At 74.4% G+C, this 110,729-nt stretch carries 90 protein-coding genes and 3 riboswitches (1 of these 93 running past the window's edge); of the genes, 50 read left to right on the top strand and 40 right to left on the bottom strand.

Annotated features, from left to right (window positions below):
* The 5 genes in view from alr to NF338_RS18050 are tightly spaced (at most 56 nt apart) and all read left to right on the top strand, a layout consistent with a single transcriptional unit that may run on beyond the window.
* On the top strand, positions 1 to 290 hold the 3' end of the coding sequence (alr, locus tag NF338_RS18030; protein ID WP_264032016.1) for an alanine racemase. It extends 1,033 nt beyond the left edge of the window; the window shows 290 of its 1,323 coding nt (coding positions 1,034-1,323); the start codon falls outside the window, past its left edge; its stop codon occupies positions 288 to 290.
* The gene (gene tsaE / locus NF338_RS18035; RefSeq protein WP_264032017.1) at positions 287 to 868 is read left to right on the top strand and encodes a tRNA (adenosine(37)-N6)-threonylcarbamoyltransferase complex ATPase subunit type 1 TsaE; all 582 of its coding nucleotides are present in this window, start codon (positions 287 to 289) and stop codon (positions 866 to 868) included. Before alr ends, tsaE begins: the two co-directional genes overlap by 4 nt.
* A 46-nt stretch (positions 869 to 914) precedes the next feature.
* A complete protein-coding gene (gene tsaB / locus NF338_RS18040; RefSeq protein ID WP_264032018.1) occupies positions 915 to 1,640 on the top strand; it encodes a tRNA (adenosine(37)-N6)-threonylcarbamoyltransferase complex dimerization subunit type 1 TsaB in 726 nt (241 codons plus the stop codon).
* Positions 1,637 to 2,188 (top strand): ribosomal protein S18-alanine N-acetyltransferase, encoded by a 552-nt coding sequence (gene rimI, locus NF338_RS18045; RefSeq protein WP_264032019.1) that lies wholly within the window; start codon positions 1,637 to 1,639, stop codon positions 2,186 to 2,188. Before tsaB ends, rimI begins: the two co-directional genes overlap by 4 nt.
* 56 nt (positions 2,189 to 2,244) lie before the next feature.
* A complete protein-coding gene (locus NF338_RS18050; protein WP_412847228.1) occupies positions 2,245 to 3,108 on the top strand; it encodes a sulfurtransferase in 864 nt (287 codons plus the stop codon).
* 94 nt (positions 3,109 to 3,202) lie between these two features.
* Here NF338_RS18050 and NF338_RS18055 read toward each other — a convergent pair whose 3' ends face one another.
* A complete protein-coding gene (locus NF338_RS18055; protein WP_239576647.1) occupies positions 3,203 to 3,823 on the bottom strand; it encodes a malonic semialdehyde reductase in 621 nt (206 codons plus the stop codon).
* A gap of 129 nt (positions 3,824 to 3,952) precedes the next feature.
* On the opposite strand from NF338_RS18055, the gene tsaD reads away from it, so the two are divergent.
* Both tsaD and NF338_RS18065 read left to right on the top strand, forming a co-directional pair.
* Positions 3,953 to 5,002: a tRNA (adenosine(37)-N6)-threonylcarbamoyltransferase complex transferase subunit TsaD gene (gene tsaD, locus NF338_RS18060; protein ID WP_244286068.1), complete on the top strand. Its 1,050-nt coding sequence runs from the start codon at positions 3,953 to 3,955 to the stop codon at positions 5,000 to 5,002.
* Positions 4,999 to 6,042, top strand: a complete 1,044-nt coding sequence (locus tag NF338_RS18065; protein ID WP_264032020.1) for a hypothetical protein — start codon at positions 4,999 to 5,001, stop codon at positions 6,040 to 6,042. The genes tsaD and NF338_RS18065 overlap by 4 nt, the downstream gene beginning before the upstream one ends.
* Positions 6,043 to 6,059: 17 nt before the next feature.
* Here NF338_RS18065 and NF338_RS18070 read toward each other — a convergent pair whose 3' ends face one another.
* Both NF338_RS18070 and NF338_RS18075 read right to left on the bottom strand, forming a co-directional pair.
* Positions 6,060 to 7,217, bottom strand: coding sequence for a glutamate--cysteine ligase (locus tag NF338_RS18070; RefSeq protein ID WP_318783146.1), 1,158 nt, complete (start codon positions 7,215 to 7,217; stop codon positions 6,060 to 6,062).
* Positions 7,214 to 8,503: a THUMP-like domain-containing protein gene (locus NF338_RS18075; RefSeq protein ID WP_264032021.1), complete on the bottom strand. Its 1,290-nt coding sequence runs from the start codon at positions 8,501 to 8,503 to the stop codon at positions 7,214 to 7,216. Before NF338_RS18075 ends, NF338_RS18070 begins: the two co-directional genes overlap by 4 nt.
* 240 nt (positions 8,504 to 8,743) lie before the next feature.
* On the opposite strand from NF338_RS18075, the gene groES reads away from it, so the two are divergent.
* On the top strand, positions 8,744 to 9,040 hold the full coding sequence (gene groES / locus NF338_RS18080) for a co-chaperone GroES (RefSeq protein ID WP_047233053.1): 297 nt from the start codon (positions 8,744 to 8,746) through the stop codon (positions 9,038 to 9,040).
* Between the two features lie 172 nt (positions 9,041 to 9,212).
* On the opposite strand, the gene NF338_RS18085 is transcribed toward groES, so the two are convergent.
* Positions 9,213 to 9,503: a WhiB family transcriptional regulator gene (locus NF338_RS18085; RefSeq protein ID WP_031316449.1), complete on the bottom strand. Its 291-nt coding sequence runs from the start codon at positions 9,501 to 9,503 to the stop codon at positions 9,213 to 9,215.
* 267 nt (positions 9,504 to 9,770) lie between these two features.
* On the opposite strand from NF338_RS18085, the gene NF338_RS18090 reads away from it, so the two are divergent.
* Positions 9,771 to 10,904, top strand: a complete 1,134-nt coding sequence (locus tag NF338_RS18090; protein WP_264032022.1) for a MerR family transcriptional regulator — start codon at positions 9,771 to 9,773, stop codon at positions 10,902 to 10,904.
* Positions 10,905 to 10,986: 82 nt separating this feature from the next.
* Positions 10,987 to 12,516, top strand: coding sequence for an IMP dehydrogenase (guaB, locus tag NF338_RS18095; protein ID WP_264032023.1), 1,530 nt, complete (start codon positions 10,987 to 10,989; stop codon positions 12,514 to 12,516).
* 144 nt (positions 12,517 to 12,660) lie between these two features.
* On the opposite strand, the gene NF338_RS18100 is transcribed toward guaB, so the two are convergent.
* Positions 12,661 to 13,677 carry a flavin monoamine oxidase family protein gene (locus NF338_RS18100; protein ID WP_264032024.1) on the bottom strand — a complete coding sequence of 339 codons (1,017 nt, stop codon included), beginning with the start codon at positions 13,675 to 13,677 and terminating at the stop codon, positions 12,661 to 12,663.
* On the opposite strand from NF338_RS18100, the gene NF338_RS18105 reads away from it, so the two are divergent.
* Positions 13,643 to 14,182 (top strand): Rid family hydrolase, encoded by a 540-nt coding sequence (locus NF338_RS18105; RefSeq protein WP_264032025.1) that lies wholly within the window; start codon positions 13,643 to 13,645, stop codon positions 14,180 to 14,182. The two genes, NF338_RS18100 and NF338_RS18105, sit on opposite strands and share 35 nt — an antisense overlap.
* A 54-nt stretch (positions 14,183 to 14,236) precedes the next feature.
* On the opposite strand, the gene NF338_RS18110 is transcribed toward NF338_RS18105, so the two are convergent.
* Positions 14,237 to 15,772 (bottom strand): helix-turn-helix domain-containing protein, encoded by a 1,536-nt coding sequence (locus tag NF338_RS18110; RefSeq protein WP_264032026.1) that lies wholly within the window; start codon positions 15,770 to 15,772, stop codon positions 14,237 to 14,239.
* A gap of 148 nt (positions 15,773 to 15,920) precedes the next feature.
* A complete protein-coding gene (locus NF338_RS18115; RefSeq protein ID WP_264032027.1) occupies positions 15,921 to 16,622 on the bottom strand; it encodes an exonuclease domain-containing protein in 702 nt (233 codons plus the stop codon).
* Between the two features lie 146 nt (positions 16,623 to 16,768).
* On the opposite strand from NF338_RS18115, the gene NF338_RS18120 reads away from it, so the two are divergent.
* Genes NF338_RS18120 through NF338_RS18135 form a run of 4 tightly spaced genes read left to right on the top strand, consistent with a single transcriptional unit; the run spans position 16,769 to position 21,191 of the window.
* Entirely contained in the window at positions 16,769 to 17,893 is a 1,125-nt protein-coding gene (locus tag NF338_RS18120) for a GuaB3 family IMP dehydrogenase-related protein (protein WP_264032028.1), read from the top strand.
* 59 nt (positions 17,894 to 17,952) lie between these two features.
* Positions 17,953 to 18,474 carry a GNAT family acetyltransferase gene (locus NF338_RS18125; protein ID WP_264032029.1) on the top strand — a complete coding sequence of 174 codons (522 nt, stop codon included), beginning with the start codon at positions 17,953 to 17,955 and terminating at the stop codon, positions 18,472 to 18,474.
* Complete coding sequence (locus tag NF338_RS18130) at positions 18,471 to 19,538, top strand: GNAT family N-acetyltransferase (RefSeq protein WP_264032030.1); 1,068 nt, start codon at positions 18,471 to 18,473, stop codon at positions 19,536 to 19,538. Before NF338_RS18125 ends, NF338_RS18130 begins: the two co-directional genes overlap by 4 nt.
* Before the next feature lie 9 nt (positions 19,539 to 19,547).
* On the top strand, positions 19,548 to 21,191 hold the full coding sequence (locus NF338_RS18135; RefSeq protein ID WP_264032031.1) for a succinic semialdehyde dehydrogenase: 1,644 nt from the start codon (positions 19,548 to 19,550) through the stop codon (positions 21,189 to 21,191).
* Between the two features lie 43 nt (positions 21,192 to 21,234).
* Here NF338_RS18135 and NF338_RS18140 read toward each other — a convergent pair whose 3' ends face one another.
* From NF338_RS18140 to NF338_RS18165, 6 genes are all read right to left on the bottom strand, one after another.
* On the bottom strand, positions 21,235 to 21,777 hold the full coding sequence (locus tag NF338_RS18140; protein WP_264032032.1) for a vancomycin high temperature exclusion protein: 543 nt from the start codon (positions 21,775 to 21,777) through the stop codon (positions 21,235 to 21,237).
* 206 nt (positions 21,778 to 21,983) lie between these two features.
* Positions 21,984 to 22,961 carry a DUF4031 domain-containing protein gene (locus NF338_RS18145; RefSeq protein ID WP_264032033.1) on the bottom strand — a complete coding sequence of 326 codons (978 nt, stop codon included), beginning with the start codon at positions 22,959 to 22,961 and terminating at the stop codon, positions 21,984 to 21,986.
* A 16-nt stretch (positions 22,962 to 22,977) separates the two neighbouring features.
* Positions 22,978 to 24,237 carry an acetate/propionate family kinase gene (locus NF338_RS18150; RefSeq protein ID WP_264032034.1) on the bottom strand — a complete coding sequence of 420 codons (1,260 nt, stop codon included), beginning with the start codon at positions 24,235 to 24,237 and terminating at the stop codon, positions 22,978 to 22,980.
* Positions 24,234 to 26,429 carry a phosphate acetyltransferase gene (gene pta, locus NF338_RS18155; protein WP_264032035.1) on the bottom strand — a complete coding sequence of 732 codons (2,196 nt, stop codon included), beginning with the start codon at positions 26,427 to 26,429 and terminating at the stop codon, positions 24,234 to 24,236. The genes NF338_RS18150 and pta overlap by 4 nt, the downstream gene beginning before the upstream one ends.
* Positions 26,426 to 28,924, bottom strand: coding sequence for a phosphoketolase (locus NF338_RS18160; RefSeq protein ID WP_264032036.1), 2,499 nt, complete (start codon positions 28,922 to 28,924; stop codon positions 26,426 to 26,428). Before NF338_RS18160 ends, pta begins: the two co-directional genes overlap by 4 nt.
* A 142-nt stretch (positions 28,925 to 29,066) precedes the next feature.
* Complete coding sequence (locus NF338_RS18165) at positions 29,067 to 31,256, bottom strand: hypothetical protein (RefSeq protein ID WP_264032037.1); 2,190 nt, start codon at positions 31,254 to 31,256, stop codon at positions 29,067 to 29,069.
* Between the two features lie 149 nt (positions 31,257 to 31,405).
* On the opposite strand from NF338_RS18165, the gene NF338_RS18170 reads away from it, so the two are divergent.
* Complete coding sequence (locus NF338_RS18170) at positions 31,406 to 32,263, top strand: SURF1 family protein (protein ID WP_264032038.1); 858 nt, start codon at positions 31,406 to 31,408, stop codon at positions 32,261 to 32,263.
* A 45-nt stretch (positions 32,264 to 32,308) separates the two neighbouring features.
* On the opposite strand, the gene NF338_RS18175 is transcribed toward NF338_RS18170, so the two are convergent.
* From NF338_RS18175 to NF338_RS18185, 3 genes are read right to left on the bottom strand one after another with little or no spacing between them, the layout of a single operon-like run.
* A complete protein-coding gene (locus tag NF338_RS18175) occupies positions 32,309 to 33,346 on the bottom strand; it encodes a GNAT family N-acetyltransferase (protein ID WP_264032039.1) in 1,038 nt (345 codons plus the stop codon).
* Positions 33,347 to 33,374: 28 nt separating this feature from the next.
* Complete coding sequence (locus NF338_RS18180; protein WP_264032040.1) at positions 33,375 to 35,108, bottom strand: ABC transporter ATP-binding protein; 1,734 nt, start codon at positions 35,106 to 35,108, stop codon at positions 33,375 to 33,377.
* Entirely contained in the window at positions 35,105 to 36,901 is a 1,797-nt protein-coding gene (locus tag NF338_RS18185) for an ABC transporter transmembrane domain-containing protein (protein ID WP_264032041.1), read from the bottom strand. Before NF338_RS18185 ends, NF338_RS18180 begins: the two co-directional genes overlap by 4 nt.
* Before the next feature lie 124 nt (positions 36,902 to 37,025).
* Between NF338_RS18185 and NF338_RS18190 the strand changes: the two genes are divergently transcribed.
* Positions 37,026 to 37,457, top strand: a complete 432-nt coding sequence (locus NF338_RS18190) for a DUF3817 domain-containing protein (RefSeq protein ID WP_264032042.1) — start codon at positions 37,026 to 37,028, stop codon at positions 37,455 to 37,457.
* Positions 37,454 to 38,731, top strand: a complete 1,278-nt coding sequence (locus tag NF338_RS18195; RefSeq protein WP_264032043.1) for a ThiF family adenylyltransferase — start codon at positions 37,454 to 37,456, stop codon at positions 38,729 to 38,731. Before NF338_RS18190 ends, NF338_RS18195 begins: the two co-directional genes overlap by 4 nt.
* A 40-nt stretch (positions 38,732 to 38,771) precedes the next feature.
* Here NF338_RS18195 and NF338_RS18200 read toward each other — a convergent pair whose 3' ends face one another.
* The 3 genes from NF338_RS18200 to thiO all read right to left on the bottom strand — a co-directional run bounded on the left by NF338_RS18200 (position 38,772) and on the right by thiO (position 41,239).
* Entirely contained in the window at positions 38,772 to 39,515 is a 744-nt protein-coding gene (locus NF338_RS18200) for a thiazole synthase (RefSeq protein ID WP_264032095.1), read from the bottom strand.
* 111 nt (positions 39,516 to 39,626) lie between these two features.
* Positions 39,627 to 39,860 (bottom strand): sulfur carrier protein ThiS, encoded by a 234-nt coding sequence (gene thiS / locus NF338_RS18205; protein WP_264032044.1) that lies wholly within the window; start codon positions 39,858 to 39,860, stop codon positions 39,627 to 39,629.
* A 5-nt stretch (positions 39,861 to 39,865) separates the two neighbouring features.
* Positions 39,866 to 41,239 carry a glycine oxidase ThiO gene (gene thiO, locus NF338_RS18210; RefSeq protein WP_264032045.1) on the bottom strand — a complete coding sequence of 458 codons (1,374 nt, stop codon included), beginning with the start codon at positions 41,237 to 41,239 and terminating at the stop codon, positions 39,866 to 39,868.
* 4 nt (positions 41,240 to 41,243) lie between these two features.
* A riboswitch (TPP riboswitch) is annotated at positions 41,244 to 41,323 on the bottom strand.
* A gap of 52 nt (positions 41,324 to 41,375) precedes the next feature.
* On the opposite strand from thiO, the gene thiE reads away from it, so the two are divergent.
* Positions 41,376 to 42,101: a thiamine phosphate synthase gene (gene thiE, locus NF338_RS18215; RefSeq protein WP_264032046.1), complete on the top strand. Its 726-nt coding sequence runs from the start codon at positions 41,376 to 41,378 to the stop codon at positions 42,099 to 42,101.
* A 43-nt stretch (positions 42,102 to 42,144) separates the two neighbouring features.
* Positions 42,145 to 43,758: a glutamine-hydrolyzing GMP synthase gene (gene guaA / locus NF338_RS18220; RefSeq protein WP_318783148.1), complete on the top strand. Its 1,614-nt coding sequence runs from the start codon at positions 42,145 to 42,147 to the stop codon at positions 43,756 to 43,758.
* Between the two features lie 4 nt (positions 43,759 to 43,762).
* On the opposite strand, the gene NF338_RS18225 is transcribed toward guaA, so the two are convergent.
* Positions 43,763 to 44,923 (bottom strand): glycosyltransferase family 4 protein, encoded by a 1,161-nt coding sequence (locus NF338_RS18225; RefSeq protein ID WP_264032047.1) that lies wholly within the window; start codon positions 44,921 to 44,923, stop codon positions 43,763 to 43,765.
* Positions 44,924 to 45,105: 182 nt separating this feature from the next.
* Here NF338_RS18225 and NF338_RS21010 point away from each other — a divergent pair, with 182 nt between their 5' ends.
* On the top strand, positions 45,106 to 45,879 hold the full coding sequence (locus NF338_RS21010; RefSeq protein WP_318783149.1) for a hypothetical protein: 774 nt from the start codon (positions 45,106 to 45,108) through the stop codon (positions 45,877 to 45,879).
* A 182-nt stretch (positions 45,880 to 46,061) separates the two neighbouring features.
* On the opposite strand, the gene NF338_RS18235 is transcribed toward NF338_RS21010, so the two are convergent.
* Both NF338_RS18235 and NF338_RS18240 read right to left on the bottom strand, forming a co-directional pair.
* Positions 46,062 to 46,601, bottom strand: coding sequence for a hypothetical protein (locus tag NF338_RS18235; protein ID WP_264032048.1), 540 nt, complete (start codon positions 46,599 to 46,601; stop codon positions 46,062 to 46,064).
* On the bottom strand, positions 46,601 to 48,352 hold the full coding sequence (locus tag NF338_RS18240) for a PspC domain-containing protein (protein WP_264032049.1): 1,752 nt from the start codon (positions 48,350 to 48,352) through the stop codon (positions 46,601 to 46,603). Before NF338_RS18240 ends, NF338_RS18235 begins: the two co-directional genes overlap by 1 nt.
* A 136-nt stretch (positions 48,353 to 48,488) precedes the next feature.
* Between NF338_RS18240 and NF338_RS18245 the strand changes: the two genes are divergently transcribed.
* Genes NF338_RS18245 through NF338_RS18255 form a run of 3 tightly spaced genes read left to right on the top strand, consistent with a single transcriptional unit; the run spans position 48,489 to position 52,227 of the window.
* Positions 48,489 to 49,946, top strand: a complete 1,458-nt coding sequence (locus tag NF338_RS18245) for a PspC domain-containing protein (protein ID WP_412847207.1) — start codon at positions 48,489 to 48,491, stop codon at positions 49,944 to 49,946.
* Complete coding sequence (locus NF338_RS18250) at positions 49,943 to 50,641, top strand: LuxR C-terminal-related transcriptional regulator (RefSeq protein WP_318783150.1); 699 nt, start codon at positions 49,943 to 49,945, stop codon at positions 50,639 to 50,641. Before NF338_RS18245 ends, NF338_RS18250 begins: the two co-directional genes overlap by 4 nt.
* Before the next feature lie 53 nt (positions 50,642 to 50,694).
* Positions 50,695 to 52,227 carry a hypothetical protein gene (locus tag NF338_RS18255; RefSeq protein WP_412847209.1) on the top strand — a complete coding sequence of 511 codons (1,533 nt, stop codon included), beginning with the start codon at positions 50,695 to 50,697 and terminating at the stop codon, positions 52,225 to 52,227.
* A gap of 77 nt (positions 52,228 to 52,304) precedes the next feature.
* Here the strand turns inward: NF338_RS18255 and cobA are convergent, their stop codons facing one another.
* The 5 genes from cobA to NF338_RS18280 all read right to left on the bottom strand — a co-directional run bounded on the left by cobA (position 52,305) and on the right by NF338_RS18280 (position 58,752).
* Positions 52,305 to 53,708, bottom strand: a complete 1,404-nt coding sequence (cobA, locus tag NF338_RS18260) for a uroporphyrinogen-III C-methyltransferase (RefSeq protein WP_264032050.1) — start codon at positions 53,706 to 53,708, stop codon at positions 52,305 to 52,307.
* 10 nt (positions 53,709 to 53,718) lie between these two features.
* Positions 53,719 to 55,101 carry a sulfate adenylyltransferase subunit 1 gene (locus tag NF338_RS18265; RefSeq protein ID WP_264032051.1) on the bottom strand — a complete coding sequence of 461 codons (1,383 nt, stop codon included), beginning with the start codon at positions 55,099 to 55,101 and terminating at the stop codon, positions 53,719 to 53,721.
* Positions 55,101 to 56,105, bottom strand: coding sequence for a sulfate adenylyltransferase subunit CysD (cysD, locus tag NF338_RS18270; RefSeq protein WP_264032052.1), 1,005 nt, complete (start codon positions 56,103 to 56,105; stop codon positions 55,101 to 55,103). The genes NF338_RS18265 and cysD overlap by 1 nt, the downstream gene beginning before the upstream one ends.
* Positions 56,106 to 56,113: 8 nt before the next feature.
* The gene (locus NF338_RS18275; protein ID WP_412847231.1) at positions 56,114 to 56,827 is read right to left on the bottom strand and encodes a phosphoadenylyl-sulfate reductase; all 714 of its coding nucleotides are present in this window, start codon (positions 56,825 to 56,827) and stop codon (positions 56,114 to 56,116) included.
* Between the two features lie 176 nt (positions 56,828 to 57,003).
* A complete protein-coding gene (locus NF338_RS18280; RefSeq protein ID WP_264032053.1) occupies positions 57,004 to 58,752 on the bottom strand; it encodes a nitrite/sulfite reductase in 1,749 nt (582 codons plus the stop codon).
* A gap of 436 nt (positions 58,753 to 59,188) precedes the next feature.
* On the opposite strand from NF338_RS18280, the gene NF338_RS18285 reads away from it, so the two are divergent.
* The 4 genes from NF338_RS18285 to NF338_RS18300 all read left to right on the top strand — a co-directional run bounded on the left by NF338_RS18285 (position 59,189) and on the right by NF338_RS18300 (position 61,539).
* Positions 59,189 to 59,563 (top strand): hypothetical protein, encoded by a 375-nt coding sequence (locus NF338_RS18285; RefSeq protein ID WP_264032054.1) that lies wholly within the window; start codon positions 59,189 to 59,191, stop codon positions 59,561 to 59,563.
* A gap of 102 nt (positions 59,564 to 59,665) precedes the next feature.
* On the top strand, positions 59,666 to 60,226 hold the full coding sequence (locus NF338_RS18290; RefSeq protein ID WP_264032055.1) for a PadR family transcriptional regulator: 561 nt from the start codon (positions 59,666 to 59,668) through the stop codon (positions 60,224 to 60,226).
* Positions 60,223 to 61,029: an alpha/beta fold hydrolase gene (locus NF338_RS18295; protein WP_264032056.1), complete on the top strand. Its 807-nt coding sequence runs from the start codon at positions 60,223 to 60,225 to the stop codon at positions 61,027 to 61,029. The genes NF338_RS18290 and NF338_RS18295 overlap by 4 nt, the downstream gene beginning before the upstream one ends.
* Positions 61,030 to 61,056: 27 nt before the next feature.
* Entirely contained in the window at positions 61,057 to 61,539 is a 483-nt protein-coding gene (locus NF338_RS18300) for a DUF456 domain-containing protein (RefSeq protein WP_264032057.1), read from the top strand.
* A 17-nt stretch (positions 61,540 to 61,556) separates the two neighbouring features.
* Here the strand turns inward: NF338_RS18300 and NF338_RS18305 are convergent, their stop codons facing one another.
* Positions 61,557 to 61,937, bottom strand: coding sequence for a VOC family protein (locus NF338_RS18305; protein WP_264032058.1), 381 nt, complete (start codon positions 61,935 to 61,937; stop codon positions 61,557 to 61,559).
* Between the two features lie 118 nt (positions 61,938 to 62,055).
* Between NF338_RS18305 and pcrA the strand changes: the two genes are divergently transcribed.
* Positions 62,056 to 64,818 (top strand): DNA helicase PcrA, encoded by a 2,763-nt coding sequence (pcrA, locus tag NF338_RS18310; protein ID WP_264032059.1) that lies wholly within the window; start codon positions 62,056 to 62,058, stop codon positions 64,816 to 64,818.
* A gap of 115 nt (positions 64,819 to 64,933) precedes the next feature.
* Here the strand turns inward: pcrA and NF338_RS18315 are convergent, their stop codons facing one another.
* A complete protein-coding gene (locus NF338_RS18315; RefSeq protein WP_264032060.1) occupies positions 64,934 to 65,623 on the bottom strand; it encodes a DUF6518 family protein in 690 nt (229 codons plus the stop codon).
* A gap of 107 nt (positions 65,624 to 65,730) precedes the next feature.
* Here NF338_RS18315 and NF338_RS18320 point away from each other — a divergent pair, with 107 nt between their 5' ends.
* Positions 65,731 to 66,657, top strand: coding sequence for a DUF5996 family protein (locus NF338_RS18320; protein ID WP_264032061.1), 927 nt, complete (start codon positions 65,731 to 65,733; stop codon positions 66,655 to 66,657).
* 28 nt (positions 66,658 to 66,685) lie between these two features.
* On the opposite strand, the gene NF338_RS18325 is transcribed toward NF338_RS18320, so the two are convergent.
* On the bottom strand, positions 66,686 to 67,255 hold the full coding sequence (locus tag NF338_RS18325; RefSeq protein ID WP_264032062.1) for a Clp protease N-terminal domain-containing protein: 570 nt from the start codon (positions 67,253 to 67,255) through the stop codon (positions 66,686 to 66,688).
* A gap of 1 nt (position 67,256) precedes the next feature.
* Complete coding sequence (locus NF338_RS18330; RefSeq protein ID WP_087471385.1) at positions 67,257 to 67,478, bottom strand: helix-turn-helix domain-containing protein; 222 nt, start codon at positions 67,476 to 67,478, stop codon at positions 67,257 to 67,259.
* Positions 67,479 to 67,638: 160 nt separating this feature from the next.
* Between NF338_RS18330 and NF338_RS18335 the strand changes: the two genes are divergently transcribed.
* The 3 genes from NF338_RS18335 to sucD all read left to right on the top strand — a co-directional run bounded on the left by NF338_RS18335 (position 67,639) and on the right by sucD (position 71,526).
* Positions 67,639 to 69,240, top strand: coding sequence for an OmpA family protein (locus tag NF338_RS18335; RefSeq protein ID WP_264032063.1), 1,602 nt, complete (start codon positions 67,639 to 67,641; stop codon positions 69,238 to 69,240).
* 188 nt (positions 69,241 to 69,428) lie between these two features.
* On the top strand, positions 69,429 to 70,598 hold the full coding sequence (gene sucC / locus NF338_RS18340) for an ADP-forming succinate--CoA ligase subunit beta (protein ID WP_087471387.1): 1,170 nt from the start codon (positions 69,429 to 69,431) through the stop codon (positions 70,596 to 70,598).
* 37 nt (positions 70,599 to 70,635) lie between these two features.
* Positions 70,636 to 71,526: a succinate--CoA ligase subunit alpha gene (gene sucD, locus NF338_RS18345; protein WP_087471388.1), complete on the top strand. Its 891-nt coding sequence runs from the start codon at positions 70,636 to 70,638 to the stop codon at positions 71,524 to 71,526.
* A 103-nt stretch (positions 71,527 to 71,629) separates the two neighbouring features.
* Here sucD and NF338_RS18350 read toward each other — a convergent pair whose 3' ends face one another.
* Both NF338_RS18350 and NF338_RS18355 read right to left on the bottom strand, forming a co-directional pair.
* The gene (locus NF338_RS18350; protein WP_264032064.1) at positions 71,630 to 72,688 is read right to left on the bottom strand and encodes a 1-acyl-sn-glycerol-3-phosphate acyltransferase; all 1,059 of its coding nucleotides are present in this window, start codon (positions 72,686 to 72,688) and stop codon (positions 71,630 to 71,632) included.
* Positions 72,685 to 73,530, bottom strand: a complete 846-nt coding sequence (locus NF338_RS18355; RefSeq protein ID WP_264032065.1) for a patatin-like phospholipase family protein — start codon at positions 73,528 to 73,530, stop codon at positions 72,685 to 72,687. The genes NF338_RS18350 and NF338_RS18355 overlap by 4 nt, the downstream gene beginning before the upstream one ends.
* An 81-nt stretch (positions 73,531 to 73,611) precedes the next feature.
* On the opposite strand from NF338_RS18355, the gene NF338_RS18360 reads away from it, so the two are divergent.
* Positions 73,612 to 74,871 (top strand): DUF6350 family protein, encoded by a 1,260-nt coding sequence (locus tag NF338_RS18360; protein WP_264032066.1) that lies wholly within the window; start codon positions 73,612 to 73,614, stop codon positions 74,869 to 74,871.
* A gap of 677 nt (positions 74,872 to 75,548) precedes the next feature.
* Here NF338_RS18360 and NF338_RS18365 read toward each other — a convergent pair.
* The 3 genes from NF338_RS18365 to NF338_RS18375 form a co-directional block, all read right to left on the bottom strand.
* Complete coding sequence (locus NF338_RS18365; RefSeq protein WP_264032068.1) at positions 75,549 to 77,039, bottom strand: MFS transporter; 1,491 nt, start codon at positions 77,037 to 77,039, stop codon at positions 75,549 to 75,551.
* A 59-nt stretch (positions 77,040 to 77,098) separates the two neighbouring features.
* Complete coding sequence (locus NF338_RS18370) at positions 77,099 to 78,439, bottom strand: M20/M25/M40 family metallo-hydrolase (RefSeq protein WP_264032069.1); 1,341 nt, start codon at positions 78,437 to 78,439, stop codon at positions 77,099 to 77,101.
* A gap of 82 nt (positions 78,440 to 78,521) precedes the next feature.
* Positions 78,522 to 79,145 carry a hypothetical protein gene (locus NF338_RS18375; RefSeq protein ID WP_264032070.1) on the bottom strand — a complete coding sequence of 208 codons (624 nt, stop codon included), beginning with the start codon at positions 79,143 to 79,145 and terminating at the stop codon, positions 78,522 to 78,524.
* A gap of 138 nt (positions 79,146 to 79,283) precedes the next feature.
* On the opposite strand from NF338_RS18375, the gene purN reads away from it, so the two are divergent.
* Complete coding sequence (gene purN, locus NF338_RS18380) at positions 79,284 to 79,925, top strand: phosphoribosylglycinamide formyltransferase (protein WP_264032071.1); 642 nt, start codon at positions 79,284 to 79,286, stop codon at positions 79,923 to 79,925.
* Here the strand turns inward: purN and NF338_RS18385 are convergent.
* Positions 79,922 to 80,512 (bottom strand): ArsR/SmtB family transcription factor, encoded by a 591-nt coding sequence (locus NF338_RS18385; protein ID WP_264032072.1) that lies wholly within the window; start codon positions 80,510 to 80,512, stop codon positions 79,922 to 79,924. The genes purN and NF338_RS18385 overlap by 4 nt on opposite strands.
* A gap of 102 nt (positions 80,513 to 80,614) precedes the next feature.
* Between NF338_RS18385 and NF338_RS18390 the strand changes: the two genes are divergently transcribed.
* Together NF338_RS18390 and purH are read left to right on the top strand one after the other, a co-directional pair.
* Positions 80,615 to 82,039 carry an MFS transporter gene (locus tag NF338_RS18390; RefSeq protein WP_264032073.1) on the top strand — a complete coding sequence of 475 codons (1,425 nt, stop codon included), beginning with the start codon at positions 80,615 to 80,617 and terminating at the stop codon, positions 82,037 to 82,039.
* A gap of 3 nt (positions 82,040 to 82,042) precedes the next feature.
* Positions 82,043 to 82,131: riboswitch (ZMP/ZTP riboswitch) on the top strand.
* A gap of 62 nt (positions 82,132 to 82,193) precedes the next feature.
* The gene (gene purH, locus NF338_RS18395) at positions 82,194 to 83,843 is read left to right on the top strand and encodes a bifunctional phosphoribosylaminoimidazolecarboxamide formyltransferase/IMP cyclohydrolase (RefSeq protein WP_264032074.1); all 1,650 of its coding nucleotides are present in this window, start codon (positions 82,194 to 82,196) and stop codon (positions 83,841 to 83,843) included.
* A 61-nt stretch (positions 83,844 to 83,904) separates the two neighbouring features.
* Here the strand turns inward: purH and NF338_RS18400 are convergent, their stop codons facing one another.
* Complete coding sequence (locus NF338_RS18400) at positions 83,905 to 85,281, bottom strand: NAD(P)/FAD-dependent oxidoreductase (protein WP_264032075.1); 1,377 nt, start codon at positions 85,279 to 85,281, stop codon at positions 83,905 to 83,907.
* A gap of 54 nt (positions 85,282 to 85,335) precedes the next feature.
* Here NF338_RS18400 and NF338_RS18405 point away from each other — a divergent pair, with 54 nt between their 5' ends.
* Positions 85,336 to 85,764, top strand: coding sequence for a DUF3017 domain-containing protein (locus NF338_RS18405; RefSeq protein WP_264032076.1), 429 nt, complete (start codon positions 85,336 to 85,338; stop codon positions 85,762 to 85,764).
* Between the two features lie 70 nt (positions 85,765 to 85,834).
* Here the strand turns inward: NF338_RS18405 and NF338_RS18410 are convergent, their stop codons facing one another.
* Entirely contained in the window at positions 85,835 to 86,908 is a 1,074-nt protein-coding gene (locus tag NF338_RS18410; RefSeq protein ID WP_264032077.1) for an MIP/aquaporin family protein, read from the bottom strand.
* Between the two features lie 374 nt (positions 86,909 to 87,282).
* On the opposite strand from NF338_RS18410, the gene NF338_RS18415 reads away from it, so the two are divergent.
* The 8 genes from NF338_RS18415 to NF338_RS18450 all read left to right on the top strand — a co-directional run bounded on the left by NF338_RS18415 (position 87,283) and on the right by NF338_RS18450 (position 104,919).
* Positions 87,283 to 88,500: an NADP-dependent isocitrate dehydrogenase gene (locus tag NF338_RS18415; protein WP_264032078.1), complete on the top strand. Its 1,218-nt coding sequence runs from the start codon at positions 87,283 to 87,285 to the stop codon at positions 88,498 to 88,500.
* Between the two features lie 135 nt (positions 88,501 to 88,635).
* Entirely contained in the window at positions 88,636 to 89,622 is a 987-nt protein-coding gene (locus tag NF338_RS18420; protein ID WP_264032079.1) for a malate dehydrogenase, read from the top strand.
* Positions 89,623 to 89,768: 146 nt separating this feature from the next.
* A complete protein-coding gene (locus NF338_RS18425) occupies positions 89,769 to 93,413 on the top strand; it encodes an ATP-binding cassette domain-containing protein (protein ID WP_264032080.1) in 3,645 nt (1,214 codons plus the stop codon).
* 280 nt (positions 93,414 to 93,693) lie between these two features.
* A complete protein-coding gene (gene pulA / locus NF338_RS18430; protein ID WP_264032081.1) occupies positions 93,694 to 99,885 on the top strand; it encodes a pullulanase-type alpha-1,6-glucosidase in 6,192 nt (2,063 codons plus the stop codon).
* 117 nt (positions 99,886 to 100,002) lie between these two features.
* A complete protein-coding gene (locus tag NF338_RS18435) occupies positions 100,003 to 100,500 on the top strand; it encodes a GNAT family N-acetyltransferase (protein ID WP_264032082.1) in 498 nt (165 codons plus the stop codon).
* 330 nt (positions 100,501 to 100,830) lie between these two features.
* Positions 100,831 to 102,387, top strand: a complete 1,557-nt coding sequence (gene mmsA / locus NF338_RS18440; RefSeq protein WP_264032083.1) for a multiple monosaccharide ABC transporter ATP-binding protein — start codon at positions 100,831 to 100,833, stop codon at positions 102,385 to 102,387.
* A 49-nt stretch (positions 102,388 to 102,436) separates the two neighbouring features.
* Positions 102,437 to 103,726 (top strand): multiple monosaccharide ABC transporter permease, encoded by a 1,290-nt coding sequence (gene mmsB, locus NF338_RS18445; RefSeq protein ID WP_264032084.1) that lies wholly within the window; start codon positions 102,437 to 102,439, stop codon positions 103,724 to 103,726.
* Between the two features lie 80 nt (positions 103,727 to 103,806).
* Positions 103,807 to 104,919 carry a sugar-binding protein gene (locus NF338_RS18450; protein WP_264032085.1) on the top strand — a complete coding sequence of 371 codons (1,113 nt, stop codon included), beginning with the start codon at positions 103,807 to 103,809 and terminating at the stop codon, positions 104,917 to 104,919.
* A gap of 164 nt (positions 104,920 to 105,083) precedes the next feature.
* Here the strand turns inward: NF338_RS18450 and purU are convergent, their stop codons facing one another.
* On the bottom strand, positions 105,084 to 106,004 hold the full coding sequence (purU, locus tag NF338_RS18455) for a formyltetrahydrofolate deformylase (RefSeq protein ID WP_264032086.1): 921 nt from the start codon (positions 106,002 to 106,004) through the stop codon (positions 105,084 to 105,086).
* A gap of 107 nt (positions 106,005 to 106,111) precedes the next feature.
* On the opposite strand from purU, the gene NF338_RS18460 reads away from it, so the two are divergent.
* From NF338_RS18460 to NF338_RS18475, 4 genes are all read left to right on the top strand, one after another.
* Positions 106,112 to 106,630: a GNAT family N-acetyltransferase gene (locus NF338_RS18460; protein ID WP_087471415.1), complete on the top strand. Its 519-nt coding sequence runs from the start codon at positions 106,112 to 106,114 to the stop codon at positions 106,628 to 106,630.
* Positions 106,631 to 106,683: 53 nt separating this feature from the next.
* Positions 106,684 to 106,794, top strand: a riboswitch (ZMP/ZTP riboswitch).
* An 82-nt stretch (positions 106,795 to 106,876) separates the two neighbouring features.
* A complete protein-coding gene (glyA, locus tag NF338_RS18465; protein ID WP_264032087.1) occupies positions 106,877 to 108,166 on the top strand; it encodes a serine hydroxymethyltransferase in 1,290 nt (429 codons plus the stop codon).
* Positions 108,163 to 109,044 (top strand): bifunctional methylenetetrahydrofolate dehydrogenase/methenyltetrahydrofolate cyclohydrolase, encoded by an 882-nt coding sequence (locus NF338_RS18470; RefSeq protein ID WP_264032088.1) that lies wholly within the window; start codon positions 108,163 to 108,165, stop codon positions 109,042 to 109,044. Before glyA ends, NF338_RS18470 begins: the two co-directional genes overlap by 4 nt.
* An 84-nt stretch (positions 109,045 to 109,128) precedes the next feature.
* Positions 109,129 to 110,544: an MFS transporter gene (locus NF338_RS18475; protein ID WP_264032089.1), complete on the top strand. Its 1,416-nt coding sequence runs from the start codon at positions 109,129 to 109,131 to the stop codon at positions 110,542 to 110,544.
* Positions 110,545 to 110,729 lie beyond the last annotated feature (185 nt).

Below are 110,729 nucleotides of genomic sequence, written 5' to 3' on the forward strand. Positions count from 1 at the left end.
CGGGCCGCGTGTGCATGGACCAGCTCGTGCTCGACCTCGGCCCGGACGCGACCGAGCGCGCGGGCGACGTCGTCACGCTGTTCGGCGCGGGCGACGGCGTCGAGCACGACGGCGTCCCCACCGTCGAGGACTGGGCGCGGGCCGCCGGGACCATCAGCTACGAGATCACGACGCGCCTCGGCGTGCGCGTGCCGCGCGAGCACGTGGGGACCCACGTGCTCGACGACGGCGCGCGGGCGCTGCTCGCGCACGAACAGCATCCCCGCACGGAAAGGACGGTCCGCGCATGAGCGACGACCCGACCCCCACGGAGCCTGCCGGGCCCCCCGCCGACGTGGCCGACGCGCACGGCGTCGTCGTCCTGCCCGACGCCGACGCCACGCGCGCGTTCGGCCGCGCCCTCGCGGGCGTGCTGCGCGCGGGCGACCTCGTGATCCTCACGGGCGACCTCGGCGCGGGGAAGACGACGCTCACGCAGGGCATCGGCGCCGGGCTCGGCGTGCGCGGGCAGGTCGCGTCGCCGACGTTCATCGTCGCGCGCGAGCACCCGTCGCTCGTGGGCGGCCCGGCGCTCGTGCACGTGGACGCGTACCGCCTCGGCTCGCTCGACGAGGTCGACGCTCTCGACCTCGACTCGAGCCTGGAGGAGTCGGTGACCGTCGTCGAGTGGGGCAGCGGGCTCGTCGAGGCGCTCGCGGGCGACCGGCTCGAGATCGTGCTCGAGCGCCCGCGCGGCGACGCGACCGAGGTCGTGCCCGGCGGTGCGGCCGACGACGAGGACGCGCCCGAGGCGGGCGCGCGCCGGGTGACGGTGCGCGGCGTCGGCGCGCGCTGGGCGGACCTCGACGTCGCGGCGCTGACCCGCTAGCGCGCTCGCGAGGAGGACGTCCCGGACTCGGCCGTAGGCTGGGGCCGTGGCTGTTCTCGCGCTCGACACCTCCGCCTCCGTCACCGTCGCCGTCGTCTCCGACGACGGCGCTCGTCTCGCCCGCCGCGACGCGCCCGAGCGTCGCCGGCACGCCGAGGCGCTCGCCCCGCTCGTGGAGGAGGCGCTCGCCGAGGCGGGGGTCGACCGCAGCGACCTCACGGCCGTCGCCGTCGGCACGGGCCCCGCGCCGTTCACGGGCCTGCGGGTCGGGCTCGTCACGGCCCGGGCGCTGGGCTTCGCGCTCGGCGTCCCCGTGCTCGGCGTCCCGAGCCTCGACGCGATCGCCGCCCAGGCGGTGAGCGACCTCGGCCTCGAGCCCGACGACGAGCTGCTCGTCGCGACCGACGCGCGCCGCCGCGAGGTGTACTGGGCGCGCTACCGCGTCGTCGCGCACGAGGGCCCGCACGCCGTGCCGGTCCTGGAGACCGTCGCCGGGCCCGACGTCGGGCCGGCAGCCGCGGTCGCCGAGCACGCCGCGGGCGCCGTCGTGGTGGGGGAGGGCGGCGAGCTCTACCCGGACGCGCTCGACGCCGCCGAGGACGCGCCGCAGGTCCCCGACGCCGCCGTGCTCGCCCGGCTCGCGATCGCGCGCCGGGCCGCGGGGACCGACCAGCCGACCGAGCCGTTGTACCTTCGCCGCCCGGACGTCCACGAGGCCGCGGCGCGCAAGCGCGTGAGCGACAGCGCTCCCGCGCCGGAGGTGGCCCGATGAGCGCGCGCCGCTACGAGATCCGCCTGCGCCCGCTCAAGGCGGCCGACCTGGACCGCGTGGTCGAGCTCGAGCGCGAGCTGTTCGGGCGCGGCGCGTGGACCTACGGGATGCTCGCCGACGAGCTCGCGGGGCTGGGCCGCTGGTACGTCGTCGCGGAGCCCGTGCGGCTCTACGCCGCCGGCCCGCAGCCCGTGGTCGGCTACGCGGGCCTGTGGTTCGACGGCGACGTCACGCAGGTCATGACCCTCGGCGTCGACCCCGCGTTCCAGCACCAGGGCGTCGGCTCGACGCTCCTGGAGGCGCTGATCGACCGCTCGCGCGACCTGGGCGCGAGCGCGGTCCTGCTCGAGGTGCGGGTCGACAACGACCCGGCGCTCGCGCTCTACGCGAAGTACGGGTTCGAGCAGCTCGGCATCCGCAAGCGCTACTACCAGCCCGAGGACGTCGACGCCTTCACGATGCGGCTCGAGCTCGGTGCGACCACGACGCCCGACGGGCCGGACACGCCGGACTACGGGACGGCGTCCGAGACCGGCGTCGTCGCGTGACCGCGTCCGCGCCGCGCGGCCCGGGCCTCGGCACGGACGAGCGCGGGTCCGACGCCGTGCACCGTGACCGTGTCCTCGTCACCGCGCCCGCCCTGGCGGCGGCGCTCGCGGGCGGACGCCCGCCCGTCGTGCTCGACGTGCGGTGGGCGCTCGGGGTCACCGACGGACGCGAGCAGCACCGGGCGGGGCACGTCCCGGGCGCGGTCTACGTCGACCTCGAGAGCGAGCTGGCCGCGCCGCCCTCGGCCGCGGCGGGGCGGCACCCGTTGCCCGAGCCCGCCGACCTCGAGGCCGCGGCACGGCGCTGGGGCGTGCGCGCGGACCGGCCCGTGGTCGTCTACGACGCCGTGGGCGGCACGTCCGCCGCGCGCGCCTGGTGGCTGCTGCGCTGGGCCGGGCACGACGACGTGCGCATCCTCGACGGGGGGCTCGCCGCCTGGGTGGCAACCGGGCACGCGCTCGACGAGGGCGACGTGCGGCCCGAGCCGGGCGACGTCGTCGTCACGCCGGGCGGGATGCCCGTGCTCGACGCCGACGGTGCGGCGGAGCTCGCGACGTCGGGCGTCCTGCTCGACGCGCGCGCGGGCGAGCGCTACCGCGGCGAGGTCGAGCCGGTCGACCCCAGGGCGGGCCACGTCCCCGGTGCGGTGAGCGCGCCGACGACGGGCAACCTCGCCGCCGACGGGACGTTCCTGACCGACGACGCGCTCCGGGAGCGGTTCGCCGTGCTCGGGGTCGGGGGGACGACGGCGGAGGCAGAGGCGACGGACGACCGTCCCACTGTGGGCGTGTACTGCGGTTCCGGCGTGACCGCCGCCCACGAGATCGCCGCGCTCGCGACCCTGGGCGTCGACGCGGCGCTGTACGCGGGCTCGTGGTCGCAGTGGTCGAATGACCCGATGCGACCCGCCGCGACCTGACGGCCGGGACGACTGTACGGACGCCGCGAGGCGGCGCCCCCGGGTGGGGGCGCCGCCTCGGCGGACGTCCGGTCGCGACGCGGGGTCGCGGTGCTCAGACGGTCGTGATGGCCTGCTCGGGCGCGAGGCGCGGCGAGCGCGGGTAGGGCGTGCCGACGCCGTCGGCCACGCCGACGTTGATGACGAGCATGGACCTCCAGCCGCTGTCCGCGAAGAACTCGGCGTCGATCGCGGCGCGGTCCATGCCGTTCATCGGGCCTGCGGCGAGGCCGGCGGCACGCAGGCCGACGACGAGGTAGCCCGCCTGGATGTGCGCGTTGTCGCGCGCCATGCCGTCGCGGACCTCGGGGACACCGTCGAGGTTCTCGCGGACGCCGGGTGCGTGCGGGAACAGCGTGTCGAGGTGCTGGTGGAACGCAGGGTCGTACGCGACGACGAGCGACAGCGGCGCGTTCGCGACGCGCTCCTTGTTGCCGTCGTTCATGTGCGCGACGAGGCGCTCGCGGGCCTCGGGCGTGCGCACGGCCAGGATGCGCAGCGGGACGGTGTTCATGGCCGTCGGGCCCCACTTGACGAGGTCGTAGACCGCGGCGAGCTGCTCGTCGGTCACCTCGGCGTCGGTGAACTGCGCGGTGGTGCGCGCCTCGCGGAAGAGGCGGTCGGCCGTGGTCTCGTCGATCTGCAGGCTCGCGGGAGCCAGGGTGTCGGTGCTCATGACCGGACCAACGGTTGAGCGTTGAATCATCTTCCCGACAGACGGTGTGACGTGGACGACACGGCACGGCCCGGCCCCGCACGCGACTACCCTGGACGCCATGCCTTTCCCTCTGTCAGTGAGCTGTCAGTGAGCGCCGGCGAGCCCCTGGTGCTCGGCATCGAGACGTCCTGCGACGAGACCGGCGTCGCGCTGGTCCGCGGTCGCGAGCTGCTCGTCGACACGGTCGCGAGCTCGATGGACGAGCACGCGCGGTACGGCGGCATCATCCCCGAGGTCGCGTCGCGCGCCCACCTCGAGGCCATGATCCCGACGATCGAGCGGACGCTCGGCACGGCCGACGTCGACCTGTCCGAGGTGGACGCGATCGCCGTCACCGCCGGTCCGGGTCTCGTCGGCCCGCTGACGATCGGCGCCTCGGCCGCCAAGGCGCTCGCGCTCGCGCTCGGCAAGCCGCTCTACGGCGTCAACCACGTCATCGGCCACGCGGCCGTCGACGAGCTCGTGCACGGACCGTTCCCCGAGCGCGTCATGGCGCTCGTCGTGTCCGGTGGCCACAGCTCGCTCCTCCTGGTCGACGACGTCGCGACGTCCGTCACCGAGCTCGGCTCGACGCTCGACGACGCGGCGGGGGAGGCGTTCGACAAGGTCGGGCGGCTGCTCGGCCTCCCGTACCCCGGCGGCCCGCACATCGACCGCCTCGCGCGCGAGGGCGACCCGACGGCCATCCGCTTCCCGCGCGGCCTCACCGCCCGCAAGGACCAGGAGAAGCACGCCTACGACTTCTCCTTCTCCGGCCTCAAGACGGCCGTCGCGCGCTGGGTCGAGGCGCGGCAGGACGCGGGGGAGGAGATCCCCGTGCACGACGTCGCGGCCTCCTTCGCGGAGTCCGTCGCCGACGTGCTCACCGCCAAGACCATCGCGGCGTGCGAGCGGCACGGGGTGTCGACGCTCGTCGTCGGCGGCGGGTTCAGCGCCAACTCGCAGCTGCGCGACATGGCCGCGAAGCGCTGCGCCGAGGCCGGGATCGAGCTGCGCATCCCGCCGATCCGCTACTGCACGGACAACGGCGCGATGATCGCCGCGCTCGGGTCCGCCGTCGTGCGGGCCGGTGTGGCGCCGTCGAGCCTCGACATCGGCGTGGACTCGTCGATGCCGCTGACCGTGACCCACGTGTGATCCCGGAGCCCGGCCTCACGCCCGACGAGGCGCTGCGGCGCGCCCACGCCTGGGCGCACGCGGCCGCGTCGGCGGCGCCCGGGCCCGAGCGTGCCCGGGCCGAGCAGGCCGCGGCGTACTGGACGGCGCAGCACCGGGCGCTCCTGGTGACGGTGCCTGCGTACGGGTCCGCCCCGGTGCCCGTCGGGGTGCCGCCCGCTCCCACCTACGGGACGGCGGAGGCGGCGACCGCTCCCGCGTACGGGGCGTCCAGCATCTCGTGGGAGGTGCCGCGCCGCCGTCGGGGACGTGCCGGGCGGGTCGTGATGTTCGTCCTCGTCCTGGTGGTGTCCGTCGTCGCCTATCTCGTCAGCTCCCTGGGCGCGGCGCGGGACGACGGCGCGGTCCTGCCCACCGAGCAGGAGGGTGCGGTACCGCCCCCCACGGTGTGGGAGGACCAGAGCCCCGACGCGACCGTGTCGACGACCGGCGTGGAGGCCGCGTGGAAGGCGGGCGAGTACGCCGAACCGTTGCCCGACCCGGTGCCGGGCGCGACGCAGACGACGCCCTTCCTGCCCGACCACCCCGACCCCACGGCCTGGCTGCTCGCCCTCAACCCGGCCAACGCGGGCGTGCAGGTCGTGTTCACCGACGACCCGACGCTCAACTGCGGCATGGAGCACGTCGCGGAGCACGACGCGTACGCGACGGGCTCGGCGGGCTGCTTCCAGCCCGCCCACCCGACCGTGCTGTTCGTGTGGTGGGGCGAGGACTCCGACCCGGCGACCAAGCAGGTGCTCCTCGCGCACGAGCTGTCGCACATGCTCCAGTGGTGGCACGAGTTCGACCTGCTCCAGTCGGCCGTCGACTCGGGGTTCGCGGAGGACGAGGAGTGGACGCACGCGCTCGAGACCGACGCGACGTGCCGCGTGCTCTCGTGGGGCGGGTACTCGGAGGCGGCGGCGGACCGCACGTCGTCGCCGTGCGACACCGACGACTGGTCGCCGACGTGGCTCGCCGACCGGGCCACCGACCTCGGCGTGGTCCTGCGCGACTACTGACCGTCCCCGGTGGACCGTCAGAGCGGGCGGCCCGCCCGCATCTCCGCGACGAGCGAGCGCACGACGGCGTCGAGCTCGCCCCCGTTGCGGCGCGCGACCGCGCGCTGGCGCTGGTAGGAGGCCCCACGGCGCACGATCGTGCGCACGCCGTCGAGCTCGTCCAGGCACCCGAGGCGCGCGGCGACGGGCTCGAGCTCGACGAGGAGGCGCCCGACGGCGTCGGTCACGAGCTCCTCGTTGCCGTCGCGGTCGAGGATGATGATCGCGTCCATGCCGTAGCGCGCCGACCGCCACTTGTTCTCCTGCGCGAACCACGGCGGGATGCTCGGGAGCTCGCGGCCCTCGTCGAGCATCGTCGAGAAGTGCTCGACGAGGCAGTGCGTGAGCGCGGCGAGCGCGAGCAGCTCGGAGATGTTCGTGACGCCGTCGCAGATGCGCGTCTCGAGCGTGCCGAACTGCGGTGCGGGGCGCAGGTCCCAGCGGATCTCGTCGAACGCGTCGATGACGCCCGTGTGCAGCATGTCCGCGACGTAGCCCTCGAGCTCCTCCCACGTGGCGAACTGGAACGGCAGCCCGGCGGTGGGAAGCTGCTGGAACATGAGCGCGCGGTTCGACGCGTACCCGGTGTCCTTGCCGCCCCAGAACGGCGAGCTGGCCGAGAGCGACTGCAGGTGCGCGAACGTCGTGAGCATCGCGCGCTGGATCGGCAGCACCTTGGCGCGGTCCTCGATGCCGACGTGCACGTGCACGCCGTAGATGAGCATCTGCCGCCCCCACCACTGCGTGCGGTCGATGAGGGTGTTGTAGCGCTGCTTGTCGGTGACCTTCTGCTGCGCCCAGCGCGCGAACGGGTGCGTGCCCGCGCTCATCAGCTCGACGCGCAGCGGGTCGGTCACCGCCCGCAGCTCGTCGATCGAGCGCTCGAGGTCGCGACCCGCCTCCCCGACGGTGCGGCACACGCCGCTCACGACCTCGACCGTGTTCAGCAGCAGCTCCTGCTTGATCGACGGGTGCGTCCCCCCGCCCTCCGGACGCACCGCGTCGAGGACCGTCTGGGCGACCTGGCGCAGGTCGCCCGAGTCGGCGTCGACGAGCGCGAGCTCCCACTCCAGCCCGACGGTCGAGCGCTCCGACCGCGCGAACGGGATCGCGGTGCGGCGCGGCAGGGCGCTCACCGCGGACCCTCCTGGGCACCGCTCTGCGGGCTGCCCGTCGAGGGGGCGCCGAGCGGCTCGACGACGAGGACCTGCTGGGACCCGCCCACGCGGGTCAGGACGATCGTGGCGGTCGCGTCGCCCGTGAGGGCGAGCTGACGGCGGAGCTGCTCGGGCGTGACGGCCGTGCCGCGCTTCTTGATCGTCAGGCGTCCCACGCCGCGCTCGCGCAGGTAGGAGCGCAGCCGCTTGAGGCCGAACGGCATCGTGTCGAGCACGCGGTAGCCGCGTGCGAGGCCGTCGGCGAGCCCCGTCGCGTCGAGCGGTGCGGGGGAGTCGGTCGTCACGTACGCGATCGTGCGGTCGAGCAGCCGCCCGCCCAGCCCGCGCGCCGCGTGGGCGACGAGCCCCGCGCGGATGACCGCGCCGTCGGGCTCGTAGAGGTACTGCCCGACGCCGCCCACGTCGGGCACGACGTCCTCGTCGCCGGGACGGTGGGCGACCCGCCGCGTCGTGGTGCGCTCGGTCCCGTCCGGGCCGGTCCACGTCGTGAGGACGAGCGCGGAGCGGCCCGGTCCCTCGGGCGCGAGCGGGCCGAACCAGAGGCCTGCCTCCACGACGTCGCCGTCGACCGAGACCCACTCGGTCTCGGCGTCCGCGGGCAGGCCGTCGTGGGGGATCCCGGGACCGACCTTGATGCCGACCGCGGGGACGCGCTCGCGCAGCGCCCACACGGCGTCGAGCGGCGGGGCGTACGCCTTGGGGTCGAACACGCGCTTGCCGCCCCGCGTCCGTCGGGCGGGGTCCGCGTACACGCCCTCGACCCGCTCGCCCTCGAGGTCGAGCGCGAGCCCGTCGCCGTGGCGCACCTCGGCCTCGGGGAAGTGGCGCAGGTTCACGGTCGCGATCGCCGCGGTCAGCTCGTCGACGTCGGTCGCGAGGACCTCGAGCTCCGCGGCGGCGAACGCGAGCGCGTCGACACCGATCCCGCTCGTGAGGTCGGCGACGCGCCGGATGCCCGCGTCCTGGTACCGCCGCGCGTGCAGGCCCGCGACGACGAGCCGGCTCGCCTGCTCCAGCCCCGCCTGCGTGAAGAGCATGCCGTCGGCGAACGCGCCGAGCTTGCCCCGGGCGGCCGCGCGCAGACGCGACTGCGTGAGCGCCGCGGCGGCGAGGTCGGGGTCGACGCCCTTCGCGCGCAGCCCCGCCGAGAGCACGAGCGCCTGCTGCTCGTCGTACGGCGGGAGCGCGCCGAGCAGCGCCCAGCCCTCGGGGCTGAGCAGCTTGGTCAGCGTGGCGGCGTCCATGGCGTCGATCCTTCCACGGGCGGCGGGGACCCCGCGCAGCCGGGACGTCGATCGTCCGAGGGGCGGACGTTGGCACTCGCCTTGACCGAGTGCTAACGGCGACCTAGATTTGAGGGCGTGCCGCCACCGCTCGCGGGGGTGGCACCACGTGCGACCAGGCTGTCCGGCACCCGCGACGACGGCCAGCCGGCGCGCTCGACCCATCCGTTGCAGTTCTCACAGCGAAAGGGGAGGTCCGACGTGTCGGTCCCCATCAAGCCGCTCGAGGACCGGATCGTCGTGAAGGCCCTCGAGGCCGAGACCACGACCGCATCCGGCCTGGTCATCCCGGACACCGCCAAGGAGAAGCCCCAGGAGGGCGAGGTCCTGGCCGTCGGTCCGGGCCGTGTCGACGACAACGGCAACCGCGTCCCGCTCGACGTGACCGTCGGCGACAAGGTCATCTACAGCAAGTACGGCGGCACCGAGGTCAAGTACGGCGGCGTGGACTACCTGGTCCTGTCCGCGCGCGACATCCTCGCCGTGGTGGTCGGCTGACGCCGACCCCGTTCCAGCAGCAGGGCCCGCGACCGTCCGGTCGCGGGCCCTGCTGCGTTCCGTGGCCGGTCGCCCCACCGTTCCCACGGGTCGTGCGCACGTGCTCCCGGTGCGACGTCGGACCGGTGCCGTGCAGGTCTGCTGGTGGTACTGCTGGCGGTGCTGCCGGCGCTCAGCCGGTGCGACGCGCGCCGCCGGCGAGGATCGCCGCGCGCTCGTCCTCGCTCAGGCCGCCCCACACCCCGTACGGCTCGCGCACGCGGAGCGACTGCTCGCGGCACTGCATCATGACGGGGCACGAGTGGCAGATCGCCTTCGCGGCCTCCGCGCGACGTCGTCGCGTCGAGCCGCGTTCCCCCTCGGGGTGGAAGAACAACGTGTCGTCCGCGTCGCGGCACGAACCCTGGTACTGCCATTCCCACAGTTCCATGACGGGCCCGGGGAGCCTCGAGATCTCAGCCATGGCGAACAACCTACAAGCGTTGCAGAAGTTGTTCAAGCCCCCTGTGCGAGAAAAGTGAAGCAGCAGGTCACAGCGGTCCGGGAGGGCGCAGCTCTTCCGGGGGTGGGCTGAATCGATGCAGGCGCGAGGTCTACGCTGGCGCGATGGTGACTGGCTGGCGCGTTTGCGCGAACGGTGAACAAATCCTGCACAAGCCTGGCGCGAAGGGTGCACGACTGTGACCTGGACGAGGTGGCGGGACGGAGGCGCGGTCGGCAGAATCGATCCATGACCTCCGTCCGGTCCGCCCCCGACCCCGAGGGAGCCCGACCGAGCATGCCCACGAACCCCGGCCTCGCCGTCGCCGCCGTCGCGCGCCGGCTCGGCGTCGCGCCCGCGACCCTGCGGACCTGGGACCGCCGCTACGGCCTCGGGCCCTCGCAGCACCGAGCAGGCTCCCACCGGCGCTACACCGACGACGACGTCGCGCGCCTGGTCGTCATGCGACGCCTCACGCTCGACGGCGTCGCGCCCGCCGACGCGGCCCGCGCGGCCCTGGCGGCCGACGACGACGAGCTCGACGCGCACCGCGGTGCCGTCTCGTTCGACGAGCACGGTGGCGAGGGCGGCCCGGACCTCGACGACGACCTCGACGCGGACGACGAGGCTCCCGAGCCCGCTCCGCCGTCGCGCCCGTTCCTGCGCGCGGTGCCTGGCGGAGAGCCGTCGCGGGGGACCGCGCCGCGTGCCCTCGGCGTGCGGGAGGCCCCGCGACCCACGCGCGTGTCCGACGTCGTCGACGCCGCGATCGCCTACGACCAGCGCACGTGCGACCGGCTCCTGCGGATCCCCGCGGGCGGCGACCCCGCGGCCTGGTGGTCCGACCTCGTCGAGCCGGCCCTCGAGCGGCTCGCCGAGCGCACCGTGCTCGCGGGCCCGGGCGAGGTCCCCGAGGTCGTCCTCGCCAACGCGACGCTCGGTGCGTTGCGCGAGTACACGCAGGCGAGCGAGGACGCGATCGTCGCGGCCGGCGGCCCGCCCCGCAACCACCCGAGCCGCATGCGCCGGATCGTCCTCGTCTTCGCGGCGCCGGACGAGCCGCTCCCGCTGGCCGCGCACGCGCTCGCGGCGTCGCTCGCGTCGCACGGAGCGATGGCCCGCATCGTCACCGGCCCGGCGAACGTCCACCGCACGCTCGAGATCGTCACGATGGTGCGGCCCTCCGCGGTCGCCATGGTGACGACCCAGGCGCGCCCCGACCTGGGGATCGTCCACGCCGCGCACGAGGCCAACCCGAACCTGCCGTTCTTCGTCGGCCTGCCGAGCGACGAGGCCGCCGGCGACCTCCCGCTCGCCGCGACGGTGCACCGCGTGCGCAGCTTTCCCGGGCTCCTGCACGAGCTCCTCGCGGTCGTCCGCTGAGGTCGGGGGCGGGCGGCCCAGGGGGTGCCGGGCGCGGACCGCGGCGGGAATACCGGAGGGCCCCGCGGCGTAGAATCCTGGTGTGACCGCCTCGCCCGTCCCCGCCGCCGCTCCCGACCGCGACCCCTTCGGTTTCCTGGGTCTCACCTACGACGACGTCCTGCTGCAGCCCGGCTACTCGGACCTGGCGCCGTCGGACATCGACACCACGACGCGCCTGACCCGCGAGATCTCGATCCGCGTCCCGCTCGTCTCGGCGGCCATGGACACCGTCACCGAGTCGCGCATGGCGATCGCGATGGCGCGCCAGGGCGGCATCGGCGTGCTGCACCGCAACCTGTCCATCGAGGACCAGGCGCTCCAGGTGGACCTGGTGAAGCGCACGCAGACGGGCATCATCGACAACCCGGTGACCATCGGGCCGGACGCGACGCTCGAGGAGCTCGACAAGACGGCCGGCGAGTACCGCATCTCGGGCTTCCCCGTGGTCGACGCCGAGCGCCGCCTCATCGGCATGGTCACCAACCGCGACCTGCGCTTCACGCCCGTCGCCGAGTGGGCGACGACCAAGGTCGACGAGGTCATGACGCCGCAGCCGCTCATCACGGGCCCGTCGGGGATCTCGCGCCAGGAGGCGACCGCGCTCCTGCGCAAGCACAAGCTCGAGCGCCTCCCGCTCGTCGACGCCGACGGCCGCCTCTCGGGGCTCATCACGGTCAAGGACTTCGTCAAGTCCGAGCAGTTCCCCAACGCCTCGAAGGACGGCCAGGGCCGTCTGCTCGTCGGTGCCGCGATCGGCTACTTCGGCGACGCGTGGCAGCGCGCCACGACCCTGATCGACGCGGGTGTCGACGTGCTCGTCGCGGACACCGCGCACGGGAACGTCCGCATGCTCATCGAGATGGTCGCGCGGCTGAAGTCCGACCCGGCGACGCGCGACGTGCAGGTCATCGGCGGCAACGTCGCGACGCGCGAGGGCGCGCAGGCGTTCGTCGACGCGGGCGCGGACGCGGTCAAGGTCGGCGTCGGCCCGGGTTCCATCTGCACGACGCGCATCGTCACCGGCGTGGGCGTCCCGCAGGTCACGGCGGTCTACGAGGCGTCGCTCGCCGCGCGCCCGGCCGGCGTGCCCGTCATCGCGGACGGTGGCATGCGCCACTCGGGCGAGATCGGCAAGGCGATCGTCGCGGGCGCGGAGTCGGTGATGCTCGGCTCGATGCTCGCGGGCACCGAGGAGTCGCCGGGCGACACGATCCTCGTGAACGGCAAGCAGTACAAGGCCTACCGGGGCATGGGCTCCATGGGCGCCATGTCCTCGCGCGGCAAGAAGTCCTACTCGAAGGACCGCTACTTCCAGGCCGAGGTCACGAGCGACGACATGATCGTCCCCGAGGGCATCGAGGGGCAGGTCGCGTACAAGGGCTCGCTCGGTACCGTCGCGCACCAGCTCGTCGGCGGCCTGCACCAGACGATGTTCTACGTCGGCGCGCGGACGGTCCCGGAGCTCCAGGAGAAGGGCCGCTTCATCCGCATCACGTCGGCGTCGCTCAAGGAGAGCCACCCGCACGACGTCCAGATGACCGTCGAGGCCCCCAACTACACCGGCTTCTGAGGCGGACCACCGCCCGCACGACGACGGCCCGGCGCCCCGCACCCCTCGGGGTGCCGGGTGCCGGGCCGTCGTCGCGCCGCGGACACGTCGTCGTGCGCGTGCCGCGTCAGACGGAGGGTCCGTCCGGTGGGTGCGACATGGGGCTCACGACGTCATGACGCGCGTGTGCAGGGCCTGCACGGCGTACCGGGCAGCCCAGAACGCTCCGTGCTGCCACGCCGAGATCTCGGACATCCAGTCGCCCGCGAAGTACACGTTCCCCGCGCCCTGCTGGAGCTGCTTGAAGCGCGACGACTGCGTGTTCGGGTAGGCCCACGCGCCCTCGATGTAGGGCACCTTGTGCCACGCGATGGAGAACGAGCTCTCGAGCTCGGTCCGGTACTTCTCGCCGTGGATCTTCACGCCCTGCTCGACGGCGCGCATCTCGCGCTGGCGCGGGGTCATGTCGGCGTAGGCGCGCGCGTTGGCCCCGGTGTTGTAGTAGCCGACGACGAGTCCACGGCGCTCGCCGTACCCGTAGGAGGGGTACCAGACGTGGGCGAGGTCCATGTCGGTCTCCGTGATGCCGCCGAAGATCCGGTGGTCGTCCTCCCAGAACCGCGAGCGGTACTCGAGCCCGATCTTGCTCGCCGGCGAGCCGATCGCGAACTCGCCGAGGGCGGCGTCGATGTCCGGGCCCCAGTTCGTGTCCCAGCGGCGCATGAGCCCCGCGGGCGCCGCGACGATCGCGAAGTCCGCGTCGACCTGGCGGGACTTGCCGTTGTGGGCCGTGTAGGTGACGGTGACGCCGCTCGTGGTGTTCTGCACGCCGGTGACCGGTGAGCTGAACAGGACGTTCTGCTTGCCGATCGCTCGGACGAAGTAGTCGTAGGTCGTGTCCATGCCGCCCTTCGGCTGGAACATGAGCATCGACTGCTCCCAGTTGATCTCGAACGGGAAGTACTGCCCCACCTTCGACGCGAGCACCTCCGAGACCGTGCCGGGGCCGGGGAGCGGTGTGCCGTGCTCGTTCCAGGCGGACGGGTAGACCGAGAACCCGCGGTTGTCGCCGCCGCGGTAGCTGCCGTCGGACTGCAGCGACCCCCAGGACCGGAGGAACACCCGCAGGTTCTCCTTGTCCGCGGCCGTGACCGAGTCCTTCTCGTTCGTGACCGGCGACACCCCGTCGATCGCCGACGGCGTCGCGTTCGGCAAGAACGTGGCCTGGTACAAGTCGTCGGGCCTCGGGCCCTCCGCGCTGAACACGGCGCCGGGCGCCGGCGCCGAGGAGCGCTACGTCCCCACGGACGTGTTCCCCGGCGGGGTGCTGCCGGCGGGCGTCACGATCACCGAGGCGCAGGGGATCAACGTCCTCATGCGGATCGGCGAGAACCTCGAGCGGGCCGGGCTGTCCTACGACGACGTCGTGTCCATGCGCGTCTTCCTCCAGAACCCCGCGGGCCAGGAGAAGATGGACTTCGCGGGCTGGAACCGTGCCTACCGCCAGTTCTTCGCCAACACGAACCTCGCGACCGGGAAGCCGATCGACGTCCAGCTCGGCTCCGCCACGACGTCCCCGATGGTCGTCAACGCCGCCCGGCCGTCGCGGTTCGCGCTCGAGATCGAGAACCTTCCCGTGAACGGCTGGCTCGTCGAGGTGGAGGTCGACGCGGTCTACCCGAAGTGACGCACGACGGGCCGGCGCCCCGCAGGGTGCCGGCCCGTCGCGTCCGTCGTCGACTCAGTCGCGGAAGGTCTCGATGTTCGCGCCGAGCTCGCGCAGGCGCTCCGTCAGGCCCTCGTAGCCGCGCGCGATGATGTCGACGCCGCGCAGGACCGAGGTGCCCTTGGCGGCGAGCATCGCCAGCAGGATGACGACGGCGGGGCGCAGCGCCGGCGGGCAGCTCACCTCGGCGCCGGACCACCGCGTCGGGCCGGTGACCTGCAGCCGGTGCGCGTCGAGGAGCCGCACGTCCGCCCCGAGGCGCGTGAGGTCGGTGAGGTGGATGGCCCGGCCCTCGTAGACCCAGTCGTGGATGAGCGTCGTGCCGTGCGCGTTCGCCGCGATGACGGCGAAGAACGGCAGGTTGTCGATGTTGAGCCCGGGGAACGGCATGGGGTGGATCTTGTCGATCGGGGCGCGCAGCTCGCTCGGGTGCACGGTGACGTCCACGAGGCGCGTCCGGCCGTTGCGGGCCAGGTACTCGGCGCTCAGGGTGTAGCGCAGGCCCATCTCGGACAGGGTCGCGAGCTCGATCTCCATGAACTCGATCGGGACCCGGGCCACCGTGATCTCGGAGCCGGTGACGATGCCCGCGGTGAGCAGGCTCATCGCCTCGACCGGGTCCTCCGAGACGGCGTACTCCACGTCCACGTCGATGTCGGTGCGGCCGTGCACGCGCAGGGTCGTCGTGCCGATGCCCTCCACCCGGACGCCGAGCAGCTCGAGGTAGAAGCACAGGTCCTGGACCATGTAGTTGGGGCTGGCGTTGCGGATCGTCGTCACGCCGTCGCGCCGGGCCGCGGCCATGAGCGCGTTCTCCGTGACGGTGTCGCCGCGCTCGGTGAGCACGACCGACAGGTCCGTGCCTGGCGCCGGGGCCACCGTCGCGTGGTAGTTGCCGCCCGTCGCGGTGACCGCGAGGCCGAACGGCCGCAGGGCGATCATGTGGGGCTCCACGGTGCGCGTGCCGAGGTCGCAGCCGCCGGCGTACGGGAGCTCGAACGTGTCCCGGAGCCCGAGCAGCGGGCCGAGGAACATGATGATCGAGCGCGTGCGGCGCGCGGCGTCGACGTCGATGGCGGCGAGGTCGAGCTGGTCCGGCACGACGATCTCGAGGTCACGGCCGCCGGTCGTCCAGGTCGCTCGGACGCCGATCGAACGGAGCACGTCGACGATGCGGTCGACCTCGACGATGCGGGCGACGCCGCGCAGCGTGGTGCGGCCCCGGTTGAGGAGCGACGCGCACAGGAGCGCGACCGCGCCGTTCTTGGAGGAGTTGACCTCGATGCGCCCGGACAGCGTGTGGCCCCCCTGGACGCGCAGGTGCGCGTGCTTGGGCCCGCCGAGGCTGATGATCTCGGAGTCGAGCGCGAGGCTGATGCGGTTGAGCATCTCGAGACTGAGGTTCTGGGCGCCCTGCTCGATGCGGTGCACGGCGCTCTGGCTCGTGCCGAGCCGCTCGGCGAGCTGGGTCTGCGTGAGGCCCCGGTTCTGGCGGGCACCGCGGATGAGCGTGCCGACCTGCGTGAGAGGGGCGTCGTCGATCGCTGTCATGCGAGCGACGATAACTCATGGATGAGATATTCACGCGACGACACGGCGCAGTCGTGGCGGGATCACGGGTTCATCACAGGACCTCCATCCGTGTCGTGAGATAGGTGGCGTCCGGGATGGTGCGTCGCCTCGTTGCCGGGCTCGTCCCCTACGAGGGCCAGCGGCCGTCCGCGCCGGCCCCGACGTAGGGCGGCTCGCGCTCGGGGTCCAGCGTGTCGACCCAGCGTCGGTGCGCCACGACCTGCAGGTCGTGGAGGGCGTCGGGGCCCAGGGAGCCGAGGTCCGGGAACGCGCGCGCGAGGGCGTCGAGGAGGTCGAGGGTGGCGAGGACGTCGGCGTCCGCGGTGTGCAGCGGGCCGACGTCGAGCACCTCGTAGCGCGCGCAGAGGTCGACGAGCCGGCGCTTGCCCTCGCGCGCCGGGTCCCACGCGCGGTCCAGGACGAGCGGGTCCAGCACCGGGCGGACGGGCCGCCCGAGCCGGGCGGCCAGCGTCGGCAGGCCGTGGCGGACGAGCTCCGCGTCGAGGAGGGACAGGTCGAACGCGGCGTTGTACGCGACGAGCGGGACTCCGTCGCGCTGCGCGTCGACGAGGAGCGTCGCGATCTCCTCCAGCGCCTCGGCCGGGGCGGTGCCGTGGGCGGACACGTGCGCCGTCGAGACGCCGTGGATCGCCGTCGCCTCGGCGGGGATCTCGACGCCCGGGTCGAGGAGCCACGTCCGCACGTGCGTCGACCCGGGCTCGCGGAGCACGAGCGCCGCGGTGACGATGCGGTCCACGTCCACGTCGACGCCCGTGGTCTCGGTGTCGAGACCGAGGAGCGGTCCCGCCGTCCAGGGCGTCGTCGTCATGGTCCACCTCGCGGTCTCGCTCGGGTCCCGGCGCTCGTCGCGCCCGGTGCCGCCGGACGTCCCGGCGACGAGCGTCACCCTGCCAGCGCCCACCCACACGGGTCGCCGTGCAGGTGACCGGCACAGGCCGCCGGTAGGCTGGCCCGGTGAGCAACGAGATCGAGATCGGACGTGGCAAGCGCGGTCGGCGCGCGTTCTCCTTCGACGACGTCGCGGTCGTGCCCTCCCGGCGCACGCGCGACCCCAAGGAGGTGTCGGTCGGCTGGCAGATCGACGCGTACCACTTCGAGCTGCCCATCCTCGCGGCGCCCATGGACTCCGTGATGAGCCCCGCGACCGCCGTCGCGCTCGGCAACCACGGCGGCCTCGGCGTGCTCGACCTCGAGGGCCTGTGGACTCGCTACGACGACCCGACCGCCCTCCTGGAGGAGATCGCGACGCTCGAGCCGCTCGAGGCGACGCGGCGCATGCAGGAGATCTACGCGGAGCCCATCAAGCCGGACCTCATCACGCAGCGGCTCAAGGAGATCCGCGCCGCGGGCGTCACGGTCGCCGGCGCGCTGTCGCCGCAGCGCACCCAGGAGCACTACCAGACCGTCGTCGACGCGGGTGTCGACCTCTTCGTCATCCGTGGCACGACCGTCTCGGCCGAGCACGTCTCGGGCGTCGCGGAGCCGCTGAACCTCAAGCGGTTCATCTACGAGCTCGACGTGCCGGTCGTCGTCGGCGGCGCGTCCACGTACACCGCGGCGCTGCACCTCATGCGCACGGGAGCCGCGGGCGTGCTCGTCGGGTTCGGGGGCGGCGCAGCGCACACCACGCGCGTCTCGCTCGGCATCCACTCGCCCATGGCGACGGCGGTGGCGGACGTCGCGGCCGCGCGCCGCGACTACCTCGACGAGTCGGGCGGCCGCTACGTGCACGTCATCGCCGACGGCGGCGTCGGCCGCTCGGGCGACCTCGTCAAGGCCGTCGCGTGCGGCGCGGACGCCGTGATGATCGGCGCGGCGCTCGCGCGCGCCGAGGAGGCGCCCGGCCGGGGCTGGCACTGGGGCTCGGAGGCGCACCACGCGCAGCTCCCGCGCGGCGAGCGCGTGCGCGTCGGCACCGCCGGCACGCTCGAGGAGATCCTGTTCGGCCCGGGCCGTCAGGCGGACGGCACGCTCAACCTCGTCGGCGCGCTGCGGCGTGCGATGGCGACGACCGGGTACTCCGACCTCAAGGAGTTCCAGCGCGTCGAGGTCGTCGTCTCGCCGTACCAGCCCCGCTGAGCCGCGCCGTGACGGGACGGGTCGCGGACGGGCCCCGGCTGACCCGCGCGGGCGACGCCGTGCCTGACCCGGTACCCGGCGCGGACGTCACGTTCGCCGAGGTCGCGGACGACGACGTCGAGGCGGTCGTCGCGCTGTGGCGCAACTGCGGGCTCACGCGGCCCTGGAACGACCCGTACCGCGACCTCGCGGACGCGCGCCTCGGGGAGACGTCCACGGTGCTCGTGGGCCGGGCGACGCGCGACCTCCCGGGTGCTGGGTCCGACGACGGCCAGGCCGACGGCGCGGTCCGCGCGGGCGAGGTCGTCGCGTCGGCGATGGCCGGCGTCGACGGGCACCGCGGCTGGCTCTACTACGTGGCCGTCGACCCGCGGCTGCGGGGCACCGGCACGGGGCGCGCCGCGGTCGTCGCGGCGGAGGCGTGGCTCGCCGCGCAGGGCGCACGGGCGGTGCGCCTCATGGTGCGCTCGACCAACGACGCCGTCCGCGGCTTCTACGAGCGCCTCGGCTACACCGACCAGGAGTGCGTCGTGCTCGGCCGACCGCTCGGCGCGTCGGACGCGCGCGACGCCGGGCGATGACGCCCGGCTCCGTCTGGGCGCCCGACTCCGACGACCTGGCCGCGCTCGAGTCCGAGCACCGCGCGCGGGTCGGCGCGCTCGACCCGCTCGTCGCGGTCCCCGACCTGGGCGCAGCGCCGGGCGACGAGCGCCTGCTCGCCGTCCGGCTCCCCGACGGGTCGAGGGCCGCGGGCCTCGTCACGGTCGGTGACGTCGGCCACGACTCCTCGGCCGCGCTGTTCCGCCCGCTCCGCGAGCACCGGCTGCGCGCCCGGGCGGCGGGCCCCGACGTCCCGGGCGCGGTGGCGGCGCTCCTCGCGGCGTGGTCCGAGCGCGTCGCGAACGACCCGGGCACGCCCCCCGACGGCGACGGTGTGCCCCAGGTGGGGCCGGCGCCGCGCGACCACGGCAGGGTGCTGCTCTGGCCGAGCCGCGACGTCGGGGCGGTCGCGGCGCTCGCCGCGCACGGCATGCGCCCGACGGTCCACCTCGCCGCGCGCCGTGGAACGGCCCCGGGCGCGGCAGGACACGGTCCGGCAGGCCTGGTCGTGCGTGACGCGACGCCCGACGACGTCCCGGCGCTCGTCGAGCACCAGCTCGCCGAGCTCGCGTACGACGAGCTCGTGGGCGCGGCCCGGGTGCGCCCGGGGGCCCGTGCGCTCCTGGCGACGCAGGTCGCGGGCGCGGTGGCGAACCCGGCCACGACGTTCCTCGTCGCGACGGCGGCCCGGGCCGCCGCTCGCGGGGCTGATTCCGGGGACCGGGCCGAGGAGGTGCTGGGCGTCGTCGCGGTCGAGCCGCCGGAGCGGTCGGGTGCGGTCGCGGGGACGGTCACGGCCGGGCCGGTCGCCTACCTCGTGCTGCTGCACGTGACAGGCGCCGCGCGCGGCGCCGGGACCGGTGGCGCGCTCGTCGACGCGGCGCTCGCGCGCGTCCGGGAACGCGTCGGGGAGGACACGGTCGTGCTCCTGCACCACGGCGTCCTCAACCCCCTCTCGGCACCCTTCTGGGCGCGCCAGGGCTTCCGCCCGGTGCTCACGACCTGGGAGCTCCCCGTCTCGGGCTCTGTCGGTCCGACGACGTAGCCTGTCCCCATGACGAGCTCATCCGGCACCCCCGGCACCGGACCCGGCGAGGGCGCCGCGCTGGACGGCCTGATCGACCCCGAGAACCCCGCGGCGACGTACGTGCTCGAGCCCGACGTCGTCGCACCGCTCGCGCAGCGCGTCGTCACCAGCAACGAGGCGGGCATGCACCGCTCCGTCCTGCCCTTCACGGGCGCGCCGCTCGCCGCGTTCCCGGTGTCCTCCGTCGCGGACGTCGCGTGGGCGGTCGAGCGGGCCCGGGCCGTGCAGCCGGCCTGGGCGGCGCTCCCCGTCCGGGAGCGCGCGGCCGTGCTGCGCCGGTTCGGCGAGCTCGTCCTCGCGCGCCAGTCCGACGGCCTCGACCTGGTCCAGATGGAGTCCGGCAAGTCGCGCCGCAGCGCGTTCGAGGAGGTCGCGGACGTCGCGATCCTCACGCGCCACTACGCCCAGCGCGGCCCGCGCTACCTCGCCGACCGGCGGGCGCCGGGGATGCTGCCCGTGCTGACCGGCACGCGCGTGCACCGCCGCCCCGTGGGGGTCGTCGGCGTCATCGCGCCCTGGAACTACCCGCTGACGCTCGCGTTCGCCGAGGCCGTGCCCGCGCTCGTGGCGGGCAACGCCGTCGTGCTCAAGCCGGACCCGCAGACGACGCTCAGCGCCCTGTGGGGCGCCGAGCTGCTCGAGGAGGCGGGCCTGCCCGCCGACCTGTTCCTCGTCGTCGCGGGCGGCGGCGACGTCGGCGCGGCGGTCACCGACCACGTGGACCACATCGCGTTCACGGGCTCGACGGCGACGGGGCGCAAGGTCGCCGCGCGCGCGGGGGAGCGGCTCATCGGGGCGACCCTGGAGCTCGGCGGCAAGAACCCCCTCTACGTCGCGGCGGACGCCGACGTGCGCGCTGCGGCGCGCGGCGCCGTGCGCGCATGCTTCTCCAACTCGGGGCAGCTCTGCGTCTCGATCGAGCGGATCGTGCTGCACGAGGACGTCGCCGACGCGTTCCTCGACGAGTTCGTGCCGCTCGTGCGGGAGATGCGCCTCGGGGCGGGCCTCGACTACTCCGCCGACATGGGGTCGCTCACGTCGCAGGCGCAGCTCGACCGCGTCGTCGCGCACGTGGAGGACGCCATCGCGCGCGGCGCCCGCGTCCTCGCGGGCGGCGTGCACCGCGCGGACATCGGCCCGTGGTTCTACGCGCCCACCGTCCTGGACGACGTGCCCGACGACGCCGCGTGCGCCCGCGAGGAGACGTTCGGGCCCGTCGTGTCCGTGCGCCGGGTCGCGAGCGACGACGAGGCCGTGCGGGTCATGAACGACTCCGAGTTCGGGCTCAACGCGAGCGTGTGGACGCGCGACGTCGCGCGGGGCCGCCGGATCGCGGCGCGCGTGGAGGCGGGCACGGTCAACGTCAACGACGGGTACTCCGCCGCCTGGGGTTCGGTCGGCGCGCCGATGGGTGGTTTCAAGGCGTCCGGCCTCGGGCGTCGGCACGGCCGCGAGGGGATCGAGGCGCTCACGGAGGCGCAGACGATCTCCGTGCAGCGCGGCGCCAACCAGGGCCTCACGCTCGACACGCTCTACGCGATCGGCGGCGAGCTCCCCAGCAAGGTGCTGACGTCAGCGCTCGACGTCATGCGTCGACTGCGGCTGCCCTGACCCGGGGCCCGACCCCCGGGCGGGACGTGCGCGTGGGCGTCCTTCAGCGCCGCACGGCGTCCAGGACGGCCTTCGACGCAGCGGGGACCTCGCGGACGCGGTAGAGCACGGCCTTCCACGGCTCCACGCTCGCGGCACTGACCCCGATCCCGACCGCGTCGAGGCCCGCGACACGGCACGAGAACAGCGTGCGCGGCAGGTGGTAGCCCTGCGTGACCACGACCGCCGTGGTGACCCCGAAATCCGACACCGCGCGCGTGCACGTGGCGTGCGTGTCGAAGCCCTCGCGGTCCAGCAGGATCGCGTCGTCCGGCACGCCCCGGTCGAGCAGCCACGCGCGCATCGACCCGGGCTCGTCGTAGTCGTCGTGCGCGTCGCCGCTCACGAGCACGACGGGCGCGACGCCCCGACCGTAGAGGTCCGCGGCCGCGTCGAGCCGGCGCCGCAGGTACGTCGACGGCGACCCGTCGGGTCGCAGCCCCGCACCTGGGACGACGATCGCGTCGCTGGGCGGCACGTCGGCCGGGTCGGCGACGTGCGCGCGCCCGACGCTCTGCACGACGACGAACGGCGCCAGCACGAGCACCGCCAGACCGACCGCGCCCCAGGCCGTCGCCCGCCGATGCCGCGACCGACGTGGGCGGTCCCGCGGCAACCGGCGGGAGGACCCCGACTCCGACGAGGTCGATGACGACGACGATGATGACGGGGGCTGCGAGGCGGGCGTGGTCGGCTCGTCGGTCACGGCCCGACCCTAGCGCCTGAGCATGAGGTGGTGAGGGGGCGGCCGAGTCAGGCGTAGGTGTTCAGGGCGGCGAGCTCGGCGGTGAGGTTGTCGCGGGCCTGGTCCTCCCACCGCTCGGCGCCCTGGGGCGTGCGGAACAGGGCACCGCCACCGAGCAGGCCGCGGAGGACGGCGGCGCGTCCGGTGCGGAAGGCGTCGTCGGGGACGTGCGCGTACTCGGCTCGGACCTGCCGGACGTACCGCGCGTAGCGGTCCGGCGCGGAACCGAGGATCGCGAGGTCGGCGTCCGACACGAGCGCGCCCGACTGGTCGCCCGCCGCGGGGGAGTGGTCCGTCGTCACGAGCACGAGCCGGGCGACCTCCGCCACGGTCGCGGCATCGAGGTGGCCCGCGAGCCTGCTCTCCGCGAGGTCGGCGGACCGTTCCTCGTCGCGTCCGGCCTCGCCGTCGTGCACGGCGTCGTGGAACCACAGCGCGAGCTGGGTCGCAGCGGCGCTCCCCGGTGCGTCTCCCGAGCCGCCGCCCGCCGGCCCGCTCGACGACCCACCGCCGCCCGCTCGCCCGGGCGCGGCGACGCCGTCGGGCACTCCGGGCGGACGCCCCTCCAGGAGCGCGAGCGAGTCGAGCGCGTGCACCAGGTGCTCGGGGCCGTGATACACGCGGTGCGGCTCGTGCCAGCGTTCCACGAGGTCCACGCCGACGTCCCGGGCACCGGGCAGCAGCGCGTCCCAGCGGGCGAGCAGCGCGTCGGCCTTCGCCGCGCGCCGCGCCCGGCCCGGGACGCGCAGCCCCGACGACCCGAGCCGCCGGGCGAGCTCGCGCCCACCGACGGGGACGGCGCCCGCCGCCACGGCGACGTCGTACCGCTCGGCGGCGACGTCGTAGTGGTCGAGGTCGAACGCCCGCCGGCTCACGCCGATCGAGGCCGCGAAGGCGTGCAGCTCCGCCAGGGAGGCGTCCGACACGAGATGGCTGAACAGCGTCCCGTGCGCGGGCCACGCGGGCGGGTCGATGAGGACGGTCACCGACCGAGCATCCCACCTAGAACGCGCGCGAGGCGGCCTCGACGACCTCGACGGACTGGCGTGCGATCGCGAGCTCCTCCATCGTCGGGACGACCATGACGAGCGTGCTCGTCCAGTCCGGCGAGATGACGCGCGGCTCGCCCGAGTCGACGGCGTTGCGGTCCGGGTCCACGGCGAGGCCGAGCGGCTCGAGGCCCTCGACGACGGCGGCGCGCACCTCCGCGTCGTGCTCCCCGACGCCCGCGGTGAAGGCGACGACGTCCACGCGGCCGAGCACGGCGGCGTAGGCGCCGATGTACTTGCGCAGCCGATGGATGTAGACGTCGAACGCCAGCCGGGCGCCCTCGTGGCCCTCGTCCATGAGCCGGTGCAGCTCACGGAAGTCGTTGACCCCGGAGAGGCCCTTGACCCCGGACCGCTTGTTGAACAGGTCGTCGATCTCGTCGATGGTCATCCCGGCGTTGCGCGCGAGGTGGAACACCACGGCCGCGTCGATGTCGCCCGTGCGGGTGCCCATGACGAGGCCCTCGAGCGGGGTGAGGCCCATCGACGTCTCGACCGGGACCCCGCCCTTCACGGCCGAGGCCGAGGCGCCGTTCCCGAGGTGCAGGACGATCGTGTTGAGCCCCTCGATCCGCCGGCCGAGGACGCGCGCGACCTTGCCCGAGACGTACTGGTGACTCGTCCCGTGGGCGCCGTAGCGCCGGATCGCGTACTGCTGCGCGATCTCGGCGTCCAGGGCGTACGTGGCCACGTGCTGCGGGAGGCGCTGGAAGAAGGCGGTGTCGAACACGGCCACGTGCGGGACGTCGCCGAGCAGCGACCGGGCGACCTCGATGCCCTTGACGTTCGCGGGGTTGTGCAGGGGCGCGAGCGGGGAGAGCGACCGGATCCGCTCCAGCACACCGTCGTCGACGAGGACGGGGTCGGCGAACAGCGAGCCGCCCTGGACGACGCGGTGGCCCACCGCGTACACGTCCGCGTCGGCCAGCGTGGGGCCGACCTCGTCGAAAAGGCTCAGCGCGATGCGCAGGGCGACGCCGTGGTCGGCGACGGGCTCCTCGCGCGTCGTCGTGTTCCCCGCGAACCGGTGCTTGATGATGCCGGTGTCCTCGCCGATGCGCTCGATCGTGCCCGCGGCGATCGCCTCGCCGCCGACGGGGTTGACGAGCTGGTACTTGAGCGAGGACGACCCCGAGTTCATGACGAGCACGGACCCGTGCGCCCCGTAGGCGCTGTAGGGGTTGGGGCGCTCGCCCTCGGGCAGGATCGTCATGAGGTGGCTCCTCGGGAGTCAGGACCGGAGTCAGAGACGGCGTCGGCCGGGGCCTGCGCCTGGATCGCGGTGATGGCGACGGTGTTGACGATGTCCTGCACGAGCGCGCCGCGCGAGAGGTCGTTCACCGGCTTGTTGAGGCCCTGGAGGACCGGACCGACCGCGACGGCGCCCGCGGAGCGCTGCACGGCCTTGTAGGTGTTGTTGCCCGTGTTGAGGTCCGGGAAGATGAACACGGTCGCGCGGCCCGCGACGTCCGAGCCGGGCATCTTCGACGCCGCGACGGACGCGTCCACGGCGGCGTCGTACTGGATGGGGCCCTCGACGAACAGGTCGGGGCGGCGCTCGCGGACGAGCTCCGTGCCCCGGCGCACCTTGTCGACGTCGGCGCCCGACCCGGACTCTCCGGTCGAGTACGACAGCATCGCGACGCGCTGGTCGACGCCGAACTGCTGCGCCGTCGCCGCGGAGGAGATCGCGATGTCCGCGAGCTGCTCGGCCGACGGGTCGGGGATGACCGCGCAGTCGCCGTAGACGAGCACGCGGTCCTGCAGGCACATGAGGAACACCGACGACACCACGGACACGCCCGGCTGGGTCTTGATGATCTCGAACGACGGCTTGATCGTGTGCGCCGTCGTGTGCTTGGCGCCCGACACCATGCCGTCCGCGAGGCCGAGGTGGACCATCATCGTGCCGAAGTAGGACACGTCCTGGACGCGCTCGCGCGCCTCCTCGAGCGTCATGCCCTTGTGCGCGCGCAGCCGCTGGTACTCCGCGGCGAACCGCTCCACCAGCTCGGGGTCGTGGGGGCTGACCACGTGCGCCGCCTCGAGGTCGAGGCCGAGCTCGGCCGCGCGGGCGCGGACCTTCTGCTCCTCGCCGAGGATCGTCAGCTCGGCGACCTGGCGGCCGAGCAGCGTGGACGCGGCGCGCAGGATGCGGTCGTCGTCGCCCTCGGGCAGCACGACGTGCTTGCGGTCCGCGCGGGCGCGCGAGAGCAGCTCGTACTCGAACATGAGCGGCGTGACGACCTCGGGCCGGGGCACGTCGAGGCCCGCGAGCAGCGCCGCGCCGTCGACGCTCTGCTCGAACAGCGCGAGCGCCGTGTCGACCTTGCGCTGCGACTCCTTGGTGACACGCCCCCGGGCGCTCGCGGCGGCGCTCGCCGAGCGGAACGTCCCGAGGTCGGTGCGGATGATCGGCAGGCTCGGGTCGAGGTCCGCGACGAGGCGCGCCGTCGACTCGGGCGGGAAGAACCCGCCGTTGAGGATGACGCCCGCGAGGGACGGGAAGCCCGACGCCGAGTGCGCGGCGAGCAGGCCGATGAGGATGTCGACGCGGTCGCCGGGCGTGATGACGACCGCGCCGTCGGTCAGCCGGTCGAGCAGGTGCTCGAACGACATGGCGCCGACGAGCAGGTCGGTCGCCTCGCGCGCGAGGAGCTCCTCCTCGCCGAACGCGAGCGTCCCGCCCACGGCCTCCATGAGGATCCGCACGGTCGGGGCGTCGAGGAACGGGTCCTCGGGCACCGCCCACCCGGGCAGCCGGGCGCCCGGGGCCGGCTCAGCCGTCGTGCCCGACGGCGCCCCCGCCCCGGCGAGCGGCTCGCCGTCCGGGCCCAGCGAGCCGAGCAGCGCACGCACGGCGTCGAGGTCGGCGGGGTCCACCCGGTTCGCGACCACGCCGATGGGCTGCGCGTGCTGGGAGCGCAGCTCGGCGACGCTCACCTCGATGAGGTTGCCTACGGCGTCGGTCGTGCGGCCCTTGCCGGAGACGACGAGGAGGACCGGCGCGCCGAGGTTCGCCGCGACGCGCGCGTTGAACGACAGCTCGGTCGGGCCTGCGACGTCGGTGTAGTCCGTCCCGACGACCACCACGAAGTCGCACTGGCGCGCGACCTCGTGGTAGCGGGCCACGATCTGCGAGAGCGCGGCCTCCGGGTCGGCGTGGACGTCCTCGTACGTGACGCCGATCGCCTGCTCGGCGGTGACGTCCACGCCGTCGTGCGCGAGCAGGAGCTCGAGCACGTAGTCCTGCACGTCCGGGCCCACGGCCCGGGTGACCGGCCGGAAGACCCCGACTCGCTGGACCTTGCGGACCAGCAGGTCGAGGACCCCCAGCGCGATCGTGGACTTGCCCGTCTCGCCCTCGGGCGAGGTGATGTAGATGCTGCGAGCGGTGTCGCTCACTCGTTGTCTCCTCCGGTGTCCTGCACGGCGCGCGCGCCGTCGTACTGCGGGCCGCCCTCGCCCGTCGCCGTGTCGCCGGCGTCCGGCCACACCCAGTCGCGCACCTCGGGGATGTCCTCCCCGTGCTCGCGCGTGTACTGCCGGGCCGTCAGCCGCGCGTCGACCATCTCCTGGCGCAGACCCGCGTAGGTCGAGCGCAGGGACGGCACGCGGTCGATGACGTCGATGACGAGGTGGAAGCGGTCGATGTCGTTGAGCATCGCCATGTCGAACGGGGTGGTGGTGGTGCCCTCCTCCTTGTAGCCGCGCACGTGGATGTTCGCGTGGTTGGTGCGGCGGTACGTGAGGCGGTGGATCAGCCACGGGTAGCCGTGGTAGTTGAAGATGACGGGCTTGTCCGACGTGAAGAGCGTGTCGAAGTCCTTGTCCGACAGCCCGTGCGGGTGCTCGTTCTCGTCCTGGAGCCGCATGAGGTCCACGACGTTGACGACCCGGACCTTGAGGTCGGGGATGCGGCGGCGCAGGATGTCCGCCGCGGCGAGCACCTCGAGCGTCGGGACGTCCCCGGCGGCACCGAGCACGACGTCCGGGTCCTCGCCCTCGACTTCGGTGCCGGCCCACTCCCAGATGCCGAGCCCGCGCGTGCAGTGCGCGATCGCCTGCTCCATGGACAGGAACTGCGGCGCCGGCTGCTTGCCCGCCACGACGACGTTCACGTACTGGCGCGAGCGCAGGCAGTGGTCGTAGGTGGACAGCAGCGTGTTGGCGTCCGGCGGCAGGTAGACGCGGACGATCTCGGCCTTCTTGTTCACGACGTGGTCGATGAAGCCCGGGTCCTGGTGGCTGAAGCCGTTGTGGTCCTGGCGCCACACGTGGCTCGACAGCAGGTAGTTGAGGCTCGCGACCGGCCGGCGCCACGGGATGTGGTTGGTGACCTTGAGCCACTTCGCGTGCTGGTTGAACATCGAGTCGACGATGTGGATGAAGGCCTCGTAGCTCGTGAACAGGCCGTGGCGCCCCGTGAGCAGGTAGCCCTCGAGCCAGCCCTGGCACTGGTGCTCCGAGAGCATCTCCATGACCCGGCCCGCGCGGGCGAGGTGCTCGTCGACGTCGGGACCGAAGAAGTCGGCGTTCCACTGCTTGTCCGTGACCTCGTAGACCGCCTGGAGGCGGTTCGACGCCGTCTCGTCCGGGCCGAAGATCCGGAAGTTGTCCGGGTTCAGGCGCACGACGTCGGTCAGCCACTCGCCGAGCACGCGCGTCGCCTCCGCGACGTTGCCACCCGGGCCCGAGACGTCGACGGCGTAGTCGCGGAAGTCGGGCAGGCGCAGGTCCTTGAGCAGCAGCCCGCCGTTGGCGTGCGGGTTGTCGCTCATGCGCAGCGTCCCCTCGGGGGCGAGCGCGGCGATGTCGTCGCGCAGCCGGCCGTCCTCGTCGAACAGCTCGTCCGCGCGGTACGACTCGAGCCAGCCGCGCAGCACGTCGAGGTGCTCCGGGGTGTCCCGCGCGCTCGCGAGGGGCACCTGGTGCGCGCGCCACGAGTCCTCGGTCTTCTTCCCGTCGATGACGGGCGGGCAGGTCCAGCCCTTGGGCGTGCGGAAGACGATCATGGGCCACGCGGGACGCTCGTCGTTGCCCGCCGCGGCGTCGGCCTTGATCTGCGCGATGTGGTTGAGCACCTCGTCGAGGAGCCTCGCGAAGCGCTGGTGCACCTCGAAGTGGTCCTCGCCGTCGAACCCGCCCGTGAAGAAGTACGGAGTGTGGCCGTAGCCGATCATGAGGTCGCGCAGCTCGTCGTCGCTGATGCGCGCGAGCACCGTCGGGTTGGCGATCTTGTACCCGTTGAGGTGCAGGATCGGCAGCACGACGCCGTCGTTGCGCGCGTTGACGAACTTGTTGGAGTGCCAGCTCGTCGCGAGCGGGCCGGTCTCCGCCTCGCCGTCGCCGACGACCGCGGCGACGAGCAGGTCGGGGTTGTCGAACGCGGCGCCGTAAGCGTGGGAGAGCGCGTAGCCGAGCTCGCCGCCCTCGTGGATCGACCCGGGGGTCTCCGGCGCGACGTGGCTCGGGATGCCGCCCGGGAACGAGAACTGGCGGAACAGGCGGCGCAGGCCCTCGGTGTCCTGCGTGATGTCCGTGTACGTCTCGGAGTAGGTGCCCTCGAGGTACGCGTTCGCGACGAGGCCGGGGCCGCCGTGACCGGGGCCCGCGACGTAGATCGTCGACTGGCGGCGCTGCGCGATCGCGCGGTTGAGGTGCGCGTAGAGGAAGTTCAGGCCGGGGGTCGTGCCCCAGTGGCCCAGCAGGCGCGGCTTGACGTCCTCGCGGTCCAGCGGCGTGCGCAGCAGCGGGTTGTCCAGGAGGTAGATCTGGCCGACGGACAGGTAGTTCGCCGCACGCCACCACGCGTCGACACGACGCAGGGTGTCGTCGTCGAGGGGGGCGACCTCGGCGGGTCGCCAGGCGGTGGACTCGGTGACGGTGGTCGTGCTCATCTCACGCTCCTGCAGGGGGAAGGGTTCGTGAACGACTACGGCTTCATACAACCGCATCGACCGAGGCCCTGCACGGTCCGTGACGGCCCCGGGCGGTGTGACGTCCGCCCGGGACCGCAGAAAAGGTCCTAGGTCCCGGGACTCAGGTCCGGCGGCGGGCCCGGGCGCCGTGGAGCGCGAGCCCGGTGCCCAGCGCGACGGCGACCAGCGCCGCGGCGCTCGCGGCCACGACGTCCACGCCGGTCGTCGCGAGGCCGGGCCCGGACGTGCCGGGCTGTAGCGGTCCCGGTGCCGGTACGGGGCCGGGTGCAGCCGTGACCGTGGTCGTCGCCGTCGCCTCGTGCGGGCCGTCGCCGCCGTCGACGCAGGCCGCGCACGGCTCGACCGTCGCGGTGTTCGTCACCGTGCCCCCCGCCGGGGGCGCAGTGCCCGTCACGACGACCGTCGCCGTCCCGCCCGCGGGGACGGTCGCCGTCGTCGAGACGTCGTTCCCGGTGCCCGACGGCGCGTCGCACGCCGACCCGTCCGAGACGCTGCACGTCCACGAGACGCCCGTGACGGCGTCGGGCACGGCGTCCTCGACGACGGTTCCGGGTGCCGCGGCGGGACCGTCGTTGGTCACGACGACCTCCCACCGGAGCTCCTCGCCCCCGGTCACCTGCGCGGGGCCCGTCTTCGTGACGGAGAGCGCGACCGGCACGACGCACGGCGTCGCGACCTCGGCGACGTCGTTCGACGGGTCCGGGTCCCCGGACGTGGAGGTCACGCGGGCGCGCTGCACGACGTCGCCCGCCGAGCACGTCGCGGGGTCCGGGCCGACGGTCCCGGTGATCGTGAACGACGCACCCGCACCGGCAGCGAGGGGGCCGACCGGGCACACGAGGGTCGTGCCCTCCAGCGTGCACCCGTCGGCGACGACGCTCGCCGGGTCGAGGGCGGGCGGCAGGACGTCCGCGACGACGACGCCGCGCGCGCTCCCGGGGCCCTCGTTCGTCACGTCGACGACGTACTCGACGGGCTCTCCGAGCACGAGCGGTGCCGGGCTGGTGAGCTCCTTGGTCACCGCGAGGTCGGCGGCGGGCAGGACGGTGACGTCGACGGACGAGGTGTTGTCCGTGAGGTCCTCGCGGTCGGGTGGGGCGACCACCTCGGCCGTGTTCGTCAGGACGGTCTCGGCGTCGACGAACGGCGCGGTCCCGGTCACGGTGAAGACCGCCGCCGCCGTCGGCGTGGCGCCCGTGAGCCGCGGCAGGTCGACGGTCGTGTCGATCGCGTTGCCCGAGCCCGACGTCTCCCCGCAGGCCGCGCCGCCGGTCGCGGCGCAGGTCCAGGTGACGCCGGTGAGCCCGGCCGGGACGTCGTCGACGACCCGCGCGCCGACCACGTCGTTGACGTACTCGTTCGTCACCTCGAGCTGGTAGGAGACGCGGCCGCCGGACTCGACGACCGGCGTGCTCGTCGTCTTCTCGACGGTGAGGACGGTGGGGATGACGACGCGCAGGTTCCGGATCTCGTGGTAGTTCGTCGCGCCACCGGTGGACGCGCCGAAGCCGAGCTTGAACGTGGCCGGGAGCGCGGGCTGCCCCGCGGCGCCGCCGATGTCGAACTGGCTGATGAGCGGCTCGAGCGGGGTGCCTGGTCCGCTGTCGCTCCACACGGAGAGGAGGTCGGTGCTCGGCGCCGGGGTGACGACGGCGCGGACGGTGCGGACGAACGCGCGGCTCGGGTCGCCGCCACCCGGCGGCACGGTCTCGACGGTCCCGCCGGGGCCGGGCACTCCCGTGAGGTAGCCCCACGGCGTGGCCGCGGCGTAGGAGCCGCGCACGGACACGAACCCGGGCTGCGGGCCAGGGCCGCCGACGCCGGCCGAGAAGTTGCCGAACTCGTCGAACCCGACGCCCGCGTACCCGCCCTGGAGGAACGTGTACCCGAGCGACCCGCCGTCCCCGCCGACCGCGGCGGGGAACGAGCCGTCCATGAGGAAGAACGAGAACCCGTCGCCGCGGTTGCCGCCGAGCTCCTGGCCGCCCCACGTCGCGTACTCGAACTCGACCGCCACCCCGAGGTCCGTCGGGAACGCGCTGTCGAGCACGTAGCCACCGAACCCGCCGTTGGTCTGGTCGAGGTCGGTGAGCCGGAGCCATCCGTCGCCCTCGCCTGTCAACGTCGCCTCGCCGAACGGGACCCAGGCCGGGTCGTTGGGCGACGTGCTCCCGAAGGGCTCCTCGATCGGGAAGTCCGCGGCAGCGGCGGGCGCGGCGACCGCTCCCGCCGCGAGCGCGAGGACGGCGGTCGCAGCGAGCCGCAGGCGGTGGCGGGGGCGGTGCGTCACGGGTGCTCCTCTCGTGCGCCGGCCTCGTCGCCGACGTGTCGTCCCGTCTCTTCCCCCATGGCTCCCTATCGGATCACACCGGTGTGAGGTTCGCCCGGTACGACGCCCGCGATGCGGGTTCTCGCAGGCAGCCCGGCTACCGTGGGGTCGTGCCCGAGCCCACCGCCCCACGTTCGTTCTGGGCGGTCGCCCGCCAGCCCCGCGTGGTCGGGCTGCTCGTGCTGTTCCTCCTGGCCGCCGCCGTGTGCGCGCGCCTGGGCGTCTGGCAGCTCGACCGTGCGCAGCAGCGCGCCGAGCTCTCGGCGCAGCAGGAGGCCGCGGAGCTGGAAGCCGCCGGGCCGGAGGGCGTCGGGGTGCTGCTCCCCCCGCAGTCGTCCTTCCCGGGCGAGCTCGTCGGCCGCCAGGCGTGGGTCGAGGGGGAGTACGACCCGGCGGGACAGCTCCTCGTCGAGAACCGCGCGCTCGACGGCCGCGTCGGCTACCTCGTCCTCACCCCGCTGCATGTGACCGACGACGGGACGCAGGGCGCGTCGTGGGCCGACCTCTCGGGCGCCCCCGTGCTGCCCGTGGTCCGCGGGTGGGTCGAGACGCCCGAGCAGGGCGCGGCGCTCGACCCGCCGGACGGCGTCGTGCGGCTCACGGGCTACCTGCAGGCCTCCGAGGCGGCGGGCCAGGGCGGCTCCGCCCCCGGGCTGACCGACGCCATCTCGACCGGGGCGCTCGTCAACGAGTGGGGCGGGCCGATGTACTCCGGGTACCTCGTGCTCCTCGCCTCCGACCCGGAGCAGCCGTCGGCCGCCGACGGCGGTCCGGCGCAGCTCCCGCGCCCGACGATCGAGGGCGGCACGGGCCTCAACCTGCAGAACCTGTTCTACGCGCTGCAGTGGTGGGTGTTCGGCGGCTTCGCCGTGCTGCTGTGGGTCCGGCTCGTGCGCGACGAGGCCGCCGGCGGCAAGCGCAGGACGCGCGGCGAGGACGCCGGGATCGCCGGTCTCCCCGGCGCCTGACCCGCCAGCCGGCTGGACGCCCGGGGTGCGCGGCCGTCGAGCACGTCAGCCGTCGAGCTCGAGGTCCTTGAACCACGACTCGGTGACGTAGTCGGTCTCCCAGCCGAGCGAGCGGTAGAGCTGGTCGGCCTTGGTGGGAGAGTCCGCGTCGACCTCGAGCGCCACGCGGTCGCGTCCGTCCCGGGCGGCGTCGGCGATCACCGTGGCGAGCAGGGACTTCGCCACACCGCGGCCTCGGGCGGCGCGCGTCACCCCGATGTACTCGACGTAGGTACCGGGCGCGCCGCTCTCGCCGGCGGCGAGCGACGAGCACACCACCGTGCCGGCCGGGACGCGGCGGCCCTCGTCGGTCTCCACGTACGCGAGCCACCAGTGGTCCCAGCTGTGGCCGGGGTCCTCGCGGAGCCGCTGGACGAACTCCGAGAAGCTCTCGCGGTAGGAGTTGAAGTGGTCCTGAAAGGACGTCTCCAGCATCTGGTGCACGACCTGGAGGTCGGCCGCGACGGGCAGGCCGTTCTCGTGCCGCTCGACCGGGCGCACCGTGACGCCCGCGCGGGGCGTCAGCGACGCCTCGTCCGCCGCGACCGGGCGTGTCATGTGCAGCCAGCTCCGTCGTCGCGCGTAGCCCGCCCGGGTGAGCCAGCCGGTCTGGCGGGTGTCGTCGGCGAAGGGGCTCTCGTCCAGACGCAGCGTCGCGACGCCGCGCAGGCGCGCCATCGCGACCGCCGTGCGTTCGGCCCAGCGGTAGAACGCGTCGGCGATCGCGTCGACCTCGGCCACGTCGCGGTCGAAGTAGCCCCAGACGGTCGCCCGCCCCGCGGCGCGGTCGTGCACGGTGATCCAGGCCCGCGGCACGTCGTCCGGCCCGACCGCGACGAGCTGACGGCGCGTCCACGACGCCAGCCCCGCGACCTCCGACTCGATCCCGGCGGGGTCGACGTGCGACGAGCCCGTCCCCTGCAGCTCGTCCAGACGTCGCAGCCCGACGAGCGCGTCGACGTCGGCGTAGCCGGGGACCCGGGCGCGCCACGGGTTCGGGAGGGACGGGAGGTCGTGCAGGGTGTCGCTCGTGGTGTCTGGCATCAGCACCATCTTGGCACCGCCCGGGCTCCTACTCCTGCTGCCAGGAGTGCCAGAGGCGCGCGTAGTCGCCGCCCGCCGCGACGAGCTCGTCGTGCGGGCCGATCTCGCTGATGCGGCCGCCGTCGACCACGGCGACGCGGTCGGCGTCGTGCGCGGTGTGCAGGCGGTGCGCGATCGCGACGACCGTCCGGCCCGCGAGGACGGCGTCGAGCGAGCGCTCGAGGTGGCGGGCCGCGCGCGGGTCGAGCAGCGACGTGGCCTCGTCCAGCACGAGCGTGTGCGGGTCGAGGAGCACGAGCCGCGCGAGCGCGACCTGCTGCGCCTGCGCGGGGGTGAGCACGTGCCCGCCGGACCCGACCGTCGTCTCCAGGCCGTCGGGCAGGGACTCCGCCCAGCCGCGCGCGTCCACGGCGTCGAGCGCGTCGCGGAGCTCGGCGTCGCTCGCGTCGACCTTCGCGAGCCGCAGGTTGTCCGCGAGCGTGCCGACGAACACGTGGTGCTCCTGCGTGACGAGCGCGACCTCGCGGCGCAGGTCCTCCAGCGGCAGGTCCACGAGGCGCACGCCGCCCGAGCGGACCGACCCCGCCGTGGGCGGGTGGATGCCGGCGAGCATGCGCCCGAGCGTGGACTTGCCCGCGCCGGACGGGCCGACGACGGCGAGCCGCTCGCCCGGCGCGAGATCGAGCGAGACGCCGTGCAGCACGGGGTGGCCCTCGCGGTAGGCGTACTCGACGTCGCGCGCGACGAGGCGGTCCCCGTCGGGCACGTCACCCGTCGCGGTGCGGTCGCCCGGCACCTGCGCGACGCCGACGATCCGGGCGTACGACGCCCCGGCGACCTGGATCTCGTCGAGCCAGAAGATGAGGTTCCACACCGGCCCGGCGAGCTGGAACGCGTACGTCGTCACCGTCGCGACGGCGCCGAGCGTCGTCTGGCCCTGCGACAGCAGCCACGCACCCCACACGAGCGCGGCGACCGGCGCGATCGCGATCGCGAGGTCGATGCCCGGGAAGAGCACCGTCCGCAGCCCGAGCGTGTACCTCTCGGCCTCGTACGCCTCGGTGAGGTCGGCCCGCACGCGGGCCTTGCGTCGTTCGGTGAGCGAGAGCGCGTCGACCGTGCGTGCCCCCTCGACGTTCTCCGTGATGGTGCCGTTGAGCGTCGCGTACGCGGCGGCCTCGCGCTGGTAGCCCGCCGACGCGCGCTTCAGGTACCAGCGCGAGACGACGACGAGCAGCGGCACGCCGACGAACAGCGCGATCGCGACGAGCGGCGCGACGACGACCGACGCCACGACCGTGAGCACGAGCGTCACGACGGCGACGAGGAGCTGCGGCACGCCGAACCGCACAGCGTGCTGGATGCGGTCGACGTCGTTGGTCGTGCGCGCGACGAGGTCGCCCGTGCCGGCTCGCTCGACGGTCGAGAGGGGGAGCGAGGTCACCGTCTCGACGAGGTCCTCGCGCAGCTCGGCGAACACGGTCTCGCCGAACACCATGGACAGGCGCTGCGCGTACCGGCGCAGCACGGCCTGCGCGACGACGGCCCCCGCGCCGACGGCGACGACGGTCGTCACGTAGGACGAGGTCGTGCCCTCGGTGACGGCGTCGACGAGGCGGCCGAGCAGCCACGGGCCGACGAGCCCGGCGACGGCGGCCAGGGTGTGGAGCACGGCGATCAGGACGAACGTGCCGCGGTGGCGGGCGAAGAGCTGCCCGGCGGCGGCGCGGACGGCGGGGCCGTCGGCGACGGGGAGCTTCACGACTCTCCTCCTTCGGGTGCGGTGCGGGCGAGGACGGGCGACTCGTCGAGCGAGCGTCCGACGACGCGCAGGTAGCGGGCCGCGTCGTCGTCCGGCGCGGTGCCCGACGCGTGGGCGCGGTCGACGAGGTCGCGGTGCGTGCCGCGCGCGGTGACGCGACCGCCCTCGAGGAGCAGGACCTCGTCGACGTGCTCGAGCACGAGCGGCGAGGCGGTGACGACGAGCGTCGTGCGTCCGCGCCGCGCGTCGGCGAGGCTCGCGGCGATCCGGGCCTCGGTGTGGGCGTCGACGGCGCTCGTCGGCTCGACGAGCACGAGGACCTCGGGCTCGGTGAGCAGGGCGCGCGCGAGCGCGACGCGCTGGCGCTGCCCGCCCGAGAGCGAGCGGCCCTTCTCCGGCAGCTCGCCCGCGAGGCCGTCCGGTACGGAGTCGAGCACGTCGTGGGCGTCGGCGGTCCGTACGGCGGCGAGCACGTCGGCCTCGGTCGCCGTGCCCCGCGGGTCGAGCTCGTCGCGCAGCGCGCCCGAGAAGAGCTGCGGCGTCGCCTCGGCGACCACGACCCGGCGCCGCAGCGCGTGCTTGTCGAGCTCGGCGAGCAGCGTCCCGCCGAGCCGCACGGGCGTGGCGGCCTCCGCGTCGTCGTCGAACCGGCCGAGCCGCGTGGCGACGGCCGCCGACGCGTCGGGGTCCGCGGAGACGAGCGCGACCACGCGACCGGGCTCGAGGACCAGGCCGCTCGTCTCGTCGACGAGGGGGCTGTCCTCGGGCGGCATGGGCGCGGTCGCCGGGGTCGCGCCCGCGGCGGGCTCGACGGCGAGGACGCGCACGATCTTGCGCGACGCGACGTGGGCGCGCGTGGCGATGTTGAGCATCTGCGTCGCGACCTGGAGCGGCCAGCCGAGGAACGCCGCGTACCCGTAGAACGCGACGAGCTGGCCGGGCGTGATGTCGCCGGCGAGCGCAGCCGTCGCGCCCAGGTAGACGACGAGGACGACGAGGAGGCCCGGAAGGAGCACCTGGAGCGCGTCGAGCGTGGCCTGCGTGTGCGCGACCTTGACGCCCGCCTCCCGCACCTTCTGCGACTGGCGCGCGTAGCGGCCGACGAACACGCCCTCGCCACCGATGCCGCGCAGGATCCGCAGGCCGGAGACCGTGTCCGCGCCGAGCGTCGTGAGGCGGCCCTGCGCCTCGCGCTGCGCGGCCTGGCGCTGCTGGAGCGGCTTGACGAGCAGCGCGAGCACGGCCGCGACCACGGGCAGACCCAGCACGACGACGAGCCCGAGCTGGAGCGACGTCGAGAGCATGATGACGGCCACCACGACGTACGCCCCGAGCGCGCCGAGGAACTGGCCCATCATCGAGAAGAGCTGGCCGACGCGCATGGCGTCGCTCGCCACCGTCGACACGACCTCGCCCGTGGGCAGCTCCTCCGTGATCGCGTCGCCGGAGCGCGCGGTGACGTCCCCCACGAGCTGGGACGTCGTGAGCGCGGAGCGGAGCCAGTTCGCGATGTCGAACCGGTGCTGCGTCACGCCCGTGACGACGATCCCCAGGCCCAGCGCGAGCAGGAGCCCTGCCCAGCGCCACAGCTCCGGCCCGAACCCCTCCGCGAGCCCCTCGTCGAGCGCGCGTCCGAGCATGTACGGCTGGAACGCCTGGCACGCGAAGTTGGCCAGGCCCAGCAGCACGGAGACGGTGAGCACGGTCCACTGGCGCCTGGCCAGCCAGAGCAGGTAGCGCGTCGGTCCGCGCAGGTCGGGGGTCCCCGGGTCGGGGAGGGGGAGGGGTCGCACGGTGTTCTACCCTAGGTTCGGCGTCCGACACGCGGCGACGCTTTAACCGCTGCGACCGCGTCACACGCCACCGCGCGCGGCAGGGACCGCGGCGGCCGTCTCGCCCGGAACGAGGACCTCTCCCATGACCACGCAGGACCCGGCCACCCCGACCGACGCGCCCGCCGCGGCAGCGCCCAGCACGGAGGCCGCGCGCACCGCGATCCGCAAGGCGCGCGGTGCCCTCGCCCGCTACCGGGTCCTCGCGATCATCACCGGTGTGATGCTCCTCATCTTGTGCGTCGAGATGCTCGTCAAGTACGGGGTCGGTCAGTTCGTCGACGTCGACGACGTCATGCGGTACGTGTCGTGGATCCCGTTCGCGCACGGCTGGATCTACGTCGTCTACCTCGTGACGGTCCTCGACCTGTGGACCAAGATGCGCTGGGGCTGGGGCCGCCTCGCGACCATGGTGTTCGCGGGCGTCGTGCCGGTCATGTCGTTCATCCTCGAGAAGAAGGTGCACGCCGAGGCCGAGGCCAAGCTCGCCGTCCTGGAGGAGCAGTACGCGTCATGACGGCGCCCCTCGTGCCGCTCGCGCCCCTCGTCGCACCCGGCCCCGAGCTGACCACCGCGGAGCTCGAGCGGTACGCGCGCCACCTCGCGCTGCCCGGCGTCGGTCCCGAGGGCCAGCGTCGCCTCGCGGCCGCGCGCGTGCTCGTCGTCGGCGCGGGCGGCCTCGGCAGCCCCGCCCTGCTCTACCTCGCCGCCGCGGGCGTGGGCACGATCGGCATCGTCGACGACGACGTCGTCGACACGTCCAACCTCCAGCGCCAGGTCATCCACGGCGGGCCCGACGTCGGCCGTCGCAAGGTCGACTCCGCGCGTGACGCCATCGCCGACGTCAACCCGCACGTGCGCGTCGTCGAGCACGCGGTCCGCCTCGACGCGGACACTGCGCTCGACGTGCTGCGCGGCTACGACGTCGTGCTCGACGGCGCCGACAACTTCCCCACGCGCTACCTCGTCTCCGACGCGGCCGAGGTCCTCGGCGTCCCCGTGGTCTGGGGCTCGATCTACCGCTTCCAGGGTCAGGTGAGCGTCTTCTGGGCCGCGCCGCGGTTCGCGGTGCCCGACGACGTCCCGCTCCCGGGCGGCGCGGCTCCCGTCGGCCCGGGGGACGACGAGGCGCGCGGCGTCACGTACCGCGACGTGTTCCCCGTCCCACCACCGCCCGGTGCCGCGCCCGATTGTGCGACCGGCGGGGTGTTCGGCGCGATGTGCGGGACCGTCGGCTCCGTCATGGCGACCGAGGCGATCAAGCTCGTCACCGGCGCCGGCACGACGCTGCTCGGCCGTCTCGCCGTCTACGACGCGCTCGACCTCACCTGGCGCCAGCTCACCGTGCGCGCCGACCCGACGCGCGACCCCGTCACCGCGCTCCTGCCGGGCGACGACGCGTACGCCGCGTTCTGCGGGCTCGCCCCTGCGGCCGCGGACGCCAGGCCGCTGGCGGGGGAGCGCGATGTCAGCGCGCCCGACGCCGCGGCGCTGCTCGGCGACGACGGCGCGGCCCCGTACCTGCTCGACGTGCGCGAGGACTGGGAGGCGCAAGTGCGCCCCGTCCCGGGATCGACGCTCGTGCCGAGCGGCGCGTTCCTCGGCGGCGACGCCGCCGCGGCGCTCGCGGACCTGCCGACGGACCGCACCGTGCTCGTCCTGTGCGCGGTCGGCGCCCGCTCGGCCCGCGTCGCCGACGTCGCCCGCGCGGCCGGGATCGACGCCCGCTCCGTGGTCGGCGGGGTCCCCGCCCTGCTCGACGCCGTCGCGGCGGCTTCCCCCGTCACCTAGGCCGCGTCCCGGTGCCGGGAGGGGCCCTCGGTCGCCGGTGTCAGAGGGCGAGGTCGAGGCGGCCGTCCGGGGACGAGCTCGCGAGGGCGCCCTCGCGGCGGGGGATCCGGCCCGCACCGACGGCGAGGCGGCCGGACTCGACGGCGAGGCGCATCGCGTGCGCCATCCGGACCGGGTCGGCGGCCCGCGTGACGGCGGTCGCGAGCAGGACGCCGTCGCACCCGAGCTCCATGGCCTGCGCGGCGTCGGACGCCGTCCCGATCCCTGCGTCGAGGATCACGGGCACGCGCGCGGCGGCGGCGATCGCCTCGATGTTGCGGGGGTTGAGGATGCCGAGGCCGGTGCCGATCGGGGCGCCGAGCGGCATGACCGCGGCGCACCCTGCGTCCTCGAGCCGGCGCGCGAGGATCGGGTCGTCGTTCGTGTAGGGCAGCACGACGAACCCGTCCCGGACGAGCTGCTCGGCCGCCTCGACGAGGCCGACGGGGTCGGGCAGGAGCGTGACGTCGTCCGCGATCACCTCGAGCTTGACCCACTCCGTGCCGCACGCCTCGCGCGCGAGGTGCGCGGTGAGCACGGCCTCGCGCACGGAGAAGCACCCGGCCGTGTTGGGCAGCGCCCGGATGCCGAGGCGCGCGAGCAGCGCCCAGATGCCGGCGTCGGGGCTGGCGTCGCCACCGGCTCGCACGGCGACGCGGCGCATCGCGACCGTCGTCAGCGCGGTGCCCGACGCGACGAGCGCGTCCTCGAGCGTGAGCAGGTTCGCCGCCCCGCCGGTGCCCATGACGAGGCGCGACCCGATGGTCGCGCCCGCGACGACGAGTGGGTCGTCGGCGAGGCCTTGGCGGTCTGCGGGTCGGCGCGGGGTGGTGTCGGTCGTGGTCACGGGTCCTCCTCAGCCGCCCTGGACGGCGGTGACGATCTCGATGCGGTCGCCGGGCGCGACGACGGTCGTCGCCCACGAGCCGCGCGGCACGACGGCGTCGTCCACGGCGACGGCGACGCCTTGCGGCGTCCCGTCGGCGACGTACGCGGGCACGAGCGCCGCGACGAGCTGCTCGAGGTGCACGGGGGCGGCGAGCGGGTACGGCTCGCCGTTGACGAGCGCGGTCGGAGCAGGTGCGGTCACGGGGATCACCTCGGTGTCGTCGTGGAGAAGGCGCCCGCCCGGGAGGCGTCGAACCCGGGATCGCTCCCCAGGTCGGGCTCGCCGTGGGGAGCGACCCCGGGTTCGGCGAAGCGGTCGGTGCGGGTCGGGGCGAGGGCGGCGGCGACGTCGGTCGGGAGCGCGGCACCCGTGAGCCCGGCCACCACCGCGTCGGCGGTGAGCGGCGCGAGCAGGATGCCGTTGCGGCCGTGCCCCGTCGCGAGGTGCAGCCCCGGGACGGCGGTCGGGCCGACGAGCGGCAGGTTGTCCGGGGTCGCAGGGCGGGCCCGAGGCGTCACGTCGACGAGCGCCGCCTCGTCGATCCCGGGCAGGAGCGCGCGCGCGTCGCGCAGCAGGGCGAAGACGCCGCCCGCGGTCGCGCGGCGGTCGTCGGGGTTCTCCTCGGTGGTCGCCCCGACGACGACCTCGCGGTGCCCCGCGCAGCCGTGACCCTGCCCGTCCGGGACGGGGTCGCGCGGCACGACGTACACCGGCCGCCCCTGCACCACCCCGCGCACCACGTGCTCCAGCGCGAGGTCCGGCCCGGCGTCGAGGCGCAGCGTCTGTCCCTTGACGGGGCGCGTCGGTACGACGACGCCCGGCACGTCCGCGAGCAGCGCGCCGGACTCCCAGCCCGCCGCGACGACGACCGCACCCGCGGCGTGGAGCCGGCCCGCGTCGTCGTGCACCCCCACGACCTGCCCGGCCGGGCCGAGCGCGAGCCGCGTCGCGGACGCCCGCACGACGACGGCGCGCGCCGCGGTGCGAGAGCCGACGCCCTGGACCGTCCCCGGCCCGTCGCCCGCGCCGAGCGCGCCGAGCAGCGCCGCGTGCGTCGCGCGCGGGTCGACCGCGTGGTCCTCGGGCGCCCACGCCGCGCCCGCGACCCGCGGGCCGAGGTACGGCTCGCGTCGGCGGGCGTCGGCGACGGTGAGCTCGTGCGACGCGAGGCCGTGCTCCGCGTGGAGGGCGAGGACGCGGCGGAGCAGCGCGAGGTCGTCGGCGTCGTAGGCGAGCGTGAGGGTGCCCGCGGTGCGCAGCCCGACGTCGGCCCCGGTCGCGGCGCGCAGGTCGGCGGCGAAGCCGGGCCACGCCCCGGCGGCGGCGAGGTGCAGGCGCAGTGCGTCGTCCTCGCCGAAGTCGGCCTCCGTGACCGGGGCGAGCATCCCGGCGGCGGCGTGCGTCGCGCCGTCGCCCGGCGACGGGTCGAGCACCGTGACGCTCAGCCCCGCGCGCGCGGCGCGCCACGCGACGGCGAGCCCCACGATCCCGCCGCCCACGACGACGACGTCGCGCGCGCCGTCGGGCACGGCGGGACCGGCTCCCGGCGAGCGGGGCCCAGGACGGACAGGGGTGTGCATGCGCGCTCCCTTCGCTGGCATGACCCAGATCAGGTTCGACGGTCGGCTCCGACGCCCTCTCAGCCCCGTGCGGGGCTCCCGTGCTGTCGGCCACAGTACCGCCTGCCCCGGGCCCGCCGCGGCTAGGCTCCGGCGGGTGAGCCCCGAGACCTTCGCCACGCCCGCCGCCCCCGCCCCGTCGGCACTTGACGACGTGCGCGCCCGCCTCGCCGACGCGCGCCTCTACCTGTGCACGGACGCGCGCGAGGAGCGCGGCGACCTCGAGGACTTCCTGCGGGCGGCGCTCGCGGGCGGGGTCGACGTGGTCCAGCTCCGCGACAAGACGCTCGACGCGGCGCGCGAGCTCGAGCTCCAGGAGCTCGTCGCACGGGTCGCGACGGAGCACGGCGCCCTGTGGGCCGTGAACGACCGGGCCGACGTCGCACGGCTCACCGGGGCCCCCGTCGTCCACATGGGTCAGGGTGACCTGCCGGTCTCCGCGGTGCGCTCCCTCCTCGGCGCGGCACCCGCGCTCGGCCGGTCCACGCACTCGGCCGACCAGGCGGCCGCGGCCGAGGCGGACCCGGACGTCGACTACTTCTGCGTGGGCCCGCTGTGGGCGACGCCCACCAAGCCGGGGCGTGCCGCAGTCGGGCTCGACCTGCTGCGCACGGTCGCCGCGACGCGGCCTGGCACGCCGTGGTTCGCGATCGGCGGGGTCGACCTGGACCGGCTCGACGCGGTGCTCGACGCCGGTGCGGACCGCGTCGTCGTGGTCCGGGCGATCACGCAGGCGCCGGACCCGGAGCGTGCCGCGCGCGCGCTGCGCGAGCGCGTGGCAGGACGAGCCGCCGCGCGACCCGGCGAGCGCACCGACGCCTGAGACGCGTGACGGTCGCCCGCCGCGCGGCGACTATCCTGGACCGGTGACGTCACCCGCCACCGCTCCCGACACCCCCACCACCGCCGAGGTCGCCGCGACCCCGCGGCCCGTGCTCGTCGTCGACTTCGGCGCCCAGTACGCGCAGCTCATCGCGCGCCGTGTGCGCGAGGCCAAGGTCTACTCCGAGATCGTGCCGCACACCTTCACGGTCGAGCAGATGCTCGCGAAGGACCCGGTGGCGATCATCCTCTCCGGCGGTCCGTCGTCGGTGTACGCGACCGGCGCGCCGTTCGTCGACCCGGCGCTGTTCGCCGCCGGCGTGCCCGTCATGGGCATCTGCTACGGGTTCCAGGCCATGGCGAAGGCGCTCGGCGGCGAGGTCGCCCAGACGGGCCTGCGCGAGTACGGCGGCACCGAGGTCGAGGTGTGCGCCGCGGGCGTGCTGCTCGACGGCACGCCGGAGAACCAGACCACGTGGATGAGCCACGGCGACGCGGTGCACCGTGCGCCCGAGGGCTTCGAGGTCCTCGCGACGTCCGCCGGCTCGCCCGTCGCGGCGTTCGAGGACACCACGCGCCGCCTGTACGGCGTGCAGTGGCACCCCGAGGTCAAGCACTCCGCGCACGGCCAGACGGTGCTCGAGCACTTCCTGTACGACGGCGCCGGACTGGCCCCGGACTGGACGCCCGGCAACGTCATCGCGGACCAGGTCGCGGCGATCCGCGCCCAGGTCGGCGACGCGCGCGTCATCTGCGCCCTCTCCGGCGGCGTCGACTCCGCGGTCGCGGCGGCGCTCGTGCAGCGCGCCGTGGGCGACCAGCTCACGTGCGTGCACGTGGACCACGGGCTCATGCGCGCGGGCGAGGTCGAGCAGATCGAGCGCGACTTCGTCGCGGCGACCGGCGTCAACCTGGTCATCCGCGACGAGAAGGAGCGGTTCCTCACCGCGCTCGCCGGGCACAGCGACCCGGAGACGAAGCGCAAGATCATCGGCCGCGAGTTCATCCGCGTGTTCGAGGACTCCGCGCGCCAGATCGTCGAGGACGCGGGCGAGCACGGCGCCGAGGTCAAGTTCCTCGTCCAGGGCACGCTGTACCCGGACGTCGTCGAGTCGGGCGGCGGCGAGGGCGCGGCGAACATCAAGAGCCACCACAACGTCGGCGGCCTGCCCGACGACCTGCAGTTCTCGCTCGTCGAGCCGCTGCGCACCCTGTTCAAGGACGAGGTCCGCGCGGTCGGCCGCGAGCTCGGGGTGCCCGAGGAGATCGTCGCCCGCCAGCCGTTCCCCGGCCCGGGCCTCGGCATCCGCATCGTCGGCGAGGTCACGGCGGACCGCCTGGAGACGCTGCGCGCCGCGGACGCGATCGCGCGCGAGGAGCTGACGAAGGCCGGGCTCGACAACGAGATCTGGCAGTGCCCGGTCGTGCTGCTCGCCGACGTGCGCTCGGTCGGCGTCCAGGGCGACGGCCGCACCTACGGTCACCCGATCGTGCTGCGCCCCGTCTCGTCCGAGGACGCGATGACGGCCGACTGGACGCGCCTGCCCTACGACGTGCTGTCCGTCATCTCGACGCGCATCACCAACGAGGTGGCCGAGGTCAACCGGGTCGTGCTCGACGTGACGAGCAAGCCCCCGGGCACCATCGAGTGGGAGTGACCCCCTAGCGGGACGGACGGGCCCGACGATCCACGGCGATCGTCGCGGCCCGTTCGTATGCTGCCTCCACGTCGGCGAGCACGCGGGGCCAGCCGGCCGACGACGGCACGTCCCGGTTGTGGGCGATGATCCGGTCGAGCAGGCCGTCCTCGGTCGCGAGGCGCACGAGCGCGTCCGCGAGGCCGGGGTCGTCGTCCGCGACGAGCGCGTCGACGCCGTCGGTGAGGCGCTCCGCGACGCCCGACTGCGAGCGGGTGAGGACCGCCAGCCCGGCGGCCTGGCCCTCGAGCGCGGCGATGCCGAACGCCTCCTCGACGGCGGGCGCGGCGAACACGTCGGCGCGCGCGTAGAGCCGCTTGAGCCCCGTCGCGTCGAGGCGGCCGGGGAGCGACACGACCGACCCCAGCCCGTGCTCGGCGACGAAGCGCCGTGCGTCGGCCAGCTCGGGGCCGTCCCCCGCGAGCGTCACGTGGAGCGCGCCCTCGGGGAGGCGTGCGACGGCGTCGCGCACGACCTCGAGGAGCGGCAGCACGCGCTTGCGCGGCGCGAACCGCGTCGCCGCCACGACGTGGACGGCGGCGCCCTCCATGCGCTCGGCGCGCTCGGTGCGCGGCACGCGCCACGCGTCGAGGTCGAGGCCGTTGTGCAGCACCACGACCTCGCCGTGGTCGCCGACGATGCGGCGCAGGGGAGCCGCCGTCAGCTCGCTCACGGCCGACCACAGCACGGGCCAGCGCGACCACCGCACGACGCGGTCGAGCCCGGCGAACGCCCTCTCCGCCCCGCCCCAGACGCTGTGCACCGTGAGCACGGCGGGCAGTCCCGCGCGCACGACGGTGCGCAGGGACGCCTGCGTCGAGGGCGTGAGGACGCCCATGTGGAGGTGCACGACGTCGGGCCGGCCCGCGCGCAGGATCCTCGCTACGTGGTGCGGCGCGCGCGGGTGGACGGGGTAGCCGCCCGGGACGCGTGCGGCGAGCCGGTGCACCGTGACGTCGCCGTCCTGCTCGGTCGAGACGCCGTGCGCGCCGGGACGGGCGGGCGTGGTGCACACGACGGACACGTCGTGGCCGGCCGCCGCCTGCTGCTGCGCGAGTCGCGCGACCTGGGTCTCGATCCCGCCGAGCAGGGGGAGGTAGCAGTCGGTCAGGTGGGTGATGCGCACGGACCGCATCCTCCCATCCCGTCGCGACGCGCTGAGGTGCGCGTTCGCCGCGCGGTCCGTCGTCGTCGTCGCTACCGTGGGTCCCGTATGGGTGGTTCGACCGCCCTGCGGCGGTCCCGCGCCCGCGGGTCACCGCCCGCGGAGCGGCAGCAGGTGGGTCCTGACGAAGGGGAGAACGCGCCATGTCGAGCACCGTCACCGTCACTCCGGCCAAGGGGGCGCGGGGCATCGGCCTCGTGTCGATCATCGCCGGCATCGTCCTCCTCCTCGCGGGCATCGGCACCTGGATCGTCGTGGCGAACCAGCTGTCCGCCGAGGAGATCACCGTCTCGGACGACGCGTCGTTCCTGGCGGGCCGCCACGTCAACGGGCCGCTCACCGCGTACGCGCAGGCCGAGGTCATCAACAAGCACGCGCTCGAGGCGAGCGGCGGCCAGACCTACGCCGAGCTCGACCAGGACGACCCGACCCGCCAGACCGTCATGACGGCGTCGTTCCTGCGGGCGTCGCTGTTCACGTCCGTCGTCGCGTTCGGGGTGTGCCTGCTCGTCATGGGGCTCGGCGTCCTGTTCATCCTCGTCGGGATCGCCCTCCGGCGGCTCGCGGGCGGCCCCAGCGTCGCGGTCGAGACTCCGGGGGCGTACACGTCGTCGGGTGACCTGTCGGACGCCGGGCGCCACGTCGCGCCCGCGCACGCGGAACCCTCGCCGACGGCTCCGCCCGTCCGTCCGGAGCCGGCACGCCCGGTCGAGGCGCCGGGTCGCACGTCCGCGCTCTCGACACCCGGTGCGGAGGCCCGGGCGGCCGCGACGCCGGTCGAGCCGACGGGCGCGCCGGGGACGGGGACCCCGTCCGCCCCGGGGGCGTCGCCGGCAGCGTCGCCCGACACCACGACGCCCACGACCGGCCCCACGGGCACCCCGCCCGAGCGTCGGGGTGACGAGCCCACCCCCTGACCGTCCCGGCCGTCCGTCCGGACGTCGAGGACCCGTTCCCGCCGGGTCGCACCGGGGAGAGCGTGCGGGGCGGCGTCGCTCGGACACGACGAGGGGCCGTGGCACACGTGCCACGGCCCCTCGCTGTGTCTCGGCCCGCCGTCTCTCGACCTGCGGTCGCCCACGCGGGGGCCGGACCGGGCTCAGCCTCGCCGGCGCCGGGCCCCCGAGACGATGGACCCGACCACGAGCGTGAGGCCCGCTGCGGCGAGCACGACGATCGTGGCCAGCCCGAGGTCGACCCGCGCGCCGAGGGCGGCGGCGAGCACGACGACGCCGAACGCGACGATGACGAAACCCCACACGATCGTGGAGACGCGGGGACCGCGTCGCGCGGGCGAGAGGGGCTCGGCGGGCACGGTGGGCGACACGGGCGCCGTGGGCGAGGTCGGGGGGACCGACGGCCCGACCGGCGGGACGGCGCCGGCAGTCCGGCCGGTCGTCGTCGTGCCGCCAGGGGCGGTACCCGGGTGCCCGGGGGCCGGCTGACCGGGCACGTCCAGGACGGAGGTCTCCCCGTCCCGCGCAGGCCCGGCCGGCAGCGGCTCCGTGGCCGGTGCCTCCGTGGACAGCGGGACCGTCGGGTGCGTGGCGTCCGCCTCCGGGGCCCCGGCCCGCGGGGTGTCGAACAGCTCGTCGCCGAGCGGCCGCGTGTCGTCGTCGCGGCGTGCTGAGTCGTTCATCAGTTCTCCTCGATCGTGATCTGGCCGGCCCCGACCTCGACCTGCAGCACCAGCAGCGGGTCGTCGCCGGACTGGACCTCGTCGTTGTCGAACGTGACCGGCCGCGTGCTGACGCCGCCGATCTCCTGCCGGTCGCCGTCGACGAGCCAGCGGGCGTTCCCCGCGAGCACCTGGACCTCCGCGCGGACGGGGACCCCGTCCGGCACCACCACGGTCGCGTCGCCAGCGCCGAGCTGGATCGGGACCTCGACGGGAGAGGTGCCGGACGCGTCGGACAGGTCGAGCCCGGAGAGGTCGATCGTCGGGTCGCCGAACGTCACGCCGAACCCCTCCTCGGCGACGTCCGGGTCGGTCACGCGGTGCGTGCCGTCCGTGACGGTCCGCACCGAGTCGTCCAGGAAGAACGTGAACGGGGCGGACCGCCACGCAGAGGCCGGCAGGGCGACGACCAGCAGGAGCACCGCGAGCCAGCCGAGGCCGCCGCTCGTGCGCCCGCGCAGGCCGCTCACGACGATGGCGAGGCCCGCGAGGATCCCGGTCAGGCCGGCCCAGGTGAGGAACACGGGCCAGGGCAGCTCGCCCTGCCGGTCGACGACGAGGAGGAACGCGCCGAGCAGGAGGCTCAGCCCGACGACGACCCCCGTCGTGGTCGCCCCGGGCCCGCGGGGGCGCGGGGGCTTCGGCGGCTGCGGGGCGCGCGGAGGACGCGGCGGCTGCTGCCCGGACGGGTTCCGCGGCCCCTGGTGGACGCGCGGCGGCGCGGCGGCCTGCGGTGCGAGGGGCGCCGTCGCGCCGAGCGGTGCGCCCGGGGCGTACGGGGGGACGGGCACGGTCGCCCCCGGCGCGGTCGAGGCGTAGGGGCTCGCCTCGGCCGACCAGGTGACCCGGTCCTGAGGTCCGGACGGCGGGCCGCCGGCGGGGGTACCGGGCGAGCCCCACGGGGCGTCGGTCGGCGCGGCGCCGCCGGGGGCGGGCGGCACGTACCCCGGGCCCGTGGGTCCGTGGCCGGGAGCGCTCGGGCCGTAGCCGGGAGCGCCAGGACCACCGGTGCCCGGTGCGCCGGGGCCGCCGGCCCACGGGGGCGTCGGCGGCGGCGCGCCCTGGGGTCCCCGGGGTCCGCGCTGCGTGAGCGCGGAGACCACGACGACCGCGACGGTCACGAACGCCGCGACCCAGAACAGGCCGGTCAGCCACCCCAGGTGGAGCGCGTCCCACCACGACCACCAGCCGCCGCCCCAGGAGAACCCGACGACGACGAACGCGGCCGCGCCGAGCAGCGCGACGTCCACGTTGCCGCGGAACGCCTCCTGGAGGTGGATGCGCCCGTCACGCCGCTCCGGCAGCAGGGCCCAGGCCGCGCCGTAGAGCACGAGCCCGGCGCCCGACAGGAAGAACGTCACGAAGAGGAGCCCGCGCACGATGAGCGGGTCGATCCCGAACCGCTCGGCGACGCCGGACGCGACACCGCCGATCCACCGGTCGTCCGAGCGGAAGATGCCCACGCGGCGGACGGCGTCGAAGAAGCCGTCGGTGCCGTTCGGGCGGGTCGTGCCAGGGCCCTGTGGCGGACCCTGCGGGGAGCCGTGCGGAGGAGCCTGACCGGGGTCGGTCGGGCCGGCGGGGCCGGCCCACGCGGGGTCGGGTCCGCCCGCACCGGGAGGGACGGTGCCCGGCTGCGCGCCGGACGCTTCGGCGGCGCCGCCGGAGGGCCCGGGCTGGGGGCCGGGTCCGGGAAGGTCGGGAGTGCTCATGGCAACCATGCTGGCGCGGGAGCCGCGTCACCGGTATCGGGTGCCACCCTGACCCGACCCTGAACCGGCTGCCGCTCGACCCTGGTTTCGCGGTCCGGGGGCGGTCCGGGCGCCCGGGACGTGTGACGATCGGGGGGTGACGACTCCCGCCCGCCCCGGCCCGCGGCCCGGCGCACCGACCGGTGCCGGGCCCGGTCCGCGACCGCGCGACCTGCCGCTGCGCCGCCCCGAGCGCGGCCGGTGGGTCGCCGGCGTGTGCGCCGGGCTCGCGGCGCACCTGGGCGTGAGCGTCGGTGTCGTGCGCCTCGTGATGGCGTTCCTCGGGCTCGCGGGCGGCGCCGGCGTCGCGCTCTACGTGTTCTGGTGGCTCACGGTCCCGTCCGGCGACCCGGCCGCGGCGCGCGACGAGCAGCGCCCGGCGTCGTTGTCGCGGCTCGCGCCACGCCTCCAGGGCAGCGTGCGCAGGCTCCCGGTGCGCGACGTCGCGATCGGCGTCGTGCTGCTGGGCGGCGCCGCGCTGCTGGTCGCGCTGCGCACCGGGATCGACGTCGAGGTGTCGTGGGTGATCCCGGTCCTCATCGCGCTCGCGGGCGCGGCGCTCGCGTGGAGCCAGCTCGACGCCGTCGAGCGCGGTCGGCTGCTCACGCGGGCCGGCGGCCGCACGCCCGCCGGGGTCCTCCGCATCGCCGGCGGCGTCGTGCTCGTCCTCGTGGGCATCGTCCTGCTCGTGGGGCAGGACGCGCGGCCCACCCAGATCGTCCGCGCGGCGGTCGCGGCGGTCGCCGTGCTCGGCGGCGTCGCGATCGTGCTCGCGCCGTGGTGGCTGAAGCTGGTGCGCGAGCTCGGCGACGAGCGGGCCGCGCGCGCCCGCGAGGCCGAGCGCGCCGACATCGCCGCGCACCTGCACGACTCCGTGCTGCAGACGCTCGCGCTCATCCGCGCGCGGTCGTCCGACGCCGACACCGTCGCGCGCCTCGCGCGCGCCCAGGAGCGCGAGCTGCGCGAGTGGCTGTACGACGACCGGCCCTCGCCGGGGACGTCGCTCGCCGCCGAGCTGCGCGGGCTCGTCGCGGAGGTCGAGGACGGGCGCGTGGGCCGGCGTGCGGAGCCCATCGGGGCGCCCCTCGGAGCGCCCGGCGGCGGGTCGACCGGCGAGTCCGACCCCGGGCCGGTCGTGGTCGACGTCGTCATGGTGGGCGACTGCACGCCCACCCAGGAGACCGCCGCGCTGCTGCAGGCGACCCGCGAGGCGCTCGTCAACGCCGTCGCGCACGGCGGGCCGCCCTACTCGGTCTACCTGGAGGTCAGCGACGCGGCCGTCGAGGTCTTCGTGCGCGACCGCGGGGACGGCTTCGACATGGAGGACGTCGCACCCGACCGGTTCGGCGTCCGGGAGTCGATCCTCGGCCGGGTCCAGCGCCGCGGCGGCAAGGCCGAGATCATCAGCCGGCCGGGCTGGGGCACGGAGGTACGGTTGCGCGTGCCGCGGGCCGTGACGGCAGAGCCCGAGCCCGCCCGCCCGCCGTCGAGCACGCCGTCGCCCGCACCGTCGAGCCCACCGTCGAGCCCACCGTCGAACCAGGAGACCCCGTGACGACCATCCCCAGCACGCCGGCCGCCGGCGGCCCCGCGACCGGTCCCGTCCCGGTGGTGCTCGTCGACGACCACCACATGTTCCGGGCGGGCGTGCGCGCGAGCCTCGACCCGGCGCTCGTCGCCGTGGTGGGGGAGGCGGACGACGTCGAGTCGGCGGTCGCGCGCGTGCACGAGCTGCGCCCCCCGGTCGTCCTGCTGGACGTGCACCTGCCCGGCGGCAGCGGGGGCGGCGGCGCGGAGGTCATCCAGCGCTGCACCGACCTGCTCGGCGACGTGCGGTTCCTCGCGCTCTCGGTGTCGGACGCCGCGGAGGACGTCGTCGCGGTCATCCGCGCCGGGGCGCGCGGGTACGTGACCAAGGCGATCTCGGGGCCGGACCTGTCGGCCGCCGTCGGGCAGGTCGCGGGCGGCGACGCGGTGTTCTCGCCGCGCCTCGCGGGCTTCGTGCTCGACGCGTTCGGCACGGGGGCCGGTGACGTCGCGGTGCGCGACGACGAGCTCGACCGGCTCTCGGCCCGCGAGCAGGAGGTCATGCGCCTCATCGCGCGCGGGTACACCTACCGCGAGGTCGCGTCCGAGCTGTTCATCTCGATCAAGACGGTCGAGACCCACGTCTCCGCGGTCCTGCGCAAGCTCCAGCTCTCCTCCCGCCACGAGCTCACCCGCTGGGCGGCCCAGCGCCGCCTCCTCTAGCGGCGCCGCCCCGTGTCGCGCGTCCGCCGCGGGTCCGGCGCACACTGGCGGGTGTGAGCATGGCAGCCCGTGCCTCGCGCCGAGAGCCCGCTGCCGCGCGGTGGGGGTGGGTCGTGGCCGCCGTCGTGGCGGTGCTGGCGTTCGTGGTGCGGTGGCACCTCGTCGGCGGGTCGGCCGGTGTCGGCGCGTACCGCGGGTACGACGACGGCGTGTACTTCTCGGCGGCGGTCGCGTTCGTGCACGGCCGCCTGCCGTACCGAGACTTCCTGCTGCTGCACCCGCCCGGCTCGATGCTCGCCCTGACGCCCTTCGCGGGGCTCACCGCGTGGACGAGCGACGACCAGGCGCTCGTCGCCGCGCGTGTCGGCCTCATGCTCGTCGGCGCGGCGAACGCCGTGCTCGTGACGCGCGTCGCGCGCCGGTGGGGTGCGACGGCGGCGGTCGTGGGCGGCGTCCTGTACGCGGTGTCCTTCGCCGCGGCGTGGGCCGAGCGGGTCACGCTGCTCGAGCCCCTGGGGTCGCTGTGCCTGCTCGGCGGGGTCGTGCTGCTGCTCCGCGGCCTCGACGTGCGCACGGAGGGCGCCGGGAGCGGGCGTCTCTGGGTGGGTGCGGGCGGGGCCGTGCTCGGGCTCGGCGCGACGGTCAAGATCTGGGGCGTGGTGCCGCTGCTCGTCGTGCTCCTCTGGCTCCTGGCCGTCGGTGGGTGGCGCACCGCGGCCCGCGCCGGCGCGGGCGCCGTCGTCGCGCTGGCGACCGTGCTGCTGCCGTTCTTCCTCGCCGCGGGTCTGGACATGGTCCGGATGGTCGTGCTCACCCAGCTCGGCCGGCCGCGGGCGACGACGGACCTCGAGCAGCGGCTCGTGTGGATCACGGGGACGGGCGGCCTCGACGAGCTCGTGTCGCACCGGGCCCAGGTCGCGGTGGTCTGGGCCGTGCTGGCGCTCGTGACCGTCGCGGCGGTCGTCGCCTGGGCCGGGCGGCGCGGGCGGCTGTGGGTCGCGCTGCTCGTGGTGCAGGTCGGCGTGCTCCTGGCCGCGCCGTCCGCGTACGCGCAGTACGCGGCCTTCGCGGCCCCGGCCCTGGTGCTCGTCCTGGCGGCGGCGTGCTCGCTCGTGCCGCGCCCGGGCCGGGTGGTGGTAGGGGCGGTCCTGGGGGCCGGGGCCGGCGCCCTCCTGGTGGCGGCCGTGCTGACCGCTCCCCGGATCGTGCCCATCCCGACGGCCGAGGTCGCGGCCCGGCTCCCCGACGACGGCTGCGTCCGTGCCGACTCTCCCGGGGTGCTCGCCGTCCTCGACGTGCTGAGCCGCGACCTCGAGCGCGGCTGCGAGCTCCCGGTGGACCTGTCCGGGTACGCGTACGACCTCGGCACGCACGACGCCGCGGGCGAGGCCGTCCCGCGCCGTCGGAACCTCGCCTGGCAGGACGAGGCGCTGCGCTACCTGACCTCGGGGACGTCCGCCGTCCTCGTGCGGACGACGGGCGACGGGTTCAGCGAGGAGACCCGACGGACCCTCGACGAGACGACGACGACCGTGCTCGACCGGCCCGGGGTGCGGGTGCTGGTCCCGCACGACGACCCCGGGTGACCGGGACGCCCAGCGGGCCGGGAGGTCCCGGTCATGAGCCGGCAGGACGGGGGTCGTGCACGCCGAGGCGCTCGCGGCTACTCGGAGGGCACGCCGTGGCCGCCGCGCGGGGCGGGGCCGGGCCACGCGGGGGAGAGGGTCACCACGTCGCCGACGACGGTCACCGCGGGCGGGCGGACGCCGGCCTCGCGGGCGCGGTCGGCGATGGTCGCGAGCGTGCCGACCGTGGTCCGCTGGCGCGGGCCGTAGCCGTCCTCGACGACCGCGACGGGCGTCTCGGCAGGACGGCCCTGCGCGACGAGCGCCGCCGCGGTCTCCGCGAGCCGCGAGACGCCCATGAGCAGGACGACGGTGTGGTCGCTCGCGGCGGGCACCTTGCCGACGTCCTCGTGCCCGGTGAGCACGGTGAAGCCGCGCGACACGCCGCGGTGCGTGACGGGGATGCCCGCCGCGGCGGGGACGGAGACGGCGCTCGTCACGCCCGGGACGACCTCGACCGGGATGCCGTGCTCGCGGCACGCCTCGGCCTCCTCGCCCCCGCGCCCGAACACGTAGGGGTCGCCGCCCTTGAGCCGCACGACCCGCCGCCCGACGAGCGCGTGGTGCACGAGGATCCGGTTGATCTCCGACTGCGGCACCGGGTGGTGGCCCGGCGTCTTGCCGACGTCCACGACCTCGACGCCGTCGCCGAGCTCGGCGAGCAGGCCGCGCGGCCCGAGCCGGTCGACCACGACGACGTCCGCCTCCGCGAGGAGGCGGCGTCCCCGCACCGAGATCAGCCCGGTGTCGCCGGGGCCGCCCCCGACGAGCGCGACCGTCCCGAGCGGCCGCACGAGCGGTTCCGAGACGGCGCCGGCGCGGGGGACGTCGTCGTCGGCCGAGGGACGTGAGCCCGCGGGCCGGACCGCCCGGAGCGGGAGCTCGCCCGCCTCGAGCAGCGCGGCGACGGCGTCGCGCACGCGCTGGGCGCGACGAGGGTCCCGGCCCGCGTTGACGGACACCGTGACCTCCGCTGCCGGGACGCCGCGAGCGGCGCCGCCCGGGACGCGTGTGCGTGCGACGGCGGGCACCCAGGCGGTCGCGAGGTCCGCGTCGCCCGCGGCGACGCAGAAGATCCGGTCGGCCTCGGCGTCGGCCGCGACCTCGGCGTCCACGCGCGGGTCGCCGGTCGCGGTGTGGACGAGCCACGCGCCGTCGAGGTCGCCCGTGAGGTAGTCGCGCCGCACCCACGACAGCCGCGCGCCGCGGTCCCGGGGCGCGACCGCGTGCCCGTGCGCGCCACCCGCGTCCTCGGTCCCGTGGACCGCGAGCAGCTCCGCGAGGTCCTCGCACACGAACGGCGCGACGACGGTCACGACGGCGCCCGCGTCGAGGAGGCCCCGCGTGCGGCGCGCGGCGACGGGACCGCCGCCGACGACGACTGTCCGGCGACCGTCGAGACGCAGACCCAGGGGGTACGTCTCGTGCTCGGGTGCGGTCACGGCTTCCAGCCTAGATCGCGTACGAGCCGGGCCGGGACGCCGGACGACGCGCGGCGGCGAGCGCGTCGCCCACCATGCCGGCGGCGAGCGTGCCACCGTCCTGGCCGTCGACGAGCAGGAACGCGCCCGTGCGGCGGGCCACGACGTACTCCTCGGCCGCGACGGGCGACGCGAGCCGCAGCGTCACGCGGCCGATGTCGTTGAGGTCGAGGCGCTCGGCGGGCTCGAGCTCGGCGGTGTCGAGGTCGAGACGCCCGACGACGTCGCGCACCACGGCCTGCACCGTGCGGGTCGTGTGCTTGAGCAGCACGCGCGCGCCGGGCAGCAGCGGGCGGTCGCTCAGCCACGCGACGGTGCCCTCGACGTCCTGCGTGACCTCGGGGGCCTCCGCGGCGGACGCGATGAGGTCGCCGCGCGCGACGTCCACGTCGTCTGCGAGGCGGATCGTCACGGACTGCGGCGCGAACGCCTCCGTGAGCTCCTCGCCGGACGCGAGCGAGTCGGCCGTGTCGATCCCGACGACAGTCGTGCGGCGCCCTGACGGCAGCACCACGACCTCGTCCCCGACCGTCACGACGCCCGACGCCACCTGGCCGGCGTACCCGCGGTAGTCGCGGTAGCGCTCGTCGGCCGCGGCCTGCGGGCGGATGACGACCTGGACGGGGAAGCGGAACGCCTCGGTCTCCGGGTCGTCGCCCGTCGGGAGCTCCTCGAGCAGCTCGAGCAGGCTCGGACCGTCGTACCAGGGCGTGTTGACGCTCGCCCGGTCCACGACGTTGTCGCCCACGAGCGCGGACACGGGGAGGGTGTGCACGTCGCCGACGCCGAGCGACGTCGCCGCCGCGCGGATGTCCGCCGCGAGCTCCTCGTAGCGCGCCTCGCTGTAGTCGACGAGGTCGATCTTGTTGACCGCGACGACCACGTGCGGCACGCGCAGGAGGCTCGCGACCGCGAGGTGGCGGCGCGACTGCTCGAGCAGGCCCTTGCGCGCGTCGATGAGCAGCACGACGACGTCCGCCGTCGACGCGCCCGTCACCGTGTTGCGCGTGTACTGCACGTGCCCGGGGCAGTCGGCGAGGATGAACGACCGGCGCGCGGTCGCGAAGTACCGGTACGCGACGTCGATCGTGATGCCCTGCTCGCGCTCGGCGCGCAGGCCGTCGGTGAGCAGCGCGAGGTCGGCGGTCTCGAGCCCGCGGTCGCGAGAGACGCGCTCGACCGCGTCGAGCTGGTCGGCGAGCACGGACTTCGAGTCGAAGAGCAGGCGGCCCACGAGCGTGGACTTGCCGTCGTCGACGGAACCCGCCGTCGCGAGGCGCAGCAGCGTCCCGCGCCGCGCGTCGTCGAGCGGCAGCGCCGCGTCCTCGGTGCCGGTGCTGGTCTGGGTGCCCATCAGAAGTACCCCTCCTTCTTGCGGTCCTCCATGGCGGCCTCGGAGAGGCGGTCGTCGGCGCGGGTCGCGCCGCGCTCGGTGATGCGCGTCGCCGCGACCTCCGCGATGACGTCCTCGACGCCCGTCGCGTCCGACCGCACGGCGCCGGTGCACGACATGTCGCCGACGGTCCGGTACCGCACGGTCTCGGTGCGCAGGGACGCGGCCTCGGCGTCGGTGCGGGGCTGCGAGTACGGCCCGACGGCGAGCAGCATCCCGTCGCGGTCGAACACCTCGCGCTGGTGCGCGTAGTAGAGCTCGGGGAGCTCGATCCGCTCGCGCGCGATGTAGCGCCAGACGTCGAGCTCGGTCCAGTTCGACAGCGGGAACACGCGCACGTGCTCGCCCGGGCGGTGGCGCCCGTTGTAGAGGTTCCACAGCTCCGGGCGCTGGTTGCGCGGGTCCCACTGGCCGAACTCGTCGCGGAGCGAGAACACGCGCTCCTTGGCGCGCGCCTTCTCCTCGTCGCGTCGGCCTCCGCCGAACACGGCGTCGAACCGGTGGCCGGAGATCGCGTCGAGCAGCGGCTGCGTCTGGAGGGGGTTGCGGGTGCCGTCGGCGCGCTCGCGCAGGCGGCCGTCGTCGAGGTAGTCCTGCACGCTCGCGACCTCGAGCCGCAGGCCGAGGCGCTCCGCGGTCGCGTCGCGGTAGGCGAGCACCTCGGGGAAGTTGTGGCCCGTGTCCACGTGGAGGACGGGGAACGGCACCGGGCCGGGCGCGAACGCCTTGACCGCGAGGTGCAGCATCACCACGGAGTCCTTGCCGCCGCTGAACAGCAGCACGGGCCGCTCGAACTCGGCCACCACCTCGCGAATGATGTGGATGCCCTCGCTCTCGAGCGCGTCGAGCTGCGCGAGGCGACGCCCGCCGGGGAGGGCCGCGTCCGGCGTGGTGTCCGGGGAGATGGCGGCGGGAGCACCGGCGGCGGAGCCCGGTGCGTCGGTCGTCAGGTCGATGGTCGTCATGCCCGTCCTCATACGTGGAGTCCGCACTCTGTCTTGTCGAGCCCCGCCCAGCGGCCGGCCCTCGGGTCCTCGCCCGGCGCGACGCGCCGGGTGCACGGCTGGCAGCCGATCGACGGGTAGCCGTCGTTCAGCAGGGGGTTGAGGATCACCTGGTGCCGCGCGGCATACGCGAGCAGGTCGTCGAACGACCAGGCCGCGAGCGGGTTGATCTTCACGAGCCCGTTCTTCTCGTCGAAGGTCACGAGCGGGGTGCTCGTCCGGGTCGGCGCCTCGTCGCGGCGCACGCCCGTGACCCACACCTCGTAGCCCGCGAGCGTGCGGTGCAGCGGCTCGACCTTGCGCATCTGGCAGCACAGCGCCGGGTCGCGACCGAACAGGTCCTTGCCGTGCGCCGCGTCCTGCTGGGCGACGGTGAGCTCGGGCCGGACGTCGACGATCGTCACGTCCATCTGCTGCTCGACGGCGTCGCGCGTCCCGACCGTCTCGGCGAAGTGGTAGCCCGTGTCGAGGAACAGCACGTCGACCCAGGGGACCTGCGCCGCCACGACGTGGGGGAGCACGGCGTCGGCCATGGAGCACGCCACCGCGACGGACGTCCCGAACTCGCGCGCCGCCCAGGCGATGACCTCCTCCGCGGTGGCCTCGGGGCGCGTGGCGCCCTCGACGCCGGGCGTGCCCGCGCCGTGCAGCAGCTCCGCGCCGCGCCGTGCGATCTCGCGCAGCTCGTCGAGCGACCGCTTGGGCCGGCCGTGCCGGGCACGCTCCGCGTGGTGCGCCGCCTTCGCGCTCTCGCGCTGCTCGGCCTTGGCCCTGGCCGCGGCGCGCAGCGCGGCCAGCGGGTCGACGGTGCCCGACGACGGGGTGTCGGCGGTGGTGGTCGTCACGCCCTGGTCCTCGCTCACTGGAGCGCCTCCTCGTCCGCTCGGTGCGCCCACTCGGCGAAGGTCTCGGTCCCGTCCTTGTCCGCCTCGTACCGCCGGACGACGCGCTCGACGTAGTCCGGCAGGTCGGTGGCGGTGACCTTGAGCCCGCGCACGGTGCGGCCCATGCCGGCGAGCTCGCGGTCGTCGGACGCCAGCCCGCCGCCCAGGTGGACCTGGAAGCCCGGGACCTGCTCGCCGTCGTCGTCCATCACGAGCTGGCCCTTGAGCCCGATGTCCGCCGTCTGGATGCGCGCGCACGAGTTGGGGCACCCGTTGACGTGCAGCGAGAGCGGCTTCATGTGCGACAGGTCGCCGAGCCGCTTCTCGAGCTCGTCGATCGTGGCGGTCGCGGTGTCCTTGGTGTCGACGATGGCGAGCTTGCAGTACTCGATGCCCGTGCACGCGATCGTGCTGCGGCGGAACGGGCTCGGGTTGGCGTCGAGCCCGTTGGCCTTGAGCGTCGAGACGACGTGCTCGAGGTGCTCGTCCGGGACGTCGAGCACGAGGAGCTTCTGGTGCGGCGTGAGGCGCACGCGGTGCGACCCGACCGACTCGGCCAGGTCGGCGACGTTCGCGAGGATCGTCCCGGACACGCGGCCGACGTACGGCGCGGCGCCGACGTAGTTGAGCCCGTCCTTCTGCTTGTGCACGCCCACGTGGTCGCCGGGCACGGGCGGCTTGGGCGCGGGCGGGCCGTCGGGGAGCGCGTACCCGAGGTACTCGGTCTCGAGGACCTCGCGGAACTTCTCGGGCCCCCAGTCGGCGAGGAGGAACTTGAGGCGCGCCTTGTTGCGCAGCCGGCGGTAGCCGTAGTCGCGGAAGATCTGCACGACACCGTGCCAGACGTCGGGCACCTGCTCCTCGGTGACGAACGCCCCGAGGCGCTCGCCGAGGCGCGGGTTCGCGGACAGCCCGCCGCCCACCCACAGGTCGAACCCGACGCCGAGCTCGGGGTGGCGGTGCGCGACGAACGCGACGTCGTTGATCTCGTGCACGACGTCCTGGCTCGGGTGCCCGGTGAGCGCGGTCTTGAACTTGCGCGGGAGGTTCGCGAGCTCGGGGACGCCGATGTACTTCTCGGTGATCCCCGCGACGGCCGGGCCGATGTCGATGAGCTCGTCGGCAGCGATCCCGGCGACGGGGCTGCCGAGCACGACGCGCGGGACGTCGCCGCACGCCTCCGTGGTCTGGAGGCCGACGGCCTCCAGGCGGCGCCAGATCTCCGGGACGTTCTCGACCTCGACCCAGTGGAGCTGGATGTTCTGGCGGTCGGTGATGTCCGCGCTGTCGCGACCGAAGTCCTTCGAGATGTCCGCGATGACGCGGAGCTGCTCGGTCGTCAGCGCCCCGCCGTCGATGCGGACCCGGAGCATGAAGAACTTGTCCTCGAGCTCCTGCGGCTCGAGCGTCGCCGTCTTGCCGCCGTCGATCCCGGGCTTGCGCTGCGTGTAGAGGCCCCACCAGCGGAACCGCCCGTGCAGGTCGTCGCCGGTGATGGAGTCGAAGCCCTCCCGCGCGTAGATCGTCTCGATCCGCTCGCGGACGGACAGCCCGCCGTCCTCCTGCTTCCACTTCTCGTTGCCGTTGAGCGGCTCGGTGCCGTCGATCTTCCACTGCCCGTTCGGCCGGGCGGCTCGCGCCGGGCGGGCGGGCCGCTCACCGGTGCGGGCCGGGCGCTCAGGTCGGGCCGGGGTGGCGTCCGGCACCGTCGTGACCTGCGTCATCGGGGTTCCTCGTGTCCTCGTGCGGGGGCGGGGACGCGCGACGGCGAGCGCTCAGCGAGGGTGCGAGTGGCTGAGGACCGACGGCGCGCGCCGGTTCTCAGGGTTTCTCCGGGGAGAGGGGCGAGCCTGCGGGCTCGCGCTGAGTCGGGCGCGGTTCAGCGACAACAGCTGAGACACGTGTGCGCGCACGCCGGCATCCCGTGACGCGAGGTCACGAGGAGGGTGCGGGCTGCCGTGGTCATGCGCAGAACGATAGCCGCGGTCCAGCGTGGTGGACACCCCTCGTCCGTATGGTGGGAAACCGGAAATACTAGACCGATAGAGTCAACTTTGTCCAGCAGGATGTCCGGCCTGCCGGAGGGTGCGGCGGGGAGTGCGGCGCGGCTCACCTTGTGCAAAGTTTCACGACACGGGCGTCAGCAAATAGGATGACGGCATGGACTTCCTCTACAACGTCTTCGTCGCGCTGCACTTCATCGGGTGGGCCATCGTCCTCGGCGGCTACCTCGCGTCCCTGCGCTCGCCGGGCCTGTACAAGGGTGTCTTCCACGGCGCGCTCACCGCGCTCGTCGCGGGGATCGCCATGGTCGGGATCGGCGAGGCGTCCGTCTGGGAGACCTGGCCGAATGGCGGCCCGGACATGGCCAAGATCGGCGTCAAGCTGGTCATCGCCCTGGTCATCGCCGTCCTCGCGTTCGTCGCCAAGCGCCAGGGGGCCAAGGCGGCCGACGGCGCCGTGGCGCCGGGCGTCAAGCACGCCATCGGTGGCCTGACCCTCGTGAACATCCTCGTCGCGGTCTTCTGGAACTGACCGCAGCGACCCGGCCGGGGCCCGTCGACGGATCGTCCGTCGACGGGCCTCCGTCGTCTCCGGGGCGTTGACGGGGGGCTAGGTGCATGGTCCACTAGTCGCATGGTCCTCCGATATCTCGTCCTCGGGCTGCTCACGGTCCGGCCCATGACGGGCTACGACCTCAAGCGCGCGTTCGACTCCTCCGTGCGCCACTTCTGGGCGGCCGACCGCTCGCAGCTCTACCGCACGCTCGCCGCGATCGTCGACGCGGGGCTGGCCGAGGTCGAGGTCGTGCCCCAGGAGAGCTACCCCGACCGGAAGGTCCACACGATCACCGCCGCCGGCCGCGCGGCGCTGCGCGACTGGCTCGCCTCGCCGCTCGAGCCCGAGGACTCCCGTGAGCCCTTCCTCGGCCGCCTCTTCTTCGCGGACCAGCTCGACGACGACGGGGTCGCGACGCTCCTCACGTCCCGGCGCGCGCTGGCGGAGGAGACGATCGTCGCGCTCGCCGCGGAGGAGGAGCGGGTCGCGGCGGTCCTCGCGGGCGGTGGCCCTGACGCGGACCGCGTCCGCGGCACGCGCGGCCTCGCCCTGCGGCTCGCGACCCTGCGCCACGGTCTCGCGCACGCCCGGGCCGAGCTCGCGTGGCTCGACGAGACCGAGGGAGAGGTGCTCCCGTGAGCGCGCCGGACGCCGTCGTGCACCACCCCGCCACCCGACCGGGCGCCCCAGGCACGAGCGACTTGTCCGTCGTCCTGCTGCACGGCGGCAACGTGGCGTCGTGGATGTGGGAGCCGCAGGTGGAGCACCTCGCCGACCTCGACCTCTGGACGCCCGACCTGCCGGGATTCGGGTCCCGTGCCGCGCAGGACGTCGTGTCGATCGGTGCCACGGCGGACGACGTGGCCGACCTCGTCGCCGCGCTGCCCGCGGGCCGGGCCGTGCACCTCGTCGGGCTGTCGTACGGCGGGGTCGTCGCCCTGCACGTCGCCGCGCGGCACCCGGGCCTGGTCCGCTCGGTCCTCGTGTCCGGCGCGGCGGTCGACGGCGTGCGCGGGCTCACCGGGGCGTTCGGGCGCGCGCAGCTCCGGGTCTGGGACCGGCGCTGGTACTGGGAGGCGCAGGCGCGCTCCTTCGGCCTCCCCGCGGAGGCGCGCGACCTGTTCGTCCGCTCCGGCCTCGCGATCCGCCGGGACAACATGGCCCGGACCGTCGAGGACGTCTACGACGGGTGCTGGCCGACGGGCATCGAGACCTCCGGTGCGCGCGTCCTCGCCGTCGCGGGCTCGCGGGACCTGCGCGCGGCCCGCGCCGCGCTCGGGACGATCGCGCGCCGGGTCCCGGACGCCGTCGTGCGCCTCGCGCCCGGGATGCACCACCAGTGGAGCGCGGAGGACCCGGACCTGTTCAGCGCGATGATCCGGTCCTGGGTGCTCGACGGCGCAGCGCACCCGCGGCTGGTGCCGCTCGCGGGGCGTGCGTAGCGCGCCCGACGTGCGAGGGTTTCCCCCGTGAGCGTCGGTGGAGAGGTCCTCGTCGGGCTGGCGATCCTGGTCGGTCTGGTCGGGATCGTCGTGCAGGTGCTGCCCGGGAACGTGCTCGTGCTCGGTGCGGTCCTCGTCTGGGCGATCGTCACGGGCGGCACCGCCGCGTGGGTCGTCTTCGCGGTCGCCGCGGTGCTCGTGGTCGCCGCCGAGGTGTCGCAGTACGTCCTCGCGGGTCGCCACATGCGCCGCGCGGACGTCCCGTGGTCGACCCTCGTCTGGGGCGGGATCGCGGGCGTCGTCGGGTTCTTCGTCATCCCCGTGATCGGGCTCTTCATCGGGTTCGTCCTCGCCGTGTTCGTGGCCGAGCTCCTGCGCCGCCGCGACCGGCGCGCCGCGTGGCGCGCGACCGTCGCCGCGATGCAGGCCACCGGCATCACGATCCTCGTGCAGCTCCTCGGCGGGCTCCTCGCAGCGGCGACGTGGGGCGTCGGGCTCGCGATCACCTGACCGGCCGGCGTGGTCGGTCAGCCGGGGATCTCCATCACGTAGAGCGTGTTCCCGTCGACGTCGCGCAGCGAGAACATCGGCGGGACGCCCTCCCAGCGCAGGAGCTCGCCGGTGCTCGCCCCGGCGTCGGTGAGCGCCGCGTGGTCGGCGGCCGCGTCGGAGGTCGTGAGGCGGATGCCGGTGTCGACGCCCGCGGGGACGCCGTCCCCGGCGGCGACGAGCGCGACCGACGTCGCGGAGCCCGGGGGAGCGACCTCGATCCACCGGAACCCCTCCTGGAGCTCGCCGTCCATGCGGACCTCGAATCCGAGCGTCCCCGTGTAGTACGCGAGCGCGCGGTCCTGGTCGGTCACCGGGACCGCGACGGTGTGGACGCCGGTGAGGTGGGTCGTCGCCATGGTGTCTCCTTCGTGGTGCGGGGTGTTGCGGTCGTCACGGGGGAGACCGTCGCGGACGGCACGACTCATCGGCGGGGCGGCACCGGGTGTGGGCGGGGGCGCCTAGGCTGGAGGGGCTATGGCTTCGCTCTTCGAGAACCTTCCGCTGCCCGGCCTCGACACGCTGTTCGACGGCCCGCGCGTCGACCACGGCGGCGAGTCCCGCCTCCCGCGGACCGCCCCGCGCTGGACCGACGACCCGGCCGTGCCCGACGGCGCCGGGTCGCCCGTCGGGGACGGCGCCCCGGGCGGGCCGGGGGGCACCGGATCGCCGTCGGGCACGGGGGAGCGCAAGGGCCGGTACGCCCACCTCGACCCCGACGCGCTGCTCGACGGGCTCAACCCGCAGCAGCGGGAGGCCGTCGTGCACGCGGGCGGGCCGCTGCTCATCGTGGCGGGTGCGGGGTCCGGCAAGACGCGCGTGCTCACGCACCGCATCGCGTACCTGCTCGCCACGCGCCGCTCGAACGCCGGGCAGATCCTCGCGATCACGTTCACGAACAAGGCCGCGGCGGAGATGCGCGAGCGCGTGGAGGCCCTCGTCGGGCCCTCGGCGCGGAACATGTGGGTCTCGACGTTCCACTCCGCGTGCGTGCGCATCCTGCGGCGCGAGGCGAAGACGCTCGGGCTGCGGTCGAGCTTCTCGATCTACGACGCCGCGGACTCGCAGCGGCTCATCACCCTCGTCACGCGCGAGCTGGACCTCGACCCCAAGAAGTACCCGGCGCGCTCGCTCGCGAACAAGATCTCGGACCTCAAGAACGAGCTCATCGACCCGGAGACCTACGCCCGGGACTCCGGCGCCCACGCGACGGACGACGGCCTCGCGGCGCGGGGCGGCCAGCACGGCGCGGGCGTGCCCGAGTTCGACCAGGTGCTCGCCGACGTCTACACGCGCTACCAGGCGCGGCTCGTCGCGGCCAGCGCGCTCGACTTCGACGACATCATCATGACCACGGTCAACCTGCTCCAGGCGTTCCCCGCCGTCGCGGAGCACTACCGCCGCCGGTTCCGGCACGTGCTCGTCGACGAGTACCAGGACACCAACCACGCGCAGTACGTGCTCGTGCGCGAGCTCGCCGGGGTCGGCGAGGACTCCGCCGCCACCGACGCCGCGACGAGCGGCACCGGCGAGGCGCAGGTCCCGGCGCTCGACCCCGCCGAGCTCACCGTCGTCGGCGACGCCGACCAGTCGATCTACGCGTTCCGCGGCGCGACGATCCGCAACATCCTCGAGTTCGAGGCCGACTACCCCGACGCGCGGACCATCCTGCTCGAGCAGAACTACCGCTCGACCCAGAACATCCTCTCCGCCGCCAACGCCGTCATCTCCCGCAACCCCGACCGCAAGCCCAAGCGCCTGTGGACCGACTCGGGCGCGGGCGCCAAGGTCATCGGCTACGTCGCGGACAACGAGCACGAGGAGGCGCGGTTCGTCGCGGAGGAGATCGACCGCCTCGGCGACTCCGACGGCGTGCGGCCCGGCGACGTCGCGGTGTTCTACCGCACCAACGCCCAGTCCCGCGCGCTGGAGGAGGTGCTCATCCGCGTCGGCCTGCCGTACAAGGTCGTCGGCGGCACGCGCTTCTACGAGCGCCGCGAGGTCAAGGACGCGGTCGCGTACCTGCGCGCGATCGACAACCTCGACGACGACGTCAACCTGCGCCGCGTGCTCAACACGCCCAAGCGCGGGCTCGGCGACCGGGCGGAGGGGGCCGTCGCGGCGCTCGCGGACCGCGAGCGCATCTCGTTCGGCGCGGCGCTCGCCCGGATCGACGAGATCCCCGGTCTGACGAACCGCACGCTCAACCCGCTGCGCGCGTTCGTCGAGCTCATGACCGGGCTGCGCGAGCTCGCGGAGTCCGGCGCGACGCCCTCGGACATCCTCGGCGCGGTCCTCGACCGCACGGGGTACCTCGCCGAGCTCCGCGCGAGCGACGACCCGCAGGACGCCACGCGCGTCGAGAACCTCGCCGAGCTGCACGCCGTCGCGACGGAGTTCACCGAGCTCGACCCCGAGGGCACGCTGTCCGACTTCCTCGAGCGTGTGTCGCTCGTTGCGGACGCCGACCAGATCCCGGCGGACGACGCGGACGACGACGCGGAGGGCGAGGAGAGGGAGGACCCGGGCGTCGTCACGCTCATGACGCTCCACACGGCCAAGGGCCTCGAGTTCCCGGTCGTGTTCCTCACCGGCATGGAGGACGGCACGTTCCCGCACATGCGGTCCCTGCACGACGACGCCGAGCTCGCCGAGGAGCGCCGCCTCGCGTACGTGGGCATCACCCGGGCGCGCGAGCGGCTCTACGTCTCGCGGTCCGCGGTGCGGTCGGCGTGGGGGATGGCCAACGAGTTCCCGCCCAGCCGGTTCCTCGAGGAGATCCCGGAGGAGCTGTGGGACTGGCGGCGGCGCGAGTCGTCGATGGCGACGCTGCGCGCGGGCGGGTCGGTCTGGGGCCGCGGCTCGGGGTCGTGGTCCGGTTCGCGGTCGGGGTTCGGGTCGGGGGCGCGGTCAGGGGCCGCCGACGACGGGTCTACCATCCGCGGCCCTCGTTCCTCGGGCAGCTCCCGCCAGTCCCGCCACGACCCGTCGTCGTCGGCCCCTGCCCGCGCCGCGTTCGGCTCGCCGTCCGGTGGGGCGAAGTTCGGGTCGGCGACGCCGCGGGCCGACGGGGACGTGCCGAACCTCGCGGTCGGGGACAAGGTGACCCACGACGCCTACGGGCTGGGGACCGTCGTCGCGCTCGAGGGCGCTGGCCCGAACGCGGTCGCGAAGATCGACTTCGGGGCCGACGGGACCAAGCGCCTCCTGCTGCGCTACTCGCCGGTGACCAAGCTCTGAGAGCGCCTCGGCGCCGCGACAGCGACCTCCGACGGACGTAGCGACGTACCGGGTGCCGTGGACCGCTCTCTGGGCCGGGATCGCTCTCCCGGCGTGCGGGGGTGCGCCCGGCGAGTCAGCCGATCGTGCCCAGGGCGCGATAGGCGACGACGAACGCTGCTGACACGACGGCGGTGCCCACGACGGCGGTCGCGACCGGCAGGGCTCCCCGGAGCCTGCGCGCGAGCATGCCGGCGAGCAGCGCGAGCGAGACCACGCCGATCACGACCCAGTAGGCGGCGCCCGTCGTCTCGACGACGGTCGTGAGCCCGTACACCGACTCGCCGACGCCGATGCCCGCGAGCACCGCGGTGCCGAGAGCGGCGTGGACGCCCGTGCGCCACAACCACGCCGCCGCGACCCCCACGAACGGTCCGACGACCAGGCCGACCGCGCCGAACATCGTCGGGTCGTAGAAGAACCCGCGCAGGTCGGCGGCGACGGTGTAGCCGACCACGAGCACGACGAAGCTCGCGGCGCCCAGCACGGCGGCGTGCCACGTCCGGGTGCGCGGGTCGCGTGCGGACCAGGCGACCAGCAGCGCGGTGAGCAGCGTCCAGCCGCTCGCCGAGTTCGCGAACGGCGCCGCGGCGTCGGGGAGGAACCCCTGGGCGTACGACGTCACGCCGCCCAGCAGGAAGCTCGCGACGAGGACGACGGCACCGCGCCGCCACGGGTGACCGGGCGACGCCGTGACCCGGACGGGTCGGGTCGGTGCCGACGGGCGGTCGTCGGCGCGGTCAGGGGGCGAGGTCGTCTCGGGCACGCCACGACGCTAGGCGGCCGGGGCTCGCCGGGCGTCACCCCGTCGTCGGGCACCGGGGCGGGAGGCGTCCTACCGTGGCAGGACGACCGAGCCCCGAGGAGCCTCCCGTGACCCAGCCGGCCGCCCGTCCCGCCCCCGCGCCCGCCCCCTGGCCCGACCTCGACGTGCGGCGGTGGGAGCCGACCCGCCGGCCGCTCCACCTGTTCACGCAGGTGATCGGCAAGGTCGTGCTGGACCTGACGCCGTTCGTCAACCACTGGTGGAACGTCGCGTTCCACGTGACGTCGCGCGGGTTCGTCACGCCCGTGATGCAGGTCGGCGACCGCGCGCTCGACGTCGAGATCGACCTCGTGGCGGAGCGCGTCGAGTTCCGCACGTCCGACGGGAGCACCGAGACGATCGCGCTGGGGCCGATGTCCGTCGCCGACTTCTACGCGCGGACGCTCGCGTGCCTCGACCGGCTCGACGTTCCCGTGCGCGTGTGGTCGACGCCGCGCGAGATCCCCGACCCCGTGCCGTTCGAGCAGGACACCGCGGTCGGGGAGTGGGACGGCGACCGCACGCGGACGTGGCTCGCGACCGTGCAGCGGGTCGTCGCGGTGATGGAGCGGTTCCGCTCCGGCTCCTACGGCAAGTCGAGCGGTCCGCGCTTCTACTGGGGCGCGTTCGACCTGGGGCTCACGCTCTTCAACGGGCGGCCCTTCCACCAGCCGGACGACGTCGAGCCCATCTACCGCTACGCGGAGAACGCCGAGAACCTGGCCGTCGGCTACTGGCCCGGTGACCCGACGACGCACGCCGACCAGGTCTACGCGTACGCCTACCCGCAGCCGCCCGGGGTGACGGACCTCGACCTCGCGCCCGGGTACTGGGACCCGGGCCTGCGCGAGGTCGTGCTCCCGTGCGGGGTGCTGCGCGACGCGGCGGACCCCGACGCCGTCCTGCTCGCGTTCTTCGAGCGCTCCTACCGTGAGCTGGCGACGGCCGCCGGGTGGGACCTCGCCGCGTTCACGGGGCCGGTCCCTCCCGGCTGAGGGCAGCACGGGACCGGGGGCACCGGGGTCAGGAGGCCTTGCGGTGCTGGGTCGCGAGCGCGACGCGCAGTCCCGCGACGTCGGACCCCGCCGCGGTGAGCGCGTCGACCAGCGCGCGGTGCGCCGTCGAGCCCTTCGCCCGCGCGACGGCGGCGAGGACGTGGCCCGAGTCGATGGCGCGGGAACCTGCGTGCACCGCCTCGCGCAGCGAGAGCTCGAGCGCCTTCTTCGCCTCGGGCGTGAACGGGATGTGCGACCGGCGGGTGCGTCGCCCGCGCGTGCGTTCGTCGTCGCCCGCGCGGTCCAGCGCCCCGGGCCCGAACGCCGCGTCCGTGCGGGCACGGATCTCGTCGAGGTCGATCCCGAGGGCGGCGAGCGCCGGGCCGTCGAGCGTGTCGTGGCGGCGCGCGGAGTCGACCTGGCGTTCGAGGCCGTCGACGCCGACCGAGGCGAGGGCGGCGGCGCCCGCTCCGTCGTCCTGGCGGGCGAGGGAGAGGAGCAGGTGCGCTGCGTCGATGGCGTCGTCGCCGCGGGTACGGGCGACCTCCTGGGCGCCGACCACCGTGTCGCGGGCGTCGGCGGCGAAGCGTTCGAACATGTCATGACCTCCTGGTGGTTCGGGACGCGCCGTACTTCTTGTGCACGGCCTGGCGAGTGACGCCGAGGCGGTCGGCGATCTCCTGCCACGACCAGCCGAGCGCACGGGCGTGCTCGACCTGCAGCACCTCGAGGCGCTCGGCGAGCACGCGCAGCGACCGCACGGCGCGCAGCCCCGTGTCGGGATCGGTGCTGCTCGCGGCGTCCATGTCGACGGGTTCCATGGATGTCAATCTAGGTTGACGCCCCGCCATGTGTCAACAAGGGTTGACGAACGGTGGTGCGTGGACGCGCCCCCAGGACGTCGAAGACGGTCGACTAGGGTCGTGGCGCCGCGCCGGCGTCCAGGAGGCGCAGGGGGCACCGACGACGGAAGAGGAACAGATGCACCAGCGGTCCATCGCGCCCGGGGGTCGTGCGCGCCGCGCGCTCCTGGCGGTCATGGCGGGCGCGACCACGGCGACGCTCGTCGCCGGGTGCGTGACGGTCAGCCCGGAGGCGCCCGCCGGGGAGCCGTCGGCGCCGGTCGACGCGGCGCCCGCCCGGTCCACGGACCCCTCGCCGGTCGTGGTCGAGGGCCACGTGCGCGGGGTCGACGTGGAGGCGAAGGTCGGGCCGGTCGTCGTGGACGGCGACCTCGCGGTGCTCCGGGTCGAGGTCGAGGCCACCGGAGGCGACGAGGCGGTCATGGCCGGGTTCGTGTTCGCCAACCGGGCGCTGACCCAGGAGGACTCGTTCGACGGCGTGCGGCTCGTCGACCTGGAGACCGGCGTCGTCCGAGAGGCGGCGCGGACCCCGGACGGGGTCGCGCTGGCGTCCCTGGGCGAGGAGTACATGCTCTCTCCTGGCCGCGAGCCCGTCGTCGGGCACGTCGCGTTCGACGCCCCGACGACGGCCACCACCTCGGTGCTCGTCCCGGCCGTGGGCCTGGTCGAGGGCGTGCCCGTGGTCGAGGCCGCCGACGCGGACGGCCTGACCGTCCCCGTGGAGGAGCTCGCGCCGGGCGGCCTCGCGGACGTCGTCGCGTCCTCCGCCTACCTCGAGACGTTCAGCACGACGGCCGGCGACGCCGTGCGCACGCGCGACGCGCACGACGTGGTGAGCGTCGTCGTCGACTCCGACGTCCTCTTCGACGTCGACTCGGACGTGATCGGCCCGGACGCGGGCGAGGCGCTCGACGCGGTCGTCGCGCAGCTCGCGCTCGCGGCCGACGGCGACCTGGTCGTCGTCGGGCACACCGACGACCAGGGCGAGGAGGCCGCGAACCAGGAGCTCTCGGAGCGGCGTGCACGGGCCGTCGCGGACCGGCTGGCGGAGATCGCCGACCTGGGTCGTTTCGACGTCCAGGTCGAGGGGCGCGGCGAGAGCGAGCCCGTGACGACGGAGGCGACCGACGAGGCGCGCGCGCTCAACCGCCGGGTGACCGTCGAGTTCACGCCCGCCGCGGACGCCGCGACGGTCGAGGCGCCGTCGACCGACGGGCTCGTCGCCGCGGAGGGCCCGACCGTCGAGGGCCTGGGCGGCGCCGTCGTCCTGCACGGCGACGGGGTCGGCGGGATCCAGCGTCTGCACGTCGAGCTGGTCGAGGTGCGGCGCGCCGGCGGGTACCTGGTGGGCGAGCTGGCCGTGCGCAACGACGGTCCGGAGCAGGCGTCGTTCGTCAGCGTCCTCGGCTCCGTCCGGGACGGTCGGGGCGATCTCGGTCTGGGACTGCTCGGTGCGAGCAACGTGACCCTGCTCGACGGCGGGGTGCGGGTCTATCCCGTCGACTACCTCGTCGACCAGGACTTCTACGAGCTGCAGGCGCGCAACGTCCTGGCCGACGCCTCGGTCGGCTCGCTGGCGTCGGGGACGACGTCGACCGTGAGCGTGGTCTGGCCGGACCTCGGCTCCGACACGGTCGTCGTGGACGTGCCCGAGGGGTCGACGTCGGTCACCGACGGCAGCACGCCCATCCGGTTCGTCGACGTCCCGGTCTCGGGCTGAGGCCTCGCGGACCGCGGACCGTGCCCACGCGGGCCGCCGCGTGACGAACGGAACACGTGGCACCGGGCGCGGTCCGCGGCCGATCGATAGGAGCCCTGGCCTTCCCGGGCTACCCTGTACGGGGATGTCTTGATGTCGAGACATCGGTCATGCCGCACACGGCGCATCAGACGGAAGGACGCAGCAGGGTGGACCTGTTCGAATACCAGGCGCGCGACATCTTCGAGAAGCACGGCGTGCCCGTGCTGGGCGGGGTCGTCGCGACGACGCCCGAGGAAGCCCGCGCAGGCGCTGAGAAGCTCGGCGGCGGCACCGTGGTCGTCAAGGCCCAGGTGAAGACCGGCGGCCGCGGCAAGGCCGGCGGCGTCAAGCTCGCCCACTCGCCCGAGGAGACCGCCGAGAAGGCGTCCGAGATCCTCGGCATGGACATCAAGGGCCACACGGTCCACCGCGTCATGGTCGCCCAGGGCGCCAAGATCGCCGAGGAGTTCTACTTCTCGGTGCTCCTCGACCGGTCGAACCGCAACTACCTCGCCATGTGCTCCGTCGAGGGCGGCATGGAGATCGAGCAGCTCGCGGTCGAGCGCCCCGAGGCGCTCGCCAAGGTCGCGGTCGACCCGATCGTGGGCATCGACGAGGCCAAGGCGCGCGAGATCGTCGACGCGGCCGGCTTCGCCGAGGAGCTCAAGGCCCCGGTCGCGGCGGTCATCCAGAAGCTCTGGACCGTCTTCACGGCCGAGGACGCGACGCTCGTCGAGGTGAACCCGCTCGTCCGCACCGAGGACGGCTCGATCATCGCGCTCGACGGCAAGGTCACGCTGGACGACAACGCGTCGGAGGTCCGTCACCCGGACCACGAGGCGCTGGAGGACAAGGAGTCGACCGACCCGCTCGAGGCGAAGGCCAAGGCGAACGGCCTCAACTACGTCAAGCTCGACGGCGAGGTCGGCATCATCGGCAACGGCGCGGGGCTCGTCATGAGCACGCTCGACGTCGTCGCGTACGCGGGCGAGGCCCACGGCGGCGTGAAGCCCGCCAACTTCCTCGACATCGGCGGCGGCGCCAACGCGCAGGTCATGGCGAACGGCCTCGACGTCATCCTCAACGACCCGCAGGTCAAGTCGGTGTTCGTCAACGTCTTCGGCGGCATCACCGCGTGCGACGAGGTCGCCAAGGGCATCGTCGGCGCGCTCGAGATCCTCGGCGACGAGGCCTCCAAGCCGCTCGTCGTGCGCCTCGACGGCAACAACGTGGACCTCGGCCGCGCGATCCTGCGCGAGGCGAACCACCCGCTCGTGACGCTCGCCGAGACCATGGACGGCGGCGCCGACAAGGCTGCCGAGCTGGCCAACGCCTGATCGCCCGAAGACGCGGAAAGCTGAGACAGAGAACACCATGTCGATCTACCTGAACTCCGACTCCAAGATCATCGTCCAGGGCATCACCGGCGGGATGGGTGCCAAGCACACCGCCCTCATGCTCGACTCGGGCGCGCAGATCGTCGGCGGCGTCAACGCCCGCAAGGCCGGCACGACCGTCACGCACAAGGACCACGAGGGCAACGACGTCACGCTCCCCGTGTTCGGCACGGTGGCCGAGGCCATGGCCGAGACCGGCGCGAACGTGTCCGTCCTCTTCGTCCCGCCGGCCTTCACCAAGGACGCCGCGATCGAGGCCGTCGACGCCGAGATGCCGCTCATCGTCGTCATCACCGAGGGCGTCCCCGTCCAGGACACGGCCGAGGTCTGGGCCTACCTGCAGGGCAAGAAGACGCGCATGATCGGCCCGAACTGCCCCGGCATCATCACGCCGGGCGAGTCGCTCGCCGGCATCACCCCGCACACCATCACGGGCAAGGGCCCGGTCGGTCTCGTGTCGAAGTCGGGCACGCTGACCTACCAGATGATGTACGAGCTCAAGGACCTCGGGTTCTCGACCGCCATCGGCATCGGCGGCGACCCGATCGTCGGCACCACGCACATCGACGCGCTCGAGGCGTTCGAGAACGACCCCGAGACCAAGGCGATCGTCATGATCGGCGAGATCGGCGGCGACGCCGAGGAGCGTGCCGCGGCCTACATCAAGGACCACGTCACCAAGCCGGTCGTCGGGTACGTCGCGGGCTTCACCGCCCCCGAGGGCAAGACGATGGGCCACGCCGGCGCGATCGTCTCCGGCTCCGCGGGCACCGCGCAGGCCAAGAAGGAGGCCCTCGAGGCCGTCGGCGTCAAGGTCGGCAAGACGCCGTCCGAGACCGCCGCGCTCCTGCGCGAGGTCCTCGCCTGACCCTGGGTCTGCCGTAGGACCCACGACCCGGGTCCGCGCACCCGACGCCCCGCGACCGGTCCGCCGGTCGCGGGGCGTCGTGCGTCCGGGCCGACGCCCGACGTCAGGTGGCCGGGTCGCGGTCGCCGCTCGGGACCGTCGGCGCTCCCGAGGCGGCCAGCCACGCGTCGAGGCGCACCCACTGCGCGTAGAGCCACGCGGCGCGCTCCTCGTCGCCCGCCGGGAGCGCGTCGCGGGGCGTCGCCCAGATCTTGAGCGTGAGGCGCTTGTCCATCGGGAGCTCGCGCCAGATGTCGCGCACCGTGACCAGACGCTCGAGGCCGGTGTGCGCGACGACCGCCACGCCCGTCGTCGGCGTCGCGTCGAGCGCGGCGAGGAACCCGCCCACGTGCGGCGCCATGACGTGCGGCATCCCCTCGGCGAGGACGGCGAGGTCGTCCTCGCCGGACGCGCGCAGCGCGGCGATCCGGGCGTCCCGTCGGCGCGGCGTGACGTTCCCGCCCTCGGGGAAGAGCAGCACGGCGGAGTCCGGCGCGAGGTCGGTGGCGAGAGCGGCGACCGCCTCGCTGCCCGACGGCGCGCCGTGCGGGCGGCGCGAGCGCGGCACGACGAAGTACGCGGGGACGCGGTGGAGCAGGACGTCGATGGCGGGGTCCCACTGGAGCGTGTCCTTGAGCACGACGCGCGGCTCGCGCCCCGCGGCGTTCACGATCCGGTCCATGAGCACGAACGAGTCACCGGGTCCGGCGTGGCGGCTCACCACGAGCACCGGTGCCCCGTCGAGGCCCTCCGCCTCGCTGAGGTCGACGTCGATCCGCAGGCGTAGCGTCCAGCGCACCTGCCAGAACAGCACCGACAGCATCCGGCCGGCGAGCCGCACGTGCGCGCGCCGGAACGCGGGCCGGTGCAGCGCCCACCCGAAGCCCGAACCCACCCAGAGCCCGAACAGGGCCACGAGCGCGGCCGCGTCCCAGACGACGTAGAAGCTCGCGACCCACAGCACGCGCGGGGCACGGAGCCGGCCAGGGAGGGCCCAGCTCACGATCCCGCCGACGAGCAGGACGAGCATGATGCTCGTCGGGACGAGCAGCACCGCGAGGACGACGACGGCCGGCGCGAGCACCAGCCGGCGGACCCACCGGGGCGGAGGCGGGACGTTCACGCGTCCCCGCCCAGCTCGTCCAGGTAGCGGCGCGACGCCGCGTACGACGAGGCGGCGCGGGCGCGCGTCGTGTCGAGCCGACGCGACGACGAGAGCCGGTCGTCGCCGGGCAGCGGTCCGCCGCTCGGCAGGACGTGGACGGTGACGTCGTCGGGGACCTCGGCGAGCTCGCGCGCGAACCGGTGCCGTCGGGAGATCTCGAACGTCACCTTCGCGACCTCGACCGCGGTCCGGGGCGGCCGCAGCGGCTCCTCGATCCGCCCGACCTGGAGCACCCAGACCGTCCGCGCGCCACGGCGCACGGCCTCGCCCAGCGGGATCGAGGAGACCACGCCGCCGTCGACGTAGTGCTCGTCCCCGATGCGCGTGGGCGGCAGCGCGCCCGGGACGGACGCCGACGCGAGCACGGCCTCGACGAGCGGGCCGTCGCTGAACCAGCGCTCCGCCGCCCGCTCGATCGACGCCGCCGCGACGACGAGCGGCACGGCGAGGTCGGCGAACGTCGTGCGCTCCCCGAGCACCTGGCGCAGGAGCGCGCGCAGGGGGGCAGGGCTGGCGAGGTGGGTGCGCGTCGTCGCGAGCCGGTGCACCTGGCGGTACCAGGCCTCGCCGTAGACCTGCGCCGCCGCGGGCGACGACCACGCGGACTCGAGACGCGGGACGACGGCGGGCGTCGGGTCCGCAGCGAGCGCCGCCCCGTTGATCGCGCCGATCGACGTCCCGACCACCAGGTCGGGCGTGATGCCGCGTTCCAGCAGCGCGCGCAGCATGCCGATCTGGACCGCGCCGCGCACGCCTCCGCCACCCAGGACGAACGCGGTGGGGGCGGGCGCCGTCGTCATGGACCGATCGTAGGCGCGGGTAGGCTGGCGCGCCGGGGCGAATGCCACGTACCGACCACTCGATCGACGACGATGGGCACCATGAGCACCACCAGCACGACGCGTGGTGCGCGCACGCGCACCGTGGACGGCAGCCCGGCCCCCGCACCGGTCGTGGTCCGGCGCGGGCCGTCCGGCGTGCTCGCAGCGCTCCAGGCGCTCGCGCTGTCCCTCGCGGTCGTCGTCCTGCCGGGTGTCGTGGCCTTCCTCGCGTCGTCCACCGGGTCCTCCGAGGGCACGGGGTGGGGCCAGTCGGTGACGATCGCCGCGGGCTTCTGGCTCCTCGGCCACGGGGTCCCGCTCGTCGCGAGCGGGACGACGGTCACGCTGGTCCCGCTGGGGCTCACCGCGCTCGCGCTGTTCTGCTGTTTCGCGTCCGCGCGCCGCTCCGCGCACACGACCCTGTCCGCCTGGGTCGCGGGCACCGCGACCTACGCGCTCGCCACGCTCGGCGTCGCGCTCCTCGCCGGGTCCACCCCGCCGTGGGGCCTCGCGGTCGCCGTCGTCGGGGGCGCGCTCGTCGGCGGGCTCGGCCTCGGCGCCGGGATCCTCGCGCGGCCGGACGCTCCGTTCGTCGGCGACCTCACGCAGCGGCTCGACGGGTGGCTCCCGCCGTCGGTGCGGCTCGGGCTGCGCGGCGGCCTGCTCGGCACGAGCCTGCTCGCCGGCGTCTCCGCCGTCGTCGTCGGGGCGTGGCTCGTCGCCGGGCGCGCGACGTCGGGCGACATCGTCGCCGGGCTCGTGCCCGGGACCGTCGGCGGCATCGTCCTCGCGCTCGCGCAGCTCGCCGTCCTGCCGAACGTCGTGGCCTGGGCGGGGGCGTGGCTCGTCGGGCCGGGCTTCGCCGTGGGCGAGGGCAGCACGTTCGCCCCGACCGGCTCCGAGCCCGGCGCGCTCCCGGCGATCCCGCTGCTCGGCGCGCTGCCCGGCGACGACTGGACCAACCCGTTGACGCCCTGGGTGCCCGCGGTCGTCGTCGTCCTCGGGGTCGTGGCGGGGGCGTTCGTCTGGCGCCGCCTGCGCGACGTGACCGGCACCCACCCGGACGACGACGTCCGGTGGCTCGACGTCGGTCTCGCCCTGGGCGGTGTCGCGCTCGGTGCCGGCCTGATCGTCGGCGTCGTGAGCTGGCTCGCGGGCGGAGCGGTCGGGCCCGGGCGCCTCGAGGTCGTCGGCGCCGACGCGCTCGTCGTCGGAGCCCTCGCCGCGGCCGAGATCGGCGGCGGCGCCGCGCTCGCGATCCTGTGGTCGCGGCTCGACGTCCTGGGCCGCCGCCACGCCGACCCTGACCTGCCGACGTAGAGCCGCGTTCCGCCGAGGTAGAGCCGTGGTTCAGCCTCCGGCCCGCCGGGTTGGGTCCGCGGTGGGGGCGGCCTCGGTGCTCGGGGCTGCGGCGCCGTCACCCTGGTCTGTCGGCCGTGGGTTCTAGGAGCGCCGCTCTGACGCCCCTTCGCATCCGAGCCCACCCCCACCGCTCGGCCGTCGTCTGGCCATGGCTCGGCGAGCCGACCAGGCGGTCCTGACAGGCCGAACAGCCGACCGTGGCTCGTCAGACGACCAGGACGAACCGAGACCCACCTGTTCGGCGTGATGTGGCGACGACAAGGTCGCCTCGCGATCTCGACGCGACCCACGACCCGCAGCCGCGGCGCAGCGGTGCGGCGGTGTCGTGCCGAGGCCGGATGCGGCAACGGGAACCTGAGTCGCGAACGGACACCGCGGGTAGTCGCCCGGGTGAGTGCCGACCAGGGCGAGAGGACGCCGGTCGGGGTGGGTGGTGGTGCCGCGTCGTGGCGGGCCTGGCGGGAGCCGCGAGGAACGAGCGGCGGATGGTAGACGCGGCACCACCACCCACCCCGACCACCCAGGCCAGCCACACGCCGTCGAACACGACAACCACGGCTCTACCTCGCGCAACCACGGCTCTACCTCGGCGGACTGCGGTTCTCACGGGCCGAGCGTGGGTCATCTCGGGAGGTTCAGGCGGTCGGTGACGTGATTGCGGGCTTGCCTTCGACGGGGGCCGCGGCGGCGGGGTCGGTGAAGGCCCGGCGCGGCACGACGGCGAGCAGGAGGACGGCGGCGACGAGCGCCGTCGCGCCGCAGACGACCCAGACGGTGACGTACCCGCCGAACGATCCGGCCGTGCTCTCGGTGGCGCCGCCCTGGAGCGCGGCGCCCGCGAGCGCGATGCCGAAGACGCACGACGCGATCGCGCCGCCGACGGTCTTCACGGAGTTGGTGAGGCCGGTCGCGACGCCGGTGAGCGTCGGGGGCGCGGCGGCGGCGGCCGCGGCGGGCAGTGCGGCGACCAGAGCTCCGGAGCCGAGCCCGACGATCACCATGTTGGTGAGCACGTTCGCGTACGTCCCGTGGAACGGCAGGAAGAGCAGGAAGCCGACGCCGACGAGCGTGGACGCGCCGACCAGGGTGAGGCGCGGCGTCGCGCGCCGGGCGACGCGGGGGTAGGACAGCGCGCCGACGATCATGCCGACGAGGTAGACGCCGATGAGGAGGGACGTCTGGAAGCCGGTCGTGCCGAGGCCGTACCCGTGCTCGGTGGGATCGGTGCGCGCGAACGTCGACAGCGGCGCCTGGGCGCCGAGCACGGAGACGCCGAACAGGCCGGCCGTGAGGAACACCGGGCCCAGCGTGGGGGAGCGGAACATGCGTACGTCGACGAGCGGGTCCTCCTGGCGCAGCTCCCACCGGGCGAACGGCCACAGCAGCGCGACGCCGAGCACCACGAGCGCCCACGGCGCGACCGCGGCGACACCTTCGAGGCGCAGCAGGCTGAGACCACCGGTGAGCGCGAGGAGTGCGAGCGAGACGAGCACGAGGCCGACGGTGTCGAAGCGTCCGCCTGCCGGGTCCGGGGACTCCTTCACCCCGAGCAGCACGACGACGAAGCACACGACGACGAGCAGCGCCGGGACGAGGAGCACGACGCGCAGCGGCAGCGCGTCGACGAGCGCACCGCCCGCGAGTGCGCCGAGGATGGCGCCGGTCTCGAGGGCCGCGACGAGGACGCCCGCGGCGCGCGCGGTGACGGCGGCGGGGTTCGCCAGGCGTCGGGCGCGCGACCACACGAGCGCGATCTCCAGGGGCAGCCACACGACGTAGAACCCCTGCACGGCCCACGCGACGAGGAACACCGCGAACGAGTCCGTGAACGGCAGGACGAGCGACGCGGCCGCGGTGACCGCCGTCGACCACAGGAGGATGCGCCGGTGGCCGACCATGTCGCCGAGCTTGGCCAGCGCGGGCACGACGAGGGCGGACAGCATGAGCTGGGAGCCCTCGAGCCAGTTCACGTCGGCGTCGTGCACGCCGAGGTGTCGCGCGATGTCCGTGAGCATCGGCGTGTAGTAGCCCTGGAGGACGCCGCTCGTCAGCTCGACGAAGGCGAGGAACCCGACGACGCCGGCCAGTGTCGAACCGGCGAGGCGCCCGGTGAGCGAGCGAGCCATCGCTGCTCCTTCTGCGTGGGAGGCGCGCGTCGTCGCGTGCCCCGTGAGGTGGGGGAGCGTCAGGGTAGCCGCTCGAGCAGGGCACGGTGGAACCGTTCCCCCCGCTCGAGCTCGGCGACCTCGACGCGTTCGTCGACGCCGTGGATGGTCGCGCGCAGCTCGGCGGACATCGCCAGGGGTGCGAACCGGTACACGGCGGGCGCGAACCGGTGGAAGTGCCGCGCGTCGGTCGCCTGCATCGTGATGTAGGGGGCGGGGAGCGCGTCGGGGTGCGAGACGCCCACGCACGCCGCGAGGAGAGCGAACCGCTCGTCGTCCACGGGCGACTCGGGGGAGGGTTCGCTCGCCTCGACGACCTCGATCTGGACCTGCCGGTCGTCGACGCGCCGCCGGACGCGCTCGACGGTGCCCGCGACGGTCTCGCCGAGCGCGATCCGCAGGTTGACGGTCGCGGACGCCTGCGACGGCAGCACGTTCGCGGCCGTGCCGCCGGAGAGCATCGTCGGCGCTACGGTCGTGCGGACGATCGCCGCGGCCTCGCCGCCCATCGCGGCGAAGGTCTGCGCGGACACGGGCGGCGCGGCGGCCAGGGCGCGCAGCGCGGTGCGCGCCGGTCCGCTCGCGCGGTCGGAGAAGATGCGGAGCATGCGCGAGATCGCGACGGGCGTGCGCGCGGGGAAGGTGCGTGGGCCGAGGCGCTCGACGGCGCGCGCGACCCGCCGGACCGCCGTCGTCGTGGGCGGCGCGGAGGCGTGGCCGCCCTCGCCGCGCGCGGTGAGGCGCAGCGTGAGCACGCCCTTCTCGCCGACCCCGATCATCGCGGCGCTCCCGGGGACCAGGGGGAGGGGGGAGTCGGTGACAGCGCCGCCCTCGTCGAGCACGAGCCACGGGATCACGCCGCGGTCGCGCAGGGTCGTGGCGATCGCCGCGGCGGCCGCGCCGTGCGACTCCTCGTTGCCGCCGAACGAGAGGTAGACGTCCCGCGCGGGTGTGAAGCCTGCGGCGAGGAGGTTCTCGACCGCCTCGAGCACGACGACGAGCGGCCCCTTGTCGTCGAGCGCGCCGCGCCCGTGGACCCAGCCGTCGGCGACGCGCCCCTCGAAGGGCGGGTACGTCCAGGCGTCGCTCTCGTCGACGGGGACGACGTCGTAGTGCGCCATGAGCACGAGCGGCGCCTCGTCGGACCGGCCGCGCCACCGGTAGAGCAGCCCGAGGTCGGTGATGCGCTCACGGTCGAGGTGCGCGTGGACCAGGGGGTAGAGCTCGGGGAGGAGGTCGACGAGCTCGTCGAAGGGCGCGAGCCCCCGCTGCTCCAGCTCGGCGGACACCGTGGGGATCCGGACGAGGCGGGCGAGCCGTTCGTCGCTGCCCGGCCGAGGGGTCACGGTCGTGGTCGTCATGGGCACACCCTAGAGACTCGATGTCACGAGCAGGTGACGGAGTCTCATGTCGGGTGTCTCGGGCGGTCCCGGACCTAGGTCGTCACGACGACGCGGGTGCCGGGGTGGGGAACCAGCGCGCGAACTTCTCCTCCAGCGCGTGGGTGCGCTCGACGTCGCAGCGCTTCTCCGCCGAGACCGTGATCGCGCCGTCGAGGCACTGCTGGTGCGCCAGCGCGACGTCCCACGTGACGAGCGTCGAGACCATCTGCAGCGCGAGCATCGCGGAGAGCCCGACCCCGATGCCCAGCGCCGGGACGAGCGCGCCGCGCACGCGCGCCCGCCAGACGGCCACGAGCGCGCGGATGCCCACGACGATCGCCCCGAGCGCGAGCGCGAGGCTCACGGCCTGCCACGGGAACGGCATGGTGCTCACGACGATCACGGAGAGCAGGAGCAGGCCGAAGTGCAGCACGCGCCGGGTCGCCTGCCGTGCGAGCTCGGGGTCAGGTTCCGCCGGCTCGGGCGGCGCCGGAGGCCTACCCTCGGCGGGCGCGTGCGGGGCCGGCCACCCCGGCGGGGGCGGGGGGAGCGGGGCACCCGGGCCGGGGCCGGCGCCGGGCGGGACCGGCGCGTCCGGACGCGCGCCCTCCTCCGGCGGCTGCGGCGGCTCGGGTCGAGGCTGCTGCGGCGCGTCGGGACGGGGCGGTGCGTACGGGTTGCCCACGGGCAGCTCCTCGGTCGGTCGGGCGGCTCGCGGTACATTCTCCCATCGGAGACCGGGTGCCCGGGAGGGCCCCCGCCCCCGCCCGCCGAGCCCGACGCTCGAGCCACCCTGAGCCACCCCGACCCCCGCAGGAGCACCGTGCAGACGCCGTCCGGCCACCCCGTCGAGTCCACCTCCGCCGCCCGCGTCGTCGTCCTCGTCTCGGGCGCGGGCAGCAACCTCGCCGCGATCCTCGCCGCGCACGACGACGCCGCCTACGGGGCGCGCGTCGTGGGCGTCGTGTCGGACAAGGCCGACGCGGGCGGTCTCGACCTCGCCCGCGAGGCCGGGATCGCCGCCGTCGTCGTGGCGCCGGGGGACTTCGACGACCGGGCCGCGTGGAACGAGGCGGTCGCGCAGGCGGTCGACGTGTTCCGGCCCGACCTCGTGGTGCTCGCCGGCTTCATGCGCATCCTCGGCCCGGCGTTCGTCGGGCGCTTCGCGGGCCGCACGATCAACACGCACCCCGCGCTCCTGCCGTCGTTCCCGGGCGCGCACGGCGTGCGGGACGCGCTCGCGTACGGGGTGCGCATCACGGGGTGCACCGTCCACGTGGTCGACGACGGCGTCGACACCGGGCCGATCATCGCCCAGGTCGCCGTCCCGGTCGAGGACGGCGACGACGAGTCGTCGCTCCACGAGCGCATCAAGGTCGCAGAGCGCGCGCTGCTCGTCGAGACGGTCGGCCGCGTCGCGCGCGAGGGCCTGCGCGTCGAGGGCCGCCGGGCCCTGCTGGGCTAGGCGCCGGGGTCCTCCGCGTCCTCGCCGGTGGCCTCGCCCGCGGGCGGGAGGTCGCGCGGCGCGAGGACGGCGAGGGCCTGGTAGGTCTCGCGACGCTCCTGGGGCGCCGCGCGCCCCTCCTCGAGCGAGCGCGCGGTCCAGCGTTCGAGCAGCTCCGCGAGCTCGCGGGACATCGTCGCTGCCTGCTCGGCGGTGAGCACGAGCGTGCTGAGCGCGAGGATCCGGTCCTCGCGGGACCCGGTCTGGCTCCCGCGCCGGAACGTCTCCTCGGCCCAGGCCAGGGCGGGGCGCACCACGTGGCGTACCGCGTCAGGTGTGCCCGGCTCGACGGCGTAGCTCTGCGCCACGTTCTTCCACACCCGGTCGCGGCGGTCGCGCGCGTGCTCGGGCGCCTCGACGATCATCCCGGCCTTGGCGAGCACGCGCAGGTGGAAGCTCACGGAGTTCGCGGGCTCGCCGGTGGCCTGGGCGAGGTCGGCGGCACGCGCGTGCCCGAGGACGGCGAGCTCCACGAGGATGCGCTGCCGCAGCGGGTGCGCGATGGCCCGCAGCGCTGCGGGGTCCTGGACGCGGAAGGTCTCGAGCACAGGCCGAGGCTAGCAACGCCCGGTACCGCGCACGCGGAGGTGCGCACAAACAGGTGCGCAACGACTATTGCGCAAGTGGAGTTGCGCACCTAGGTTCGTGCCATGACGAACCCGCCTGCCGCCTCGGTCGAGGACCACCCGCCCACCGGCCCGTCGTCGACGGCGGCTGCACCCGACCCCGCCGTCCCGGCCGCCGAAGCGCCGGACGCCTTCTCGCCGGTCGCCGCCCCCGGCGGTGCCGTCCCGCCGTCGCTCCTGCGCAACCGGTCGTACATGCTGCTCATGACGGGGATGACCGCGGAGTCGCTCGGCGCGGGCGTCGCGCTCTTCGCCGTGCCGCTCGTCGCCTACGGGATCACGGGCTCGGTCGTGCAGGCGGGCTTCGTCGCCGCCGTCGGTCAGCTCGGTGCGCTCCTCGCGACGCTGCCGGCCGGGGTCGTCGCGGACCGGGTCGACCGGCGGCGGCTCATCACCGTGTCCGCGAGCGTCGGCGCGGTGCTGTGGGCGACCGTCGCGCTCGCCGCGGGGCTCGGCTCGCTCACCGCCTGGCACCTCGCGGCCGTGCTCTTCGGGGCGTCGGTCGTCGGGGCGCTCGTCGACCCGGCCACGAGCGGGGCGTTCCGGTCCGTCGTGCCCGTGCCCCAGCTGCCGACGGCGCTCGCGGCCGTGCAGGGCCGCGACGCCGTCGCGAGCCTCCTCGCCGGGCCCCTCGGCGGCGTGCTCTACGCCGTCGCGCACGCCGTCCCGCTCGCCGGCGCCGCGATCGGGCACCTGGCCACCGCCGTCTGCACGGGGTTCGTGCGCGAGCCGCTCAACGGCGACGTCGCCGCGGCGCGCGCGACCCGACCCGCGGAGGCGCTGCGCGAGGGGCTCCGGTTCGTGTGGTCCGTGCCGCTGTTCCGCGCGCTGCTCGGCCTGTTCGTCGTCATCAACGTCGCGTTCGGCGGGCTCATGGTCGGGATCAACCTCGAGCTCGTGCGCACGGGCACGGCTCCGCTCCTCATCGGCCTCGTCGACCTCGCCGTCGGTCTGGGCGTGCTCGTCGGCGCGGTCCTCGCGCCCCGGCTGGTCGCGCGGTTCCGGGCGGGCGTCCTCGTCGTCGGCGCGCTCGGCACGCTGGCGGCGGGCGCCGTCGCGATGGCGGCCCTGAACTCGTACGTCGGGTACGTCCTCCTGCTCCCGCCGGCGCTCCTGCTGGTCCCCGCGGCGAACGCCTGCTTGTCCGGCTACGCGGCCGCGATCACCCCGCCGCAGCTCCAGGGGAGGCTCTCGTCCGTCCTCGGGCTGACCGGCCTCGCCGCCGGACCCCTCGTGCCGCTCGTCGGGAGCGGGCTCCTCGAACGGTTCGGGCTCGGGACGGCGCTCGTGGTGCTCGCGGGGCTCCTCGTCGTCACCGTCGCCGTCCTCAGCACGGTCCGGTCGCTCTGGCGGGTCGGCACCCCGGACACCTGGGCCGACGACGCGGCCGACCTCGCCGCGTCGGGCGTCGTGCCGGGCGAGCCCGTGGCGGCCGGCACGGGCCGGTAGACTCGTCCCGGCCGCGACTGGCGAGGGTGGGAACGACCACCGGGGAGCGGCCGGATCAACCTGCTGGTGCGTCGACCGCCTGGGCGCCTGGGTTCAGCCACTCGGTACCGGTGCACCGCCGGACCGCGACCGCGACCCAGAGGAGCCCCTCGTCATGTCCCACCCGGCCCCGCACGTGCCCTCCGCACCCGACGTCCAGCTCGCCGACGACGCGCAGCGCCCCGTGCGGCGCGCGCTCCTGAGCGTCTACGACAAGACGGGCCTCGTCGAGCTCGCCACCGCGCTCCACGCGGCAGGCGTGGAGCTGGTCTCCACCGGCTCCACCGCGTCGACGATCGCCGCCGCGGGCGTGCCCGTGACGAAGGTCGAGGACCTCACCGGGTTCCCCGAGTGCCTCGAGGGCCGCGTCAAGACGCTCCACCCGCGCGTGCACGCCGGGATCCTCGCGGACTCCCGCAAGGCCGACCACCTCGCACAGCTCGACGAGCTCGGCATCGCGCCGTTCGAGCTCGTCGTCGTCAACCTGTACCCGTTCGCCGCCACCGTCGCGTCGGGTGCCGGGCCGGACGAGGTCGTCGAGCAGATCGACATCGGCGGCCCCTCGATGGTCCGCGCGGCCGCGAAGAACCACCCGAGCGTCGCCGTCGTCGTCGACCCGGCCCGGTACGACGACGTCGTCGCGGCCGTGCGGGACGGCGGGTTCACGTTCGCCCAGCGCAAGCGCCTCGCGGCGCAGGCGTTCGCGCACACCGCGCAGTACGACGTCGCCGTCGCGTCCTGGTTCGCGTCGTCGTACGCGCCCGACGACGTGGCCTTCCCCGCGTTCACGGGCGCCACCTGGGAGCGGGCCGACGTCCTGCGCTACGGCGAGAACCCGCACCAGCAGGCCGCGCTGTACACGCACTGGCGGGGCGGGCTCGCCACGGCGACCCAGCTGCAGGGCAAGGCGATGAGCTACAACAACTACGTGGACGCCGACGCCGCGCGCCGGGCCGCGTTCGACCACTCGGGCCCCGCCGTCGCCGTCGTCAAGCACAACAACCCGTGCGGCGTCGCGACCGACGCCGACATCGCGGTCGCCTACCGCAAGGCGCACGCCACCGACCCGGTGTCCGCGTACGGCGGTGTGGTGGCGGCGAACCGTGTGGTGACGACCGAGCTCGCCGAGGCGCTCAAGCCCGTGTTCACGGAGGTCGTCGTGGCGCCGGGCTACGAGGACGGCGCGCTCGAGATCTTCGCGTCGAAGAAGAACCTGCGCGTCCTCGTGCTCCCGGAGGGAGAGCAGGTCGACCCGGTCGAGTTCCGTCCGATCTCGGGTGGCCTGCTCGTCCAGACGGTCGACCACATCGACGGCGTCGTGACCGCGGAGGACGGCACCGTCACCGGCGGCGACGACCCGCAGCACTGGGCCCTCGTGACGGGCGAGGCCGCCGACGACGCGACCCTCGCCGACCTCGCGTTCGCGTGGCGCGCGATCCGCGCCGCGAAGTCGAACGCGATCCTCCTCGCGCGCGACGGGGCCGCCGTCGGCGTCGGGATGGGGCAGGTCAACCGCGTCGACTCGTGCCGCCTCGCGGTCGAGCGCGCCAACACCCTCGCCGACGGCGAGGAGCGCGCGCGGGGCGCCGTCGCGGCGTCCGACGCGTTCTTCCCCTTCGCCGACGGCCTGCAGATCCTGCTCGACGCGGGCGTCCGGGCCGTCGTCGCACCGGGAGGGTCGATCCGCGACGCCGAGGTGATCGAGGCGGCGCAGGCGGCGGGCGTGACGATGTACTTCACGGGCACGCGCCACTTCGCGCACTGACACGACCCTGCTCGACGGCCCCGCTGGTCTCCGGACGGGCGGGGCCGTCGTGCACCGGGCGTCAGACCAGGGCGTCGCGGAGGCGGCGGGTCGGGTCGAGCGCGACGTCGAGGTCGACGCGGAGGTGGCCCGTGCGGTTCATCGCCTTGCGGACCGGGCCGACGTCGCGCGGCGAGTCGACGAGGAGGACCGCCCGCACCTCGGTGACCTGGCGCCCCAGGCCGCCGTCCGCCGTCGCGCCGCCGTCCGAGGTGGAGCCTGAGGCCGCCCCCGGGGCGAGGTAGAACGCGGCCCAGCCCTGGTGGCCACCGGTGCCGCCGGACGCGTCGCCACGGAACAGGACGGCGTCGCCCTCGGCGGGAACACCGAACAGGGCGAGGTCGTGCCCGAGCTGCTGGGAGAACACGTAGGGGGCGTGCCCGGGACCGTCGGGCTCGTCGCCGAGCAGCGCGGCGACGGTCGCGTCCGGGTCGTGGAGGGCGGCGGACCAGTGGCCACCGGGCACCGCGCCGAGCTGCGGGTGCTCGCGGGTCGCGCAGTCGCCGACGGCCCAGAGCCCGTCCAGGCCCGGCACGGCGCCGGTGGCGTCCACGGGCACGCTGCCGCGCACGTCGCGCGGGACCGCGCCGTCGAGCCAGTCCGTCGCGGGGCGGGCGCCCACGGCGGCGAGCACGAGGTCGGCGGGCAGCTCGCGCCCGTCGGCGAGCCGGACGCCGTCGGGCCGGACCTCCGCGACGGCGGCCCCGGTCACGAGCTCGGCGCCCGCGGCCGCGTACCAGGGCGCGAGGTGCGCGCCGACGGCCGGTCCGAGCTGGCGCCGGAGCGGGGCCTGCGCGGCCTCGAGGACCGTGACGTGCGCACCCGCGCCGGCCGCGACCCCCGCCAGCTCGGCACCGATCCAGCCGGCGCCGACGATCACGAGGCGGAGCCCGGGCCGCAGCGCGCCGCGCAGGGCCTCCGCGTCCTGCGCGGTGTGCAGGAGGCGGGCGTGCGCCCAGCCGTCGGGCCGCACGGGCGTGGAGCCGACCGCGAGCACGACGGCGTCGGCGGAGCGGCGCTCGCCCGACCGGGTCGTGACCTCCCACGCGCCGCCCCCGGGCGTCGAGCGACGCTCCAGCCGCGCCGCCGGGTCGGCGAGGCGGACCTCGTCGGCGAGGGCCTCGACGTCCACGCCCAGGTCCTCGGCCAGCCACGCGGGGCTCGGGCGGCTCAGGAGCTCCTTCGACAGCGGCGGCCGGTCGTACGGAGGAACGCCCTCCGCACCGAGGAGCGTCACGCGCCCCGTGAAACCTCGACGCCGGAGCGCGCTGACCGTCTGGGCGCCGGCGAGCCCCGCACCCACGACGAGGACCGACCCGGGCGCCTCCGGGTCCGCCGCGGGAGGGGACGCGCGGTGCGCGGCGGGTGGTGGGAGGACCGGCGGCTCAGCGGACGACATGCACCTCACGCTAGGTCACGACGGTAGGCTTCCGGACGTGGAAGGTGCAGCAGCGTGACCGACGTCACCGCGGACGGGGGGACGCGGCACCGACCGCCGGCCACGCTCGTGCCGGCGTGGCACCACGTCGACGACGAGCCGGGAGACGGGGAGGCCCCCGCGGGGGCGCGACCCGACGACGAGACCCAGCCGCCGGTCCCGGAACCGCCCGCGAGCCTCGCCCCCTCGCGCCAGCCGGCGATGTGGCTCGTGCTCGCCGGCGTCGCGGTCTCGACGCTCGTCGCGGTGCTCGTCGGCGCGCGCGCCGGCTGCTTCACGCTCGCCGGGCTGCTCGCCGTGGCCGGGGTGTGCCGCGCGGCCGTCCCGGGCCCGGGTCCCGTGGGGATCACCGTGCGCTCGCGCGGGCTGGACGTCTTCTTCTTCCTCGCGCCCGCCGTCGTCATGGCGTTCCTCGCGCTGACCCTCGACCAGGGCGAGATCTGATCCCTGCGGGGGCAGACGACGACGGGCCCGGACCGCGGTCGCGGTCCGGGCCCGTCTGGCGTGCGGGACGTCAGGCCTTGGGGGCCTCGTCCGTGCCGGGGGTCTCGTCCGCCGCGGGGGCCTCGGGCTCGTCCACCTCGACGACCTCGACGACCTCCTCGACCGCGACGACGTCGCCGTTCTCGTCCGTGACGACGACCTCCTCCTCGACCACGGCGGCGACCGCGCCCGCGCCGGCCGCGCCGGCCGCCGCGGAGTACGCCGGGGCCTCGGCCTCGGACAGCGTGACGACCTGGTCCTCGCCGAGGAGGTCGTCCTGCTTCGGGGCGAACGCGAAGGCGCGGTAGAACAGACCCGCGATCGCGGCGCCGAGGAGCGGCGCGACCCAGAAGACCCACTGCTGCTTCCACAGGTCGCCGTCGCCGGCGAAGACCGCCGAGGCCATCGAGCGGGCCGGGTTGAGCGACGCGTTGGTGATCGGCGCGGCGACGATGATGAGCGCGGTCAGCGTGAGACCGATGACGACCGGCGCGTACTGGACGCTCGCGCGCTTGTCGGTGACGCCGAGGATCACGCCCACGAACACGGCGGTGACGATCGTCTCGATGAGCAGCGCCTGCACGAGGCCGAACTCCGTGCCGCCCTGCGACGCCGTCGCGAGCGAGGAGAAGCTGCCGTACCCGTTGGCGGTCGCGACGAACACGCCGCCCCGGCCGTCCTGGCCGAGGAGCTGCGGGAGCGTCGAGGGCACGGTCGCGAGCAGGACGAGCCCGGCGAGGATCGCGCCCACGAGCTGGGCGACCCAGTACGGCAGGACGTCGCGCCACGCGGTGCGGCCGCCGATCGCGGCGCCGAGCGTCACCGCCGGGTTGAAGTGGCCGCCGGACACGTTGCCCACGGCCGCGGCGCCCGCGATCACCGCGATGCCGCCGGCGAGGCCGACGGCCAGGGCGTTCTGCTGGCTGACGAACGTGTAGAGCGCCACACCGACGATCGCGAGAACGAGGAAGAACGTGCCGAAGACCTCGGCGCCGAGGCGCGCGAGGAGGCTGGGCTGGACGACGGCGACGGTCTCCGTCGGCGCGGGGCGCGGGTCGTCGACGAAGCCCTCCGGTGCGCCGGGAGCGGTGGTGTCCTGGGACATGATCATCCTGTCTGGTTCGGTGGGTACTTTCGGGCAGTCCCGGCCCGGCCGCCACGGTGCGGCACCGGGAGGCGGTCGGGACGACGGCACGATGCCTGACCGAGTGCCCGGCCATTCCGGCATCTGGGGGCATCTTGCCACCACCACCCGGGAGATGTGTGGAAATCAGCGGTGCTCCACCTGAGAACGGACGGCCCGTCTCACGATGCGGTCGGTTCGCCGGGGACCGCGAAAGTATCTTGACGTCGAGAAGTCGAGTACCCTGGACCGCGGTCAGCAACGCCCCTGTGTGCGACGGACCGGGCCCCACGGGCCGCACGGTCGCCGTCCGGCTCCCGGGGGCACCAGTCCCCGACAGTTGGAGCGATCTGCGCATGGGCAAGATCAAGGTCGTCAACCCGGTCGTCGAGCTCGACGGCGACGAGATGACGCGCATCATCTGGCAGTTCATCAAGGACCGCCTCATCCACCCGTACCTCGACGTGGACCTCAAGTACTACGACCTGTCGATCCAGAACCGCGACGCGACGGACGACCAGGTCACCGTCGACGCGGCGCACGCGATCAAGCAGTACAACGTGGGCGTCAAGTGCGCGACGATCACGCCCGACGAGGCGCGCGTCGAGGAGTTCGGCCTCAAGAAGATGTGGGTCTCGCCCAACGGCACGATCCGCAACATCCTCGGTGGCGTCGTCTTCCGCGAGCCCATCATCATCTCGAACATCCCGCGCCTCGTGCCGGGCTGGAACAAGCCGATCATCATCGGCCGTCACGCCCACGGCGACCAGTACAAGTCGACGAACTTCAAGGTCCCCGGCCCCGGCAAGATCACGATGACGTTCGAGCCGGCCGACGGGTCCGAGCCGCAGAAGTTCGAGGTCGTGACCATGCCCGAGGAGGGCGGCGTCGCGATGGGCATGTACAACTTCAACGAGTCGATCCGCGACTTCGCGCGCGCCTCGTTCGCGTACGGCCTCCAGCGCGAGTACCCCGTGTACCTCTCGACGAAGAACACGATCCTCAAGGCCTACGACGGCGCCTTCAAGGACATCTTCCAGGAGGTGTTCGACGCAGAGTTCGCCGAGGCGTTCGCCGCGAAGGGCCTCACCTACGAGCACCGCCTCATCGACGACATGGTCGCCTCGGCCATGAAGTGGGAGGGCGGCTACGTCTGGGCCTGCAAGAACTACGACGGCGACGTCCAGTCCGACACCGTCGCGCAGGGCTTCGGCTCGCTCGGCCTCATGACGTCGGTCCTCATGACCCCGGACGGCCAGACCGTCGAGGCCGAGGCCGCGCACGGCACCGTGACCCGTCACTATCGCCAGCACCAGCAGGGCAAGCCGACGTCGACCAACCCGATCGCGTCGATCTTCGCCTGGACCCGCGGCCTCATGCACCGCGGCAAGCTGGACGGCACGCCCGAGGTCACCGAGTTCGCGCAGACCCTCGAGGACGTCGTCATCAAGACCGTCGAGGCCGGCCAGATGACGAAGGACCTCGCGCTCCTCGTCGGCCCGGACCAGGAGTGGCTGACGACCGAGGACTTCCTCGCCGCGCTCGACGAGAACCTCAAGGCGCGCCTGGGCTGATCGCCCTCAGCGCTCCCGACGGCGGCGCCCCTGCTCGCAGGGGGCGTCGCCGTTCGTCGTCCCTGCGCCCGCGCACCCGCCGCGGCCGGGATCGCGTCGCGCTCCGAGGCGGTCGCGTTGTGGGAGAGTGAGCGCATGACTTCCCCCGTGAACGTGACGGTGACCGGCGCGGCCGGTCAGATCGGCTACGCACTGCTCTTCCGCATCGCGTCGGGCCAGATGCTCGGCCCCGACACCCCCGTGCGCCTGCGCCTCCTGGAGATCCCGCAGGGCGTCAAGGCCGCCGAGGGTACCGCGATGGAGCTCGACGACTGCGCCTTCCCGCTGCTCGCGGGCATCGACATCTTCGACGACCCGACCGCCGCGTTCGAGGGGACGAACGTCGCGCTGCTCGTGGGCGCGCGCCCGCGCGGTCCGGGCATGGAGCGTGGCGACCTGCTCGAGGCCAACGGCGGCATCTTCAAGCCGCAGGGCCAGGCGATCAACGCGGGCGCGGCGGACGACGTCCGTGTCCTCGTCGTCGGCAACCCGGCGAACACGAACGCGCTCATCGCGGCGTCGAACGCGCCGGACGTGCCGAAGGACCGGTTCACCGCGATGACGCGCCTGGACCACAACCGCGCGCTGACGCAGGTGGCCAAGAAGGCGGGCGTGCCGGTGTCGGAGGTGCGCAAGGTGACGATCTGGGGCAACCACTCGGCGACGCAGTACCCGGACATCTTCCAGGCGGACGTCGCAGGGACCCCGGGCGCGCGGCTCGCGGAGGACCGCGAGTGGCTCGAGAGCACGTTCATCCCGACGGTCGCGAAGCGCGGCGCGGCGATCATCGACGCGCGCGGCGCGTCGTCGGCGGCGTCGGCGGCCAACGCCGCGATCGACCACGTGCGCGACTGGGTCCACGGCACGCCGGAGGGCGACTGGACGAGCGCGGGCGTGGTGTCCGACGGGTCGTACGGGGTTCCGACGGGCCTCATCTCGTCGTTCCCGGTGGTCTCCCGCGGCGGGTCGTGGGAGATCGTCCAGGGCGTCGAGCTGTCGGAGTTCTCGCGCGGGCGCGTCGACGCGTCGGTCGCGGAGCTCCAGGAGGAGCGGCAGGCCGTGGAGCAGCTCGGGCTGGTCTGAGCCGGGCTCCGGTCCCGTGGTTCGAGCACGGACCGCGGGACCAGGGCCGGTCCGGGGCCGGACGGGAGCGGGGGGGCGCGGGGGCGGGCGGCCGAGCGGAAAATCGCTGCGCCTGCGGGGGTACGACGCCGTAGGGTCGACGGGCCATGATCGACGCCACCCTGCCGACCGAGCAGCCCCCGAACCCCCCGACCGCCCCGAACCCCACCCCGGCGTCGGGCGCGTCGCGCGCGCCCGTCGACCCCGCCCGCCGCCTGGACTGGCGGCGGCTGCGCGGGCCGCTGGCCGCCGTCGCGCTCGTCGCGCTCACGCTCGGAGCGGTCGGCGCCGCGCTCGGGACCGTCATCGCGGGCTGGCTCGCGGACGACCCGACGACGGCGACGCTCCAGCTCCTCGCGGTGTGCGTCGTCGGCGCGGCGCTGCTCGACACCGCGGGCCAGGTCGTGTGGGCGGGCGTCGTGGACCGGGCCGAGGGTCGCCTGCGCGGCGACCTGCTCACGGCCGCCCTGCACCAGCCGCTCGCCACGCTCACGGAGCAGGCGGTCGGCGAGGTGCTCGACCGCGTCGACGACGACACGCACGCGGTCGGCACGTTGGTGCGCCGTCAGCTCTGGGGCGCGGGCCGTACGGTCGTCGGCGTGCTGCCGATGTGGGTCGTCGCGGGCCTGACCTGGTGGCCGGCCTGGATCCTCTTCCCGGTGCTCGGCGCCGTCGCCGCGGTGATCGTGCGTCCCATGCTGGGCGAGATCGCGCGCCGCAAGGTGATCGAGGAGGCCGCGTGGACGGACCACGCCGCGGCGTTCGAGGAGTCGGTCGCGGCGCGGGACGACCTGCGCACGAGCCTCGGGCAGTCGTTCGCGGTCCGGCGTCTCGCCGAGCGCTCGGCCCAGGTGCACCGCAAGTTCCAGGCCGTGCTCGTGATCGAGTCGCGCATGCTGCGGCGTGCCGGGCTCGTCCTCGCGTCGCTGCTCGCGGGCGTGGCCGTCGCGGGTGCTGCGCTCGCCGCGGACGGCGACCTGGGCGTCGACCGCCTCGTCACCCTGTTCCTCGTGACGGCGATGTTCGTCGGGCAGGTGGACAACCTGGTCCACCACCTGCCGGACATCCAGGAGGGCGTCGGGGCGCTCACGCGCATCCGGCAGATGCTCGCCGTCGAGCCCGAGCCCACGGGCGGGAGGGCGCTGCCCGACGGGCCCGTGGGGATCGAGCTGCGCGACCTCCACTTCTCGTACGCCGAGGGCACGTTCGCGCTCGACGGCGTGAGCCTGCGGGTGCCCGCGGGCGAGACGGTCGCGCTCGTGGGGCGGACGGGGTCGGGCAAGTCGACCCTGGCGTCGCTCCTCTCGCGCGCGGTCGAGCCACCGCGCGGCGCGGTGCTGGTCGGCGGCGTGGACGTGCGCGACCTCGACCTCCAGGCGCTGCGCGCCGCGGTGGGGGTCGTGACGCAGCGGACCGAGATCCTCGCGGGCACGCTCGCCGAGAACGTCGCGCTCTTCGCCGACGTGCCGCGCGCCGACGTCGAGGCCGCCGTGCGCGAGCTCCGGCTCGACGACTGGGTCGCGGGACTCCCCGACGGCCTCGACACGCTGCTCGGCCCGGGCGGGACGTCGCTCTCGGCGGGGGAGGAGCAGCTCGTCGCGTTCGCCCGCCTGCTTGTCCGCGACGTGCAGGTCGTCGTGCTCGACGAGGCGACCGCGCGCATGGACCCGCTCACGGAGGCGCGCGTCGTCGCGGCCTCGGAGCGGCTGCTCGCCGGGCGCACGGGCGTGCTCGTCGCGCACCGACTGACGACGATCGAGCGCGCCGGGCTGCTCGCCGTCCTCGACCACGGGCGCGTCGTGCAGCAGGGCGAGCGGGCGGCGCTCGCCCGCGTCGCGGGCCCGTACCGCGACCTGCTCGCGGCGAGCGTCGCCGAGGAGGCCACGACGGACGCCGTCGGCTCGCACCCCGGTGCGGGCGAGGCCCTGCTCGACGGCGACGACGCGCGCGTCGCGCCCCCTGGGTCGGGTGCGCCGGACGGGCCCGGCGACGGCCCGGACGCAGAACGTGCGGCGGAGTCCGTCGGAGGTCGCCGACGGCGGGGCGAGCCGCCGGTCCTCGCGGACCCCGGTGACGGGCCCAGCCTCGCGCGCGGGGTGCTGCACGCGCTGTTCGTGCGCCCCGCGTGGGGAGTCGTGGGCGCCCTGCTCTTCCTCGTGACGAGCCTGGTCTCGGCACAGGGCGCCGTCACGGGCTTCCTGTGGGGCCGCGCGGTGCAGGACCTGGACGAGGGCTTCCCCGCCCAGCTCCTCGTCCCGCTCGCCGTGCTCCTCGTCCTCGCACCGCTCTGCCTCGCCTGGGCGCTGTACGTCTACCCGCGCTGGTGGATCGAGGTGCTGCTGCGCGTGCGCATGGCCGTCATGGCCGGACAGACGCGCCAGCACCGGCTCACCGCGACGCCCCCGGGCGAGGTGGTCGCGCGCGCCATGGACGCCGACCGCTTCGTCCGCTACGCGGACCGCTGGGTCGACTTCGTCAACGGCCTCGTCATCGCCGGGGTCACGGCGCTGCTCAGCGGGTCGTGGCTCGCGGGCGCGGTGCTGCTCGCCGTGATGGTCGTGTCCGCGGCGGCTTCGGCGCTCGGTCGCCCGATCGCCGGCCGGTCGGCCACGCGGTCGTCGGCGGCGCGCGCCCGGTTCGGGCGGGCGCTCGTCTCGGCGCTCGACTCGGCGCGCACGGTCAAGCTCGCCGCCCGGACGCCGCAGGTGCACGCGCACCTGCGCGACGTCGACGGCGGACGCGTGCGGGCCGCGATCTTCGAGCACCGGGTGCAGGCCGCGCTCGACGGCGTCCCGCTCGTCATGATCCAGCTCGGCGTCGTGGCGGCGTGGGCCGGGCTGCTCGCCGGCACCTGGGACCTCGCGACGGCGCTCCTGGTCGCCAACGCGGTGACCGGCTTCGGCTGGTTCGGCGTGGTCGCGGGCGCGGTCGTGACGGAGGCGCCCGGCACGCGCTCGTGGCAGCGCGCCACGAGCCGGTTCGCCGCGGGCACGGACCTCATGGACCTGCCGCCCGGCGTCGACCTCCTCACGGGCGAGGCCCCCGTGCCGGACCCGGGTCCGCGCCAGACGCTCGAGCGGCTCGAGCTGGCCGATGTCACCGCGCTGCACGACGACGGCACGATCGGCGTCCAGGGCGTCGACCTCGCGGTGCGCCGCGGCGAGCTCGTCCTCCTGCTCGGGCAGGTCGGGGCGGGCAAGTCGAGCCTGCTCTCGGCGCTGTCGGGCCTCATGGAGCACACGGGGCACATCCGGTGGAACGGGACCGACGTCGTCGACGCCCAGACGTTCCTGCGCCCGGGGCAGGTCGCCCACGTGGCGCAGGTCCCGCGCGTGCTCTCGGGGTCGTTCGCCGACAACGTGCGCCTCGGGCACGAGCGCGACGTGCAGGGCCCGGTCGCGGCCGCGCGCCTGGAGCGCGACGTCGTCGAGGCCGGGGGCCACGAGGCCCTGGTGGGGCACCGCGGCGTCCGGCTCTCGGGCGGCCAGGTGCAGCGGCTCGCCCTCGCGCGGGCGCTCGCGACCGACGCCGAGCTCCTCCTGGCCGACGACGTCTCGAGCGCGCTCGACGCGGCGACCGAGATCGAGCTGTGGACCTCGCTCCGGGAGCGCGGGACCACGGTGATCGGCGCGACGTCGAAGCGTGCGGCGCTCGCGCGAGCGGACCGCGTCGTCGTGCTCGACGAGGGCCGGGTCGCGGACGTCGGGCCCTGGCGCGACCTGGCACCGCGCTGGGGTCACCTGGCGGGCTGACCTCGCCCTCCCCGCCGAACCCGGGGTCGCTCCTCATCGGACGTGTTCCGTGAGGAGCGACCCCGGGTTCGGCGTCTCCGGACGTCGCGCGTGAGGCGTTCGCGACCCTGAGTTGCTGGCTCTTGCTGCAAGTTTCTGCAACCAGTACAGTTCGGCTCAGCCGTACGCTGAGGAAGCCGCGGTCGACGTCGCCCGCTGCCGGTCTCGTCGTCCGTGGTCTTGCCGGCCCTGCCCGCTCACGCGTGCGGTCCCGCACCAGCCACCGGACGAGGGAGTCCTCATGACCTCCACGCCGCGACGTCGCCGCGTTCCGCGCATCCCGTCGCCCCACCCATCCGACCCGTCGCCCCGCCGCTCGCGCGGGGCCCGTACGACGGCGTCGGTCACCGCCGTCGCGCTCGCCGCCTCCGGCCTGGCGGGCGTCACGCTCGCCGCGTTCGCGACACCTGCCGCGGGGGCCGACGAGCGCACGCTCGCCCTCGTCGGTGACCTCCAGTCCGAGCTCGGCTGCGCCGCCGACTGGGACCCCGCGTGCGCGGCGACCGAGCTCGCGCCCACCGACGCCGCCGGCGTCTGGTCCGCCGACTTCGAGGTGCCCGCGGGCACCTACCAGTACAAGGTCGCCTATGACGACGCCTGGGACGAGGCGTACGGGCGCGAGGGCAGCCAGGACAACGCGCCGCTCGTGCTCGGCGGCGACGCGACCGTGCGCGTCACGTTCGACGAGTCGACCCACCGCATCGCGCTCACGCCGCTCGGGCTCGCGGGCGGCTACGACGAGGCGCAGGACGCCGACCTCGTGGTGCCCCCCGTGCGCCAGCCCGGGTCGGACGAGCGCTTCTACTTCGTCATGACCGACCGGTTCGCGAACGGCGACCCGTCGAACGACACCGCCGGGCTCGGCGACGACCCGCTCGTCTCCGGGTTCGACCCGACGAACAAGGGCTTCTACCAGGGCGGCGACATCGCCGGCCTGCGGCAGAACCTCGACTACGTCGAGGGCCTGGGCACCACGGCGATCTGGCTCACGCCGTCGTTCAAGAACCAGCCGGTCCAGGGCACGGGCGCCGACGCGTCGGCGGGGTACCACGGCTACTGGATCACCGACTTCACGCAGATCGACCCGCACCTCGGCACCAACGCCGAGCTCGAGGCGCTCATCGACGAGGCGCACGACCGCGGCATCAAGGTCTACTTCGACATCATCACGAACCACACGGCCGACGTGATCGACAACGAGCAGAAGCAGTACTCGTACGTCGACCAGGCCACGTCGCCGTACCGCGACGCTGACGGCACCGTGTTCGACCCGGCCGACCACGCGGGCACGGGAGACTTCCCGGCGCTGGACGCCGCGACGTCGTTCCCGTACACGCCCGTCGTCCCCGCGGGCAAGGAGGACCTCAAGGTCCCGGCCTGGCTCAACGACCCGACGCTCTACCACAACCGCGGCAACTCGACGTGGACCGGGGAGTCCGTGACGTACGGGGACTTCGACGGCCTCGACGACCTCATGACCGAGCACCCGACCGTCGTCGACGGGTTCGTCGACGTCTACCAGGACTGGATCGACCTCGGCATCGACGGCTTCCGCATCGACACCGTCAAGCACGTGAACTTCGAGTTCTGGGAGACGTGGACCACCGAGGTCCTCGACTACGCGCACGCGCAGGGCAAGGACGACTTCTTCATGTTCGGCGAGGTGTACGACGCCGACGCCGCGAAGCTCTCGCCCTACGTGCGCAAGACCGACATGAGCTCCACGCTGGACTTCACGTTCCAGTCCGCCGCGACGAGCTTCGCGAGCGGCAACAGCGCCAAGGGCCTCGCGTCGCTCTTCGCGAGCGACGACATGTACACGACGCCCACGACGAACGCGCAGGCGCTGCCGACGTTCCTCGGCAACCACGACATGGGCCGCGTCGGGTACATGCTCGCGAGCACCGACGACCCGCTCGCGCGCGACGAGCTCGCGCACGACCTCATGTACCTGACCCGCGGGCAGCCTGTCGTCTACTACGGCGACGAGCAGGGCTTCGCGGGGAAGGGCGGCGACAAGGACGCGCGCCAGACCCTGTTCGCGACCCAGGTCGACGAGTACGCCGACCAGCCGCTCGTCACGGGCGAGCAGGCGGGCAGCGTCGACCGCTTCGGCACCGACGCGCCGCTCTACGCGCACATCGCCGAGCTCGCCGCGCTGCGCGAGGCGCACCCGGCGCTGGCCGACGGCGCCCAGGTCGAGCGCTACGTCGAGAACGGCGCGGGCGTGTACGCCTTCAGCCGTGTCGACCGTACGGAGAAGGTCGAGCACCTCGTGGCGCTGAACAACGCGGCGCAGGAGCGGACGGCGACGTTCACGACCCTCACGCCCGGCGCCTCGTACGAGGTGCTCTACGGCGAGCCGGCCGCGCCCGTCACCGCCGACGCCGACGGCGTCGTCACGCTGACCGTCCCGGCGACGGGCACCGTCGTGCTGCGGGCCGACCGCGAGGTCGGCGCGGACTCGTCCGGCGAGATCGCGGTCACCGTGCCGAGCCGCGGGGGAGCGGTCACCGGCGTCGCGCCCGTGACGGCCACGGTCGACGCGGACGCGTGGGCCGAGACGTCGTTCGCGTGGCGCGAGGTCGGGAGCACCGAGTGGCACCCGCTCGGCACCGCCGAGGACACCGCGCCGCGCGTCTTCCACGACGTCGCGGGCCTGGCCGAGGGCACCCTGGTCGAGTACCGCGCCGTGACGACCGGCGCCGACGGCGACCGCGCCGCCGCGTCGACGTTCGCGAGCGTCGGGGTCGACGTGAGCGGCGTCGTGGGCGAGGAGCCCGAGCCCGAGATCGACCTCGTGACCGTGCCCGGCAGCCACAACGCGGCCATGGGCTGCGCGGGCGACTGGGCCCCGGCGTGCGAGGCCGCGAAGCTCACGAAGCGCCCCGACGGCGTCTACGCCGGGACGTTCGACGTCCCGGCCGGGACGTACGAGTACAAGGTCGCGCTCAACGGGTCGTGGACCGTCAACTACGGCGTCGGCGGCGTACAGGACGGCGGCAACGCGACGTACACGACGACCGGCGGACCGGTGACCTTCTACTGGGACCCGGTGAGCAAGGACTTCTCGAGCACCGCGCAGGGTCCGATCGTCACGCTGCCGGGCTCCTTCCAGGACCAGGTCGGCTGCCCCGGCTCGTGGGCGCCAGACTGCCTCGCGTCCTGGCTCAAGGACCCCGACGGCGACGGTACCTACACCTGGTCGACCGACCGCCTCGCGGCCGGCGCGTACGAGGGCAAGGTCGCGCACGGCCTGAGCTGGGCGGAGAACTACGGCGTCGGCGGCGCGCCCGACGGGGCGAACTACCAGTTCTCCGTCGGCGACGGTGAGAACGTCACGTTCTCGTACGATCTCGCGACGCACGTCCTGACCATCGAGGTGGCGAACCCGCCGCTGCCCGGCACCGGCCAGCAGGCCGCGCACTGGGTGCGCGAGGGCGTCGTCGCGTGGCCGGGCGACCTCGGCACCGGCGACGAGTGGACCCTGTGGTCCGCCCCCGAGGGTGGGCTCTCGGTCACCCCGGGCGCCGCCGACGGCGAGGTGCACGCCCCGGAGGGCACGGCGTCGTACACGCTCGCGGTCGACCCGTCCGGCCTGCCCGACGACGTCACGGCCGAGTTCCCGGCGCTCGCCGGGCACACCGCGCTGCGACTCCTCGACGACGGTGAGCCCCTGGACCGCGCCGCGGTCGAGAACGCCCTCACGGGCCAGCTCCTCGTGACCCGCTCCGACGGCGGCGCGCTCACGGCAGCCACGGGCGTCCAGGTCCCCGGCGTCGTCGACGACCTGTTCGCCGAGGACGCGGCCGGGCGCGAGCTCGGCGTCTCGTGGCACGCCAACGGCAAGTGGGCCTCGTTCGCGCTGTGGGCGCCGACGGCGAAGGCAGTCTCGGTGCTCGCCTGGCCCGCGGGGGCGTCGCTCGACGACGACCCGCGCCGGTTCGAGGCCGCGCGCCAGTCCGACGGCACGTGGACGCTCGACGGCAAGGCCGCCGACAAGAAGCTCGGCGGCGCGGACGTCGGCTGGAAGGGCGCGCGCTATCTCTACGAGGTGCGGGTCTACGTCCCGAGCACGGGGAAGGTCGAGACGAACGTCGTCACCGACCCGTACTCGGTGGGCCTGACGCTCGACTCCACGCACTCGGTGGCCGTCGACCTCGACGACCCCGCGTTCCGCCCGAGCGCCTGGGAGGGCACGCCCGCCCCGGTCGTCGAGCGGTCGGTCGACCAGACGATCTACGAGCTCCACGTCCGGGACTTCTCGATCTCCGACGAGACGGTCCCGGCCGAGCGGCGCGGCACCTACCTCGCGTTCGCGGAGCAGGACTCGGCGGGCATGACGCACCTGCGCGAACTCGCGGACGCGGGCGTCACGACGGTGCACCTGCTCCCGACGTTCGACATCGCATCGATCCCCGAGGACCGTGCCGCCCAGAAGACGACGGGCGACCTCTCCGGGTTCGCGCCCGACTCGACCGATCAGCAGGCCGCCGTCGCGGCGGTGCAGGCGCAGGACGGCTTCAACTGGGGCTACGACCCGTGGCACTTCGCCGCGCCGGAGGGGTCGTACGCGGTCGACGCGGACGGCGGCGCGCGCGTCGCGGAGTTCCGCACCATGGTCGGGTCGCTCCACGGCGCCGGGCTCCAGGTCGTGCTCGACCAGGTGTTCAACCACACCGCGGCGAGCGGGCAGGACGCGAAGTCCGTCCTCGACAAGGTCGTGCCGGGCTACTACCACCGGCAGAACCCGACCACCGGCTCCGTCGAGACGAGCACGTGCTGCCAGAACGTCGCGACCGAGCACGCGATGGCCGGCAAGCTCATGGTCGACTCGGTCGTCACGTGGGCGAAGGACTACCGCGTCGACGGGTTCCGCTTCGACCTCATGGGGCACCACTCGAAGCAGAACATGCTCGACGTCCGGGCCGCGCTCGACGAGCTCACGCTCGCCGAGGACGGCGTCGACGGTAAGTCCGTCTACCTGTACGGCGAGGGCTGGGACTTCGGCGAGGTCGCGGGCAACGCGCTGTTCGAGCAGGCCACGCAGGGCCAGCTCGGCGGCACCGGCATCGGGACCTTCTCCGACCGGCTGCGCGACGCCGTGCACGGCGGCTCGCCCGTCGACGGCGCGTCCACGTTCACGCAGGGCTTCGGCACGGGCCTCGCGACCGACCCGAACGGGCAGCCCGCCCGGGCGGGGGAGCCGGGGACCGTGAACGACGGTTCCGCGGACGAGCTCGCCGACCTCGGTCACCAGACCGACCTTGTGCGTCTCGGCCTCGCGGGCAACCTGCGCGACTACACGCTCGTCACGTCGACGGGCGAGGAGAAGCGCGGCGACGCGATCGACTACCGCGGGGCGCCGGCGGGCTACGCCGACTCGCCCGAGGAGGTCGTGACCTACGTCGACGCGCACGACAACGAGACGCTGTTCGACCTGCTCGCGCTCAAGCTCCCGGCCGACACGCCGATGGACGAGCGCGTGCGCATGAACACGGTCTCGCTCGCGACCGCGGCGCTCTCCCAGACGCCGTCGTTCTGGCACGCGGGCACGGACCTGCTCCGGTCCAAGTCGCTCGACCGCAACAGCTACGACTCGGGCGACTGGTTCAACGCGATCGACTGGACCGGTCAGGACAACGGCTTCGGCAAGGGCCTGCCCATGGCGGCGGACAACGAGGACAAGTGGCCGCTCATGGCCCCGCTCCTCGCGGACCCGGCGTTCAAGCCGTCGCCCGACGACATCGCCACCGCGTCGGCGCAGGCGCAGGACCTCCTGCGGCTGCGGCACTCGACCGAGCTCTTCCGGCTCGGCGACGCGGACCTCATCCGGGAGAAGGTCACCTTCCCGGGTGCCGGTCCGGAGCAGGCGCCGGGCGTCGTCGCGATGTCGGTGGACGACACCGTGGGCACGGACGTCGACCCGGCCCTCGACGGCCTGCTCGCGGTGTTCAACGCCTCGCCGGACGAGGTCACCGTCCCGCTGTCCGCGCTCGCGGGCCGCGAGTACGTGCTCTCGCCGGTCCAGGCCGAGGGGAGCGACGCCGTCGTCCAGGGCACCACGTGGGACGCGGCTTCTGGGACCGTCACGGTCCCGGCGCGCACCGTCGCGGTGCTCGTCGAGCCGCAGGCGGGCGGCGACCTGCCCGTCTCGGTCGAGGTGCAGCCCCGCTGCCTCGCGGGCAAGGCGTACGTCGCGGTCCGCGCGACCAACGACGGCGCCGTCCCGGTGGGCCTGACGCTGTCCACGCCGTTCGGCGAGAAGTCGGTCGCCGACGTCGGGGCCGGGAAGAACGCCTACCAGTCGTTCGCCTCCCGGTCGAAGAACGTCGCGGCGGGGGAGGCCGTCGTCACAGCCACCGCGGTGGTCGACGGCGAGGAGGTCACCTCGACCTTCACGGTCGCCTACGAGGCACTCGCCTGCTCCTGACCCGACCGCCGAGGGAGAGGCGCCGGACGGCGAGGTAGAGCCCTGGTCCACGACCAGGGCTCTACCTCGCGGGACCAGGGCTCTACCTCAGCGGCCCGGGTGCTACGGTCGCGAGCCGTGAGCACCTCTCCCGAGCCCGCGCCCGCACCCGGCCCGACGGCGGGGCTCGCGTTCCGTGCTGCGGTCGCGGCCGACCTGCCGCGGGTCGTCGCGCTCATCGCGGACGACGCCATCGCGCGGGCTCGGACGGGGGAGGTCGGGCCCGCGCACGAGGCGGCGTTCGCCGCGATCGACGCCGACCCGCACAACGAGCTCGTCGTGGTCGAGCTGGACGGCGAGATCGTCGGCACGATGCAGCTCACCGTGATCCCGGGGATCTCCCGGAACGGCGCGTCGCGGCTCCTCGTCGAGGCGGTGCGCGTCGACCGACGGCTCCGTGGGCAGGGCGTGGGTCGCGCCGTGATGGCGTGGGCGCACGCGTGGGGCGTCGAGCGAGGCTGCGCGCTCGCCCAGCTCACGTCCGACAAGCAGCGGACCGACGCGCACCGGTTCTACCGCGCGCTCGGGTACGAGCAGTCGCACGAGGGCTTCAAGCTGTCCCTGCCGCCGCGGTAGACCCGCGGGCCGTCTCGCTGCCGTTCCACCGGCACCGGTCAGCCCTCGACCTTCCCGGGACGCGCTGCGTAAATAGAGCGCTCTCACGTCTTCAGTTCCTGACCGCGTGGGAGCGTTCTCCTCGTGTTTGCGCTCACATCAACGGCCGTTCCGCTCGGCGTTCTGGGACCAAGGTCGCTGTTTGGTCACGGTTCTGCTGATCCTTGCGTTCAGGAGTTGACGCCAAGAACGTGACCGGCATAACGTCGCACCCGCTCGGACGGCGCTGAGGGTGTCCGGGTCCGCGGCGCGTCGGTGCGCCGCGAGCTGTCCTCGGCAGGAGGAGGTCCGATGGTGGACGAGCGCGTGATCCTCGAGATGCGAGGAATCACCAAGGAGTTCCCGGGCGTGCGCGCCCTCGACGACGTGAACCTGCGGGTGCGGGCGGGAGAGATCCACGCGATCTGCGGCGAGAACGGCGCCGGCAAGTCGACGCTCATGAAGGTGCTCTCGGGCGTGTACCCGCACGGGACGTACTCCGGCGACATCTACTACGACGGCGCCGAGGTCCAGTTCAAGGACATCCGCTCGAGCGAGCACGCGGGCATCGTCATCATCCACCAGGAGCTCGCCCTCATCCCCGAGCTCTCGATCACCGAGAACATCTTCCTCGGCAACGAGGTCAAGGGTGCGTTCGGCATCGACTGGGACGCGGCCCGCCGCCGCGCCGAGGAGCTCATGGCGCGCGTCGGCCTCCAGGAGTCGCCCGACGCCCAGATCAAGAGCATCGGCGTCGGCAAGCAGCAGCTCGTCGAGATCGCCCGCGCCCTCGCCAAGGACGTCCGTCTGCTGATCCTCGACGAGCCGACCTCGGCGCTCAACGAGGAGGACTCCGAGCACCTGCTCGACCTGCTGCGTGGCCTGCGGTCCAAGGGCCTGACGAGCATCATGATCTCCCACAAGCTCAACGAGATCGAGGAGGTCGCGGACTCGATCACGATCATCCGCGACGGCCGCTCGATCGAGACCCTGGACGTCCAGGGCGACGAGGTCGACGAGGACCGGATCATCCGTGGGATGGTCGGCCGCTCGCTCGAGTCGCGCTTCCCGGAGCACTCGCCGTCCATCGGCGAGACGTTCTTCGAGGTCGAGGGCTGGACCGTGGAGCACCCCGAGGTGCCGGGGCGGCTCGTGTGCAAGGGGTCGACGTTCCACGTCCGCCGGGGGGAGATCGTCGGCTTCGCCGGGATCATGGGCGCCGGTCGCACCGAGCTCGCGCGCTCGATCTTCGGTCGCTCGTACGGGCGCTACAAGTCCGGCGTCGTGCGCATCGACGGCCGCGAGGTGTCCATGCCGACCGTGCTCTCGGCCATCGAGAACCGGATCGCGTACGTCCCCGAGGACCGCAAGACGCTCGGCCTGAACCTGCTCGACACGATCCTGGGCACGATCCAGGCGGCCAACCTGCCGCGGATCTCGAAGAACGGCGTCATCGACCAGGATGCCGCGTTCGTCGCGGCGGAGTCGTACCGCAAGGCGTTCTCCATCAAGGCGCCGAGCGTCCACGAGGGCGTCGCGAAGCTCTCCGGCGGCAACCAGCAGAAGGTCCTGCTCGCCAAGTGGATGTACACCGAGCCGGAGCTCCTCATCCTCGACGAGCCGACGCGCGGCATCGACGTCGGGGCCAAGTACGAGATCTACGGCCTCGTCCAGAAGCTCGCCGACGCCGGCCGCGGCGTCGTCATCATCTCGTCGGAGCTGCCCGAGCTCCTCGGCCTGTGCGACCGCATCTACACCGTCTTCGAGGGGCGGATCACGGGCGAGGTCCCCGGGTCGGAGGCGACCCAGGAGGGGCTCATGCGCCTCATGACCGGGACACCCGGCGACGCGTCCGACGCCGCCGCCTGAGCCCCCACCACCCAGCCACCGCATCTCGACCGAGAAGGAACCACCGACGATGTCGTCCATCAAGCAGCTGCTGAGCGGGGGAGCGCGCCAGTTCGGCATGCTCTTCGCGCTCCTCGCCCTGGTCATCTACTTCCAGATCGCCACGGGCGGGCGGGTCCTCACGCCGAGCAACGCGCAGAACCTGCTCAACGGCAACTCCTACATCCTCATCCTCGCCATCGGCATGGTGCTCGTCATCATCGCGGGCCACATCGACCTGTCCGTGGGCTCCGTGGCCGCCGTGACCGGCATCATCGTGGCCCTCGCGATCCGCGACTGGGGCATCCCGTGGTGGCTCGGGATCCTCCTCGGGCTGAGCGTCGGCGCGATCATCGGCGCGTGGCAGGGCTTCTGGGTCGCCTACGTCGGCATCCCCGGCTTCATCACGACGCTCGCCGGCATGATGCTGTTCCGCGGCCTCAACCAGCTCATCGGTGACTCGAAGTCGGTGCCGGTCCCCGCCGAGCTCCAGACGCTCGGCGGCGGCTACCTGCCCGAGTGGGGCCCGAACACCGGGCTCAACAACTCGACCCTGCTGCTCGGCGTCCTCGCGATCGCCGCGGTCGTGTGGTCGGAGCTCCGCCGCCGCGCGAGCGCCCGCAAGCTCGGTGCGGAGCCCGTCCCGACCTCCGTCGCCGTCACTCGCGTCGTCCTCTTCAGCGCCGTGATCGCCTACCTCACGTACCTCTACGGGTCGGGCCGCGTCGGCACGTCGTTCCCCGTCCCGGCGCTCGTGCTGGTCCTGCTCGTCGTCGTCTACCAGTTCGTCGCGTCGCGCACCATCACCGGTCGCCACGTCTACGCGGTCGGTGGCAACCGCGCCGCCGCGGCGCTGTCCGGCGTGAACATCCGGCGCACGAACTTCTTCGTCATGATGAACATGTCCGTCCTCGCCTCGCTCGCCGGGATGATCTTCATCGGTCGGTCGACGGCGTCCGGCCCCGCCGACGGCAACATGTGGGAGCTCGACGCGATCGCGGCCGTGTTCATCGGCGGCGCGGCCGTCTCCGGCGGCGTGGGCACCGTCGTCGGCTCGGTCATCGGTGGTCTCGTCATGGCCGTCCTCAACAACGGCCTCCAGCTCATGGGCGTCGGCTCGGACTGGACCCAGATCATCAAGGGCCTCGTGCTCCTCATCGCCGTCGCGTTCGACGTCTACAACAAGGTGCAGGGCCGCCCGTCGATCATCGGGCTCATCTTCCCGTCTCGGCGCGACAAGGGCACGGGCGCCGTCACCGGCGCGGACGACGTCGAGCCCGCGGTCCCCGTCGAGGCGGGCTCGACCGCCGCCAAGGGCTGACCGCCGCTCCTCGCCCGCCTCTCACACCGCACGACCCCTCCAGCATCCGACGACGGATGCCCGACAAGAAAGTGGTACCCATGAAGAAGCTCACCACGACGCTCCTGGCGCTCACCGCCGCGAGTGCGCTCGTGCTCAGCGGCTGCTCCTCCGACCGCGGGGGCGACACCGGTGGCGACTCGACGGGTGGCGGAGAGTCCGCGGCCGCCGGGTTCGAGGAGGGCGCGACCATCGGCGTCGCGCTCCCGCAGAAGACGTCGGAGAACTGGGTCCTCGCCGAGGAGCTGTTCAACGACGGCCTGACCGAGGCCGGCTTCAAGCCGATCGTGCAGTTCGCCAACGGCGGCGTCTCGGAGCAGCAGAGCCAGATCGACGCCATGGTCGAGCAGGGCGCGAAGGTCATCATCGTCGGCGCGATCGACGGCACGCAGCTCGGCTCGCAGCTCAAGTCCGCTGCCGACCAGGGCGTCAAGGTCATCGCCTACGACCGTCTCCTCGAGAACACGGACGCGGTCGACCTCTACGTCGCCTTCGACAACTTCCGGGTCGGCGAGCTCCAGGGCGAGGCCCTGCTCACCGGTCTGGCGGAGCGCAAGGGCGAGGGCCCGTACAACATCGAGCTCATCGCCGGCTCGCCCGACGACGCGAACTCGACGCCGTTCTTCGAGGGCGCCATGAGCATCCTCCAGCCGAAGATCGACGACGGCACGCTCACGGTCGTCTCGGGCCAGACGTCGCAGGAGCAGGTCGCGACCCAGGGCTGGAAGGCCGAGAACGCGCAGAAGCGCATGGACACGATCGTCTCCGGCTCCTACGGCGACGGCACCGAGCTGCACGGCATCCTGTCCCCGAACGACACCCTGGCGCGCGCCGCCCTCACGTCGGTCAGCCAGGCGGGTCTGCCGACGCCGGTCATCACCGGCCAGGACTCCGAGGTGGAGTCGGTCAAGTCGATCGTCGCGGGCGAGCAGTACTCGACGATCTACAAGGACACGCGCGAGCTCGTCGCGGAGAGCATCCGCCAGGTCCAGCTCGCGCAGAAGGGCGAGGACTTCGAGGCGAACGACACCGAGTCGTACGACAACGGCGTCAAGGTCGTCCCGGCCTTCCTGCTCGACCCGATCATCGTCACGCAGGAGAACGCGGCCGACGTCTACGCGAACGACCCGACGCTGGGCCCGCTCACCCAGTGACCCGCGGCTGACCCCGCGAGCTGCCCGGTCCTGAGCGACCGGGTGGCGGCGGCGTACCGGCACGCCGTCGCTCGACGGCCCCCGTCACGTCCTCGGACGTGGCGGGGGCCGCCGTCGTGCAGGGGAGCGGTGCCGGTCGCCGGGGAGCCCGGGGCGGCGACGGCTCAGCGGAAGACGACGGTGCGGTGCCCGTCCAGGAGCACGCGGTGCTCCGCGTGCCAGCGCACCGCGCGCGCCAGCGTCTGGCGCTCCACGTCCTCGCCGATCGCGACGAGGTCCTCGACCCGGCGCGAGTGGTCGACGCGCTCGACGTCCTGCTCGATGATCGGGCCCTCGTCGAGGTCGCCCGTCACGTAGTGCGAAGTGGCGCCGATGAGCTTGACGCCGCGGTCGTGCGCCTGGGCGTACGGGCGCGCGCCCTTGAAGCTCGGCAGGAACGAGTGGTGGATGTTGATGATGCGACCGGGCATCTCGCGGCACAGCTCGTCCGAGAGGATCTGCATGTAGCGCGCGAGGACGACGAGCTCGACGTCGAGCTCGTCGACGAGCCCGCGCAGCCGCGTCTCGGCGTCGGCCTTGGTGTCGCGCGTGACGGGCACGTGGTGGAACGGCTTGCCGTAGAACGTCGCGATGTCCTCGAGGTCCCGATGGTTGCCGACGACGCCGACGACCTCGATCGGCATGCCCTGGGAGCGCTCGCGGTACAGCAGGTCGACGAGGCAGTGCGGTGCCTTGGAGACCATGAGCAGCGTGCGGATGCGGCGCCCGACGACGTCGAGCTGCCACGTCATGGCGAACCGAGCAGCGACCTCCTCGACCGCGCGCTCCAGCTCGGCGCGCTCCGCGGCCGCCGTGACCTGCACGCGCATGAAGAACAGCCCCGAGAGCGGGTCGCCGAACTGCTGCGACTCCGTGATGTTGCCGCCGAGCCGAGCGAGGGCCCCGGCGACGGCGTGCACGATCCCCGGCCCGTCCGGGCACGAGAGCGTGAGGACCCAGTGCGTGGGGTCGCCGGTCGGGGGCTGCGCGGTGCGGAGCGCCGAGGTGTCGGGGACGTCGGCGCCACGGGGATCTGTCGTGGACACCCCTCAGAGGGTAGCCGCGTCCCGGCGGTGCCGGGGCCGCCGTCCGGCAGCCCGACATCACCCGGACACGCGCGGTCGCGCCGCGCGATGTCTGACACGATGTCTTCATGAACGACGCGCAGATCACGACCCGCCTCGTCGACGACGCCGAGGCCGGTGAGCTCCTGACCCTGCGGCGGGCGGCGTTCGTCACCGAGGCGCAGCTCTACCAGGACCCCAACATCCCCCCGCTGACCCAGACGCTCCACGAGCTGCGCGAGGACCTCGCGCGCGAGGACGTGGTGACGATCGGCGCGTGGCTCGGCCCGCGCCTCGTCGGCTCGGTCCGCGTCGAGATCGAGGACAGCAAGGCGACGCTCGGCCGCCTCGCGGTCGCGCCGGACATGCAGGGCCGCGGCATCGGGACGCAGATGCTCTTCGAGGTGCTGCCCTACCTGCCCGAGCAGACGTCGGAGATCTGGGTCTTCACGGGCAAGGACTCCAAGCAGAACCTCGCCATGTACACCAAGCACGGCTACGAGGAGCAGTACGACAGGGCCGCCGGCGACCTCACGTACACCTACCTGCGCCGCATCCTCGGCGAGGCCGAGGCGCGCAACGAGTCCGACGCCGTCGGGCAGGAGTAGCCGGGCACGAGCAGGCGAGAGCCCGGGACCGGCCCGCGGGTCGTGCGCTAGGATCGACGCGTCGCGACTGGCGCCGCCCGGTGGAACTCCGCCCGGGCAGGGTGGATCACCACCGGGGAGCGACACGCTGTGCAGACGACGGGTCGTTCGCCTGGGCCCCGGGTCACACCCCTGGTGGGGCGTACCCGGCGAGCCGGGAACGTGACCACCGACGACACACTGCCAAGCACCCGCGGAGGAGACGCCATGAGCGCCCAGCCAGCCGACAACGTCCTCGACACCCCGCTCGCCGAGCTCGACCCCGAGATCGCGGCCGTCCTCGACGGGGAGCTCGCGCGCCAGCGCGACACCCTCGAGATGATCGCGTCCGAGAACTTCGTCCCGCGCGCCGTCCTGCAGGCGCAGGGCTCCGTGCTCACCAACAAGTACGCCGAGGGCTACCCGGGCCGCCGCTACTACGGCGGCTGCGAGCAGGTCGACGTCGCGGAGAACCTCGCGATCGCGCGCGCCAAGGAGCTCTTCGGCGCCGAGCACGCCAACGTCCAGCCGCACTCGGGTGCCACGGCCAACGCCGCCGTGCTGCACGCACTCATCAACAAGGGCGACAAGATCCTCGGCCTCGAGCTGGCGCACGGCGGCCACCTCACGCACGGCATGAAGATCAACTTCTCCGGCAAGCTCTACGACGTCGCCGCGTACGGCGTGGACCCGCAGTCGTACCGCATCGAGATGGACGAGGTGCGCAAGCAGGCCCTCGAGACGCGCCCCGACGTCATCATCGGCGGCTGGTCCGCCTACCCGCGCCACCTCGACTTCGCGGCGTTCCGCGAGATCGCCGACGAGGTCGGCGCGAAGCTCTGGGTGGACATGGCGCACTTCGCGGGCCTCGTGGCCGCGGGCCTGCACCCCTCCCCGGTGCCGTACGCGGACGTCGTGTCCTCCACGGTGCACAAGACGATCGGCGGCCCACGCTCCGGCTTCATCCTGAGCAAGGAGGAGTACGCGAAGAAGATCGACTCCGCCGTGTTCCCGGGCCAGCAGGGCGGCCCGCTCATGCACGTCGTCGCCGCCAAGGCCGTGTCGTTCAAGATCGCCGGCTCGGACGACTTCCGCGACCGCCAGGAGCGCACGCTGCGCGGCGCGAGCATCATCGCGGACCGCCTCGCCCAGGCCGACGTGGCCGAGGCGGGCGTCTCCGTCCTCACCGGCGGCACCGACGTGCACCTCGTGCTCGTCGACCTGCGCCACTCGGCGCTCGACGGCCAGCAGGCCGAGGACCTCCTGCACGAGGTCGGCATCACCGTGAACCGCAACGCCGTGCCGTTCGACCCGCGCCCCCCGCGCGTCACGTCCGGCCTGCGCATCGGCACGCCCGCGCTCGCGACGCGCGGCTTCGGCGACGCCGAGTTCACCGAGGTCGCCGACATCATCGCGATCGCCCTGCGCGAGGGTGCCGCGGCGGACGCCGACACGCTGCGCGCCCGCGTGCAGAAGCTCACGGCCGACTTCCCGCTGTACCCGGGTCTCCACCAGTGAGCGCGCAGCTCCTCGACGGCAAGGCGACCGCCGCGGCCATCAAGGCCGAGCTCAAGGACCGCCTCGCGGTCCTCGCCGGGAAGGGCGTCGTGCCCGGCCTGGGCACGCTCCTGGTCGGCGACGACCCGGGCTCGCAGTGGTACGTGGCCGGCAAGCACCGCGACTGCGCCGAGGTCGGCCTCTCCTCGATCCGTGAGGACCTCCCCGGGGACGCGACGCAGGAGGAGATCGAGGCCGCGGTCCGCCGCCTCAACGAGGACCCGGCCTGCACGGGGTACATCGTGCAGCTCCCGCTGCCGAAGGGCATCGACACCAACCGCGTGCTCGAGCTCATCGACCCGGCCAAGGACGCGGACGGGCTGCACCCGACCAACCTCGGGCGCCTCGTCCTGCGCGTCAACGAGGAGGTCACCTCGCCGCTCCCGTGCACGCCGCGCGGGATCATCGAGCTCATCGAGCGGCACGGGATCTCCCTCGCGGGCAAGGAGGTCGTCGTCGTGGGGCGCGGCGTGACCGTCGGCCGCTCGATCGGCCTGCTGCTCACGCGCCGCGCCGTCAACGCCACGGTGACGCTCACGCACACCGGGACGACGGACCTCGCGGAGCTCGTGCGCCGCGCCGACGTCGTCGTCGCGGCGGCGGGCGTCCAGGGCATCATCACGCGCGACATGGTCAAGCCGGGCGCCGTCGTCATCGACGTCGGCGTCTCGCGCGAGGTCGACCCCGAGACGGGCAAGAGCCGGGTCGTCGGGGACGCCGCGCCCGACGTCGCCGAGGTCGCGGGCTGGATCTCGCCGAACCCCGGCGGGGTCGGGCCCATGACGCGCGCGATGCTCCTCGCGAACGTCGTCGACGCGGCGGAGCGCGCCTCCGCCTGACCTCGTCGCAGGGCGCGGTCGTGGATCACCACGGCCGCGCCCTGCGGCGTTCCCGGGGCGGCGCGCAGGCGCTAGTCTGCGCGGGTGACGAGGGCGCGCATCGCGACGACGGCGGCGTACGCCGTGCAGGGCTTCGGGTTCGCCGTGGTGCTCACCAGCATCCCCGGGTACAAGGAACGGCTCGGCATGGGCGACGACGTCGTCACGCTCGTCGTGCTGGGCGTCTGCGTCTTCGCCGGGCTGGGCAGCGCGCTGTCCGGCGTCGTGGCGGCGCTGCGCGGCGCGCGCGCCGTGGTCGTGGGCGGCCTGCTGCTCGCGGCGCTCGCGGTGGCGGGCGTCGGGCTCGCGCCGTCGTGGCCGGTCTTCTTCGTGGCGATCGGGCTCTACGGGCTCGCGCTCGGCGCCGTCGACGCCGCGATGAACATGCTCGGGATCGACGTCGAGCGCGCGCACGGCCGCAGCCTGCTCGCGTCGTTCTTCGCCGCGAACGCCGCCGGTGGCGTGCTGGGTGCGCTCGCCGTGTCGGGCAGCGTGCTCGTCGGCCTCGGTCAGCCGGCCTCGCTCCCGTTGGTGGCGCTGCTCGTGGCCGCGGGCGCCGTCTGGCTCGCGCTGCGGCTGCCCGACGGCGGCACCACCGTCCCGGGCGCCGTGGCCCCGGGCGGGACTCCGGGCACCGAGCGGCCGACCCAGGCGGGCCCGGTAGCGGTCGAGGTCGCGGACGACGGCCGCGGCGTGGCAGCGCTCGGGACCGTGCCGTGGGTCGCGGCGGGCACGATCGCGCTGCTCGGCGCGGGGATGCTCGCGTTCCCCGTCGCCGACTCGGCCGTGTCGAGCTGGAGCGCGACGTTCCTGCGCGACGTCCTCGCGGCGAGCGCCGCCGCCGCCCCGCTGGGGTATGCGGCGTACCAGGCGGCCCTCATCGTGTCGCGGCTCGTCGGGGACGGCCTCGTCGAGCGTCTCGGCCGGGTGCGTGTCGTGCGGCTGGGCGGCACGCTCGGCGCCCTCGGGTTCGTCGCGGTGGCGGCGGCCCCCGCCTGGCCCGTCGCGGTGCTCGGCCTCGCGGCGACCGGGCTCGGGCTCGGCGTCGTCGCGCCCCTCGCCTTCTCGGCGATCGGGGACCGGGCCCGCGAGGCGGTGGCGGCGGGCTCGGTGAGCACCGGGCCCGCGACCCCGGGCGGGCGCGTCGAGGACGCCGTCGGGGTCGACCGGGTCGTCGAGGACGCGCTCGTCGACGTGGACGCGGGCGTGGCGCCCGTCGAACCTCCCGCCGGGATCGTCGCGACGGTCACGGACCGTGCGGTCGCGCGCCTCAACGTCTTCACCTACGCGGGCGCGGTGCTCGGTGGCGTCCTCACGGGCGTCTTCGCGACCGCCCACCACCTCCGGGTCGGGTTCGTCGTCCTCGCCGTGCTCGCCGCGGTGTCGGCGGTGCTCGCCGGTGCGTTCCGGCCCGCCCGCGTCGCCCTCGTGAGCGTGAGCGAGACCACCCCGCCCGCGTGACGAGAGGGGAGCCGTCCTGTCGGTGGCGTGTGATGGGATGGCCGGCGTGCCGCGGCCGTCCTGGCAGCCGCGCGCGACCGTCATCGAGGGAGGACGAGCCCACTTGCTCACCATCGCCACGGCGATGGTTCGTGAACGGGACAGTAGCAGGTTAGGTGGTCTGGGTCTCCCACGTGCCGCGCGGT

Origin of the sequence: Cellulosimicrobium sp. SH8 (assembly GCF_025818875.1) — a bacterium.
In the GTDB taxonomy this organism is placed as follows: Bacteria; Actinomycetota; Actinomycetes; order Actinomycetales; family Cellulomonadaceae; genus Cellulosimicrobium; species Cellulosimicrobium cellulans_D.

Bases quoted from the DNA above. Each gene is read 5' to 3' on its own strand.
- tsaE (WP_264032017.1), top strand. From the start codon at position 287: ATGAGCGACGACCCGACCCCCACGGAGCCTGCCGGGCCCCCCGCCGAC.
- rimI (WP_264032019.1), top strand. From the start codon at position 1,637: ATGAGCGCGCGCCGCTACGAGATCCGCCTGCGCCCGCTCAAGGCGGCC.
- NF338_RS18055 (WP_239576647.1), bottom strand. From the start codon at position 3,823: ATGAGCACCGACACCCTGGCTCCCGCGAGCCTGCAGATCGACGAGACC.
- NF338_RS18075 (WP_264032021.1), bottom strand. From the start codon at position 8,503: ATGGACGCCGCCACGCTGACCAAGCTGCTCAGCCCCGAGGGCTGGGCG.
- NF338_RS18085 (WP_031316449.1), bottom strand. From the start codon at position 9,503: ATGGCTGAGATCTCGAGGCTCCCCGGGCCCGTCATGGAACTGTGGGAA.
- NF338_RS18090 (WP_264032022.1), top strand. From the start codon at position 9,771: ATGACCTCCGTCCGGTCCGCCCCCGACCCCGAGGGAGCCCGACCGAGC.
- NF338_RS18110 (WP_264032026.1), bottom strand. From the start codon at position 15,772: ATGACAGCGATCGACGACGCCCCTCTCACGCAGGTCGGCACGCTCATC.
- NF338_RS18115 (WP_264032027.1), bottom strand. From the start codon at position 16,622: ATGACGACGACGCCCTGGACGGCGGGACCGCTCCTCGGTCTCGACACC.
- NF338_RS18130 (WP_264032030.1), top strand. From the start codon at position 18,471: ATGACGCCCGGCTCCGTCTGGGCGCCCGACTCCGACGACCTGGCCGCG.
- NF338_RS18135 (WP_264032031.1), top strand. From the start codon at position 19,548: ATGACGAGCTCATCCGGCACCCCCGGCACCGGACCCGGCGAGGGCGCC.
- NF338_RS18150 (WP_264032034.1), bottom strand. From the start codon at position 24,237: ATGACGATCCTGCCCGAGGGCGAGCGCCCCAACCCCTACAGCGCCTAC.
- NF338_RS18160 (WP_264032036.1), bottom strand. From the start codon at position 28,924: ATGAGCACGACCACCGTCACCGAGTCCACCGCCTGGCGACCCGCCGAG.
- NF338_RS18175 (WP_264032039.1), bottom strand. From the start codon at position 33,346: ATGCCAGACACCACGAGCGACACCCTGCACGACCTCCCGTCCCTCCCG.
- NF338_RS18190 (WP_264032042.1), top strand. From the start codon at position 37,026: ATGACCACGCAGGACCCGGCCACCCCGACCGACGCGCCCGCCGCGGCA.
- NF338_RS18195 (WP_264032043.1), top strand. From the start codon at position 37,454: ATGACGGCGCCCCTCGTGCCGCTCGCGCCCCTCGTCGCACCCGGCCCC.
- NF338_RS18200 (WP_264032095.1), bottom strand. From the start codon at position 39,515: ATGGGCACCGGCGGGGCGGCGAACCTGCTCACGCTCGAGGACGCGCTC.
- thiO (WP_264032045.1), bottom strand. From the start codon at position 41,239: ATGCACACCCCTGTCCGTCCTGGGCCCCGCTCGCCGGGAGCCGGTCCC.
- NF338_RS21010 (WP_318783149.1), top strand. From the start codon at position 45,106: ATGTCGAGCACCGTCACCGTCACTCCGGCCAAGGGGGCGCGGGGCATC.
- NF338_RS18235 (WP_264032048.1), bottom strand. From the start codon at position 46,601: ATGAACGACTCAGCACGCCGCGACGACGACACGCGGCCGCTCGGCGAC.
- NF338_RS18240 (WP_264032049.1), bottom strand. From the start codon at position 48,352: ATGAGCACTCCCGACCTTCCCGGACCCGGCCCCCAGCCCGGGCCCTCC.
- NF338_RS18265 (WP_264032051.1), bottom strand. From the start codon at position 55,101: ATGGGCACCCAGACCAGCACCGGCACCGAGGACGCGGCGCTGCCGCTC.
- cysD (WP_264032052.1), bottom strand. From the start codon at position 56,105: ATGACGACCATCGACCTGACGACCGACGCACCGGGCTCCGCCGCCGGT.
- NF338_RS18280 (WP_264032053.1), bottom strand. From the start codon at position 58,752: ATGACGCAGGTCACGACGGTGCCGGACGCCACCCCGGCCCGACCTGAG.
- NF338_RS18285 (WP_264032054.1), top strand. From the start codon at position 59,189: ATGGACTTCCTCTACAACGTCTTCGTCGCGCTGCACTTCATCGGGTGG.
- NF338_RS18290 (WP_264032055.1), top strand. From the start codon at position 59,666: ATGGTCCTCCGATATCTCGTCCTCGGGCTGCTCACGGTCCGGCCCATG.
- NF338_RS18305 (WP_264032058.1), bottom strand. From the start codon at position 61,937: ATGGCGACGACCCACCTCACCGGCGTCCACACCGTCGCGGTCCCGGTG.
- pcrA (WP_264032059.1), top strand. From the start codon at position 62,056: ATGGCTTCGCTCTTCGAGAACCTTCCGCTGCCCGGCCTCGACACGCTG.
- NF338_RS18325 (WP_264032062.1), bottom strand. From the start codon at position 67,255: ATGTTCGAACGCTTCGCCGCCGACGCCCGCGACACGGTGGTCGGCGCC.
- NF338_RS18330 (WP_087471385.1), bottom strand. From the start codon at position 67,478: ATGGAACCCGTCGACATGGACGCCGCGAGCAGCACCGATCCCGACACG.
- NF338_RS18335 (WP_264032063.1), top strand. From the start codon at position 67,639: ATGCACCAGCGGTCCATCGCGCCCGGGGGTCGTGCGCGCCGCGCGCTC.
- sucD (WP_087471388.1), top strand. From the start codon at position 70,636: ATGTCGATCTACCTGAACTCCGACTCCAAGATCATCGTCCAGGGCATC.
- NF338_RS18355 (WP_264032065.1), bottom strand. From the start codon at position 73,530: ATGACGACGGCGCCCGCCCCCACCGCGTTCGTCCTGGGTGGCGGAGGC.
- NF338_RS18360 (WP_264032066.1), top strand. From the start codon at position 73,612: ATGAGCACCACCAGCACGACGCGTGGTGCGCGCACGCGCACCGTGGAC.
- NF338_RS18365 (WP_264032068.1), bottom strand. From the start codon at position 77,039: ATGGCTCGCTCGCTCACCGGGCGCCTCGCCGGTTCGACACTGGCCGGC.
- NF338_RS18370 (WP_264032069.1), bottom strand. From the start codon at position 78,439: ATGACGACCACGACCGTGACCCCTCGGCCGGGCAGCGACGAACGGCTC.
- NF338_RS18390 (WP_264032073.1), top strand. From the start codon at position 80,615: ATGACGAACCCGCCTGCCGCCTCGGTCGAGGACCACCCGCCCACCGGC.
- purH (WP_264032074.1), top strand. From the start codon at position 82,194: ATGTCCCACCCGGCCCCGCACGTGCCCTCCGCACCCGACGTCCAGCTC.
- NF338_RS18400 (WP_264032075.1), bottom strand. From the start codon at position 85,281: ATGTCGTCCGCTGAGCCGCCGGTCCTCCCACCACCCGCCGCGCACCGC.
- NF338_RS18410 (WP_264032077.1), bottom strand. From the start codon at position 86,908: ATGTCCCAGGACACCACCGCTCCCGGCGCACCGGAGGGCTTCGTCGAC.
- NF338_RS18415 (WP_264032078.1), top strand. From the start codon at position 87,283: ATGGGCAAGATCAAGGTCGTCAACCCGGTCGTCGAGCTCGACGGCGAC.
- NF338_RS18420 (WP_264032079.1), top strand. From the start codon at position 88,636: ATGACTTCCCCCGTGAACGTGACGGTGACCGGCGCGGCCGGTCAGATC.
- NF338_RS18425 (WP_264032080.1), top strand. From the start codon at position 89,769: ATGATCGACGCCACCCTGCCGACCGAGCAGCCCCCGAACCCCCCGACC.
- pulA (WP_264032081.1), top strand. From the start codon at position 93,694: ATGACCTCCACGCCGCGACGTCGCCGCGTTCCGCGCATCCCGTCGCCC.
- mmsA (WP_264032083.1), top strand. From the start codon at position 100,831: ATGGTGGACGAGCGCGTGATCCTCGAGATGCGAGGAATCACCAAGGAG.
- mmsB (WP_264032084.1), top strand. From the start codon at position 102,437: ATGTCGTCCATCAAGCAGCTGCTGAGCGGGGGAGCGCGCCAGTTCGGC.
- NF338_RS18450 (WP_264032085.1), top strand. From the start codon at position 103,807: ATGAAGAAGCTCACCACGACGCTCCTGGCGCTCACCGCCGCGAGTGCG.
- NF338_RS18460 (WP_087471415.1), top strand. From the start codon at position 106,112: ATGAACGACGCGCAGATCACGACCCGCCTCGTCGACGACGCCGAGGCC.
- glyA (WP_264032087.1), top strand. From the start codon at position 106,877: ATGAGCGCCCAGCCAGCCGACAACGTCCTCGACACCCCGCTCGCCGAG.